Annotated in this window: 91 protein-coding genes, 1 tRNA gene and 1 pseudogene (2 of these 93 only partly in view); 53 read left to right on the top strand and 40 right to left on the bottom strand. The window is 68.1% G+C overall.

What is annotated here, in order from left to right; genetic code table 11:
• A protein-coding gene (locus tag ACEN9H_RS15955) for a putative bifunctional diguanylate cyclase/phosphodiesterase (RefSeq protein WP_413671195.1) crosses the window boundary here: on the bottom strand, window positions 1-911 show its 5' portion. 823 nt of this gene lie to the left of the window's left edge; the window shows 911 of its 1,734 coding nt (coding positions 1-911); it begins with the start codon at window positions 909-911; the stop codon falls past the left edge of the window.
• 332 nt (window positions 912-1,243) lie between these two features.
• Here ACEN9H_RS15955 and ACEN9H_RS15950 point away from each other — a divergent pair, with 332 nt between their 5' ends.
• From ACEN9H_RS15950 to ACEN9H_RS15935, 4 genes are all read left to right on the top strand, one after another.
• Window positions 1,244-2,935: an isovaleryl-CoA dehydrogenase gene (locus tag ACEN9H_RS15950; protein ID WP_413671194.1), complete on the top strand. Its 1,692-nt coding sequence runs from the start codon at window positions 1,244-1,246 to the stop codon at window positions 2,933-2,935.
• Window positions 2,936-3,033: 98 nt separating this feature from the next.
• The gene (gene upp / locus ACEN9H_RS15945) at window positions 3,034-3,684 is read left to right on the top strand and encodes a uracil phosphoribosyltransferase (RefSeq protein ID WP_056131924.1); all 651 of its coding nucleotides are present in this window, start codon (window positions 3,034-3,036) and stop codon (window positions 3,682-3,684) included.
• Window positions 3,685-3,694: 10 nt separating this feature from the next.
• Window positions 3,695-4,069: an Hpt domain-containing protein gene (locus ACEN9H_RS15940; protein WP_413671193.1), complete on the top strand. Its 375-nt coding sequence runs from the start codon at window positions 3,695-3,697 to the stop codon at window positions 4,067-4,069.
• Between the two features lie 296 nt (window positions 4,070-4,365).
• On the top strand, window positions 4,366-4,569 hold the full coding sequence (locus ACEN9H_RS15935; RefSeq protein ID WP_036166698.1) for a cold-shock protein: 204 nt from the start codon (window positions 4,366-4,368) through the stop codon (window positions 4,567-4,569).
• Window positions 4,570-4,640: 71 nt separating this feature from the next.
• Here ACEN9H_RS15935 and ACEN9H_RS15930 read toward each other — a convergent pair whose 3' ends face one another.
• Entirely contained in the window at window positions 4,641-5,549 is a 909-nt protein-coding gene (locus ACEN9H_RS15930) for a LysR family transcriptional regulator (protein ID WP_413671192.1), read from the bottom strand.
• Between the two features lie 173 nt (window positions 5,550-5,722).
• Between ACEN9H_RS15930 and aceB the strand changes: the two genes are divergently transcribed.
• Window positions 5,723-7,312, top strand: a complete 1,590-nt coding sequence (gene aceB / locus ACEN9H_RS15925; protein ID WP_413671191.1) for a malate synthase A — start codon at window positions 5,723-5,725, stop codon at window positions 7,310-7,312.
• Between the two features lie 72 nt (window positions 7,313-7,384).
• Here aceB and gloB read toward each other — a convergent pair whose 3' ends face one another.
• Complete coding sequence (gloB, locus tag ACEN9H_RS15920; RefSeq protein WP_413671190.1) at window positions 7,385-8,182, bottom strand: hydroxyacylglutathione hydrolase; 798 nt, start codon at window positions 8,180-8,182, stop codon at window positions 7,385-7,387.
• 23 nt (window positions 8,183-8,205) lie between these two features.
• Here gloB and ACEN9H_RS15915 point away from each other — a divergent pair, with 23 nt between their 5' ends.
• From ACEN9H_RS15915 to ACEN9H_RS15900, 4 genes are all read left to right on the top strand, one after another.
• Window positions 8,206-8,991 carry a class I SAM-dependent methyltransferase gene (locus ACEN9H_RS15915; protein WP_056131935.1) on the top strand — a complete coding sequence of 262 codons (786 nt, stop codon included), beginning with the start codon at window positions 8,206-8,208 and terminating at the stop codon, window positions 8,989-8,991.
• Window positions 8,992-9,012: 21 nt separating this feature from the next.
• A complete protein-coding gene (gene rnhA / locus ACEN9H_RS15910) occupies window positions 9,013-9,453 on the top strand; it encodes a ribonuclease HI (protein ID WP_413671189.1) in 441 nt (146 codons plus the stop codon).
• Between the two features lie 61 nt (window positions 9,454-9,514).
• Window positions 9,515-10,222, top strand: a complete 708-nt coding sequence (gene dnaQ / locus ACEN9H_RS15905) for a DNA polymerase III subunit epsilon (protein ID WP_413671188.1) — start codon at window positions 9,515-9,517, stop codon at window positions 10,220-10,222.
• A gap of 70 nt (window positions 10,223-10,292) precedes the next feature.
• Window positions 10,293-10,367: transfer RNA gene (locus ACEN9H_RS15900), tRNA-Val, on the top strand.
• A 144-nt stretch (window positions 10,368-10,511) separates the two neighbouring features.
• Here ACEN9H_RS15900 and ACEN9H_RS15895 read toward each other — a convergent pair.
• Window positions 10,512-11,840 (bottom strand): PQQ-dependent sugar dehydrogenase, encoded by a 1,329-nt coding sequence (locus ACEN9H_RS15895; protein WP_413671187.1) that lies wholly within the window; start codon window positions 11,838-11,840, stop codon window positions 10,512-10,514.
• 165 nt (window positions 11,841-12,005) lie between these two features.
• Here ACEN9H_RS15895 and ACEN9H_RS15890 point away from each other — a divergent pair, with 165 nt between their 5' ends.
• The 5 genes from ACEN9H_RS15890 to ACEN9H_RS15870 all read left to right on the top strand — a co-directional run bounded on the left by ACEN9H_RS15890 (window position 12,006) and on the right by ACEN9H_RS15870 (window position 18,111).
• Complete coding sequence (locus ACEN9H_RS15890; RefSeq protein ID WP_413671186.1) at window positions 12,006-12,212, top strand: hypothetical protein; 207 nt, start codon at window positions 12,006-12,008, stop codon at window positions 12,210-12,212.
• A gap of 1 nt (window position 12,213) precedes the next feature.
• Entirely contained in the window at window positions 12,214-12,453 is a 240-nt protein-coding gene (locus ACEN9H_RS15885) for a hypothetical protein (protein ID WP_413671185.1), read from the top strand.
• 3 nt (window positions 12,454-12,456) lie between these two features.
• Window positions 12,457-14,442 (top strand): PKD domain-containing protein, encoded by a 1,986-nt coding sequence (locus ACEN9H_RS15880; protein ID WP_413671184.1) that lies wholly within the window; start codon window positions 12,457-12,459, stop codon window positions 14,440-14,442.
• A gap of 108 nt (window positions 14,443-14,550) precedes the next feature.
• On the top strand, window positions 14,551-16,980 hold the full coding sequence (gene ppsA / locus ACEN9H_RS15875) for a phosphoenolpyruvate synthase (RefSeq protein ID WP_413671183.1): 2,430 nt from the start codon (window positions 14,551-14,553) through the stop codon (window positions 16,978-16,980).
• A 3-nt stretch (window positions 16,981-16,983) separates the two neighbouring features.
• On the top strand, window positions 16,984-18,111 hold the full coding sequence (locus ACEN9H_RS15870; protein WP_413671182.1) for a 6-phosphofructokinase: 1,128 nt from the start codon (window positions 16,984-16,986) through the stop codon (window positions 18,109-18,111).
• Between the two features lie 250 nt (window positions 18,112-18,361).
• Here ACEN9H_RS15870 and ACEN9H_RS15865 read toward each other — a convergent pair whose 3' ends face one another.
• The 4 genes from ACEN9H_RS15865 to ACEN9H_RS15850 form a co-directional block, all read right to left on the bottom strand.
• On the bottom strand, window positions 18,362-19,159 hold the full coding sequence (locus ACEN9H_RS15865; protein WP_413675538.1) for a hypothetical protein: 798 nt from the start codon (window positions 19,157-19,159) through the stop codon (window positions 18,362-18,364).
• Window positions 19,160-19,290: 131 nt separating this feature from the next.
• Entirely contained in the window at window positions 19,291-19,632 is a 342-nt protein-coding gene (locus ACEN9H_RS15860; protein ID WP_413675537.1) for a DUF1540 domain-containing protein, read from the bottom strand.
• A gap of 195 nt (window positions 19,633-19,827) precedes the next feature.
• Entirely contained in the window at window positions 19,828-20,229 is a 402-nt protein-coding gene (locus ACEN9H_RS15855; protein WP_413675536.1) for a flavodoxin family protein, read from the bottom strand.
• Between the two features lie 86 nt (window positions 20,230-20,315).
• Complete coding sequence (locus ACEN9H_RS15850) at window positions 20,316-21,320, bottom strand: lysylphosphatidylglycerol synthase transmembrane domain-containing protein (protein ID WP_413675535.1); 1,005 nt, start codon at window positions 21,318-21,320, stop codon at window positions 20,316-20,318.
• 231 nt (window positions 21,321-21,551) lie between these two features.
• Here ACEN9H_RS15850 and ACEN9H_RS15845 point away from each other — a divergent pair, with 231 nt between their 5' ends.
• Window positions 21,552-22,796: a family 1 glycosylhydrolase gene (locus ACEN9H_RS15845; RefSeq protein ID WP_413675534.1), complete on the top strand. Its 1,245-nt coding sequence runs from the start codon at window positions 21,552-21,554 to the stop codon at window positions 22,794-22,796.
• Between the two features lie 59 nt (window positions 22,797-22,855).
• Here the strand turns inward: ACEN9H_RS15845 and mgtA are convergent, their stop codons facing one another.
• Genes mgtA through ACEN9H_RS15825 form a run of 4 tightly spaced genes read right to left on the bottom strand, consistent with a single transcriptional unit; the run spans window position 22,856 to window position 27,878 of the window.
• On the bottom strand, window positions 22,856-25,447 hold the full coding sequence (mgtA, locus tag ACEN9H_RS15840) for a magnesium-translocating P-type ATPase (protein WP_413675533.1): 2,592 nt from the start codon (window positions 25,445-25,447) through the stop codon (window positions 22,856-22,858).
• Window positions 25,444-26,277: a universal stress protein gene (locus ACEN9H_RS15835; protein WP_413675532.1), complete on the bottom strand. Its 834-nt coding sequence runs from the start codon at window positions 26,275-26,277 to the stop codon at window positions 25,444-25,446. The genes mgtA and ACEN9H_RS15835 overlap by 4 nt, the downstream gene beginning before the upstream one ends.
• Window positions 26,278-26,290: 13 nt before the next feature.
• A complete protein-coding gene (locus ACEN9H_RS15830; protein WP_413675531.1) occupies window positions 26,291-27,154 on the bottom strand; it encodes a universal stress protein in 864 nt (287 codons plus the stop codon).
• Between the two features lies 1 nt (window position 27,155).
• Window positions 27,156-27,878 carry a lipid-binding SYLF domain-containing protein gene (locus ACEN9H_RS15825; RefSeq protein ID WP_413675530.1) on the bottom strand — a complete coding sequence of 241 codons (723 nt, stop codon included), beginning with the start codon at window positions 27,876-27,878 and terminating at the stop codon, window positions 27,156-27,158.
• A gap of 260 nt (window positions 27,879-28,138) precedes the next feature.
• Here ACEN9H_RS15825 and ACEN9H_RS15820 point away from each other — a divergent pair, with 260 nt between their 5' ends.
• From ACEN9H_RS15820 to ACEN9H_RS15810, 3 genes are read left to right on the top strand one after another with little or no spacing between them, the layout of a single operon-like run.
• Entirely contained in the window at window positions 28,139-29,197 is a 1,059-nt protein-coding gene (locus tag ACEN9H_RS15820) for an HlyD family secretion protein (protein ID WP_413675589.1), read from the top strand.
• Window positions 29,194-31,908 carry a ribosome-associated ATPase/putative transporter RbbA gene (gene rbbA, locus ACEN9H_RS15815; protein ID WP_413675529.1) on the top strand — a complete coding sequence of 905 codons (2,715 nt, stop codon included), beginning with the start codon at window positions 29,194-29,196 and terminating at the stop codon, window positions 31,906-31,908. The genes ACEN9H_RS15820 and rbbA overlap by 4 nt, the downstream gene beginning before the upstream one ends.
• A gap of 1 nt (window position 31,909) precedes the next feature.
• Entirely contained in the window at window positions 31,910-33,034 is a 1,125-nt protein-coding gene (locus ACEN9H_RS15810; RefSeq protein WP_413675528.1) for an ABC transporter permease, read from the top strand.
• A 16-nt stretch (window positions 33,035-33,050) separates the two neighbouring features.
• On the opposite strand, the gene ACEN9H_RS15805 is transcribed toward ACEN9H_RS15810, so the two are convergent.
• Window positions 33,051-34,139, bottom strand: coding sequence for a diguanylate cyclase (locus ACEN9H_RS15805; protein WP_413675527.1), 1,089 nt, complete (start codon window positions 34,137-34,139; stop codon window positions 33,051-33,053).
• A gap of 10 nt (window positions 34,140-34,149) precedes the next feature.
• On the bottom strand, window positions 34,150-34,992 hold the full coding sequence (locus ACEN9H_RS15800) for a universal stress protein (RefSeq protein ID WP_413675526.1): 843 nt from the start codon (window positions 34,990-34,992) through the stop codon (window positions 34,150-34,152).
• 208 nt (window positions 34,993-35,200) lie between these two features.
• On the opposite strand from ACEN9H_RS15800, the gene ACEN9H_RS15795 reads away from it, so the two are divergent.
• The 6 genes from ACEN9H_RS15795 (at window position 35,201) to ACEN9H_RS15770 (ending at window position 41,232) form a co-directional block, all read left to right on the top strand.
• Window positions 35,201-36,685 carry a sensor histidine kinase gene (locus ACEN9H_RS15795; RefSeq protein ID WP_413675525.1) on the top strand — a complete coding sequence of 495 codons (1,485 nt, stop codon included), beginning with the start codon at window positions 35,201-35,203 and terminating at the stop codon, window positions 36,683-36,685.
• Window positions 36,682-37,092, top strand: coding sequence for a response regulator (locus ACEN9H_RS15790; RefSeq protein WP_413675524.1), 411 nt, complete (start codon window positions 36,682-36,684; stop codon window positions 37,090-37,092). The genes ACEN9H_RS15795 and ACEN9H_RS15790 overlap by 4 nt, the downstream gene beginning before the upstream one ends.
• A gap of 1 nt (window position 37,093) precedes the next feature.
• On the top strand, window positions 37,094-38,578 hold the full coding sequence (locus ACEN9H_RS15785) for a response regulator (RefSeq protein WP_413675523.1): 1,485 nt from the start codon (window positions 37,094-37,096) through the stop codon (window positions 38,576-38,578).
• The gene (locus tag ACEN9H_RS15780; RefSeq protein WP_413675522.1) at window positions 38,568-39,209 is read left to right on the top strand and encodes a response regulator; all 642 of its coding nucleotides are present in this window, start codon (window positions 38,568-38,570) and stop codon (window positions 39,207-39,209) included. Before ACEN9H_RS15785 ends, ACEN9H_RS15780 begins: the two co-directional genes overlap by 11 nt.
• A gap of 133 nt (window positions 39,210-39,342) precedes the next feature.
• Complete coding sequence (locus tag ACEN9H_RS15775; RefSeq protein ID WP_413675521.1) at window positions 39,343-40,119, top strand: helix-turn-helix domain-containing protein; 777 nt, start codon at window positions 39,343-39,345, stop codon at window positions 40,117-40,119.
• Between the two features lie 75 nt (window positions 40,120-40,194).
• Window positions 40,195-41,232 carry a zinc-dependent alcohol dehydrogenase family protein gene (locus tag ACEN9H_RS15770; RefSeq protein WP_413675520.1) on the top strand — a complete coding sequence of 346 codons (1,038 nt, stop codon included), beginning with the start codon at window positions 40,195-40,197 and terminating at the stop codon, window positions 41,230-41,232.
• Between the two features lie 13 nt (window positions 41,233-41,245).
• Here the strand turns inward: ACEN9H_RS15770 and ACEN9H_RS15765 are convergent, their stop codons facing one another.
• Entirely contained in the window at window positions 41,246-42,079 is an 834-nt protein-coding gene (locus ACEN9H_RS15765; protein WP_413675519.1) for a universal stress protein, read from the bottom strand.
• Between the two features lie 105 nt (window positions 42,080-42,184).
• Between ACEN9H_RS15765 and ACEN9H_RS15760 the strand changes: the two genes are divergently transcribed.
• The gene (locus ACEN9H_RS15760; RefSeq protein ID WP_413675518.1) at window positions 42,185-44,860 is read left to right on the top strand and encodes a GNAT family N-acetyltransferase; all 2,676 of its coding nucleotides are present in this window, start codon (window positions 42,185-42,187) and stop codon (window positions 44,858-44,860) included.
• 156 nt (window positions 44,861-45,016) lie between these two features.
• Entirely contained in the window at window positions 45,017-45,613 is a 597-nt protein-coding gene (locus ACEN9H_RS15755) for a CHRD domain-containing protein (RefSeq protein WP_413675517.1), read from the top strand.
• Here the strand turns inward: ACEN9H_RS15755 and ACEN9H_RS15750 are convergent.
• Entirely contained in the window at window positions 45,610-48,141 is a 2,532-nt protein-coding gene (locus ACEN9H_RS15750) for a cation-translocating P-type ATPase (protein WP_413675516.1), read from the bottom strand. The genes ACEN9H_RS15755 and ACEN9H_RS15750 overlap by 4 nt on opposite strands.
• A gap of 116 nt (window positions 48,142-48,257) precedes the next feature.
• On the opposite strand from ACEN9H_RS15750, the gene ACEN9H_RS15745 reads away from it, so the two are divergent.
• A complete protein-coding gene (locus ACEN9H_RS15745; protein ID WP_413675515.1) occupies window positions 48,258-48,503 on the top strand; it encodes a universal stress protein in 246 nt (81 codons plus the stop codon).
• Window positions 48,504-48,548: 45 nt separating this feature from the next.
• Here ACEN9H_RS15745 and ACEN9H_RS15740 read toward each other — a convergent pair whose 3' ends face one another.
• Window positions 48,549-49,139: a cytochrome b gene (locus tag ACEN9H_RS15740; protein WP_413675514.1), complete on the bottom strand. Its 591-nt coding sequence runs from the start codon at window positions 49,137-49,139 to the stop codon at window positions 48,549-48,551.
• A 294-nt stretch (window positions 49,140-49,433) separates the two neighbouring features.
• Between ACEN9H_RS15740 and ACEN9H_RS15735 the strand changes: the two genes are divergently transcribed.
• On the top strand, window positions 49,434-52,391 hold the full coding sequence (locus ACEN9H_RS15735) for an EAL domain-containing protein (protein ID WP_413675513.1): 2,958 nt from the start codon (window positions 49,434-49,436) through the stop codon (window positions 52,389-52,391).
• Between the two features lie 125 nt (window positions 52,392-52,516).
• On the opposite strand, the gene ACEN9H_RS15730 is transcribed toward ACEN9H_RS15735, so the two are convergent.
• On the bottom strand, window positions 52,517-53,842 hold the full coding sequence (locus tag ACEN9H_RS15730) for a PQQ-dependent sugar dehydrogenase (protein ID WP_413675512.1): 1,326 nt from the start codon (window positions 53,840-53,842) through the stop codon (window positions 52,517-52,519).
• Complete coding sequence (locus ACEN9H_RS15725) at window positions 53,829-54,272, bottom strand: hypothetical protein (protein ID WP_413675511.1); 444 nt, start codon at window positions 54,270-54,272, stop codon at window positions 53,829-53,831. Before ACEN9H_RS15725 ends, ACEN9H_RS15730 begins: the two co-directional genes overlap by 14 nt.
• Window positions 54,273-54,563: 291 nt before the next feature.
• Here ACEN9H_RS15725 and ACEN9H_RS15720 point away from each other — a divergent pair, with 291 nt between their 5' ends.
• The 9 genes from ACEN9H_RS15720 to ACEN9H_RS15680 all read left to right on the top strand — a co-directional run bounded on the left by ACEN9H_RS15720 (window position 54,564) and on the right by ACEN9H_RS15680 (window position 67,566).
• The gene (locus ACEN9H_RS15720; protein ID WP_413675510.1) at window positions 54,564-56,180 is read left to right on the top strand and encodes an AMP-binding protein; all 1,617 of its coding nucleotides are present in this window, start codon (window positions 54,564-54,566) and stop codon (window positions 56,178-56,180) included.
• A complete protein-coding gene (locus ACEN9H_RS15715) occupies window positions 56,177-58,501 on the top strand; it encodes a bifunctional salicylyl-CoA 5-hydroxylase/oxidoreductase (protein WP_413675509.1) in 2,325 nt (774 codons plus the stop codon). The genes ACEN9H_RS15720 and ACEN9H_RS15715 overlap by 4 nt, the downstream gene beginning before the upstream one ends.
• Window positions 58,501-59,256, top strand: coding sequence for an SDR family NAD(P)-dependent oxidoreductase (locus ACEN9H_RS15710; protein WP_413675508.1), 756 nt, complete (start codon window positions 58,501-58,503; stop codon window positions 59,254-59,256). The genes ACEN9H_RS15715 and ACEN9H_RS15710 overlap by 1 nt, the downstream gene beginning before the upstream one ends.
• Window positions 59,253-59,705, top strand: a complete 453-nt coding sequence (locus ACEN9H_RS15705) for a MarR family winged helix-turn-helix transcriptional regulator (RefSeq protein ID WP_413675507.1) — start codon at window positions 59,253-59,255, stop codon at window positions 59,703-59,705. Before ACEN9H_RS15710 ends, ACEN9H_RS15705 begins: the two co-directional genes overlap by 4 nt.
• Before the next feature lie 9 nt (window positions 59,706-59,714).
• On the top strand, window positions 59,715-60,533 hold the full coding sequence (locus ACEN9H_RS15700) for an enoyl-CoA hydratase family protein (protein WP_413675506.1): 819 nt from the start codon (window positions 59,715-59,717) through the stop codon (window positions 60,531-60,533).
• Window position 60,534: 1 nt separating this feature from the next.
• A complete protein-coding gene (locus ACEN9H_RS15695) occupies window positions 60,535-61,692 on the top strand; it encodes an acyl-CoA dehydrogenase family protein (protein ID WP_413675505.1) in 1,158 nt (385 codons plus the stop codon).
• Window positions 61,692-62,084: a RidA family protein gene (locus ACEN9H_RS15690; RefSeq protein WP_413675588.1), complete on the top strand. Its 393-nt coding sequence runs from the start codon at window positions 61,692-61,694 to the stop codon at window positions 62,082-62,084. Before ACEN9H_RS15695 ends, ACEN9H_RS15690 begins: the two co-directional genes overlap by 1 nt.
• 140 nt (window positions 62,085-62,224) lie before the next feature.
• A complete protein-coding gene (locus ACEN9H_RS15685) occupies window positions 62,225-66,955 on the top strand; it encodes a discoidin domain-containing protein (protein WP_413675504.1) in 4,731 nt (1,576 codons plus the stop codon).
• Window positions 66,956-66,963: 8 nt separating this feature from the next.
• Window positions 66,964-67,566 carry an NF038129 family PEP-CTERM protein gene (locus ACEN9H_RS15680; RefSeq protein WP_413675503.1) on the top strand — a complete coding sequence of 201 codons (603 nt, stop codon included), beginning with the start codon at window positions 66,964-66,966 and terminating at the stop codon, window positions 67,564-67,566.
• A gap of 12 nt (window positions 67,567-67,578) precedes the next feature.
• Here ACEN9H_RS15680 and ACEN9H_RS15675 read toward each other — a convergent pair whose 3' ends face one another.
• Both ACEN9H_RS15675 and ACEN9H_RS15670 read right to left on the bottom strand, forming a co-directional pair.
• Window positions 67,579-69,705, bottom strand: a complete 2,127-nt coding sequence (locus ACEN9H_RS15675) for a LamG-like jellyroll fold domain-containing protein (protein ID WP_413675587.1) — start codon at window positions 69,703-69,705, stop codon at window positions 67,579-67,581.
• 226 nt (window positions 69,706-69,931) lie between these two features.
• The gene (locus tag ACEN9H_RS15670) at window positions 69,932-70,180 is read right to left on the bottom strand and encodes a hypothetical protein (protein ID WP_413675502.1); all 249 of its coding nucleotides are present in this window, start codon (window positions 70,178-70,180) and stop codon (window positions 69,932-69,934) included.
• On the opposite strand from ACEN9H_RS15670, the gene ACEN9H_RS15665 reads away from it, so the two are divergent.
• From ACEN9H_RS15665 to ACEN9H_RS15645, 5 genes and pseudogenes are all read left to right on the top strand, one after another.
• Window positions 70,173-71,648: a hypothetical protein gene (locus tag ACEN9H_RS15665; RefSeq protein WP_413675501.1), complete on the top strand. Its 1,476-nt coding sequence runs from the start codon at window positions 70,173-70,175 to the stop codon at window positions 71,646-71,648. The two genes, ACEN9H_RS15670 and ACEN9H_RS15665, sit on opposite strands and share 8 nt — an antisense overlap.
• A 41-nt stretch (window positions 71,649-71,689) precedes the next feature.
• On the top strand, window positions 71,690-74,815 hold the full coding sequence (locus ACEN9H_RS15660; RefSeq protein ID WP_413675500.1) for a glycoside hydrolase family 2 TIM barrel-domain containing protein: 3,126 nt from the start codon (window positions 71,690-71,692) through the stop codon (window positions 74,813-74,815).
• A 221-nt stretch (window positions 74,816-75,036) separates the two neighbouring features.
• Window positions 75,037-78,006, top strand: coding sequence for a TonB-dependent receptor (locus ACEN9H_RS15655; protein WP_413675499.1), 2,970 nt, complete (start codon window positions 75,037-75,039; stop codon window positions 78,004-78,006).
• Between the two features lie 421 nt (window positions 78,007-78,427).
• A pseudogene (locus tag ACEN9H_RS15650) lies at window positions 78,428-78,889 on the top strand (beta-L-arabinofuranosidase domain-containing protein); the annotation flags it as partial.
• 220 nt (window positions 78,890-79,109) lie between these two features.
• On the top strand, window positions 79,110-79,499 hold the full coding sequence (locus ACEN9H_RS15645) for a hypothetical protein (RefSeq protein WP_413675656.1): 390 nt from the start codon (window positions 79,110-79,112) through the stop codon (window positions 79,497-79,499).
• Here the strand turns inward: ACEN9H_RS15645 and ACEN9H_RS15640 are convergent.
• Window positions 79,460-81,133, bottom strand: coding sequence for a glycoside hydrolase 43 family protein (locus ACEN9H_RS15640; protein ID WP_413675498.1), 1,674 nt, complete (start codon window positions 81,131-81,133; stop codon window positions 79,460-79,462). The two genes, ACEN9H_RS15645 and ACEN9H_RS15640, sit on opposite strands and share 40 nt — an antisense overlap.
• Window positions 81,134-81,365: 232 nt before the next feature.
• Between ACEN9H_RS15640 and ACEN9H_RS15635 the strand changes: the two genes are divergently transcribed.
• Complete coding sequence (locus ACEN9H_RS15635; RefSeq protein ID WP_056131981.1) at window positions 81,366-82,415, top strand: LacI family DNA-binding transcriptional regulator; 1,050 nt, start codon at window positions 81,366-81,368, stop codon at window positions 82,413-82,415.
• Here the strand turns inward: ACEN9H_RS15635 and ACEN9H_RS15630 are convergent, their stop codons facing one another.
• The 8 genes from ACEN9H_RS15630 to kduI are packed head-to-tail and all read right to left on the bottom strand — an operon-like array spanning window position 82,416 to window position 90,693.
• Window positions 82,416-83,618, bottom strand: coding sequence for a glycoside hydrolase family 88 protein (locus ACEN9H_RS15630; protein WP_413675497.1), 1,203 nt, complete (start codon window positions 83,616-83,618; stop codon window positions 82,416-82,418).
• A 17-nt stretch (window positions 83,619-83,635) separates the two neighbouring features.
• A complete protein-coding gene (locus ACEN9H_RS15625) occupies window positions 83,636-84,877 on the bottom strand; it encodes an oligosaccharide MFS transporter (protein WP_413675496.1) in 1,242 nt (413 codons plus the stop codon).
• Between the two features lie 12 nt (window positions 84,878-84,889).
• A complete protein-coding gene (locus tag ACEN9H_RS15620; protein ID WP_413675495.1) occupies window positions 84,890-85,882 on the bottom strand; it encodes a carbohydrate kinase family protein in 993 nt (330 codons plus the stop codon).
• Window positions 85,879-87,093 (bottom strand): AGE family epimerase/isomerase, encoded by a 1,215-nt coding sequence (locus ACEN9H_RS15615; protein WP_413675494.1) that lies wholly within the window; start codon window positions 87,091-87,093, stop codon window positions 85,879-85,881. Before ACEN9H_RS15615 ends, ACEN9H_RS15620 begins: the two co-directional genes overlap by 4 nt.
• 11 nt (window positions 87,094-87,104) lie before the next feature.
• Window positions 87,105-88,130, bottom strand: coding sequence for a hypothetical protein (locus ACEN9H_RS15610; protein WP_413675493.1), 1,026 nt, complete (start codon window positions 88,128-88,130; stop codon window positions 87,105-87,107).
• On the bottom strand, window positions 88,127-89,083 hold the full coding sequence (locus ACEN9H_RS15605) for a sugar kinase (protein WP_413675492.1): 957 nt from the start codon (window positions 89,081-89,083) through the stop codon (window positions 88,127-88,129). The genes ACEN9H_RS15610 and ACEN9H_RS15605 overlap by 4 nt, the downstream gene beginning before the upstream one ends.
• Entirely contained in the window at window positions 89,080-89,835 is a 756-nt protein-coding gene (kduD, locus tag ACEN9H_RS15600) for a 2-dehydro-3-deoxy-D-gluconate 5-dehydrogenase KduD (RefSeq protein WP_413675491.1), read from the bottom strand. The genes ACEN9H_RS15605 and kduD overlap by 4 nt, the downstream gene beginning before the upstream one ends.
• Before the next feature lie 9 nt (window positions 89,836-89,844).
• Window positions 89,845-90,693, bottom strand: coding sequence for a 5-dehydro-4-deoxy-D-glucuronate isomerase (kduI, locus tag ACEN9H_RS15595; protein WP_413675490.1), 849 nt, complete (start codon window positions 90,691-90,693; stop codon window positions 89,845-89,847).
• Window positions 90,694-91,198: 505 nt separating this feature from the next.
• Between kduI and ACEN9H_RS15590 the strand changes: the two genes are divergently transcribed.
• Complete coding sequence (locus ACEN9H_RS15590) at window positions 91,199-94,213, top strand: putative Ig domain-containing protein (protein WP_413675489.1); 3,015 nt, start codon at window positions 91,199-91,201, stop codon at window positions 94,211-94,213.
• A gap of 7 nt (window positions 94,214-94,220) precedes the next feature.
• Window positions 94,221-94,814 (top strand): NF038129 family PEP-CTERM protein, encoded by a 594-nt coding sequence (locus ACEN9H_RS15585; protein ID WP_413675488.1) that lies wholly within the window; start codon window positions 94,221-94,223, stop codon window positions 94,812-94,814.
• Between the two features lie 70 nt (window positions 94,815-94,884).
• Here ACEN9H_RS15585 and ACEN9H_RS15580 read toward each other — a convergent pair whose 3' ends face one another.
• On the bottom strand, window positions 94,885-95,718 hold the full coding sequence (locus ACEN9H_RS15580) for a lipid-binding SYLF domain-containing protein (protein ID WP_413675487.1): 834 nt from the start codon (window positions 95,716-95,718) through the stop codon (window positions 94,885-94,887).
• Window positions 95,719-95,829: 111 nt separating this feature from the next.
• Here ACEN9H_RS15580 and ACEN9H_RS15575 point away from each other — a divergent pair, with 111 nt between their 5' ends.
• The 3 genes from ACEN9H_RS15575 (at window position 95,830) to ACEN9H_RS15565 (ending at window position 97,397) form a co-directional block, all read left to right on the top strand.
• Window positions 95,830-96,201, top strand: coding sequence for a DUF2784 domain-containing protein (locus ACEN9H_RS15575; RefSeq protein ID WP_413675486.1), 372 nt, complete (start codon window positions 95,830-95,832; stop codon window positions 96,199-96,201).
• Window positions 96,202-96,286: 85 nt separating this feature from the next.
• Window positions 96,287-96,658, top strand: a complete 372-nt coding sequence (locus ACEN9H_RS15570; RefSeq protein ID WP_413675485.1) for a DUF427 domain-containing protein — start codon at window positions 96,287-96,289, stop codon at window positions 96,656-96,658.
• A complete protein-coding gene (locus ACEN9H_RS15565) occupies window positions 96,639-97,397 on the top strand; it encodes a M15 family metallopeptidase (protein ID WP_413675484.1) in 759 nt (252 codons plus the stop codon). Before ACEN9H_RS15570 ends, ACEN9H_RS15565 begins: the two co-directional genes overlap by 20 nt.
• On the opposite strand, the gene ACEN9H_RS15560 is transcribed toward ACEN9H_RS15565, so the two are convergent.
• Window positions 97,394-98,416, bottom strand: a complete 1,023-nt coding sequence (locus tag ACEN9H_RS15560) for a hypothetical protein (protein ID WP_413675483.1) — start codon at window positions 98,414-98,416, stop codon at window positions 97,394-97,396. The two genes, ACEN9H_RS15565 and ACEN9H_RS15560, sit on opposite strands and share 4 nt — an antisense overlap.
• Window positions 98,417-98,584: 168 nt before the next feature.
• Here ACEN9H_RS15560 and ACEN9H_RS15555 point away from each other — a divergent pair, with 168 nt between their 5' ends.
• Window positions 98,585-100,123, top strand: a complete 1,539-nt coding sequence (locus ACEN9H_RS15555; RefSeq protein ID WP_413675482.1) for a sigma 54-interacting transcriptional regulator — start codon at window positions 98,585-98,587, stop codon at window positions 100,121-100,123.
• A 9-nt stretch (window positions 100,124-100,132) separates the two neighbouring features.
• Here ACEN9H_RS15555 and ACEN9H_RS15550 read toward each other — a convergent pair whose 3' ends face one another.
• From ACEN9H_RS15550 to ACEN9H_RS15520, 7 genes are all read right to left on the bottom strand, one after another.
• Window positions 100,133-100,525, bottom strand: a complete 393-nt coding sequence (locus ACEN9H_RS15550) for a hypothetical protein (protein ID WP_413675481.1) — start codon at window positions 100,523-100,525, stop codon at window positions 100,133-100,135.
• A 44-nt stretch (window positions 100,526-100,569) separates the two neighbouring features.
• Complete coding sequence (locus ACEN9H_RS15545) at window positions 100,570-102,843, bottom strand: protein kinase domain-containing protein (protein ID WP_413675480.1); 2,274 nt, start codon at window positions 102,841-102,843, stop codon at window positions 100,570-100,572.
• A gap of 209 nt (window positions 102,844-103,052) precedes the next feature.
• The gene (locus tag ACEN9H_RS15540; RefSeq protein WP_413675479.1) at window positions 103,053-104,921 is read right to left on the bottom strand and encodes an AI-2E family transporter; all 1,869 of its coding nucleotides are present in this window, start codon (window positions 104,919-104,921) and stop codon (window positions 103,053-103,055) included.
• Between the two features lie 119 nt (window positions 104,922-105,040).
• Window positions 105,041-105,727 carry a methionine ABC transporter permease gene (locus ACEN9H_RS15535; RefSeq protein ID WP_413675478.1) on the bottom strand — a complete coding sequence of 229 codons (687 nt, stop codon included), beginning with the start codon at window positions 105,725-105,727 and terminating at the stop codon, window positions 105,041-105,043.
• A complete protein-coding gene (locus tag ACEN9H_RS15530; protein WP_413675477.1) occupies window positions 105,720-106,493 on the bottom strand; it encodes a methionine ABC transporter ATP-binding protein in 774 nt (257 codons plus the stop codon). The genes ACEN9H_RS15535 and ACEN9H_RS15530 overlap by 8 nt, the downstream gene beginning before the upstream one ends.
• A gap of 11 nt (window positions 106,494-106,504) precedes the next feature.
• Complete coding sequence (locus ACEN9H_RS15525) at window positions 106,505-107,485, bottom strand: acyl-CoA dehydrogenase family protein (RefSeq protein ID WP_413675476.1); 981 nt, start codon at window positions 107,483-107,485, stop codon at window positions 106,505-106,507.
• Between the two features lie 127 nt (window positions 107,486-107,612).
• On the bottom strand, window positions 107,613-108,239 hold the full coding sequence (locus ACEN9H_RS15520) for a LysE family translocator (RefSeq protein WP_413675475.1): 627 nt from the start codon (window positions 108,237-108,239) through the stop codon (window positions 107,613-107,615).
• Window positions 108,240-108,332: 93 nt separating this feature from the next.
• Between ACEN9H_RS15520 and ACEN9H_RS15515 the strand changes: the two genes are divergently transcribed.
• The 4 genes from ACEN9H_RS15515 (at window position 108,333) to cphA (ending at window position 115,124) form a co-directional block, all read left to right on the top strand.
• Complete coding sequence (locus tag ACEN9H_RS15515; protein ID WP_413675474.1) at window positions 108,333-109,151, top strand: metallophosphoesterase; 819 nt, start codon at window positions 108,333-108,335, stop codon at window positions 109,149-109,151.
• Window positions 109,152-109,406: 255 nt separating this feature from the next.
• Entirely contained in the window at window positions 109,407-110,810 is a 1,404-nt protein-coding gene (locus ACEN9H_RS15510; protein ID WP_413675473.1) for an amino acid permease, read from the top strand.
• A gap of 164 nt (window positions 110,811-110,974) precedes the next feature.
• On the top strand, window positions 110,975-112,432 hold the full coding sequence (locus ACEN9H_RS15505; RefSeq protein ID WP_413675472.1) for an iron-containing redox enzyme family protein: 1,458 nt from the start codon (window positions 110,975-110,977) through the stop codon (window positions 112,430-112,432).
• A gap of 58 nt (window positions 112,433-112,490) precedes the next feature.
• Entirely contained in the window at window positions 112,491-115,124 is a 2,634-nt protein-coding gene (cphA, locus tag ACEN9H_RS15500; RefSeq protein WP_413675471.1) for a cyanophycin synthetase, read from the top strand.
• A gap of 4 nt (window positions 115,125-115,128) precedes the next feature.
• Here the strand turns inward: cphA and ACEN9H_RS15495 are convergent, their stop codons facing one another.
• A protein-coding gene (locus ACEN9H_RS15495; RefSeq protein ID WP_413675470.1) for a PAS domain-containing protein crosses the window boundary here: on the bottom strand, window positions 115,129-115,343 show its end. It continues 2,497 nt past the right edge of the window; only the last 215 of its 2,712 coding nucleotides appear in the window; the start codon falls outside the window, past its right edge; its stop codon occupies window positions 115,129-115,131.

Here is a 115,343-nt window from a genome sequence, read left to right as displayed (position 1 = left end):
CCGTTTTCGCGCACGCTGTAGACGACGGCGCGGCCCTTGCCCGTTTCCTTGGCGCGGCCCATGGCGGCGTCGGCGAGGGCGATCAGGCGGATCTCGTCCTCGGCGTGGTCGGGATAGATCGACACGCCGACGGACGCGCCCAGGTAGACGGTATGTCCGTCGACCTCGAACGGCGATTGCAGCGCGGCCAGCAGGCGGCCGCTCACGAGCTTGATCTGGTCCGGCGTGAACGTGCCCGGCAGGACGGCAACGAACTCGTCGCCGCCGACGCGGGCCAGCGTGTCGCTGTCGCGCAAGGTCTTGCGCAGGCGGCTCGCGGCCTGACGCAGCACGGCATCGCCGACCGGGTGGCCGAGGCCGTCGTTGACCTTCTTGAAACCGTCCAGGCCGATCGTGGCGACACAGAAGCCCTGGCCCGAGCGGCGCGCACTGGCGATCACCATGCGGATGCGGTCGGACAGCAGCAGGCGGTTCGGGAGTTCCGTCAGCGCGTCGTGCGTGGCCATGTGGCGCAGGCGTTGTTCGGTCGCGCGCTGGGCCGACATGTCGCGGCCGACGGCCAGCAATTCATGGCCGCCCGGGAGCTGGCCGATGCGCAGTTCGAACCAGACGTCCTTGCCGGCGCAGCGCAGCCGCACTTCGACGAGTACCGGATCGCTCGCCGTGCCGGCATCGACGAGGGCGTTGCGCAGGGCGGCCTGGTCGACGTCGACGGCCAGTGTCGTCAAGACGGTGCCGGCCAGCGTCTGCGCGCCGAACGTGCGCTGGGCGCGCTGGCTGGCGTGGTGGATCAGGCCGGAAGGGTCGAGGCAGAACGCGACGTCGCCCACCGCCTCCATGTAGCCGTCCGGGCTCGCCGCCGGGGCCGCATGACGCGGATCGTTCGGTACTGCGGGTGAACTGGCGCGCATTGTCGAAATATCTGCTTTCAAATCTAGGCAGGAACTGCCCTTAATGCTGGAGTGTACCAAAACAACAAGCAATGTATCACCGAAAGATTCCAGCCGGCACTAAAAAGCACAATGCCGTGTCACTTTCTGCCGCTGCTTGACACGTCGCAGTGCCGGCGTCCGAATCGGTCCCGCTTGCCCCGCACGTGGCTTTGGGCTAGCCTTGTTGCCTAACCGATAACCCGGCGGTGGGCTTGAAGGGTTATTGTCGCCGATACAGTGCAAAGTAGAAACTTTTGCGCCGTTCATATGATGCTCAGTTGCAACAACTCGGCCATTCCGGGAGGGACGCCATGAACCGATTCGACACCCACGAGGTTTTCAACCAGGCGCCGCCGTTCGGTGACGTGGATTTGTTCGCCTGTGACCCCGCGCTGCGCGAAGGCCTGGTGCGCGAAGGCGCCGGCTGGGCGGAGGGCGAACTCGGGCGGCTGGGGCAGGAACTCGGCGCCGCCGCCGTGCTGGACCTGGGCCGGCTGGCGAACGACAACCCGCCGCGCCTCGTCAATTTCGACCGCGGCGGGCAGCGCGTGGACGAGGTCGAATTCCACCCGGCGTGGCATGAGCTGATGCGCCTGCTGATCGGGAACGGCGCCCACTCGCTGCCGTGGGAAGCGCCGCGGCCCGGCGCCCAGGTCGCGCGCGCGGCCGCCTATCTGCTGTTCGGCCAGGTGGAGAACGGCTCGCAATGTCCCGTGACGATGACGTACGCGTCCGTTCCGGCATTGCGCCAGCACCCGGGCATCGCGGCGCACTGGCTGCCGAAGATCCTGTCGCGCACCTACGACCCGCGCTCGCTGCCCATCGAGCAGAAGCGGGGCGCCCTGATCGGCATGGGCATGACGGAAAAACAGGGCGGCACCGACGTGCGCGCCAACACGACGCGGGCCACGCGCATGAATCCGGCGGTGGCGGAGACCCGCTTCGGCGCCGACTGGCGCGACGCGTGGAGCCTCGTCGGCCACAAATGGTTTTTCTCCGCGCCGCAATCGGACGCCCACCTCGTGCTGGCACAGACCGACGAGGGCGGCAGTGCGGGTTTGTCGTGCTTTTTCGTACCGCGCTTCCTGCCGGACGGGACGCGCAACGCGATCCGCGTGCAGCGCCTGAAGAACAAGGTCGGCAACAAGTCGAACGCGTCGTCCGAAGTCGAGTTCTGCGACGCCGTCGGCTGGCTGATCGGCAAGGAAGGGCGAGGCATCCCGACGATCCTCGAAATGGGCAGCCACACGCGCCTCGATTGCGTGCTGGGCTCGGCCGGCATCATGCGTGCCGCCCTGTGCCACGCGCTGCACCATGCGCGCGCGCGCAGCGCGTTCGGGCGCAAGCTCGCCGACCAGCCGCTGATGCAGAACGTGCTGGCCGACCTGGCGCTGGAATCGGAAGCGGCGACCGCGTTCGCGCTGCGGCTGGCGCGCTGCTTCGACCCGGGCCCGGATGGCGCCGCCGACCCGCGCGAGGCGCTGCTGGGGCGCATCCTGACCCCGGCCGGCAAATACTGGCTGTGCAAGCGCGGCCCCGCGTTCGGCGCCGAGGCGATGGAAGTCATGGGCGGCAACGGCTATGTCGAGGACGGCCCGCTGGCGCGCCTGTACCGCGAATTCCCCGTCAATTCGATCTGGGAAGGCTCCGGCAACGTGATGTGCCTCGACGTGCTGCGGGCGTTTTCCAAAGGGCCGGAGACGCGCGACGCGCTGGCGGCGGAACTGGCGCTCGCCTCCGGCCGCGACAGCCGCTTCGACGCGTATTGTGCGCGCCTGCTGGACGGCCTCGCCACGCCCGCGGCCGACGAATTCGGCGCGCGCCGCCTCGCGGAAGACCTCGTCGTGGCCGTGCAGGCGGGGCTGCTGCTGCGCCATGCGCCGGCATGCGTCGCCGCCGCGTTCGTCGCGTCGCGCATCGCCGTGGACGTGGGCGGCGCGTTCGGCCGGCTGCCCGGCGGGGTCGACTGCGACGCGATCCTCGCCCGTGCGCTGGTGGAATAAGCCGCGATAAATCTTCGACAAAGGACGGGACAAACTGGGATAATGCACGCCATTTACCAAATCAACCACGCCGCTGCCACAAGCGCCGGCCATGCATAATGAAACAAGATCCGCGCTTCCCGAACCTGTTCATCCTGAACCATCCCCTGATCCAGCATAAGCTGTCGCACATGCGCGACCGCGGCACGTCCACGCGCACGTTCCGCGAATTGCTGCGGGAAATCACGTTGCTGATGGGTTACGAGATCACGCGCGACCTGCCGCTGACGACGCGCCAGATCGACACGCCGCTGATGACGATCGACGCTCCCGTCATCGCGGGCAAGAAGCTGGCCATCGTGCCGATCCTGCGTGCCGGCGTCGGCATGAGCGACGGCCTGCTGGAACTGGTGCCGTCGGCCCGCGTCGGCCACATCGGCGTGTTCCGCGACCCGGACACGCACCTGCCCGTCGAATACCTCGTGCGCCTGCCGGACACGACCGAGCGCACGTTCATCCTGTGCGATCCGATGGTCGCGACGGGCAACTCGGCCGTCTACGCCGTCGACGTGCTCAAGAAGCGCGGCGTGACGGACGACCAGATCATCTTCCTGGCCCTCGTCGCGGCGCCGGAAGGCGTGGAAGTGTTCCATAAGGCCCATCCGGACGTGAAGCTGTACGTGGCTTCGCTCGACAGCAAGCTGAACGACCACGCCTACATCGTGCCGGGCCTCGGCGATGCGGGCGATCGTATATTTGGTACGAAATGAGCGGCAGGAAATGAGTTCGAGTGCGGATGCCGAATTCTTCGCGCGCCTCGCGGAGCTGAACGATAAATTCGCGGCGAGCCTGCCGCAGACACTCGGCCGCCTGTCGGCCGCGCGCAACGCCTTCGACCCGAAGCGGCCGCCGGCCGCGCTGATCGAGCAGATGCATGCGGTGCTGCATACGCTGGCCGGCTCGTCCGCCACATTCGGCTTCCGCATCCTCGGGCAGCAGGCGCGCATGCTGGAACAGCGCCTGCGCGTGCTGACGACATTCGACGCCGTCGCCCCGGAAGAGTGGGAAGCGTGGCTGTCCGAACTGGATGTGTTCATCGCGTGGGGCAGCGTCGATCCGAAGGCCGCATACCCGAACGACGAGTCTTCTGTATAGCGCCACAACAAAGCACCTGTCCCGAAATCGTTTGATTTAGGACAAACTTTATCCGCATCCATGCCCTATATTTTGCGTACTGCCGACGCAAATGGGATCCGTAAAAAGGTTGGCTTCAGGAATTGTCACGGATCCCGGTTTTATTTTGCGAAAACCGTGTACGTGTGGGTTTATTCGGTATAATTAGGGATCGTTGGATTCGCGGTAGCAGTGCAGTTAGTCTGTCATTTGTTTCTTGCTTCTTCAAACGATCGTAAACGGACTTCGGTCCACTTCAACTGAAATAGGAAATTGTAATGGCAACTGGCATCGTTAAATGGTTCAATGACTCCAAAGGCTTCGGGTTCATCACCCCGGACGAAGGCGGCGAAGATCTGTTCGCGCACTTCTCGGCGATTCAGAGCCAGGGCTTCAAGTCCCTGCAGGAGAACCAACGCGTCTCGTTCGACGTGACCTCCGGTCCGAAAGGCAAACAAGCATCGAACATTCAGCCGCTGTAATCTGCTGAATTGATGACAAAAAATCCTCGGAGCTTCCGAGGATTTTTTTTTGCTCTAACGTTTCATGCCGGTCAGCCAGGCTTGCGCCAGTAATCCGGCTGAGAATACGCATGGCGCAGAAAGTCCACGAATACCCGGATGCGCAGCGGCAAGTGACGGCGTTGCGCAAACACGGCATAGATATCGTTGCCGGGCGCCGCGAACTGTTCCAGCACGGGCACCAGCTGGCCCGCTTCGATTTCCGAACTCACTTCCCACATCGACCGCCAGGCCAGCCCGCGCCCGGCCATCGCCCAGTCGTGCAGCACGGCGCCGTCGTTGCACACCATATTGCCGCCCACCTTCATCGTGACGATCTTGCCGTGGTCGCGGAACGTCCAGCCCCGCTGGCTGCCTTGGCTGCTTATCGCCAGGCAATTGTGTTTCGACAGGTCGTTCAGCGTCTGCGGCGTCCCGTGACGCTTCAAATAACCGGGCGTCGCGACGACGACACGGTGATTGTCCGCGAGCTTCACACCGACGAGATTCGAGTCCGTCAGGCTCGCGATGCGGATCGCGATGTCGACGCCTTCGCCGATGACGTCGACGACGCGGTCGGACAGGTTCAGGTTCATGCTCACCTCGCGGTGCTCGGCCAGGAAAGAGGGGACGAGCGGCGCCACGTGCTGGCGCCCGAACCCGGCCGGCGCGGATACGACGAGGTGTCCCGTGGCGCGCGCGCTCCGTTCCGACACGGCCGCTTCCGCTTCTTCGAGCTCGGCAAGGATGCGCTGGCAATCCTCAAGGAACACCGCCCCTTCGTCCGTCAGCGCCAGCTTGCGCGTGGTACGCTGTAGGAGCTTCACGCCCAGGCGCGCTTCGAGCGCGTCCAGACGCCGTCCGATCATGGCCGGCGCGATGCCCTCCGCGCGCGCGGCCGCGGACAGGCTGCCGCGGGCGATGACTTCGACAAAAGTAGATATCTGACGGAAATGGTCCAAAGGAATGCCTCGATTCTGTTCGTCACTTGTGACAAAAAAGCATAAATGAATATATTTTTTGTCTCGTTTAGGCGATTAATAGTGAATATACTGGAAGCAATATCAAACGCCAAGCTGGCTTGTGCCAGGAACCGCGGCACTGTCCACATTTCATACTAGAACAGGAGAACGCAATGACCATCGCCACCCCAGCCGGAATGGAAATCCGGGCCGAGATCAAGCCCGGCTATGAACAGATCCTGACGCCGGAAGCGCTCGCGCTGGTAGCGAAGCTGAGCCGCGAATTCGAACCGCGCCGCCAGCAACTGCTGGCCGCGCGCGTCGAGCGCGCGAAACGCCTGGACGCCGGCGAGCGTCCGGACTTCCTGCCCGAGACGGCGCACATCCGCAACGGCGACTGGAAGATCGCGCCGATCCCGAAGGCGCTGGAATGCCGCCGCGTGGAAATCACGGGCCCGGTCGAACGCAAGATGGTCATCAACGCCCTGAACTCGGGCGCGGACAGCTACATGACCGACTTCGAAGACTCCAACACCCCGAACTGGGACAACCAGATCACTGGCCAGATCAATATGCGCGACGCCGTCCGCAAGACGATCTCGCTGGAGCAGAACGGCAAGCAATACAAGCTGAACGACAAGGTTGCGACGCTGGTGGTCCGTCCGCGCGGCTGGCACCTGGACGAAAAGCACGTCCTCGTCGACGGCAAGCGCATCTCCGGCGGCATTTTCGACTTCGCCCTGTTCATGGTCCACAACGCCAAGGAACAACTGGCCCGCGGCGCCGGTCCGTACTTCTATCTGCCGAAGATGGAATCGCACCTGGAAGCGCGCCTGTGGAACGACATCTTCGTCATGACCCAGAACGAACTGGGCCTGCCGCAGGGCACCATCAAGGCGACCGTGCTGATCGAGACGATCGTCGCCGCCTTCGAGATGGACGAGATCCTGTACGAACTGCGCGAGCACAGCGCCGGCCTGAACGCGGGCCGCTGGGACTACATCTTCTCGTGCATCAAGAAGTTCAAGCTGGACAAGGACTTCTGCCTGGCCGACCGTCCGAAGGTCACGATGACGGCGCCGTTCATGCGCGCGTACGCGCTGCTGCTGCTGAAGACCTGCCACAAGCGTAACGCCCCGGCGATCGGCGGCATGGCGGCACTGATCCCGATCAAGAACGATCCGGAAAAGAACGAAGTCGCGATGGGCGGCGTGCGCAACGACAAGGCGCGCGATGCGACCGACGGCTACGACGGCGGCTGGGTCGCGCACCCGGGTCTCGTCGAGCTGGCGATGACCGAGTTCAAGAAGGTGCTGGGCGACCGCCCGAACCAGATCGACAAGCAGCGTCCGGACGTGGAAGTGACCGCGAAGGACCTGCTGGACTTCCGCCCGGAGGCGCCGATCACGGAAGCGGGCCTGCGCTACAACATCAATGTCGGCATCCACTACCTGGGCGCCTGGCTGGCCGGCAACGGCTGCGTGCCGATCCACAACCTGATGGAAGACGCGGCCACTGCCGAGATCAGCCGTTCGCAGGTGTGGCAGTGGATCCGCTCGCCGAAGGGCGTGCTGGAAGACGGCCGCAAGGTCACGGCCGAGATGGTCCGCGCCATGATCCCGGAGGAGCTGGCCAACGCGAAGGCGGCCGCCCCGAACGGCGACAGCCCGACCTATGAGCGCGCCGCGCAGATCTTCGAACAGATGTCGACGTCGGAAGACTTCGCCGAGTTCCTGACCCTGCCGCTGTACGAAGAAATCTGATCCTCCCCGAATGACGCGGTCGCCAGCGATCGGCGGTCGCGTCGTCTCATCCCCAGCCGGTCTCTCCCGGTTTCAGAACACGTTCTTCCACTCCCGCAGCGCCGCGAATACCGTGACCGGGTCCGCACCCGGCGCGAGGCGTCCGGCCGCCGTCAGGCTGCCGATGATGGCGGGCTCACGCGTGCGCAGGAAGGGGTTCGTCGCCTTTTCGATCGCGATCGTCGACGGGATCGTGGGCAGGTGCGTGCCGCGCAGCTCGCTGTCGTGCGCGATACGCAGCTGCAGCGCGCGGTTGCCCGGTTCCAGCGCTTCGGCGAAGCGCAGGTTCGACAGCGTGTATTCATGCGCGCAGTACACCAGCGTATCGTCGGGGAGGGCGGCCAGCTTGGCGAGCGAGCCCATCATCTGCGCCGGCGTGCCTTCGAACAGGCGGCCGCAGCCGCCGCCGAACAGCGTGTCGCCGCAGAACAGCCAGCGCGCGCCTGCGTCCTCGCGCACGTACGCGATGTGACCCTTCGTATGCCCGGGGACGTCGAGCACGGCGAGTTCGAGCGCGAGGCCCGGCACCTCGACCGTGTCGCCTTCGCCGACCGGGTGGTTCACGACGGCGATGCCGTCGTTGCGCGGACCGAAGACGGGCACGTTGCTGTGTTCGAGCAAGCGCGTCACGCCGCCGATGTGGTCAGCATGGTGATGGGTGAGTAGAATGGCGGTCAGGGTCAGACCACTCGCCTGCAGGGCCGCGAGGATCGGTTCCGCGTCGCCCGGATCGACCACTGCCGCATGTGTGCCGTCATGGATAATCCAGAGATAGTTATCCTTGAAGGCCGGCACGGTCAGGACTGCGAGTTCAGTGGGCACAGGAATCATATGGGTATCGATAAAGGTTGGGCATGGACAGCGCGGCATCCGAAAAATCCATTATAGCGCTCGACCGCTGGCTGCAATCGCCGGCGGGCGCGTACGTGCGCGCCTGGGAACAGGCGTGCCTGGACGAGTTGACGGTCGATATTTTCGGCTTCAACGCGGTCCAGATCGGCGTGCCGCAGATCGACGCGCTGGCCGCCAACCGCATGCCCAACAAATGGCAGGCGGCTACGCGCACGTCGACGGCCGATGAACTGGTCTATGCCGCCACCGGCAAGCAGATCGCCGTCGCGCTCGACTTCGCCGACCTGCCGTTCGCGTCGCAAAGCCTGGACCTCGTCGTGCTGCCGCACGTGCTGGAATTCGCGGCCGAGCCACACCAGGTGCTGCGCGAAGTCGAGCGCGTGCTGATCCCGGAAGGGCAGGTGATCATCTGCGGCTTCAACCCGGCCAGCCTGTGGGGCGTGCGCCAGGGGATGGGGCGCATCACGAGCAGCGACTACCTGCCGGCGGCGGGGGAGTTCATCTCTATGCCCCGTCTCAAAGACTGGTTAAAATTGTTGAATCTTGGCGTCACGCGCAGCCATTTCGGCTGCTACGCGCCGCCGTTCCGGACCGCGCAGTGGCTCAACCGCTTCGCTTTCGTCGAAGGGGCGGGGCGGCGCTGGTGGCCGTATCTCGGGGCCGTGTACATGGTCCACGCGATCAAGCGCGTGAAGGGCATGCGCATCATCGGTCCGGCCTGGAATAAAAAGACGAGCAAGGCGCCGCAGGCGGTGCCGGCGGCGAACCGCAACGAACATTACAAGTAAGACATAAGGAAGAAGCGCAGCATGACCAAAGTTGAGATTTTTACCGACGGCGCCTGCAAGGGAAATCCGGGCACCGGCGGCTGGGGCGCGCTGCTCGTGGCCGATGGCGGCCACGAAAAGGAAATCTTCGGCGGCGAGCCGAACACGACGAACAACCGCATGGAACTGCGCGCCGTGATCGAGGCGCTCACCGTCCTCAACCGCCCGTGCGAGGTCGTCCTGCACACGGACAGCCAGTACGTGCAAAAAGGGATCTCGGAATGGATCCACGGCTGGAAGGCGCGCGGCTGGAAGACGTCGGCGAAGGAGCCTGTCAAGAACGACGACCTGTGGAAGGCGCTGGACGCCGCCCAGCAGCAGCACGCCGTCGAATGGCGCTGGGTGCGCGGCCACAACGGCCACCCCGGCAACGAGCGTGCGGACGCCCTCGCGAACATGGGTGCGGCGTCGGTAAAGCGTTGATATTGCGCTGATTTTGTTATACTTGCCGGTTCTTTCCACGCTTTTTTGAGTTTGCACGCGCATGCGCCAAATCGTCCTCGATACCGAAACCACAGGCCTGAATCCGCGCACCGGCGACCGCATCATCGAAGTCGGCTGCGTCGAGATCTTCAACCGCAAGCTGACCGGCAATAACTTCCACCGCTACATCAATCCCGAGCGCGACTCGGACGAAGCGGCACTGGCGGTTCACGGCCTGACGACCGAGTTCCTCAGCGATAAGCCGAAGTTCCACGAGATCGCGCACGAATTGCGCGACTTCGTGCAGGGTGCGGAGATCATCATCCACAACGCGCCGTTCGACCTCGCGTTCCTGAACCATGAGTTCGAGCGCATGGGCCTGCCGCCGTTCGTCGAACACTGCGCGAACGTGATCGATACGCTCGTCCATGCCAAGGAACTGCACCCCGGCAAGCGCAACTCGCTGGACGCGCTGTGCGATCGCTACGGCATCTCGAACGCGCACCGCAAGCTGCACGGCGCACTGCTGGACTCGGAGCTGCTGGCCGACGTCTACCTGGCGATGACGCGGGGGCAGAACACGCTGTCGATGGACGTCGAGGTCGAGGCGAGCGGCGGGGGCATCGTGCTGGAAGCCGGCCCGCTGGGCGAGATCTTCGTGCTGCCGGCTGCTGCCGACGAGCTCGTCGAGCACGAGAACGTCCTTGCCGCACTCGACAAAGGTGTGAAGGGAGAATGTGTTTGGAGAAAATATTCTCCGCAGGGGTGACAAAACGCAAAAGTCCCCCTATAATGCTCGTCATTGCAGCGACGCAATCGCAGCAAAGCAGTAAAAAGTAGGGCGGTTAGCTCAGGGGTAGAGCACAGCATTCACACTGCTGGGGTCGCAAGTTCGAAACTTGCACCGCCCACCAGGATTCAAGCTCCGGTGCACGGGACAGGTTGAGAAAAACCACCTGGAAGTCAGAGCGACAGGAAGGCCAGCGATAAGCTGGCCTTTTGCGTTTCTGGCGTCCTCTCCGCTTCCGGCAGACTCGCGCAGGGCAGGTCGACAGTCTTCAGCGCCTGGCACCCGTCACCCGCCAGACCACGTCGCCGACGTCGTCGGCGATCAGCAGGGCGCCGTCCGCGTCCTGGGCGAGGCCGACCGGCGCGCCGAACAGATGTTTCTCGTCGGCGGAATGGAAGCCGGTCACGACATCCTGGGCCTTCCCGCTCGGCATGCCGTTGGCGAAAGGCACCCAGACGACCTTGTATCCGCTCAGCGGTGCGCGGTCCCAGCTGCCGTGCTCGCTGATGAAGGCGCCGCTCTTGTACTGCGGCAGGGCGTCTCCGGTGTAGAACAGCAGGCCCAGCGCCGCCACGTGCGACCCGAGGGCGTAATCCGGCACGATGGCTTTCTTGACGAGATCGGGGCGCTGGGGCCGGACCCGGTCGTCCACATGCTGGCCGTAGTAGCTGTAGGGCCATCCATAAAAACCATGCTCCCGCACGGAGGTGAGGTAGTCCGGCACCAGGTCCGCGCCGATCTCGTCGCGTTCGTTGGCGATCGCCCATAGCTTTCCGCTCTGCGGTTCGAACTGCAGGCCGGTCGGATTACGGATGCCCGAGGCGAACACGCGGCTGGCGCCGGTCGCGGCGTCGACTTCCAGCACGGCGGCGCGCCGGTATTCCACCTCCAGTCCGTTTTCCCCTGCGTTGCTGTTCGAACCGCTGCCAACATACAGGTATTTGCCGTCGGGGCTCGCCACCATCGCTTTCGTCCAGTGGTGGTTGACGGTGCTGGGCAAGTCGCCGAGTTCGGTTCCCGGATCGGACATCTTCGTCTCGCCCGGCGTGTAGCGGTATTTCATGATGTTGCCGGTGTTTGCTACATACAAGGCGTCGCCCACCAGCGCGATACCAAAGGGCGAGTGCAGCTTGTCGATATACACGAACTTGTCCCACTCGCCGCCGCCGCCGGGTTTGCGGCGCAGCAGGGTGACCCGGTTGCCGCCCTTGCCGCCCTTGCCGGACTGGTTCTTGATCTTGCCGGCGATGAGCTGTTTCGGCGTCGTGATCGCCTCCTCACCCGGGCCGTTGCCTTCCACCACCAGCACGTCCTGGTTCGGCAGTACCAGCACCTGGCGCGGGTGCATGAGCCCCGAGGCGATCTTCTCGATCTGCAAGCCGGTCGCTACCTGGGGCCTGGCATCACCCTGCCAGCCGGCGAAGTCCGGCACCTTCATCGGCGGGAGCAGGTAAGCCTTTGGGCGCGGCAGGGGCGGATTCTCGCCCATCTGCTGGGAGGGGGCGAGGCTGGCTTTCTCGCCGCAGCCGGCGAGGGCCAGCAACGAGGCCGCGGCCAGGGCCAGGCCGTGCCGGCGCGTGAGCTCATGCTTGTTCATGGCGGTATCCCCGGTAGTCGACTCTGTCCCCGGCCAGGACGATCCGGCCGATAACGAGTGCGAGCACTGTCACGACGGAGAGCCAGAGCCCGGCGGGCATGCTGCCGTATGCATCCCGGCTGTGCACGAAGGCATTGAAGATGGCCGCCACGAAACAGGAGGCCGATGCTGACCAGCCAGGCCGCCGCTTTCACCCAAAGGATGGTGAACGTCTCGACATACAGGATGTCGAAGACGAGCGCGGCCACGAAGAAACCAAATGGTATCGGGTCGAGCACATCGAATATCGCCGACGTGATGCTGGATCGGGGTGCCGGGATTGCCGAGTTCATGCCGCTGCTCCTTCGGCGGCCTGATTCTCTTGAAGGCTAGCATGAATATTGAACTCCGCGTCGTAAGGCTGGGCCACAGCAGGAACGGCAGGTTCGCGCGGAAAAGTATCGCGTTCGCCGATCCGGCCCGGACCGTGCTTCACGTTGATCTGGACTATACGATTCACTCGCTTTGCATGATTTGCGCCATTGTTGCGGTCAAACGCTGGACGATCATCGGCTTGGGCTCGTGCCCGCGGATCCGCTTGCAAAAGCGATCTCCAACTTTTCCGATGGAGTGAAATATGACACAGCGCAAACAAGGCAACGTGGGAGCACCGTATTTCCTGCGCAAGGGGGCCACTGCCCTGATGGGCGGTCTGCTACTCGCTGCGGCCGGGGCGATGGCGCAGGACGACACCGGCCTCGCCTCGGCCCCGACGACCAGCAGTGCCGCCAGCGCACGGACACTGTACCGCGTGACGAACCTGGGCCAGGGCGACATCGGGGTCACGATGAACGCGAAAGGCCAGGTCGCATTCGCGTACTCGGATCCGTTCGGACAGACGCCGCTCCAGGCGTGGTTCTACGACGGCTCGAATCTGCACGAGATCGACGGTCTTGGCGGCGGCATCGTCCGCCCCACCGGGCTGAACGACGGTGGCCAGGTGACGGGTATCGCGACCACTGCCGCCGGCCTTGTCCATTCGTTCGTCTGGAGCCGGCGGCACGGCGCGACGGACGTCGGTACGCTGCCCGGCATGGATACCACCTGGGAACCGGCGATCAACAACCGCGGCGAGGTCACCGGCTATTCGACGGGCGACCCGAGTCCACCCTGGCCGCGCGCGTTCCGTTGGAGCGCGCAGAGCGGGATGCAGGATCTTGGTGTGCTCCTGAGCGGGGATGACTCGACTTCCTACGGCAGGGCGATCAACGATGCCGGCTTGATCGCCGGGGACGCGTGGGCCGGAGGCCATGCCTATCATGCCTTTGTCTGGACCCGCGCCAACGGCATGATCGACATCGACACACTCGGCAACGACTATTCGACGCCCGTCGCCGTGGGCGCCAGGGGCCAGGTAGCGGGCAACGTCCTGAATCCGCCCAACAATTACGGCAGCGTATTCTGGTGGTCGCGGACGACGGGCATGCGCGACCTCGGCGCGGGGAATGGCCAGGGTACGTGGATGACCGGAATGAGCCCGGGCGGACGCATCGTCGGCACGATCACGTATCCCGACTTCTCGCAACACGCGATGACGTGGACGCCGGCACCGGGGATGCTCGACCTTGGCACCCTGGGAGGTCGTTCATCGGGTTCGACCGCGGCCAATGACAGGGACCAGGTGGTCGGCGGTGCCGCGACGGCGGCCGACAGCTACCATGCTTTCATCTGGACGCCGAAGGAAGGCATGGTCGACCTCAACCAGCGCTTGTACCGTGCGCCTGCCGGGCTCGAACTGTTCGGCGCCCTGGCGATCTCGGACAACGGTTCGATCGTCGCCAGCTCGAACGCCGGATTGCTGCTCCTCAGGCCAGTGCAGGCATGCAGATGCACGCACGCGGCCGGGCCGATCGTGTCCAACGACCTGGTCGAACTTGGCGCGCCCGTGGACACGACGATTGGCTTCGCGGCCGACGACACGGCGGCCAACTACGAGGTCGCATGGTCATGGGGCGACGGCACGGTCGACCGCGCGCGCCGCGCCGGCGCGCGCAATGGCAGCGGCAGCGCCCAGGCAAGCCATACCTATTCCGCACCCGGGATCTACACGGTCACGGCCGACGTGACCGACCAGGCCGGCAACAGGGTCAAGGTGGCGCGCAGGATCGTCGTGTACGCGCCCGCGGGCGGCGTCCTGGCAGGCACCGGCACGGTCGTGCTGCCGGCTGCGGCGAGCCGCCGTTCGCCTTCGTCCACCGGAAAGGCGGCGTTCAGTTTCATGGCGCCGACGGCCGCGGGAGCGCAGCTGAAGGCGGCAAGCGCAAAGGGACGGTTCATGTTCAGCTTGCCCGGCCTCTCTTTCGCCAGCGACGATGTCCAGGTAGCCGCGGCGCAGGGGAGCCGTGTCCGGCTGGCTGGCACCGGAACGGTCAACGGCGCGCGCGGTTACCAGTTCGCGGCGACGGCGGGCGCATCCGGTCCCGGCACCGCCGGCCAGTTCGGCGTGACGATTTGGCACACCGATCCGAAGACCCGGGCCCGGGTGATCGACTACGATAGTCTGGCCGGTACGAATGGGTCGGCAGGGAGCCCGATTGTCGAAGGTAAGATCGTCGCACGGTGACACGCCGCGCCGCACGTCAACGTGCCCGGTTCCGGTCGATTGAGGTATCGGTGCAGGCGCGCGTTTGCTAACATGAACGTGCTATCAGTCTTTGCGGATGCCGACATCATGGACACGCGACACGACTATATCCGATGGTTTTCCGAGCTGGGCATTGCCGACGTGCCTTCGGTCGGCGGCAAGAACGCGTCTCTCGGCGAGATGTATCGGCAGTTGCAGGGCCATGGCCTGCGCGTGCCGAACGGGTTTGCCATCACTGCGGATGCCTACCGCGCCGCGCTCGACCGGGCCGGTGCGTGGGACCGTCTCCACGCGGCACTCGACGGTATCGATCCGGCCGACGTGGCGGACCTGGCGCGCCGGGCCGCGCAGGCGCGCGAGATCGTGTACGGCGCGCCCTTGCCGCCGGACCTCGAGGATGGGATCCTGCGGGCGTGGCGCCGGCTGCGCGGCGAATATGGCGACGGCCTGACGGTCGCCGTGCGCAGTTCCGCCACTGCCGAGGACTTGCCGGGCGCCAGCTTTGCCGGACAACACGAAACCTTCCTGCACGTCGGCGAGGAGGGCCTCGTCGACAGCGTCCGCCGCTGCTTCGCCAGCCTGTTTACCGACCGCGCCATCGTGTACCGCATCGACAACGGCTTCGACCACTTCAAGGTTTACCTGTCGGTCGGCGTGATGAAGATGGTGCGCGCGGATCTCGCCGCGGCCGGCGTCATCTTCACGCTCGACACCGAGACCGGCTTCCGCGACGTCGTCTTCGTCACTGGCGCCTACGGGCTGGGCGAGAATGTGGTGCAGGGCGCGGTCGATCCGGACGAGTTCTACGTGTTCAAGCCGGCGCTGCGTGCCGGCCGGCGGGTCGTCTTGCGGCGCAGCCTCGGCGGCAAGGCATTGCGGATGGTGTACGCGCCGGCGGGCGGCGCCGGGACCACGCGCAATGTGGCAACCGAAAGCGACGAACGCGCCAGGTTCTGCCTCGGCGACGCGGCCGTGCTGGAACTGGCGGAGGCCGCGCTGCACATCGAGGAACATTATTCCGCCCAGGCCGGCCATCCGGTACCGATGGATATCGAATGGGCGCAGGACGGCATCGACAGCAAGCTCTACATGGTGCAGGCGCGGCCGGAGACGGTCGCATCGCGCCAGGCCGTCAACCGGATCGACGAGTACCGGCTCGACGGCAAGGCGCAGGTGCTGGCCACGGGCCGCGCCGTCGGCGGCAAGGTGGCCGCCGGCAGGGCCCGGGTGATCGCGCATGCGGATGAACTCGGGCAATTCCAGCCGGGCGACATCCTGGTGGCGGAAGCGACCATGCCGGACTGGGGCACCGTCATGAAGACGGCCGCCGCCGTCGTCACCGACCGCGGCGGACGTACCTGTCACGCGGCGATCGTGGCGCGCGAGATCGGCGTCCCGGCGGTGGTCGGTTGCGGCGGCGCGACGGCCGCGATCCGCACCGGGGACGAGATCACCGTGTCGTGCGCCGAGGGCGATGCCGGCCATGTCTATGCCGGGCGCGTGCCGTTCCGCAAAATCAGTACCGACCTGGCCGCGTTCCCGCTGCCGCGCACCCGCCTCATGGTCAACATCGGCAATCCGGACACCGCCTTCCGCACGCGCTTCCTGCCGAACGACGGTGTCGGGCTGGCGCGCATGGAGTTCATCGTCGCGGACCATATCCGCATCCATCCGATGGCGCTCGTCCATCCGGAACAGGTACGCGATCCGGCCGTGCGCGCCGAGATCGGGCGGCTCGCGCGCAACGCGCCGTCGCCGGCGGACTACTTCGTGCGCGAGCTGTCCGAAGGCATCGGCACGATCGCGGCCGCGTTCTGGCCGAAACCGGTCATCGTGCGCATGTCGGACTTCAAGACCAACGAGTATGCGAGCCTGCTGGGTGGGTCGTTCTTCGAGCCGCAGGAGGCCAACCCGATGCTCGGCTTCCGCGGGGCGGCGCGGTATACGCATCCCGCCTACCAGGAAGGATTCGCGCTCGAATGCCGGGCGCTGAAGCGGGTACGGGATGACATGGGCCTGGCCAACGTGCGCGTGATGATTCCTTTCTGCCGCCGGGTGAGGGAAGCGGAAGTCGTGCTGCACGCGCTGGAAGAGCAGGGGCTGGCCCGAGGCCGGGACGGGCTCGAGATCTACGTCATGTGCGAAATCCCCAACAACGTGATCCAGATCGATGCGTTCGCGAGCCTGTTCGATGGCTTCTCGATCGGCTCGAACGACCTGACGCAGCTCGTGCTCGGGGTCGACCGCGATTCCGAGATCGTCGCCTTCGACTTCGACGAGCGCGATCCGGGTGTGCTGGAGATGCTGCGCCAGGCCATCGTCGGCGCCCACCGCAACGGCCGGCATGTCGGCATCTGCGGCCAGGCGCCGTCGGATTATCCGGAGGTGGCGCTGTACCTCGTCGAACAGGGGATCGATTCGATCAGCCTGAATCCGGATTCGGTGGTGGCGACCGCGCGCCGCCTGGTCGAGGTCGAACGGAAACTCGGCATCCCCCCGCGCGATGGATTGGATTGACACATGGACTCACCGATCCGGCGCATCGCCATCGCGACCGGCGGCGGCGACGCCCCCGGCCTGAACGCGGTGATCCGCGCGGTCGTCCTGGCCGCCGTACGGTTGGGCTGGGAATGCCACGGCATCCGCGACGGTTTCAACGGTCTCCTTGCGCCTGCTGGATGCATGGAAGCGCCTGTCGTGCCTCTGACAGCAGGGGCAGTGCATGGCATCGGCCATCTCGGCGGCACGATCCTCGGCAGCACCAATCGCGGCGATCCGCTGCGTTTTCCGATGCCTTGCGCCGCTGGCGCCCTGGCGGAGCAGGACCGCAGCGACGAACTGGTGGCCCTGTGCCGTGGCGCCGGCTTCGACGCGCTGGTCGTCGTGGGCGGCGACGGTTCGATGGCGATTGCCGAATGCCTGCACCGCAAGGGGGTGCGCGTGATCGGCGTGCCGAAGACCATCGACAACGACCTCGACCGGACACTCCAGACGTTCGGTTTCGACTCCGCGGTCGGCTTCGCGACCGAATGCATCGACCGGCTGCATACCACCGCGGACAGCCAGCACCGCGTGCTGGTGGTCGAGACGATGGGCCGCTACGCCGGCTGGATCGCGCTGCACGCTGGCCTTGCCGGCGGCGCCCACGCCATCCTGCTGCCCGAGATCCCGTTCGAGACGGACGTCGTCGCCGACGCCGTGCATGCGCGCGATGCGCTCGGCTGGCGGCACTCGATCGTCGTCGTGGCCGAAGGCGCGTTGCCCGTTGGCGGCCACCGCGAAGTGCTGGAAGCTGCCGGCGCGGGGCGTGCCGAGCGCCTCGGCGGCATCGGCGCCTGGGTCGAGGCCAGGCTCGCGGCATCGACCGGCAAGGAATGCAGAAGCGTCGTGCTGGGCCACCTCCTGCGCGGGGGCAGCCCGTCCGCGTTCGACCGCGTGGTCGCCCTGCGCTTCGGCGCCGCCGCGGTGCGCGCGCTGGCGTGCGGACTGTCGGGCGTCATGGTGACCCTCGACGGGCCGGGTATCGGCACCGTGCCGCTCGCCGAGGTCGCGGGCCGGACGCGGCGCGTACCGCTCGACAGCGATACCGTGAGAACCGCCCGCGATCTCGGCATCTGTCTCGGCGATCGTCCGTCCGTGGCCGGATGAGCCTGCGTTTCAGGGCAGTCCCCGGCGCCATCGGCTAGACGCTGGTGAGCGACACGGTCCTGCCGTTTCGCCTGGGCGTCGCCATGGCGCAGGCCCGGGTCCGCGTTGGCGGCTCCGCCGGCATGTTGGCGGAAGCCATCGCGCGGTGGCACGGGGGTGCGGTGGGAGAAACGCAGGCGGCCTGATCCGAGTCCGGGTACGGCGGGCGTCACCCCGGCCCGCGCGCGGCGGCGGCGAGGGCCTGGTGGCGTTACGCCAGCCCCGGATAGGTCTCGGCACGGCGGCGCCATTGCGGCGCGTGGAGAAAGCCGGTGAGTTCGCCATAGCTGCGCAGGAGCTGCTGTCCCGCCGCCGGCCCGCCCAGCCGCTCGCATTCCAGGGCCAGGAATCCCAGCTCGTCTACCGGGTCGACGATGCGCAGGGCGCCGGCGAATTCGATGCAGTCGATGACGCACACTTGTGGCTGCAGGCAAACGTGCTCCGGCCGCAAATCCCCGTGCCCATCCACGATCCGCCGGGCCGCGACGCGTTCGTCGAACCTGTCCGGCCTCGCGGCGAGAAGCGCCTGTTGCGCCGCGCACAAGTCGCGCACGGGGCGGGGCGCCAGCCCATAGGCGCGTCGCGCCAACGTGCGGCGGTTGCGGTCCACATCCCGCGCGAACCCGGCCCGGTAGGCGCGGGGCTCGATGGCCACCGGCGCCGCGGCCTGGTAGAACGCGGCCAGGCGGGCGGCGACCCGGTGCACGTCGTCCTGCCGCAATGTCCCGGCGCGGATTGCATGGTCGAGCATGTCACGGGCCGGCTGGCGGCGCATCCTGACCAGCCAGTCGACGGCCACGCCTTCCCCGCCGAGCCGCAGCCGCCTACCGGCATCCACGCACAGCGCCACGACGCCAAGGTAGACGTCGGGTGCAAGCCGGCGGTTCAGGCGCACTTCCTGGTAGCAATAGCGGCGTCGGGAAGCGAGCGTGCGCGCATCGAAGGGAGCGAGGCGAACCGGTTTCTTGAGCTTGTAGGCGTGGTAGTCGGTCAGGAACACCCAGGACATGTGGGTTTCGACCGTGTCGACGCGCCGGACCGGTTCGGGAAAGCTCGTCGGGCACGACAGGCAGGCAAGCTTGGCGCCAGTGTCGATCTCCCCGGATGCGGACTGCCTATCCGGCAGCACACCATGCGCGCTCAGGATTGGCGGTGTTCCGGATGCGACGGTGAACTCGGCAGCAGGCGTTGCTGGTAGGTCAGGCAACTGGCGCCCGGGCCGGCGTGGCCGACCGCGATCTGGTCGGCGGTGCATGCGTAATCGTCGTTGTGCCGGCAACCCGCCACCTTGCACGCCCCGACGCCGGCATGCCGGCCCGTATCGCGGGTGTGTGGCGACGCCGCCAGGAACGTGTCGCAGCCGGGATGAATGCCGTCGCCGACTGTGATGGCGCGCGCGTGGCAGCCGTTGTTCGCATTGTAGGTGCATTCGGCGACGGAACACTCGCCGACGACCGGCATGTCGATCGCTTTGCTGTTCATGATGACTACTCCAGGATGAAAGAATGCTTAGATGGTTCCGTTGGCGGAAGTGCGATGGACTTGCCCCTTCCTTGACCTGGCTCACAAAGGTCCGTCATCCGAACTATGCGACGGGCCGGCTGGCCGCAGCGAGCGCTGCGCGGATGAACCGGCCGATCCTGTCCGCGTCCTGTCCTGTCTTGATCTCACGGTCCGTCAGCGCCAGGCGTGCGCACAGGGGCCGGCCGCACAGTGCGGCGATGTCGTCGAGCGCCCTGTCGCCGCCCGATCCGCCCATCGTGCAGAAGGCGGCCACGCGCGGCAACCGTCCCGCGTTCGCATGCAGGTAATGCGCATCGGCGCGCTGAGCCGCCCGACCCAGACGGGGGCGCCGAGGATGACGAGCTCGTAGTCACCCGGATGGCGGCTCATCGGCGCGATGGCCGGTGTCTTGTGCGAGAACGCTTCGTGGCAGCAACGCACGTAGCCCGCCACGCCGCGGCGCGAGCGCATATCGCGGATCGGTTCGATATCGCAGGCGCATTCGGCCGCGATCCTCTGCGCGACCTCCTGCGTGATCCCCGTGCGGGAGTAATAGACGACGAGACAGGTTTTCATATCGCCTCCTGCGCCTCGCGTTGGCGGATGCGGAAACGTCATCCTGCGCCTGCGAGCCCGGTGGAATCTTTGAGATAGATCAAATGTCAGGGATTGTCACCCGCCTCGCGCATCTCGCGCCGGACGAGCCACACGCCGGGAAGCATCGGCAGCCAGGTCGTCATGCCGCGCAGGAGCAGCGTCGCCGCCAGGCCGGCCTCGACGCCGATGCCGGCGCCGTGCAGCATGGCCACGCAGGTTGCTTCGAACGGCCCGAGGCCCAGCGGGACCGGGCTGAGCGACATGGCCATCGAGGCCGTCACGAAACCGGAGAACACGCGTGCGAACGGCGCTTCCAGGCCGACGCCGCGCAGGATCGTCCACAGCGTGGCGGCGTCCAGGAGAACGATGGCGGCGCGGAGGACGACCAGGCCCGCGAACAGGCGCGCGCGCGGTGGCCGGGCGGCGGCGGCCTCGCGCGCCAGGCGTATCCAGTCCTGCAGGCGCGGCAGGCGGCGGGCCAATGCCTCCGCCGGCAACCGGCCGTGGCGCCGGAGATACCAGAGCGCGAGCGGGACGCTGGCTTGCGATGCGATGAAGAACCCCGTCGTCGCCAGCAGCCAGTGGCGCGCACCGCCCTGGCCGGCGAGCACGAGCAGGCTGCACCCGGCAAGCACCGCGCCGGCGGCAAAGTGGGCCGCGGCCTCGTAGAGGGCGCACGCTAGCGCCGTCGCGCGCGGGACGCCGCGCCGGTGCAGCGCGGCGAGGAAGAATGCGCTACCGCTGATCCCGGCACTGGGCAGGGCCTGGTCGGCAAACAGCTTGGCAATGCTGAGCGGCAGGAGCCCTCCCAGGTGCAGCCGATGGCCGCACCTGTCGAGGAAGGCCTTCCATGCCATGCCCTCGCACACGTAGGTGCCGGCCTGGAGTACCGCACACGCGAACAGCCAGCGCAGGTCCACCCGCTGGACCAGGTCCACGAATCGTTCGAGGTCGCCCAGCCTTGCCACGATGCCGATCAGCGCCGAGAACAGGAGCAGGCCGAACAGGCACGACGCCACGACGGTGCGCCGCGCAAGGTTGCGTACCGGGGCGGAGGTTGGGCGCGGCATCGGGTTCAATGCGGTCCGGAGTCAAGCGATCGGCGGCCTCGGAGTCGACGAATTTCTCTGCATGCAAGCGGCATGAGCTGATCGTCCCCATATCATGACCGAGAGTCATCCTTTCAATGTACTTAATGATTTGACTTAGCTCAAACAAATTGACGCTCGTGGCGCCTAGCCTGTACCTCCGGCCGTGTCATGCGACATGGCCCAACGACTGCGCAAGCCCAGGAGATGCGCGTGAGTTCATCCAAGCCGTGCCGTCCGATTTCGCCGGCGATGCTGCTGCGCTCGTTTTCGTTCTGCACCGGGATCGAAAACAGCGCGCCCGTCATCCAGGACGAAAGAGGTGCGTCCTGCCGGGTCGACCAGATGGTCGCCTCCGGCCACGACAGGCGCTGGCGCGAGGATTTCCAGCTCGTGCACCAGCTCGGATTGCGCTGCCTGCGCTATGGCCCCCCGTATTACCGCACCGATACCGGTCCGGGCCGCTACGACTGGTCGTTCGCGGACGACACGTTCGCCGAACTGTCCAGGCTCGACATCACGCCGATTGCAGACCTGTGTCATTTCGGCGTGCCCGACTGGATCGGCAACTTCCAGAATCCCGATTTTCCGTATTACTTCGCCGAGTACGCCGAGGCATTCGCGCGCCGCTACCCATGGGTATGGCTGTACACGCCGGTCAACGAGATGCTCGTGACCGCGGAGTATTCGGCGTTGCGCGGCATCTGGAACGAGCGCCTCAGGAACGGTCATGCGTTCGTGAGCGCCCTGTCGAACATCGTGGAAGCGAACATCCGCGCCAGCGAGGCGATCTGCCGCTGCACGCATCCCTGGTTCGTGCAGAGCGAAGCGACACGCTACTTCCATCCCTACAATCCGGACGCTGCGGAACGGGCCGAGTACCTCAACGCGCACCGCTTCCTGTCGCTCGACCTGAACTATGCCCGAATGCCGACGGCGGCCCTGGTCGACTACCTGTTCGCGCACGGGATGTCGGCGGCGAAGCTCGACTACTTCATGCATCGCAGGATGTGGCCATCCTGCGTCATGGGGACGGATTACTACGACACGAGCGAGTCCATCGTCTTTCCGGACGGCCGCACCAGCCACTCGAACGTGTTGGGCTACTACGGCCTGACGCGCCAGTACCACGACCGCTACCGGCTGCCCGTCATGCTTACCGAAACGAACCAGATACAGGCCATGAACGCGGTGTTCTGGCTCGAGCGCCAGTGGGCGAACGTGCTGCGCCTGCGCCAGGAGGGCTATCCGATCATCGGATTCACGTGGTACAGCCTGACCGACCAGGTCGACTGGGATATCGACCTGCGCGAACCGCGCGGACGCGTCACGGAAAACGGCCTGTTCGACATGGATCGCCGCATCCGCCAGGTCGGCCTCGAATACCGGCGCATCGTCCGCGACTGGAGCGACGCGCTCGATTACGAGGAACGGCGCAAGACCTGGCAAGGAGGTTGATCCGTGCGCTGGCAGCCGCTGTCGCAGCCGGCCGTGGTCGACCACCAGTTCGGTTGACGTCAATCGATGCCGAAACGCCGGGTCAGCCATGCCTTGATACCCTGAGTGACCGCGGCATACGCAGCGAGGATCCCGCCCAGGCCCCACCAGTACGCGTGCGGCGGTGGCGTCAACCCGAGCGCGGACGCCACCGGCGAAAAAGGCAGCCAGAGCCCCGCCGCGCACACCAGCGCGCTGGCCGCGAGCAGGGGCATGGAGGGGCGGTTCACCAGCGTCGGCATGGCACTGGTGCGGATCACGTGGACGATCAGCGTCTGCGACAGCAGGGATTCCACGAACCAGCCCGTCTGGAATAACGCGGGGTCGTGCGCGGCGCCCAGGACGAACCAGAGCAGGCCGAAGGTCGCGTAGTCGAACAGCGAGCTGATCGGCCCGAAGCACAGCACGTAGCGGCGCAGGCTGGCGACTTCCCACCGGCGCGGGCGGGCGAGGTAGCCCGGGTCGACGCGATCGGTCGTCAACGCCGTCTGCGAACAGTCGTACAGCAGGTTGTTCAGCAACACTTGTACCGGCGCCATCGGCAGGAAGGGCAGCAGCACGCTGGTGCCGAGCACGCTGAGCATATTGCCGAAGTTCGAGCTCGCGCTCATGCGGACATACTTGACGATGTTGCCGAACACGGTGCGTCCGACGACGACGCCGTCGGCGACCGCCGTCAGGCTCTTTTCCATCAGGATCAGGTCGGCGGATTCCTTGGCGATGTCCGCGCCGGTGTCGACCGAGATCCCGACATCGGCCGCCTTCAGCGCGGGACCGTCGTTGACGCCGTCACCGAGAAAGCCGACAACCCGCCCCTGGCGTTGCAGGCAGCGGATCACGCGCGTCTTCTGCGCCGGATCGAGCTTGGCGAACACGTTGGCACGCAGCGCCTGCCGGCCCAGTTCGTCGTCGTCCAGCCGGTCGACCTGGGCGCCATCCATGGACGTGACCGCCGTGACGCCGACCATGCCGCACACGTGGCGGCACACGGCCAGGTTGTCACCGCTGAGCACCTTGACGGCGACGGCGGCACGGGTCAGCGCGTCGATGGCCGTGGCCGCGGAATCCTTCGGCGGATCGAAGAAGGCGATATAGCCGAGCAGGATGAGGCGTTGCTCCAGCGCGGGGTCGGTGAGGCGGGCTTCGCCGTCGTCGAGGTCGCGGTAGGCGATCGCGATGACGCGCAGGCCGTCGGCATTCAGGCCGCGCACGACGGACCCCAGCTCGTTCGCGTGCCCGGTTGCGAAGGGGACGGCCTTGCCGTCGCGTTCCGCGCTCGCGCAGATGCGCATGATTTCCTCCACCGCCCCCTTGCAGATCAGCAGGCGCCGGCCGTCCGGCCGGGCAAGGATGACGGACATGCGTCGGCGCTGGAAGTCGAAGGGAATCTCGCCCGCCTTGCGCCACCCGCGATCCGCGTCAAGGCGGGCGTGCACGTGCGCGTACTGGAGGACCGCGTTGTCGAGCAGGTTCCTCAGGCCGGTCTGGTAATAACTGTTCAAATAAGCGTAGTCGACGACCGTCTCCGAGTCCCGGCCATCGATGTCCAGGTGTTTTTCGAGCACCACGCGGTCCTGTGTCAGCGTTCCGGTCTTGTCGGTGCACAGGACGTCGATCGCGCCCAGTGTCTGGACGGCGCCCAGGCGCTTGACGATCACGTCGCGCTTGGCCAGGGACAGCGCGCCGCGCGCGAGGTTGACGGTGACGATCATCGGCAGCATCTCGGGCGCCAGGCCGACCGCCACCGCCGTGGCGAACAGCATGGCTTCGTGCCAGTCGCCCTTGCTGGCCCAGTTCAGCAGCAGGACGAGGGGCGCCATCACGAGCATGAACCGCAGCAGCAACGCGACCACCCGGTCGATGCCGCGGTCGAAACTGCTCGTCTCGCGTTGATTGGCCAACGCGGCCGCGACCGCGCCGAAGCTGGTTGCGGCACCGGTCGCGACGACGAGGGCATGTGCGCTGCCGCTCGTCACGTGGGTGCCCATGAAGCCGATATTGCCGTAGCCCGTTGCCGGGCCCGTCGCCGGCACGGGGCTGTCGACCTTCTCCACCGGCAGCGATTCGCCGGTCAGAGACGATTGGTCGACGAACAGGTCGACGGCGTCGAGGAACCGGATCTCGGCCGGAACGGGATCCCCCGCGGCGAGCAGCACGATGTCGCCCGGTACCAGGTCCTCGAGCGGCTGTTCGATCGCCTCGGAGCCCGGGCGGAGGACGCGGACCGTCGTCCGGACCATGGCGCGCAGGCGCTCGACGGCGCGGTCGGACCGGTATTCCTGCACGAAGCCGAGTACCGAGGACAGGAACACGATCGCGCCGATGACGATCGCGCTGATGCGCTGGCCGGTCACGAGGTCGAACGCGGCAAGCGCGAGGAGGAGCAGGGGCAACGGGCGGGCGAACTGGCGGAAAAAGGCAAGGACCGGGTGGCGGCGCCGTTCGCCGGCGATCCTGTTGGGGCCATGGGCGGACAGCCTGGCCAGGGCCTCTGCGGCCGGCAGCCCCGCCTGGCCGGATCCCAGCGCGTGCAAGGCCGCGTCTGCGTCGAGCGTGGCGAGTGCCGGGAGCTCGATCTGGATGCGGGGCGTCGCGGCGGGCGGCTGCTTCAATGCGCGAACAATACGGGAACGCGGGCGTCCGCCAGTACGGTCCGGCTCGCGCCGCCGAGGCACAGCTCGCGGAACCGTCCATGGCCGAAGCAGCCCATCACCAGCAGGCTGCAGCCATTGCCGTCGGCGAGCGCCAGCAGGTCATGGCCGGTATCCTGGTGCTGGGCGCGTACGAGCATGCGCGGCGTGATGTGGTGCCGGCGGAGGAAATGCTGCAGGTCCGCCTGTTCGGTACGGAAGGCGTCTTCGTCGGGCGCACCGGCGACGAGCGTCACCACGACGACCTCCGACGAGCGCCGCAGCAGGGGCAGGGAAGCGCTCAGCGCGAACGACGCTTCCTTGCTGCCGTCCCACGCGACCAGCGCCTTCCCGCCGCGCCAGGGGGCGGGATCGGTGCGCGGCACCACGATCACGGGCCGTGCGGAGTTCAGGATCAGGGATTCGGGCAGGTGGGCGGTCATGTCCGGCAGCGACTCCGCCGGGTCGTCCTGGCTGACGACGACCAGGTCGGCGAAGCGTGCCAGGCGGCCGAGGCCATCGTCCGCCTGGTCGCAGATGAAGCGCTGCTCGTGCCGGACCTGCATCTCGCTGGCGATGGCCTCGAAGCGCGCCAGCGCGTGCCGCGCATGATCGGCAAGCGGTTGGAAGTAACCGGCACCCAGCGTGCCCGGCGGATCGCTGTAGCCGTTCGGAAAGACGGTGCGCGATACGCCGAACATCGCCGCGCCGACGAGATCGGCGCCCGCCGCGCGCGCGAGCGCGGCGGCATAGCGCATGCGCGCGGGCGCGTGCACGGACTGGTCGACGTGCACGAGTATGGTTTTGAGCATGGTGTCGCCTCGTTCAATGCGCCAGAAGAACCGGCATCGACAGGCGCCGCAGCACGGTGCGGCTGACGCCGCCGAGCAGGATTTCGCGATAGCGCGAGTGCCCGTAGCATCCCATCACGAGCAGGTCGGCCTTGCGTTCCTCGGCCCGGACCAGCAACGCGTTCCCCACTTCGCCGCGTGGATGATGGCGGCAAACTTCCACGGGGACGCCGTGCCGGGCCATGAACTGCGCCATCGCCTCGGCGTCTTCCAGGGAGCGGACGCTCGAGCTTTCCTCGTCGAAGATCGCGAGCTCGACGTGCGTGGCCCGCACGAGCAGCGGCAGCGCGTAACGCACCGCGCGCGCCGCTTCCGGACTGGCGTTCCAGGCCACCATGACGCGCCCGAAGGCGGCGGGCGACGCCTGGGGGTGGGGCAGCACGAGCACGGGGCTGGGCGAGTTCAGCACGACATACTCGGGAATGCCCGCGATGCCGGCAATCCCGGGCGCATCGTGCGCGGTGCGGCTGACGACCACGAGATCGGCATACATGGCCTGCAAGGCAAGCGCCATCCCCGGCTCGTCGTCGTCGATCCGGTGCGCGAAGGACGCGACGCCGGCCTGTTGCACCAGCGTGTCGAAGTGCGCCGCGCGCAGCTCGGCGGCCTCGCGCAGGCTGCCGAACAGCGGTGTGAGGTCGCCGAGTTCCACGCCGGGCAAGGTCGTCTCGCGGATGAAGCGGGAAATGCCCGTCTGCGCCATCCCGATCAGGTGCGCGCCCTGCGCACTGGCGAGCCGGGCGGCGAACGCCACGCGGTCCGGTGTCTCCGGCGTATCGTCGATGTGGACGAGAATCGTCTTGTAGTCCATGCTGCTCTCCTCGATAGGCTGTCGCACGTCACGGTCGCGTCGCGCTCGCCAGCGATTGCGTCAGCAGGTCGGCCTGCGGATTGCTCGTCTTGCCGGCGAGGATGTCGCTTGCGGACAGGGTGCGATGGTAATACGCATTGTTCAGGTTCTGGCTGTAGCGCACGCCGCTCACCTCGATCGTGGCGGCATCGCCGAACACGCCCCGGCTGTCGGACCACGCGACGACGTCGCCCGCGCCGGCCGATCCCTGGGCCATCTTGTTCCAGTTCACGACCGTCAACCCGGCTTTCGCATTCAGCGAGACGCTGGTCTTCTTCAGGAATGCGTCGACGGCTTTCTGGTTGTTGAGGATGAACGCGAGCATGCCGCCCTGCGCCCCTAGTTGCAGGCCCAGGCTCACGCCGCCGGTGTTGTAGAAGACCGGATCGGACCAGCGGCCGTCGCCCTTGTTCAGCAGCAGGAGCCCGGCGCCGCCCGCGCCGCCGATCCCGATGGCCGCGCGCGCATACTTCGGCACGATGAACACGCCCTGGGCTTGCGCGAGCATGGGACGGATGCCCGCATCCATCTCCATCCGGTGCACCACCTCGACAGCCTGCATGACGTGGCGCTCGGCCGCGGCGGCCTGGCGCCCGGCCGACGACGTCGTATCGGCCGGACGGGCGGACTGGTCCTGCGCGACAACCAGTGCCGGACCGGCCAGGCTGGCCGTGACGAGCCAACGCAGGGCCTTTGCATGTCGCTTGTTCATTGTTCGCTCCCTCGATTCATGGGCTTGTGTCAGGTCGATCCTAGTCCCGTGGCACAGCGCTTCGGTATGACCTAAATCAAAAACTAGATTGAAAGCGTTGCGGGCAGGTTCATGCGGCGCAATTTGATTTGGGTCATATCCGATGCGGTCGTCACGCGCCTATAGTGAGATTTTTTGCGTCTCGTCCAAAGGCTGAGATGGATATTCTCGATACACGACGCCAGTCGATCGTCGCCACGGCGATGAAAGGCAACAAGGCGATGAAGGCCGTGGCGGCGGTCGTGGCGCTGATCGCGGTCGTCGCCGGCGGCGCCCGTGCGTGGAAGCTGTCCCAGGACCAGGGCGCCGGCACCGGCTTCGTCAGCGGCAACGGCAGGATCGAGGCCGTCGAGATCGATATCGCCAGCAAGCTGCCGGGACGGCTGGCCGAGGTGCTGGTCGCGGAGGGCGATCAGGTAGAGGCCGGGCAAGTGCTGGCGCGCATGGATGCCAGCGCGTTGCGCGCGCAGCGGACCGAGGCGCTGGCGCGCGAGCAGCAGGCCCGCGATGCCGTCGCGGGCGCCGAAGCCCAGGTCGCGATGCGGCGCAGCGACCTGGCCGCGGCCGCGGCATTGCGGGTGCAGCGGGAAAGCGAGCTGGACGCAGCGCGCCGGCGGCTGGCACGCTCGACCGTGCTGGCGCAGGCCGGCGCGGCCACGCTGCAGGAACTCGACGACGACCGTGCCCGCGTGGACGGCGCGCGCGCGACGCTGGCGGCTGCGGCGGCACAGATCGAGGCGGCGCGCGCGGCGGTCGCGGCGGCGCAGGCCCAGGTCGTGCAGGGCCGGTCCGCGGTCGAGGCCGCCGTCGCCACCACCGCGAGGATCGACGCCGACCTGCGCGACGAGGTGCTCGTGGCGCCCCGCGCCGGGCGCGTGCAGTACCGCGTCGCGGAGGCGGGCGAAGTACTCGGGGCGGGCGGCAAGGTATTGAACATGATCGACCTGAAGGACGTGTACATGACCTTCTTCGTTCCCGAAACCGCCGCGGGCCGCATTGCGCTCGGCACCGAAGTGCGGCTCGTGCTCGACACGGCGCCCGGCTTCGTCGTGCCGGCCGCGGTCAGCTATGTCGCCAGCAGTGCCCAGTTCACCCCGAAATCGGTGGAGACCGCCAGCGAGCGGCAGAAACTGATGTTCCGGGTGAAGGCACAGGTGGACAGGCGCCTGCTCGAGCGCTACCCCGACCAGGTCAAGGCGGGGGTGCCGGGCGTGGCCCGGATCCGCATCGATCCGGCGCGCCCCTGGCCGGCGGCGCTGGCGCTGCGGGGCATGCCGTGAGGGAGGCGGGCGCGGCACCGGTCGCGCGCCTGGACGGTGTGTCCGTGCGGTATGGCGCCGTGCATGCGCTGGAACGCGTCGCGCTCAGTCTTCCCGCCGGGCGGATGACGGCGCTGATCGGCCCCGACGGCGTCGGCAAGTCGACCCTGCTGGCGGTCGTCGCCGGCGCCCGCCGGGTCGCCGAGGGGCGGGTCGAGGTGCTCGACGGCGACATGTGCGATGCACGCTACCGCGCTGCGGTCTGTCCGCGCATCGCCTACATGCCCCAGGGACTGGGACGCAACCTGTATCCGAGCCTGAGCGTCGGGGAAAACCTGCAGTTCTTCGCGCGCCTGTTCGGACTGGGTCCCGGCGAGCGCCGTGCGCGCATCGACATGCTGGCCGCCAGCACGGGTTTGCTGCCGTTCATCGACCGCGCCGCCGGCCAGCTGTCGGGCGGCATGCGGCAGAAGCTCGGGCTGTGCTGTGCGCTGGTGCACGATCCCGACCTCTTGATCCTGGACGAGCCCACCACCGGCGTCGATCCGCTGGCGCGCAGCCAGTTCTGGGCATTGATCGCCGCCGTCCGGCGCACGCGGTCGGGCATGAGCGTCGTCGTCGCGACGGCCTACATGGACGAGGCCAGCCGCTTCGACTGGCTCGTGGCGCTGGATGCCGGACGGGTGCTGGCCTGCGGTACGCCGGCCGCACTGCTGGCGCAAAGCGGCAGCGCCAGCTACGAGCAGGCCTTCGTCGCGCTGCTGCCGCCGGCACGCAGGGCAGGATATCGCCCGCTGCGCCCGCAGCCGCGCGACCCCGTTTCCGGCGACGAAGTGGTGATCGAGGCGGAACGGCTGTCGCGCCGTTTCGACGGGTTCGACGCGGTGAAGGACGTGAGCTTTCGCATCGCGCGTGGCGAGATCTTCGGCTTCATCGGTTCCAACGGCTGCGGCAAGACGACCACGATGAAGATGCTGACCGGGCTGCTGCCGCCCAGCGGCGGCACCGCCACGCTGTTCGGCCGCGCGGCGGGCGAGGGGGGCGCGCAGGCCCGGCGCCGGGTCGGCTACATGTCGCAGGGTTTCTCGCTCTACCAGGAATTGTCCGTCCGGCAGAACCTGATGCTGCACGGGCGCCTGTTCGACCTGGACGAGTCCGGGATCGAGGCACGCTGCATCGAGCTGGCCGAACGTTTCGGCCTGGGCCCGGTGCTTCACGCGTTGCCCGGCCAGCTCCCGCCCGGGACGCGCCAGCGCCTGTCGCTGGCCGTCGCCATGGTCCATCGGCCGGAGCTCCTCATCCTGGACGAACCCACCTCGGGCGTCGATCCGATCGCGCGCGACCGGTTCTGGGAAGCGCTGCTGGCGCTGGCGCGCGAGGACGGCGTGACGATCTTCATCTCGACGCATTTCATGAACGAGGCCGAGCGCTGCGATCGCGTGGCGCTGATGCACGCCGGCCGCGTGCTCGCCACCGGGACGCCCGCGGGCCTGCGGGCCGAGCGGGGTGCCGCCACGCTGGAGGAAGCGTTCATCGGCTGGCTGCGCGAAGCCGTGCCGGAAGACGATCGTCCGTTGCCGCCCCTGCCAGCCGCGGGCGCGGCGGCGCACGGCGGCTGGCTGCGGCGCGCGGCGGCCTATGCCTGGCGCGAAACGCTGGAACTGCGGCGCGATCCCGTGCGCTCCATCCTCGCCATGTGCGGTTCCCTGCTGCTGATGGTGGTGATCGGCTACGGCATCAACATGGATGTGGAAGACCTGCGTTTCGCGGTGCTGGACCGGGACCAGACCGCGCTCAGCCGCGACTATGTCCTGAATCTCGCCGGCTCGCGCTATTTCATCCAGCGCCCGGCGCTGGCGGACGACGCGGACATGGATGCCCGGATGCGCTCCGGCGAACTGGCGCTGGCCATCGAGATCCCGCCGGGGTTCGCGCGCGCCGTCGCGCACGGTAGGCCGGCGCAGATCGGCGCCTGGATCGACGGCGCGATGCCCGTGCGGGCGGAAACCGTGCAGGCTTACCTGCAGGGCATGCACCGCGAGTGGCTGCGTGGCCGCGCCGCCGCGACGGGCACCGCCGCGGTGCCGGCCGCGACCGTCGAGACGCGGTTCCGCTACAACCCCGACGTCCGCAGCCTGCCCGCCATGGTGCCGGGCATCATGGCACTCCTGATGCTGATGCTGCCGGCCATGCAGGCAGCTCTCGCGGTGGTGCGGGAGAAGGAAATGGGGTCGATCGTGAACCTGTACGTGACGCCCGTCAGGCGCAGCGAATTCCTGCTCGGCAAACAGTTGCCGTACGTCGTCCTCGCCATGGTGAACTTCGTGTTGATGAGCCTGATGGCGGTGACCGTGTTCCGCGTCCCGCTGAAGGGCAGCGCGCCGGCGCTGGCGGCGGCCGCGCTGCTGTACTGCATCTGCTCGACCGGCATCGGCCTGCTGGCGTCGAGTTTCACCCGCAGCCAGATCGCGGCACTGCTGTTCACGATGATCGGCACCATCGTGCCGGCCATCCAGTTCGCCGGTCTCATCGATCCGGTGGTGGCGCTGGAAGGCGTGGGGCGGGTGGTCGGGGAAGCGTATCCGGCTTCGCACATGCTGACCATCAGCCGCGGCGTGTTCGGCAAGGCGCTCGGCGTGCGCGAGCTCGCCCCCGACTTCCTGGCGCTGGCCGTGGCGGTACCGGTCATCCTCGGCCTGGCGATCGTCGCGCTGCCGAAGCAGGAGCGCTAGCATGCCGTTTGTCTCGCCGCGCAAGGTCTGGCACCTGGGCATCAAGGAATTGTGGAGCCTCCTGCGGGATCCCGTGATGCTGCTGCTGATCCTCTACATGTTCACCGCCGCCGTGTACGTCGCCGCGACGGCCCAGCCGGAGACGCTGACGCGTGCCGCGCTCGCGGTCGTCGACGAGGACGAATCGCAGCTGTCGTTGCGGCTGCGGACGGCGTTCGCGCCGCCGCAATTCATGCCGCCCGAACTGGTCACGCCGGCGCAGGCCGACGCGCGCCTCGACCGCGGCCGCGCGACATTCGTCCTCGTGATCCCCGCGGGCTTCCAGCGCCGCGTGCTGGCGGGACGGTCGGCCGAGCTGCAATTGAACGTGGACGCGACCCGCATGAGCCAGGCCTTCTCGGGCAGCACGTACATCCAGCAGATCGCGCTCGGCGAGATCGACACGTTCCTGCACCGCGGCGGGGGCGCTGCGGCACCGCCGGTCGACCTGACGGTGCGTGCCCGGTTCAATCCGGCGCTGGCGCCGTCGTGGTTCGGCGGCGTCGCCGAACTCGTCAACAACATCACGATGCTGTCCGTGATCCTGACCGGCGCGGCATTGATCCGGGAGCGCGAACACGGCACGGTCGAACATTTGCTCGTCATGCCGGTCAGTCCGCTGGAGATCATGCTCGCCAAGCTGTGGTCGATGGGCAGCGTCGTGCTGGCGGCAACGCTCGTGGCGCTGCTGGGCATCGTGCGCGGACTGCTCGGCGTGCAGATCGGCGGATCGGTCGCGCTGTTCCTCGCGGGCACGATGGTGCATCTGTTCGCCGTGACGTCGCTCGGGATCCTGCTGGCGACGCTCGCGCGCGGCATGCCCCAGTTCGGGATACTGGTCGTGCTGGTGCTGCTGCCGCTGCAGATGCTGTCCGGCGCGAACACGCCGCGCGAGAGCATCCCCTGGCTGCTGCGCGAGGCGATGCTCGCGGCGCCGACGACGCATTTCGTGGAGCTGAGCCAGGCCATCCTGTTCCGGGGCGCGGGCCTCGACGTCGCATGGCCGCAGATGCTGGCGCTACTGCTGATCGGCGCCGTCCTGTTCGGCGTGTCGCTGGCGCGGTTCGGGGCGGCGATGCGGCGCTGAGGGGCCAGGGTGACCTTCAGCCCGGCTCGGCCAGCTTCACGCGGTTGCGGCCGCCCTCCTTGGCGCCGTACAGGGCACCGTCCGCTTCGCGCAGCAGGGTCTCCCAGTCGTGCTGGTCGCGCCGGACGGCGATGCCGATGCTGACCGTGCAGCGCAGGTCGTGCGGTGCGCCGGGAATGCGCAGGTTGGCGAACGCGTCGCGGACTCGCTCGGCGCAGGCGAGGGCCTCTTCCGCACCGGCCTCGGGCAGCACGCAGGCGAATTCCTCGCCACCGAGCCTGCCCACGTAATCGGTGGTGCGGAGCGTCTTGACGCAGGTTGCCGTCAGCGCGCGGATGACGGCGTCGCCGATCGCATGGCCATAGGTATCGTTGACGCCCTTGAAGTGGTCGATGTCGAGCATCGCGACGCTGAGGTCGCGGCCGTGACGCTGCGCCAGCGACAGGTCGTGCCTCGCGAGTTCCGTCAGGTACTGGCGCGACAGCGCGCCGCTCAGGCTGTCGTAGCGGCAGGCGTGCAGGAGCTGCCGCTCGCGCAGCCAGATGTCATGCCGCAGGTGCAGCAGGCGGCCGCCCAGGGACATTGCGAGCGCGGGCGCGGCAAGGCAGGCCGCCCAGATGACCGGCGCCGCCGTCGACGGCAGCATGAAGGCGCCGAGCGTGGCGTAGAGCAGCGCCGTCGGCGCCAGGATCTGGAGACACCTGCGGGGACGGGTCTCGACGAGGCCGAGGGCGACCATCCACACGAACAGCAGCGGCATGGCATGCAGCACGCCGTCCGCCAGCGGGCGTGCCGTGACGGCCAGGGCGGTGCCGTGGACGAGGTACACGGCACCAGCGCGCACCGCCGGCGGCGGTCCCGAACGCGGCATCCGGTACGCGAACGACGCGATGGCGACGAGCCCGAGGCGCAGGACGAGGCTGGCCGGCGACTGCGCCGACTCGACCAGGTCGCTCCACAGCCCGTCGCACAGTACGCCGATCCCGAACACGGCGCCGAAGCCGGGCAGCAGGCGCCGCAGGTAGCGTTCGCAGCGCCGTTCGAAGATCCGGCGCGTCTCGGCGGACGGCGCCTGCGCCTTGCCGCTCATCGATTGCGTCGGCAATGGTCTACGCTCAATGCGCGAGCAGCAGCGGCACCGGCGCGCGCGCCAGCAGTTCGCGGGTGACGCCGCCCAGCACCCACTCGCGGTAGCGGCTGTGTCCGTAGGCGCCGGCGACCAGCAATCCCGCGCCACACGTCCGCGCCATGGACATCAGGGCGTCGCCCGTGGTCGACCTCGAGCGCTCGACGACGACATCCACCTGTACCCCCTGGCGTGCCAGGTACAGGGCCATGTCCGCCCCGGGCTCCTCGCCATGCAGCTCGGAGAGCTCGTCGGGATTGATCAGGGCCAGCTTGACGCTCTCGGCGCGCTGCAGGAGCGGCAGCGCACCTTCGATGGCGCGAATGGCCTGCATGCTGCCATCCCAGCCGACCACGGCCGTGCCAGGCATCGGCTGGCCGCGATAGCTGTCCGGCACGACCAGGACCGGCCGCGCACCATGCAGCGTGACGTGTTCGGGCAGGCCGCGGATGCGCACGGGCAGTGCCGGATCGGGGTCGCTGTCCTGGCTCAGTACGGTCAGGTCGGCATAGCGCGACTGCATCAGCAGGGCGAAGCGGGGATCGTCCTCGACCAGGCGCGATTCGATCGAGCCGACACCGAGCCGGCCGGCCTCTTCCACGAACTTTTCCAATCGCACGCTCACGGCGTCGCGCAAGCCCTGGAAATCGGTGCCGGGCATCGTCGGCGCGCCCATCGATCCGGTCAGCAGCGCGAAATCGACCCACGACATACCGGTCGTGCCGCTGCCGATCAGGTGGGCGTCGTGCTCCCTGGCCAGCAGCGCGGCCGCGTGCAACCGGCTGTCCTGCTGGCGGCTGCCGTCGATGTGAACTACGATGGTCTTGTACATGGCGCTTTCCTTTCCGGGACATGGGGGAGTGGGTTTGATGGTTGCCGTTTTCACTGTATCGCCCGAAAGCGTCGCCGTCAGTCATGCATTTGATGGAGATCAAAAAGTTAAGAATTTTTCCGGGACATACCGGAAAGACGGCTGGAAGCTTTGATGCCGGCTAAAAAACTCTCTATGATGGTCGAGTTCATGTACTTACAACCCAATCATGAATTCAGGGTGCATCCATACGCAACTCGACTGGCTGCTGTCCGCTGCGCGCGATCCGATGTTGGTATGCGACGGCGCCGGCGTCATCGTCCGCGCCAACGGTCCGCTGGCAGCGCTGTTCGGCTGGCCGCTCGACGACCTGATCGGCGAACCGGTCGAGATTCTCGTTCCGGCGGGAGCGCGCAGCCGGCATGCGCAACTGCGCCGCCATGGCGACAATGCACGCGCCATGGGCGCGGGACGCTTCATGGCGGTCGACCACGGCGGCACCGAAATTCCGGTCGAGGTGAGCCTGGCGCCGTTCGGGGAGGGCGAGACCGTGCTGACGCTGGCCACCGTCCACGACATGCGCGCCCGAATCGGTGCCGAGCAGGCGCTGCGCGACAGCGAAGCGCGCATGCGCGCGGTGTTCGAGACCGCGGCGGACGGCATCATCACGATCGACGGGCGGGGACTGATCGAGCGCGTCAATCCGGCGGCCGAACGCATGTTCGGCTATGCGGAAGCGGAACTGGCGGGGCGCAACGTGTCGGTGCTGATGCCTTCGCCGGACCGCGAGCGCCACGACGGCTACCTGCGCAACTACCTCCGCACCGGTGAACGGCGCATCATCGGCCACGGCCGCGAGGTCCATGGCCTGCGCAAGGACGGCACCCTGTTCCCGATGGAGCTGGCGGTAACCGAGATGCGCATCGGCGACGCGCGCATGTTCACCGGACTGGTGCGCGACATCACGACACGCAAGGAAAGCGAACGGCAGGCCGCGGTACTGCTGCAGGGCTTGCGCGCCGCGAACGAGGAGCTGGGTAATTTCGCCTACGTGGTATCGCACGACCTGAAGGCGCCGTTGCGTGCGATCGGCGCGCTGGCCGACTGGGTCGCGACGGATTATGCGGACCGCTTCGACGACGAGGGCCGCGAGCACATGCGCCTCCTGATCAGCCGCGTGCACCGGATGGGCAGCCTGATCGACGGCATCCTCCAGTATTCCCGCCTGGGCCGCGAAGGGGGTACCCTGCGCATGGTCGACCTGAACGCCGTGGTGGCGGAGGTCGTCGATCTGCTGGCGCCGCCCGCCGGCATCGCCGTGACGGTCGAGCCCGGGATGCCGGTACTCTGGACCGAGCCGACGCGGATCCGCCAGGTCTTCCACAATCTCGTGTCGAACGCCATCAAGTACATGGACAAGCCACAGGGGCTGATCAGCGTGGGTTGGACGGACGAGGGCGACAGGTGGCGCTTCGCCGTCGCCGACAACGGTCCCGGCATCGAGGCGCGCCATTTCGAGCGGATCTTCCAGCTGTTCCAGACGCTGGCGCCGCGCGACCGCGTGGAAAGCACGGGTGTCGGGCTGGCGCTGGTGCGCAAGATCGTGGACCTGCTGGGCGGGCAGGTGTGGCTGGAGTCGGTGCCTGGCGAGGGCAGCAAGTTCTACTTCAGCTTGCCGAAGGCGCACCGCGACGCGCGCATGGACTGGCCGTGAAGACGTCCGCCCGCCCGATCCTGTTACTCGAGGACGATCAGGTCGACGTCCTGACCACCCGGCGCGCATTGAAGGAGATCCATGTTTCCAACCCCCTCGTCGTGTGCGAGAACGGCGAGGAGGGCCTTGCCTGGCTGCGCGCGGCCGCGGAGCCCCCATGTCTCGTCCTGCTGGACCTCAACATGCCGGTCATGAACGGCATCGAATTCCTGGAGAACGTGAAGCGCGACGAGCGCCTGCGCCGGATCCCGACGGTCGTCCTGACCACATCGGAGGAGACGGCGGACAAGACGCGCAGTTTCGACCTCGGCATCGCCGGCTACATGGCCAAGTCGGTGGATTACCGGCGTTTCGTCGAGGTGATGCGCTCGATCGACGCGTACTGGACGATGAGCGAGCAGCCCTGACATGAACACCATCCTTGTCCTCGTCGTCGAGGACGACATCGTCGATCGCATGGCATGCCGGCGCCGCCTGCGCGACAATCCGGGCGGCCGGTTCCGCCTGGTCGAGGCGGCCGAGGGCGAACGTGGACTGGAACTCGCGCGCGAGTTCCGGCCGGACTGCATCCTGCTCGATTACCGGCTGCCCGACTTGACGGGCCTCGAGTTCCTCGCGCGTCTTGCCGCCGAGCCGGATGACGCCGTGCGCGGGATTCCGGTGCTGATGCTGACCGGAGCCGACAGCGCGGCCGTCGCGACCGAAGCCATGCGGCGGGGCGCCCGCGACTACCTGGTCAAGGACGCCCAGGGACGGTACCTCGAGCTGGTGCCGGCGGCGATCGAGCGCCTGCAGCGCGAACGGCGGCTGCTGAAAGAGAATCGCCAGGCCGAAGCCAGGTTCCGCACCCTGGTCGAGCAGATTCAGGCGATCAGCTACATCGTGGCCACCGACCGGACCGACCGGCTCCATTACATCAGTCCGCAGATCCGGATGCTGGGCTATTCGCCCGAGGAATGGTTGGCCAATCCCGGGCTGTATGCGGAGCGGATGGTTCCCGGCGAGAGGGATACGGCGCTTGCGGAGGTGCTGCGCTGCCGCGCGGGTGGACTGCCGCTGCGGCTGGAATACAGGTTGCGCTCGCGGGCCGGCGACGTCCTCTGGTTCCGCGACCACGCGGACGTCGTGCCCGACGACGCGGGGCGACCGCTGTTCATGCAGGGGACCCTCGTCGACATCACCGCGAACAAGCGCGCCGAAGAGAAGCTGACCCAGGCCCGCGACGAACTGCGGCGGCTGGCCGCGTACCAGGAAAAGATCAGGGAAGACGAGCGCCAGCGCATCGCGCGCGAGGTGCATGACGAACTGGGCGGGCTGCTCACCGGTATCAAGGCCTATGTATCGGTCATCGGGGAACGTGCCGTCCAGGCAGGCACGACGCCGGATCCGCTGCTGGCGGAGACGGCCGGCCTCGCACAGGAAGCGATCGATACGATCCGGCGGGTGATCGCCGACCTGCGGCCGAGCGTGCTCGACCAGTTCGGCATCTGGACCGCGCTCGACTGGTACGCGGCACAGGTGGCCAGGCGTTCGGGCCTCGACTGCCACTGCGAGATCGCGCCCGACGTCGCCGGCCTGGCCATCGACCCGGACCGGAGCATCATGCTGTTTCGCATCGTCCAGGAAGCGATGACGAATATCCAGCGGCACGCGGGCGCCGGCACGGTGTGGCTGCGCGTGCGCCAGGCCGACGGGTGGCTGTCGGTCGAGGTCGAGGACGATGGACGCGGCTTCGTGGAGCCGGCCGGGGCGGACGCGGGCGCATGCTGGGGCATCCTGGGCATGCGGGAACGCTCACGCAGCCTCGGCGGCGAACTCACGGTGTCGCGCCGTGCGCGCGGCGGCACTTCCGTTCTTCTGCGGGTGCCGATCGAGGTCCGCCATGGCGGCTGAGCCCCTGCGCGTGCTCCTCGTCGACGACCATGCGATCGCGCGCAATGGCGTACGCCTGATGCTGGGCACGACCGGGGATATCGCGGTGGCGGGCGAGGCCGCCGACGCCCAGCAGGCTCTCGACCTGATCCGGCACGAGTCGTTCGACGTGGCGTTACTCGATATTTCCATGCCGGGCACGGGCGGGCTGGACCTGCTGCGCCAGCTCCGCGGCATGCGCCCGGACATGGCGGTGCTGATCCTGAGCACTTACGCGGAAGACATCTATGCGATACGCGCGCTGAAGCAGGGGGCCGCGGGCTACCTCACGAAGGACGTGCCGACCCACGTGCTGGTCGAGGCGGTCCGGCGCGTTGCGGGAGGGCGCAAGTATGTGAGCCCGTCCCTGGTGGAAAAGCTGGCGGCGCTCGTCAGCGGCGACAGCACGGCGTCCGGGCACGATGTGTTGTCCAACCGCGAACTGGAAGTGTTCAAACTGATCGCGCGAGGGGAGCCTCTCGTGCAGATCGGCGAGCGCCTGCACCTGAGCCCGAACACCGTCACCAGCTACCGTGCCCGCATCCTCGACAAGATGGGCCTGACGAGCAACGCCGAGCTGACCCGCTATGCGATCGAGCATGGCCTGATCTGATGCGGCGTAGGGGAACCCCTACATCGTGCGTCAAGGCGGATTGACGGGCACTTGACGGGATACGCCCTGCCGGACGGCCCGTGTTCGTCCGATACTGTTTGCATGGTTGGCAACGACATGCAAGGAGCAGACGATGAACACACAGACGTACCGGATCGCCCCGGCAACCGAACGCAGCGGAAACGGCGCGGCCGACGGCGACGGCAAGTGCGGCCGGTGCGCCTACCGCACGCTGTGCCTGCCGCCAGGGCTCGGCGAACGCGACCTGGCTCGGCTGGAAGGCATGCTCGGATGCCGGCGCCGGGTGGCGCGGGGGGACGTCCTGTTCCGCACGGGCCAGACTTTCAGCAATCTCTATGCGCTGCGGTTCGGCCACTTCATGACCTGCCGCAGCGACCACCGGGGCGAACGCTACATCACGGGGTTCCAGATGGCGGGCGACCTGATGGGCATGGACGCCATCGGCAACGCCGAGCACGCGAGCACCGCCATCGCGCTGGAGGACAGCGAAGTCTGCGAAATGCCCTACGCGCGCCTGCAGGCCTTGATGGCCGAGCTCCCGCAGGTGATGGCGCATTTCCACCGTGTGATGAGCCAGGAAATCCTGCGCGACCAGTCCGCGATCCGCTTTCTCGGCATCCTGCGCGCGGACGAACGGCTGGCCAGCCTGCTGCTGAACCTGTCGGCCCGCTATGCCATGCGCGGCTTCTCGCCGCGCCGTTTCCAGCTTCGCATGTCACGGGACGACATGGGCCGCTACCTCGGCCTCAAGCTGGAAACCGTGAGCCGCCTGCTGGCGCGCTTTCGCGACCAGGGCCTGATCCGCCTCGAGCGGCGCGAACTCGAGATCCTCGACATGCGGCGGCTGGAAGCCCTGGCCGAGGGCGCGCATGAAGGCGCCGCGGCCTAGCATACGCGGCAGGCGCGTCCGCCGGCGCCGCGCCCGCCGTCCCTTCGTCATCCCGGCACTGGAGGACCCGTTATCATGCGAGCACTCGTCTACAAGGGACCGGGCGCGCGTCAGCTGGAAGAGCGCCCGGACCCGACCATCCAGCAGGCCGACGACGCGATCGTGCGCGTTCGGCGCACCACGATCTGCGGTACCGACCTGCACATCCTGAAGGGCGATGTGCCGACTTGCCACCCAGGCACCGTGCTCGGGCACGAAGGCGTTGGCGTGATCGAGGAGGTCGGTAGCGCCGTACGCGGCTTCCGCCCCGGCGACACGGTGCTGATCTCCTGCATCACGTCCTGCGGCCGATGCGACTACTGCCGCAAGGGCATGTATTCGCACTGCCTCGACGGCGGCTGGATCCTCGGCAACCGGATCGATGGCACCCAGGCCGGGTACGTGCGGATCCCGCACGCGGATTTCAGCCTGCACCACGTACCGGACGGCGCGGACGAAGATGCGCTCACCATGCTCAGCGACATCCTGCCGACCGGCTTCGAATGTGGCGTCCTCAACGGCAAGGTGCAGCCGGGCTGCAGCGTCGCCATCGTCGGGTCCGGCCCGATCGGGCTGGCCGCGCTGATGACGGCGCAGTTCTATACGCCCGCGATCCTCGTCGTCATCGATCCCGACCGGCATCGGCTCGAGATCGCCCAGTGTTTCGGCGCGACCCATGTGCTGACGCCGGATGCCGACACGGCCGCGCTCGTGAAGAAGCTGACCGATGGACGCGGCGCGGATGTCGTCATCGAGGCCGTCGGCGTGCCGGCCAGCTTCGAACTGTGCGAGGACCTGGTCGCAGCGGGCGGAACCATCGCGAACATCGGGGTGCATGGCACCAAGGTCGGCCTTCATCTCGAGCGGCTCTGGTCGCACAACATCACGATCACGACGCGCCTTGTCGACACCGTGACGACGCCTCAGCTGCTCCGGGCCGTCGCCGCCCACAAGCTCGAAGCGGCCGCGCTCGTCACGCACCGGTTCCGTCTCGAGGAGATGGACCTGGCCTACGACACGTTCGGCCGCGCCGCCGCTACCCACGCGATGAAGGTGATCATCGAGGTGTCGTGAAATTGGCGCGGCGTCAGTGAGCGAGCAGCACCGGCAGCGTCATCGCGCGAAGGATCGTCGCCGTGACGCCGCCCAGCACCAGTTCGCGGTAGCGGGCGTGGCCGTATCCGCCCATGACAAGCAGGCCCGCATCCATGTCCGCCGCGGCCGACAGCAGCGCCTCCCCGACGTCGCCCGTCGCGGCGCGCTGGCTTGCGCGGGCGGCGATGCCGTGCCGCGCAAGCCAGGCGGCCAGGCGGGCGCACGGGTTGCCGTCGGGCGCCTCGCCGGCGCCGTCGCCGAAGCCGATGACGCTCGTGCCGCGCGCGGCGCGCAGCAGCGGCAGGGCGGCGGTCACGGCGCGGGTCGCCTCGGGGCTGCCGTCCCAGGCGACGAGCGCCTCGCCGTCCAGCCGCCATGCGCCGGATGCGTACGGGACGACGAGTACGGGGCGTCCGCTCGCGAGCAGCAGGTATTCGGGCAGGTCCGACCGCCGGTCCGGCCCGGGCGCCGCAGGATCCGCCTGGCCCACCACCGCCAGGTCGCAGTAGCGGGCCTGCAGGGCCATGCCGCCGTCGACATCGTCGTCGACGAGGCGGCTCTCGAACGACGCCAGGCCTTCGGTCCGCACGATGGCTTCGAAGCGCTGCAGCGCGGCCGCCGCGTCGCATCGCAGCGCCGCGCAGCGTTCGGCCAGCCGGCTGTCGCCCGCCGCGAGCATGCCGGCCGTGACGAAGTGCGAGACACCCGTCACGGCACTGCCCACCACGTGCGCGTTGGCGGCGCGCGCGAGGTCGATCGCCAGGCGCAGGCGGGCTTCGGCGGCCGGGTCCGTGCCGACGTGTACGAGCAGGGTCTTGTAGTCCATGATGTCCTCGCAATATTCGCCGAAAGGCGCGCGACCGCGCCATCATTCCGGCGATCGGTTGTTGTCGGCTTTGCGCCAGTGTACGCCGGGGCGCGGGAGAGGCAAATGAGCATTCGATACCTGAACCATTTTTTCGCGCCGGATTCGGTTGCCGTGATCGGGGCGTCGGCGCGGCCCGGCAGCGTCGGCGCCACGGTGCTGGCCAATATCGTCGGCGCGGGTTTCGCCGGGCCGGTCTGGCCCGTCAACCCGAAATACCGCGAGCTTGCCGGCCTGCCTGTCTTGCACGATGTGGCCGACCTGCCGGGCACGCCGGGGCTGGCCGTCGTTTGCACGCCGGCCGCGACCGTGCCGGGCATCATCGCGGCGCTTGGCGAACGCGGCTGCAAGGCGGCCGTCGTGCTGAGCGCCGGACTCGACGCACACGCGGCCGGCGGACGCACGCTGCGCGAGGCCATGCTGGAAGCGGCAAGGAAGCACCTGCTGCGCATCCTCGGTCCGAATTGCGTCGGCCTCCTCGTACCGGGAAGGCATCTGAACGCCAGCTTCGCGCCGGCGGCCGCACTGCCCGGCCGCCTTGCGTTCGTCGCGCAGTCCGGCGCGCTCGTCACGGCCGTGCTGGATTGGGCGAGCACGCGCCGGATCGGCTTTTCCTGCTTCGTGTCGCTGGGCGACGGCAGCGACGTCGATTTCGGCGACCTGCTGGACTATCTGGCCGGCGACCCGGACACGGACGCCATCCTGCTGTATGCCGAGAGCGTGCGCCAGGCGCGCAAGTTCATGTCGGCGGCGCGCGGCGCGGCGCGCGCCAAGCCGACGGTGATCGTCAAGGCAGGCAGGGTCGCCGAGGCGGCGCATGCGGCGTTCAGCCATACGGGCGCGCTGGCCGGTTCGGACCTCGTCTACGATGCCGCGCTGCGCCGCGCCGGCATGCTGCGCGTCTTCTCGACGGTCGAGCTGTTCGACGCCGTCGCCATCCTGTCCCAGGCGCGCCGGCCGGCCGGACCGCGCCTGGCGATCCTGACCAACGGCGGGGGCCCGGGCGTGATGGCGACGGATGCCCTCGTCGGGGGCGGCGGCACGCTCGCGCAACTGGCGCCGGCCACTCTGGCGCACCTGTCCGGCAACCTGCCTGCCACCTGGTCGCACGGCAATCCCGTGGACATCATCGGCGACGCACCCGTCGAGCGCTACGCCCTGGCGTTGCAGGCGCTGCTGGACGACCCGGGTGCCGACGCCGTCCTGCTGATCCATGCACCGACCGCGATCGTACCCAGCGCCGACATCGCGCGCGCCATGCTGCCGCTGCTGCGTGCGGCGGCGCGCCCCGTGCTGTGCTGCTGGTTGGGGGGCGCGAGTGTCGCGCAGGCGCGCAGCCTGTGCCTGGATGCCGGCGTGCCCGTGTTCGACACGCCCGAGGACGCGGTGCGCGGCTTCGTGCAACTGGCCGACTACGCCCGCAACCAGCGCATGTTGATGCAGGTGCCGGCCGCCGGCGCGCTCGCGGCGCCCGACCGGCCGGCGGCGCGGGCGCGCGTCGGGGATCTGCTGGCGGCGGGTACGACGGAGGTAGGGGAAGCCGATGCGAAGGCGATCCTGGCCGCCTACGGCATTCCCGTCGTAAGGACAGAAATCGCGCACGACCTCGACGGCGCGCTCGACGCCGCGCGCCGGATCGGCTACCCGGTCGCCCTGAAGATCCTGTCGCCCGACATCGTGCACAAGACGGATGTCGGCGGCGTCGTGCTCGACCTCGCGGACGACACTGCGCTGGCACGGGCACTGGACGCGTTGCGCATGCGCGTTAGCGCGGCGCTGCCGCGGGCGCGCCTGCACGGGTACACGGTGCAGGCGATGGCGCGACGTCCGCGCGCGCACGAGCTTATCGTCGGGATCAGTACCGATCCCGTGTTCGGGCCGGTGGTGCTGTTCGGCCAGGGCGGCGTGGCGGTCGAGGTCACGGCCGACCAGGCCGTCGGCCTGCCGCCCCTGAACCGCGTGCTTGCCGCCGACCTTGTGGGACGTACACGGGCAGCGAGGCTGCTGGCAGGCTTCCGCGATCAGCCGCGTGCGGACATGGACGCGCTGTACGACGTGCTCGTGCGCGTGGGCCAGCTGGCCTCCGACCTGCCCGAGCTGGCGGAGCTGGACATCAACCCGCTGCTGGCGGATGCCGCCGGGGTCGTCGCGCTGGATGCCCGGATGCGCATTGCGCCGGTACCGGCTGGACGCGATCCGCTCGCGCGGCTGGCCATCCTGCCGTATCCCGACGACCTCGAGCGCCGCGTCGACAGCGCGTGCGGTCCGCTGCTGGTGCGCCCGATCCGCCCGGAGGACGCGCCCGCCCACGAAGCCTTCTTCCACGCCCTGGCTCCGCAGGATGTCCACTTCCGCATGTTCGGTGCGATGCGGGTGCTGTCGCCGGCACAGCTGGCCCGCTTCACGCAGATCGACTACGCGCGCGAGATGGCGTTCATCGCCACCCGGCCAGGGCCCGGCGGCGCGGCCGAGACGCTGGGCGTCGTGCGCGTGGTGATCGATCCGGACGGGATCGCGGGCGAGTTCGCGATCATCGTGCGCTCCGACCTGCATGGACGCGGCCTCGGCCGGCTGCTGATGGCGCAGTTGCTCGACTACTGCCGTGCACGCGGGCTGGAGCGGGTGAACGGCGTTGCACTGGCAGACAATGTCGGCATGCACCGGTTGGCGCGCGCCTGTGGATTCCAGCTCCTCCCGGCCGCGGATGGCAATGTCGAGATGGTGCTGACGCTCCGTGGCTAGCGATGCTGGCCGCGGTGCCGATCGTTCCAAATTTCAGTCACCTGGGGGCACTATCTCAGCCGTATGGTGTGCATCCTTAAACACGTCAGTGCCAGGTTATTGGAGCGCACCCAGGACGGGTGCGCTGCAGAGACGTTGTTCGACAGGAGGCATTCCATGAAACAAGTTCTGTCCGTTCTCGCATTCGCGGCGGCGTCGAGCCTGGCCTTCCCCGCGCTCGCCCAGAGGCGCGGCATCGACACGACCAGGTTCCGGGCGCGCGCCACAGGCACGGCCGAGTGGTGGCCCAACGACTCGCCCGGCATCGCCGTGGCGACGGTCGACCTCGAAGGCTACGACCTGCTCGCCGACATGCCGTTCAGCGGCCTGGTCGGCACGACGATCGATGCCCACATTCACTGCTGTACGTCCGCGCCCGGGTCCGGCGCAGCGCCGGTGGCGTTGCCGCTCGTGGGCTTTCTGATTGGGGCAAGGGACGGGAACTACAGTTTCACCCTCCAACTGGCCGAGAATTGGACCTACGGTCCGGCCTTTCTGGATTCGACCGGCGGCACCGCGAAGGGCGGGTTCTTGACCATGGTACGCGCCCTGGACGCAGGCACGGCCTACGTCGACATCCACACCAGCGCCTTTCCGAACGGGGAGATCCGCGGGTTCCTGGTGGCACCGCCGGTACCGGCGCCGGCCGAATGGGCCTTGCTTGCGGGCGGCCTGGCGAGTCTGTGGGGGATCGGCCGCAATCGTCGCCGCTAGCGCCCTGGGGCGCGGTCGCGCGTTATCTGCAAGCCCAGCAGCATGACGACGGCTGTCAGCGCGGAGACCCCCAGCCAGCCGGCCGGCGGCGGCGCGAAGCGGAACAGGTCGGCCAGAGGCGGCAGCCACAGCGCGGCCGAGAGCAGTCCCAGCGCACCGGCCACGATCGCGCCGAACACCGGATTGACGGTGCGCAGCGCGGCAAGCAGCCCGCGCTGGCGATGGCTCAGCAGCAGGCCCAGGTTGCACAGGATGACGGCGGCGAACGCGGTTGCCGCCGCCTCCCGTTCGGGCAGCCGGGCGAGCGCCCAGCCGTAGCAGGCAGCCACCAGCGAGGCAGCCCAGAGGCCGCGCAGCAGCGCCGCCAGCAGGGCGCGCCGGTCCAGCACGGATTCGTCGTGCGGGCGCGGCGGGCGCCGCATCAGGTCCGGTTCCTCAGGCTCGTTCTCGAACGCCAGCGAACAGGCCGGATCGATCACCAGTTCCAGGAACACGATGTGCGCGGGATACAGCAGGACCGGCCAGCCGAGCAGTGGCGGCAACAGGGCCAGGACGGTGATCGGCACGTGCGCGGCCGCGACGTAGCGCATCGATTTGCGCATGTTGCTGAAGATGCGCCGTCCCGCGCGCAGCGCCTGCACCAGCGCCGGGAAGCGATCGTCCAGCAGCGTCAGTTCGGCTGCCTCGCGTGCGACGTCGGTGCCGCGCAATCCCATTGCCACGCCGACGTTTGCCGCGCGCAGGGCCGGCGCGTCGTTGACGCCGTCGCCGGTCATTGCGACGATGGCACCGTGCCGTTGCAACGCGCGCACGATCGCCAGCTTCTGGCCGGGCACGATGCGCGCGCAGACGCTGACGCCTTCGAGCCGCGCCGCCAGTTCCGCCGCGTCCAGCCGCGCGAGCTCGGGGCCGGTGACGGCATCGCCGTCGGCCAGCCCTGCCTGGCGCGCGATGGCGCAAGCGGTCTCGGGATGGTCGCCCGTGATCATCAGCACGCGCACGCCCGCGCGGCGGCATTCCGCCACCGCGTCCGGGATGTCTGCGCGCAGCGGGTCGGCCAGCGCCACGAGGCCGAGCAGGCGGTAGCGCCACGCCGCCGGGTCGTCCGGCCAGGGCGGCGCGATGCCGCGGGCCTCGGCCACGGCGAGGACGCGAAGACCGGCGCGGGCCATGTCCGCCGCGGCCGCGAGCGCCGGCGCGCGCTCCTCTTCTGCGCACAGGGCGGCAATGGTCTCCGGCGCGCCCTTGGCCGCGGCGAAGGATGCGGTGCCATCGCTCCAGATACGAATCAGCGCGGGCCGGGTCGCCGTCAGGCCATATTCGCGGACCAGGTTCGCGTGCGGTTCCCGTGCGGCGCGCGCCGGCTGCGCCGCTTCGGCCTGCCGCAGCGCTTCTTCGAGCGGGTCGGGCGACTGCGGCCGGCTGGCGCGCACGGCGGCGTCGAGCAGGTCGCGCAGCGCCGGTGCCAGCGGCACGCCGGGCGCCACGTCATGGCCCGCGCCGGCCTGCCACAGCCGGCGCAGCGCCATGCGGTTTTCCGTCAGGGTACCGGTCTTGTCGACGCACAGCACCGACGTCGATCCGAGGATTTCGATGGCCGCCAGGCGTCGCGTCAGCACGCGGTGGCGCGCGAGCCGCCACGCCCCGATCGCCGGGAACACGGTGAGGATGACGGGGAATTCGGCGGGCAGCACGGACATCGACAAGGCCACGCCGGCGAGCAGCGCCTGCAGCCAGTTGCCAGCGCGCCAGCCCAGCAGCAGCACGAGCAGCACGCTGACGGTCAGGCCCAGCATGGCCAGGCGGCGGGCAAGCGTTTGCGTCTCCTGCTGAAGGCGGCCGGATGGCGGACGGATCGCGCCGAGCGCCGCGCCGATGCGGCCCAGCTCGCTGTTTGCACCGGTGGCCGTCACCTGGGCCAGGGCGTCGCCCTGCACGACGAGGGAGCCCGCGAACACCCACGGGAGGTCGGCGCCGCCGGGCGGTGCGGGCGGCGCGGACGCCACGCCGGCCCGTTTGCCGACCGGGACGGATTCTCCCGTCAGCAGCGATTCGTCCGCGAGGAGGCCGTTCGTCTCGACGACCACGGCGTCGGCCGGCACGCGGTCGCCCTCCGTCAGCACGACGACGTCGCCCGGCACGAGATCCGCGGCGGGCACCCGCTGGCGGTGGCCGTCGCGCACCACCGTGGACGCCGGCGCGCTCAGGTCGCGTAGCGCCTGTAGCGCGCGTTCCGTGCGGCCTTCCTGGTACAACGTCATGCCCAGCATGAGCACGACCATCAGCAGCAGGAACATGCTCTCGCGCGGCTCGCCCAGCGGCAGGTAGAGGAGGGCGGCACCGACCAGAAGCAGGAACATGGGTTCGCGCGCCGCTTCGCCGAGGATCGTGCGCCAGCCGCGCCGTGTCCGGTCGGGAAGGGTATTGGGGCCCTCCGCGGCGAGCCGGCGCGCGGCCTCGGCGGCGCTCAAGCCGTCGAGACGATGGCGGGCCGCGCTGTCGCGGCGGTCGAGTGCGGCGTCGTTCATGGTGATGCCCGTGGCCCGATGGGGATGGACAGGTCAATACGCGCCAGGATGTCTGGCAAGCGTATCATGCCCGGCCGTGCGGCCGGCATCATCAACCAGACATACAGGCGGCTCTCATGTTCATCGAGAAGAATTGCGTGCCCGGTCCGGAGATCGTGCGCGCGGCGCAGGAACACGGCTGCGACCCGATCGCCATGGGCGCACATGGGGCCCAGGAAGCCGATACGCGCTATCTTGGGAGCGTTGCCCGCTACGTACTGGCCTCTTCGCCCGTTCCCTTGATGGTATTGCGCGATCCCAGGGAAGCAACGCCGCCGGACTTTCGCGATATGCCGCCAGGCGGGACGGATTCCGTTGAATGATACGAACACGACATTCCCTGTCACATTGCCTCGAGCCCGTGGCGCTCAGTGCCTGCGCACGGGTGGGAGCATCCGCGACAGTACCGGATCGCGCAGCACATAGTGGTGGTACAGCGCGGCGGCGGCATGACCCGCGGCGAGGATGATGATGGCCCAGCCGTTCAGCTCATGAAGTTCCTCGATCAGATGCTGCGCCGTCTTCGAGAACGGCGCGAACGGCGGCGCGATCAGCAGACCGAAAAAGCTCATCGATTCGTCGCCTGCCCAGCGCAGTACGAACCCGAGCACCGCCTCCGCGACGAGCATCGCGTAGAGCAGATAATGGACCGCCCTCGATGCGATGTCGGCCCAGCCCGTGACGACGGGGGCCACCTGGTGACCGGGCAGCATGCGCCAGACGATGCGGAACACGATCACTGCCGACAAGATGATTCCGAACGACATGTGCAGGACCACCATCGTGCCGTGCGTCGGGCGCGCGAACCACTCCCAGGTTTCGGCGAGTACGAACTGGGTCAGCACGAGCGCCGCCGTCAGCCAGTGCAGGACGATCGAGACAGTATCGTAGACCGTACGATCGTCGCCGGCGGCGATCCTGGCCAGCTCTCGTGCGGGCGAGATCGAGTCATTGTTCATCGGTTCCTCCGTTCATGGTAGTACCAACTTGGTTCTGATGATGCACAGAGGCTCGCGCGAATATGTTTTTTCTTGAATGACCTGGATCAAAAAAAGCCGTGGTCTTGAACCGATCGGCGGCGCTGCGATCTACTGTACTCTCCATGCATGACAGGGCAACAACTCAGCCGGGCGGGCAAGTAGTGCGGAGTGCAGGATTTCATGGTCACCGGCTCATATTGATACGGAATAAGGATATACTGCGTTAGCTTGTAAATACTCTGATACTTTTGCCAACTGAGCTGGAATTCGTCTTTGAGGCACTTCGTCTACCCACCTGGCATCGTCCGTGTCAGTGTCACGCTTGTATGTTTCGTCCTCCTGCTCCTGCTGTCTGCCAGTCACTGCGTACGTGCGGCAACGCCCACGGAGCTGCGCGTCGGCGTCTACGACAACTCGCCCAAGCTGTTCGTCGACACCAATGGTCGTGCTGCCGGCATCCTGATCGACATGCTGGACGAGATGGCGGCCGCGGAGGGATGGACGGTACGCTATGTGCCGTGCACGTGGACAGCCTGCGTCGCGAAACTGGCGCGCGGAGAGCTCGACGTCCTGCCCGACGTCGCCTACACCGAGGAACGTGCGCGGACGTTCAAGTTCCACGCCGTGCCCGCGCTGCTCAGCTGGTCGCAACTGTACCGCGCCGGCAGCGTGAAGGTGACGTCCATCGTCGACCTGCAGGACAAGCGGATCGCCGTGCTGGAGGGGTCGGTGCAGGCGTCGTTCCTGGCGTCGCTGCTGGGCGCGTACGGGCTGAAGCCGCACTTCCTCGCCGCGCCATCGTTCGATCATGCGTTCCAGCTCGTCAAGGACGGCAAGGCCGACCTGGCGGCCGTCAACAATTTTTACGGCGATATGCAATCCCAGCACTACGGTTTGCGCGGAACGCCCATCGTGTTCCAGCCGGCACAACTGTTCTATGCAGCCCGCCCCGGCATTCGTCCGGATGTCCTCGACGCCCTGGATCGGCATCTGCGCGCGTGGCAGGGCGATCCTGAATCCGTCTACTTCGCGATCCTCAAGCGGTGGCAGTTGCAGTCGCCGGCTCAACAGATCAACCAGCGTACGGCCTGGCTGCTCGCGTTGTCGGCCATGCTCCTGCTGGGCGCGTGCGCGGCGGCGTGGTGGTTCCGGCGACAGGCGGCACAGCGCGCGCGCGCGTTGCAGGCGACCGAGAACAAGCTGTCGCTGATCCTGGACAGCGTGGACTCGCTCGTTTATATCAAGGACGGGGATTTCCGCTACCGCTACGTCAACGAGGCCATGTGCCGGATGCTGGACATGCGCGCCGACGATATCCTCGGCAAGGACGATTTCTCACTCTTCGAACCGGAGCTGGCTGCCAAGTTGCGCGCGCACGACCTGCAAGCGATGGCGGAGACCCGGCCGCAAGTGTTCGAAGAGTCCATCGAGATGGCAGGTGCGGAGCGCACCTATCTGTCGACGAAAATGGCGCTGGCCCTCGGCGACGGCGCCGCGCACTCCCTCTGCGGCATTTCGAGCGACATCACTTCCAGGAAGCGCATGGAGGAGTCGATACGCATCGCGGCGACCGTGTTCGAGTCGCACGAGGGGATGCTGGTGCTGGACGGGACCCGGGCGGTCATCGATGCCAACGCCGCGTTCTGTGCGATGAGCGGCTATCGCCTCGATGAACTGGTGGGGGCGCTCGAGCTGCCGTTCCAGCTTGCCGAGGGAGGAGGTGAACTGGACGCCGCGTTCTGGAATACGCTCGCAGTCGAGCAGAAATGGCATGGCGACGCATTCGGCCGGCGCAAGGACGGGACCGTATGTCCGGTGCTGTTGTCGATCAGCGCCGTGCTGGACGAGGCCGGACACGTCGCCAACTACGTCTGCACCGCGTCGGACATTACCGAACTCAAGCAGATCCAGGCGCGGAATCAGCACCTGGCCTACTACGACGATCTGACCGGCCTGCCAAACCGGCGCCTGCTGTTCGAACGCATCCAGTCCTGCCTCGCGGCTTCCCGCAACGAGACCCAGATGGGCGCCCTGCTGTTCCTGGATCTCGACGATTTCAAGGACCTGAACGACACGCGGGGCCACAGCGCGGGCGACGAACTGCTGCGGCAGGTCGCGCACCGTGTCACGTCGTGCGTGAGGAACGGCGATACCGTGGCGCGGGTCGGAGGCGACGAGTTCGTCGTCATGCTGGATGCCATCGGCACCGACGAAGACGAGGCCAGGGTCCATGCGGAAGTGCTGGCGGAAAAGGTCCTGGCGGCCGTGGCGGCGCCGTACGTGATCGACAGCCTGCCCCATCACGCCAGCTGCAGCATCGGCGTCACACTGTGCGCGCACCGCGACGAGGGACTGGACACGCTCATGAAGCGGGGCGACCTCGCCATGTACCAGGCGAAAACCGACGGCCGTAACCTGGTGCGATTGTTCGAACCCTGGATGGAGCAGGCAGTTGCCCGGCGGATCCAGCTCGTAGCGGAATTGCGCCACGCGCTGGATGCCGACCAGTTCGAAATGTATTACCAGCCCCAGGTCGCGGACGGGCATATCGTCGGGGCCGAAGCCCTGCTGCGCTGGTGCCATCCCGAGCGTGGGCTGGTCGGCCCGGCCGAATTCATCGGCGTCGCGGAGAGTACCGACCTGATCCTCCCGATCGGCGCATGGGTGCTGCGCGCCGCCTGTCGACAGCTGGCGCGTTGGGCAACGGTGCCGCATGGCGCCCACCTCGCGGTGGCCGTGAACATCAGCATTCGCCAGCTCATGGAAGACAATTTTGTTCGCGATACGCTCGCCGTCATTGCGGACACCGGCGCCGATCCCCGCTGCCTCAAGCTCGAGATCACGGAATCCATGGTCATCGAACGCGTCGAGGAGACGATCGCGAAGATGGAAGCGCTGCGGCGCCACGGTATCCGGTTCCTGCTGGACGATTTCGGCACGGGCTATTCGTCGCTGGCCTATCTGAAACGGCTTCCGCTCGAACAGCTCAAGATCGACCGTTCATTCGTGCGCGACATCCTGGTCGACCCCAACGACGCGTCCATCGCGCGCAGCGTGGTCGCGCTGGCGCAGGCGCTGGGCCTGTCGATCATCGCCGAAGGGGTCGAGACGATGGCACAGCGCGACAAGCTCGTGGAACTGGGCTGTCACCGCTTCCAGGGCTATTTGTATGGTCGTCCGATGCCGGCGCAAGAATTCGAGAACATGGTCGCGGCCGGCGCGGCGCGGTGAGTGTGCCGTCCGATCATGCCCTGCTCAAGCTTGATCGTGGTGAAGGGCCATTGACCCAGCGTGCGATACTCGAATAGCCCGTTCCGTAGTCATCCATGGCGCGTGGCCGCCCCGGCGCAAAGCGTTCAGCGCCTGGCGCCCGTCACGCGCCATACCACGTTGCCGACGTCGTCGGCGATCAGCAGGCCGCCGTCCGCGTCCTGGGCGAGGCCGACCGGCGCGCCGAACAGATGTTTCTCGTCGGCGGAATGGAAGCCGGTCACGACATCCTGGGCCTTCCCGCTCGGCATGCCGTTGGCGAAAGGTACCCAGACGACCTTGTATCCGCTCAGCGGTGCGCGGTCCCAACTGCCGTGCTCGCTGATGAAGGCGCCGCTCTTGTACTGCGGCAGGGCGTCTCCGGTGTAGAACAGCAGGCCCAGCGCCGCCACGTGCGACCCGAGGGCGTAATCCGGCACAATGGCTTTCTTGACGAGATCGGGGCGCTGGGGCCGGACCCGGTCGTCCACGTGCTGGCCGTAGTAGCTGTAGGGCCATCCGTAAAAACCATGCTCCCGCACGGAGGTGAGGTAGTCCGGCACCAGGTCCGCGCCGATCTCGTCGCGTTCGTTGGCGATCGCCCATAGCTTTCCGCTCTGCGGTTCGAACTGCAGGCCGGTCGGATTACGGATGCCCGAGGCGAACACGCGGCTGGCGCCGGTCGCGGCGTCGACTTCCAGCACGGCGGCGCGCCGGTATTCCACCTCCAGTCCGTTTTCCCCTGCGTTGCTGTTCGAACCGCTGCCAACATACAGGTATTTGCCGTCGGGGCTCGCCACCATCGCTTTCGTCCAGTGGTGGTTGACGGTGCTGGGCAAGTCGCCGAGCTCGGTGCCCGGATCGGACATCTTCGTCTCGCCCGGCGTGTAGCGGTATTTCATGATGTTGCCGGTGTTTGCCACATACAGGGCGTCGCCCACCAGCGCGATACCAAAGGGCGAGTGCAGCTTTTCGATATACACGAACTTGTCCCACTCGCCGCCGCCGGGTTTGCGGCGCAGCAGGGTGACCCGGTTGCCGCCCTTGCCCCCCTTGCCGGACTGGTTCTTGATCTTGCCGGCGATGAGCTGTTTCGGCGTCGTGATCGCCTCCTCACCCGGGCCGTTGCCTTCCACCACCAGCACGTCCTGGTTCGGCAGCACCAGCACCTGGCGCGGGTGCATGAGCCCCGAGGCGATCTTCTCGATCTGCAAGCCGGTCGCCACCTGGGGCCTGGCATCGCCCTGCCAGCCGGCGAAGTCCGGCACCTTCATCGGCGGGAGCAGGTAAGCCTTCGGGCGCGGCAGGGGCGGATTTTCGCCCATCTGCTGGGCGGGGGCGAGGTTGGCTTTCTCGCCGCAGCCGGCGAGGGCCAGCAACGAGGCCGCGGCCAGGACCAGGCCGTGCCGGCGCGTGTGCTCATGCTTGTTCATGGCGGTATTCCCGGTAGTTGACTCTGTCCCTGGCCAGGACGATCCTGCCGATAACGAGTGCGAGCACTGTCACGACGGATAGCCAGAGCCCGGCGGGCATGCTGCCGTACGCATCCCGGCTGTGCACGAAGGCATTGAAGATGGCCGCCACGATCGCGGCGACCTGAAGCCAGAAATTGATCGCGAGCGCCTTGGTCCGGCCTCTGGTGAACCAGGTGCGGCCGAGATTGATAAGCTGCGGGACGATCGCGAACAGGAGGCCGATGCTGACCAGCCACGCCGCCGCTTTCACCCAAAGGATCGTGAAGGTCTCGACATACAGGATGTCGAAGACGAGCGCGGCCACGAAGAAACCAAATGGTATCGGGTCGAGCACATCGAATATCGCCGATGTGATACTGGATCGGGATGCTTGGGTTGTCGAGTTCATGACGCGGCTCCTTCGGGATATGAGCGGGCTTCCGGCTGGAAAACCGCAATCCTGCGCCCGCTTGGGGGCGGTCTGGTTCAGTGGAAGGCTAGCATGGATATTGAACTCCGCGTCGCGAGGCTGGACATCAGCACGTACGGCAAGGTCGCGCAGGAAGGCATCGCCTTCGCCTGTCCGGCCCTGCTCTTGAACCTGTCAGGGGGTGCGCCATGCAACCCGGCTTGCGTCCCGAAATACTTTAGGCTTAAAGTATCTCCCGGTACCGACCGATCTTTTCTCCGGGGGCGCTTCATGACGAGCTTGTCCGCTGCAGAGTCAAGTCCTTCGGCCCATGTCGACACGTTCGCGCGGGATCATCTTCCGCCCGTCGACCTGTGGCCGGACCTCGTGTTCGACCTGCCCGCGCTCCAGTATCCCGCGCGGCTGAATTGCGTGGCGGAACTACTGGACCGCCATGTCGCCGCCGGACGGGGCGGGCGCACCGCCATCGTGGGCGATACGGTGACCTGGACCTACGCCGATCTCATGCAGCGCGTCGACCGCATCGCCCACGTCCTGCGCACGGACCTGAACCTCGTGCCGGGCAACCGCGTGCTGCTGCGCGGCGCCAACTGCCCGATGATGGCGGCCGCGATCCTCGCCGTGTTCAAGGCCGGCCTCGTGGCCGTGCCGACGATGCCGCTGCTGCGCGCGCGCGAGCTGGGCATCATCCTCGACAGGGCGCGGGTGAACGCCGTGCTGTGCGCGCGGCCGCTCGCGGACGAACTCGAACAGGTGGCGGGTCACGCGCCCGTCGTGTATTTCCAGGACACGGACGGCCTGGAAGCGCGCATGGCCCGCCACGCCGCGCCGTTCGCACCGGTGGACACGGCCGCCGACGATGTGTGCCTGATCGCCTTCACGTCCGGCACGACGGGCGTCCCGAAGGGCACGATGCACTTCCACCGCGACATCCTGGCGATCTGCGACAGCTTCCCGCGGCATACGCTGGGCGCGCAGGCGGACGACGTCTTCATCGGCACGCCGCCGCTGGCCTTCACGTTCGGCCTGGGCGGGCTGTTGCTGTTTCCCCTGCGCGTGGGCGCGGCCGGCGTGCTGCTCGAAAAGCCGGCGCCGGAAGGCCTGCTCGCCGCAATCGAGCGGTACCAGGCCACGGTCTGCTTCACGGCGCCCACGTTCTACCGCCAGATGACGCCCCTCGTCCCGCGCTACGACCTGCGCTCCCTGCAGAAATGCGTGTCGGCCGGCGAGGCGCTGCCGCTGGCGACGCGGGACGCCTGGAAGACGGCGACCGGCATCGCCATGATCGACGGCATCGGCGCGACCGAGCTGCTGCACATCTTCATCTCGGCCAGCGGCGCGGACATCCGGCCCGGCGCGACCGGCAAGCCCGTCCCCGGCTACCGCGCATGCATCCTCGACGACGACGGCGCACCGGTCGGTCCCGGCGTGATCGGACGGCTGGCCGTCAAGGGCCCGACGGGCTGCCGCTACCTGGCCGACGAGCGCCAGCGCGACTACGTGCTGGACGGCTGGAACCTGACGGGCGACAGCTACGAGACGGACGCGGACGGTTATTTCTACTATCGCTCGCGCACGGACGACATGATCATCTCGGCCGGCTACAACATCGCCGGCGCCGAAGTGGAAGAGGTGCTGCTGCGCCATCCGGCGGTGGCCGAGTGCGGCGTCGTGGGCCGGGCCGACGAGGAGCGCGGCCAGATCGTGGAGGCCCACGTCGTGCTCAAGCCCGGGTTCGACCCGACCCCGGAAACGGCATGCGTTTTGCAGGACTTCGTCAAGGCGCAGATCGCCCCGTACAAATATCCGCGCGCCGTGCGCTTCACCGACAGGCTGCCGCGCACGGAGACGGGCAAGCTGCAGCGCTACAAACTGCGGCTGTCATGAACATCGTCTGCATCGGCGGCGGGCCCGCCGGCCTGTATGTCGCCCTGCTGATGAAGCGGCAGGACCCGGCGCACCGCATCGTCGTCGTCGAACGCAACCGCTCGTACGACACGTTCGGATGGGGCGTCGTGTTCTCCGACCAGACGCTCGCCAACCTCGTCGCGGCCGACGAGCCGACGGCGCGCAGCATCCTGCAGGCGTTCAATCACTGGGACGACATCGACGTCTTCTTCAAGAGCGAGCGCATCACGTCCGGCGGCCACGGCTTCTGCGGCATCGGCCGCAAGCGGCTGCTGAACATCCTGCAGCAGCGTTGCGAGGAACTGGGCGTGGAACTCGTGTTCGAGACCGACGTGCAGGACGACGAGGCCGCCGCCGCGCGCTACCGGGCCGACCTCGTCGTCGCGGCCGACGGCATCCACAGCCGCACGCGGACGCGCCATGCGGCCACCTTCCAGCCGTCCGTCGAGACGCGCCGCTGCCGCTTCGTATGGCTCGGCACGAAAAAGAAGTTCGATGCGTTCACGTTCGTGTTCAAGGAGACGGCGTTCGGCTGGTTCCAGGCCCATATCTACCAGTTCGACGACGACACCTCCACCTTCATCGTCGAGACACCGGAAGACGTGTGGCGCCGCGCGGGCCTGGCGGACATGGCGCAGGGAGAGGGCATTGCCTTTTGCGAGCGCCTGTTCGCCGAGCACCTGGACGGGCATCCGCTGCTGTCGAACGCGGGCCACCAGCGTGGCGCCGCGGCCTGGATCGCGTTTCCCCGCATCGTGTGCGAGCGGTGGGTGCACTGGAATGGCGACGTGCCCATCGTGCTGATGGGCGACGCGGCCCACACGGCGCACTTCTCCATCGGTTCCGGCACCAAGCTGGCGCTGGAAGACGCGATCGAACTGGCGCGCTGCCTGCGGGAACACGGCAGCGACGTGCGCGCGGCGCTGGCCGCGTACCAGGCGAGCCGCGCGGCCGAGGTGTTGAAGATCCAGTCGGCCGCGCGCAATTCGATGGAGTGGTTCGAGAACGTGGAGCGCTACGGCGCGCTGGACGCGGAGCAGTTCGCGTACGCGATGCTCACGCGCAGCCAGCGCGTCTCGCACGAGAATCTGCGCCTGCGCGACCCCGGCTACGTCGCGCATTTCGAGGACTGGTTCGCGCGCCGCGCGTGCGCGCAGGCGGGCGTGGCGCTGCCCGAGAACACCCACGTGCCGCCCATGTTCACGCCGCTGCGCGTCCGCGACGTGTTCCTGAAGAACCGCATCGTCGTTTCGCCGATGGCGCAGTATTCGGCCGTCGACGGCGTGCCCGGCGACTACCACCTCGTGCACCTGGGCGCGCGGGCAATGGGCGGGGCGGCGCTCGTGATGGCCGAGATGACGTGCGTGTCGGCCGACGCCCGCATCACGCCGGCCTGCCCCGGCATGTATGCGCCCGAACACACGGCGGCGTGGCGGCGCATCGTGGACTTCGTGCACGGCCGGACCGATGCGCGCATCGGCATCCAGCTGGGCCACGCCGGCCCGAAAGGATCGACGCGCCCGATGTGGGAGGGCATCGACCAGCCGCTCCCGGACCACAACTGGCCGCTGATCGCGGCATCGGAACAGCAGTACCTGCCGGGCATCTCGCAGGTCGCGCGCGCCGCGACGGAAGCGGATCTCGCGCGCGTGGAGGCGGACTTCGTGCGCGCGACGCTCGCGGCCGACGCTGCCGGCTTCGACTGGCTCGAACTGCACTGCGCGCACGGCTACCTGCTGTCGTCGTTCATTTCGCCGCTGACGAATCGGCGCGAGGACGAGTACGGCGGCAGTCTCGACAACCGCTGCCGCTATCCGCTGCGCGTGTTCCGCGCGATGCGCGCCGTGTGGCCGGCCGGGAAGCCGATGAGCGTGCGCATCTCGGCGCACGACTGGGTCGACGGCGGCATCACGCCCGCGGACGCCGTGCACATCGCGCGCCTGTTCAAGGCGGCGGGCGCGGACATGATCGATTGCTCGTCGGGCCAGGTCAGCAAGGAAGAACAGCCCGTGTTCGGCCGGATGTACCAGACGCCGTTCGCGGACCGCATCCGCAACGAGGCCGGGATCCCGACGATCGCGGTCGGCTCGATCTACGAAGCGGACCACGCGAACAGCATCATCGCGGCCGGGCGCGCGGACTTGTGCGCGGTGGGCCGGCCGCACCTGGCGAATCCCGCGTGGACGCTGGCGGAAGCGGCGCGGATCGGCGTCACGGCGGTCGCGTGGCCGAAACAGTATCTGGCCGGGAAGGCGCAGCTGGAACGGAATATGAAACGCGAACGCCAGGGGGAGGGCTGATGGAGACGCTGGATGGAAGACACGCGGTCGTGACAGGTGCCAGCCGCGGCATCGGCCTCGCCATCGCGCGCGCGCTGCGGGCGCACGGCGCGCGCGTCACGCTGATGGCGCGCGAGGCCCGTGTGCTGGAGGCCGCGGCGGCGGAACTGGGCGGAGACACCGCCTGGCAGACGGTGGACGTGACGGATGCGGAAGGCGTCGCGGCCGCGTTCGCGCGCGCTGGCGCCGTGGACATCCTCGTCAACAATGCGGGCCAGGCCGCGTCGGCGCCGTTCGGGCGCACGGACGCCGCGCTGTGGCAGCGCATGCTGGACGTGAACCTGACCGGGGCCTATCACTGCATGCAGGCCGCGCTGCCCGGCATGCTGGACGCGGGCTGGGGAAGAGTCGTCAACGTCGCGTCGACGGCCGGCCTCACGGGCTACCGGTACGTGGCCGCGTATTGCGCGGCGAAGCACGGCCTCGTCGGCCTCACGCGCGCGCTCGCGCTGGAGGTGGCGGCGCGCGGCGTCACCGTCAACGCCGTCTGCCCGGGCTTCACGGACACGGACATCGTGGCGGATGCCGTCGCCAATATCGTCCGCAAGACGGGGCGCACCGCCGACCAGGCGCGCGCGGAACTGGCGGCCGGCAATCCGCAGGGGCGGCTCGTGCGGCCGGACGAAGTGGCGCACGCCGTCGCGTGGCTGTGCATGCCCGGCGCGGCGGCGCTGAACGGCCAGGCCATCGCGGTGGCCGGCGGGGAGGTGATGTGACGCCGGCCGACGATGCCCCGCTCGACCTGAAACTGTGGCTGCGGTTGTTGTCCTGCACGGTGCGCGTGGAGAACACGATCCGCAGCCGGCTGCGGACCACGTTCGGCATCACCTTGCCGCGCTTCGACCTGATGGCGCAACTGGAGCGCCATCCGGACGGCTTGCGGATGGGAGAATTGTCGAAGCGGATGATGGTCACGGGCGGCAACGTGACGGGCATCGCCGACCAGCTGGAACGCGAAGAGCTCGTCCTGCGCGTGCCCGACCCGCAGGACGGGCGGGCGTTCGTGCTGAAGCTGACGCCGCGCGGGCGCACCGCGTTCGCGCAAATGGCGGCCGTGCACCAGGGCTGGGTGGCCGACCTGTTCGGCGACGTCTCCCCGGACGACAAGGCCAGGATGATCGCACTGCTGGACACCATGAAGCGGCAACTGAACGACAGGAATTAGGAGACCACGATGCACCGTACGCAGCTGGCCGGCTACCGCGCCGAACATTTCCTCTACGAGGCCGACGGCGGCGTCGCCACCATCACGCTGAACCGCCCCGAGCGCAAGAACCCGCTGACGTTCGACTCGTACGCGGAGCTGCGCGACCTGTTCCGCGCGCTGGCGTACGCGGACGACGTGAAGGCCGTCGTGCTGACAGGCGCGGGCGGGAATTTCTGCTCGGGCGGCGACGTCCACGAAATCATCGGGCCGCTCACGCGACTGGACATGCCGGGCCTGCTCGCGTTCACGCGCATGACGGGCGACCTCGTGAAGGCGATGCTCGGCTGCCCGCAGCCCATCGTGGCGGCCGTCGACGGCGTGTGCGCGGGCGCGGGCGCGATCCTCGCGATGGCATCCGACCTGCGGCTCGCCAGCACCCGCGCGCGCACCGCGTTCCTGTTCACGAAGGTCGGCCTGGCCGGCTGCGATATGGGGGCGTGTGCCATCCTGCCGCGCCTCATCGGCCAGGGACGGGCGGCGGAACTGCTGTACACGGGCCGGGCGATGTCGGCCGAGGAGGGCGAGCGCTGGGGTTTTTATAACGGCCTGTGCGCGCCGGACGAGGTGAGGGGCGAGGCGCAGCGGCTCGCGCGCGGCCTCGCCGAGGGGCCGACGTTCGCGCACGGGATGACGAAGAAGATGCTGCAGCAGGAATGGACGATGGGGCTCGCGGAAGCCCTCGAGGCCGAGGCGCAGGCGCAGGCGATCTGCATGGCGACCGGCGACTTCAGGCGCGCCTACGACGCGTTCGTCGCGAAGACCGCGCCCCGCTTCGAAGGAGACTGACATGGCGGACAAGTCCTATCTCGACTGGCCGTTCTTCGACGGGCGGCACGTCGACCTGGAAGAGGCGCTGGACGTATGGGCCGCCGCGCACGTGCGCGACCTGCACGGCACGGACGTCGATGCCGATTGTCGCCGCCTCGTGCGGATGCTGGGCGAAGGCGGCTGGCTGCGCCACGCGATCGGCGGCGCCGATGCTCCCATCGACACGCGCGCGCTCTGCCTGATCCGCGAGACGCTGGCGCGCCACAACGGCCTGGCCGACTTCGCGTTCGCCATGCAGGGCCTGGGATCGGGCGCGCTCAGCCTGTTCGGGACGGAGGCCCAGCGCGAACGCTACCTGCCGCGCGTGGCCCGCGGGGAGGCCATCGCGGCCTTTGCGCTGTCCGAGCCGGACGCCGGTTCCGACGTGGCCGCGCTGCGCTGCACGGCGCGGCTTGAGGGCGATGCGTACGTCCTCGACGGCGACAAGACGTGGATTTCCAATGGCGGTATCGCGGACTTCTACGTCGTGTTCGCGCGCACGGGCGAAGCGCCGGGCGCGCGCGGCATCGGCGCGTTCGTCGTCGATGCGGGCACGCCGGGCTTCACGATCGCGGAACGGCTGGCCGTCATCGCGCCGCACCCGCTGGCCCGGCTGCGGTTCGAGGGTTGCCGGGTGCCCGCGGCGCAGCGCATCGGCGCGGCCGGGCAGGGCTTCAAGGTGGCGATGGCGACGCTGGACGTGTTCCGCACGTCCGTCGCGGCGGCCGCCCTCGGGTTTGCGCGCCGCGCGTTCGACGACGCGCTCGCCCATGCGACGCAGCGGCGGATGTTCGGCCAGACGCTCGCGGATTTCCAGCTGACGCAGGCGAAGCTCGCGCAGATGGCGACGCACATCGACGCGAGCGCGCTGCTGACGTACCGGGCGGCGTGGCAGCGCGACCGCGGCGGCAAGGTGACGAAGGAAGCGGCGATGGCGAAGATGACGGCGACCGAGTCGGCGCAGCAGGTCATCGACGCGGCGGTGCAGATGTTCGGCGGCCTCGGCGTCACGAGCGGCCATCCGGCCGAGCGGCTGTATCGCGAGATCCGCGCGCTGCGCATCTACGAGGGCGCCACCGAAGTCCAGCAACTGATCATCGCGCGCGAACTGCTGCGCGCGGCAAAGGAAGAACGATGATGGAGATACTGCAACCACCCGGCTGGCCGCGCCCGCGCGGGTACGCGAACGGCATCGCGGCGCGCGGCCGCCTTGTGTTCGTGAGCGGAATGATCGGCTGGAACGCGGACGGCCGGTTCGCCAGCGACGATTTCAGCGCGCAGGCCGGCCAGGCGCTGCGCAACATCGTCGAGGTGTTGCGCGCGGCGGGGGCGCGGCCGGAACACATCGTGCGCATGACGTGGTATGTGGTCGACCGGCGCGAATACCTGGCCGCCGGCAGCGCCCTGGGCGCCGTCTATCGAGACATCATCGGCGCCCATTATCCGGCCATGACGGCCGTCGAAGTGCGCGCGCTGGTCGAGGACCGCGCCCGCGTGGAAATCGAGGCGACAGCGGTCGTGCCGGACTGATACCGATTCTGGTATCGATCACAAATATTTCGGAATGACAGGTTTTACACTGGTTTACGCGTGCTAGACTCCTCGCGGGGTATCGATAACATCTATGTTGTCGGGGATCCCGAAAAAACAATACCGAACAGGAGACTACAATGCGTAAATCCCGTACCCGCACGCCCATGTTGCGGGCAGCGGCGCTGGCGGTGTCGCTCGCCGTCGCGAGCCTGCTGCCCGCCGCGCACGACGCCGTCGCGGCCGACACGATCCAGACCATCCTCACGAGCTACCAGCCCGCCATCGACGAGTTCACCGACGCGAACGGCTTCAGGCATCCCGGCGTCGGCCTCACGAAGGAGGTGCTGGAGAACATGCGCGCGCAAGTGCAGGCGCAGAAGGAGCCGTGGAACACCTATTTCGACATGATGTTGTTGTCCGGCGCGGCGTCGAAGACGGTGGCATCGAAGAACCAGAGTGGCGCCGATCCGACGAAGCCGGCGGTGGTGGCGTTCAACAGCCAGGGCGTGGAATCGAAATTCATCGCGGACGCGCTGGCCGCCTACACCCAGGCCATCCTGTACTACGTGACGGGCGACGAGACCTACCGCGCCAACGCGATGCGCCTGATCCGCATCTGGGCGCAGATGGATCCCGCCCAGTACGCGTATTACACGGACGCGCACATCCACACGGGCATTCCCATGAGCCGGATGATGGCTGCGGCCGACATCATGCGCACCACGACGTGCCAGACTGCGGCGCTGGCCTGGACCGACCAGGACACGGTGAACCTGACGAACAACCTGATCGTGCCCGTCACGGAAACGTTCAACCACAGTCCCGACCACTTCATGAACCAGCACCTGTACGCGCTGCTGGGGTCCATGTCCGGCTATATCTTCACGGGCAACCGGGCCCGCTGGAACGAGGGCGTCGAGTGGTTCACGGTCAACCGGACGGCGGTCGACCAGGGCCAGAACGGGGCCATCAAGCAGCTGTTCCGTCTCGTGACGAAGAACGACCTGACCGGCGAAGCCGTGACGCCGATGGTGGAGCACGTGGAAATGGGACGCGACCAGGCGCACGGCGCCGGCGACGTCACGAACATGAGCATCCTCGCGCGCCTGCTGATGTCGCAGAACCAGAAGATCGACCCCGTCAACGGCACGCCATCGGCGGCGCCGGACGCCGTAGGGCCGTACGAATTCCTGAACGACCGCATCCTCGACGCCACGGAGTACTTCGCCGGCTTCATGCTGGGCTACGACACGCCCTGGGTGCCGACCGCAGCCCACACGGACGCCAACGGCGTGCCGACCGTCGTCTACAAGACGCTGCAGGGCGGCTACCGGGGCCGCCTCACGCAGAATACGTGGGAGCCGTACTACTATTACAAGTACACGCGCGGACTGGACATGAACCAGCGCGCGCCCAACTACACCCGCATGTTCGCCGACCGCACGGTCTACAACTGGGACGGCGTGGATGGCGGCGGCGACTTCTGGCTCTTCATGCCGCCCGCGGCGGAAAGCGAGGGCACGCAATTCCTGGTCAAGCCCATCGTCGATCCGCTGCGCGAAGTGGAAGACCGTTTCACGTCGCTCGACGGGTTCGGGACCGCGATGCAGGACGACACCGCGTCGTTCATCCGCGTCGCGGCCACGGGAGCGGGCAGCAGGCTGGCCGTCGTCGGCTACGGCAACGGGACGCGCAGCGTGGCATTCCGCGTGCGCACCAACGGCGAAGCATCGATGGACGCTTTCGGCGACACCATCCTGCTGCCGGACACGCAGGGCCAGTGGCGCTACCTGAGCTATGCATTCGGCCAGTACCAGGGCCTGGGCGACTACCTGCCCCTCACCGTCAAGGGCGCCGGCACGACGGTCGACATCGACCACATCAACGTCAACCCGGGCGCCTCGATCACGCCGCCCGTGTTCACGAGCGGCGACGCGGACCTGAGCCTGTACACGAACGCCGGCTCCACCGCGACCGTGTCGTACAGCTTCGCGGCGACGGACGCCACGGCCACCGACGTCCTGACGTACACGATCGACCACCTGCCGCCCGGCGCCCAGTTCGACACGAAGACGGGCGCCTTCGCGTGGGTGCCGACGCAGGCCGGCACCTACAGCTTCATCGTCACGACGACCGACGGCACGGTCGTCACGTCGAAGGCCGTGCAGGTCGTCGTCGGCGCGGACCGCCAGTCCGCCGTCGCCGCGGTGACGGCCGGGTACAAGCCCGACACGCTGTACACGACCCCGAGCCTCGCCGCCTACAACGCGGCCTACGCCGACGCCGCCAGCGCGGTGACGACGGCCACCGACGACCAGTTCTACCAGAAGCTCGGCGCGCTGCAGGCGGCGTTGAAGGGACTCTCCGAGCTGACGCCGCTGCTCGCCGACGGCAGCATGAACTACGCGAACATGTTCGTCTCGTCCACGTTCGACACGCAGGTGCCGAATGCCCTGGACGGCACGCCCGATTCGTTCGTCGGCTATTACCTGGCCCAGAACCTCACCTATTACTTCGACTTCGGCCCGGGCTACAAGGTCAATGCCACCGCCTTCGGCATCCAGGCGCGTACGTCCTTCCCCGAGCGGGGCGGCGGCGTCGTCGCCTTCGGTTCGAACGACAACGAGAACTGGGTCCGCCTGACGCCGGGAATGACCGTCGTGACGGAGGACATGCAGACCCTGGCCGTCGGCGACGACCTCAAGGACCAGCAGTACCGCTTCTTCAAGGTGCAGATGATCCAGCCGTCGAGCTCCATGTTCGAGATGGGCGAATTCCGGATCTTCGGCACGCGCCACGAGACGGTCAACCTGCTGTCGTCCGTGTCGATCGGGTCCGAGCAGGCGCTCAGGAAGCGCATCGTGCCGGGCAATACGGTCAAGCTGAACTTCCAGGCGACGGCCCCGATCAACGCCGTGGCCGCGACGATCCAGGGCGTCCCGGCCCAGGTGACGACGGCCGACAACGTGAACTACACGGCCACCGCCGTCATGCCGGGCGACGCGCAGCCGGGCTCCGTCAAGTTCACCCTGAATTACAAGACCGGGGCCGGCGCCGATGCGGAACCCGTGCTGTTCACGACCGACAGCTCGTCGCTGTTCATCGCGGACCAGACTAACTACCTGGGCAACCTGCTGGCCATCACGAGCCTGCAGGATTCCAGCGGCCGCAACGCGACCGACCTGCTGGCGACGGTGAACACCCTGTTCGACGGCAATCTCGGCACCGGGACGGACTTCCGCGTCAACGGCAGCGGCTACGGCGGCTGGGTGATGTTCGACTTCAAGGAAGGCGGCAAGGCCACGATCCAGCGCGCGGAAGTGATCGGCCGCCAGGACCAGTACGCGTCGCGCATCAACGGCACCGTCGTGCAGGGCTCGAACGACAACGCGGCGTGGACGACCCTGTCCAACGCGGCCGGGAACACGGCCGACTGGCAGACCCTGACCGTGGCGAACCCGCAGCCTTACCGCTACATCCGCGTCATCAACGGCAATAACTGGTACGGGAACATGGAAGAACTGCGCCTGTACGGCGTCGCCGAATCGTCGAACAAGATCGCGACCGTGTCGATGAGTTCCGCGCAGGCGCTGCGCACGCGCATCGTGCCCGGGAATGCCGTCAAGCTGGCGTTCACGGCGAAAGAGGCGATCAGCGGCGTGGGTGTCGCGATCCAGGGCGTGCCGGCCACCGTGACGACGACCGACAACATCAACTTCACGGCCACGGCGACCTTGCCCCAGGGCGTGGCGGCGGGTGCGGTCAAATTCGCCATCGGCTACACGCAGGCCAACGGCCAGCCCGGCTTCACGAGCACGGCGACCACCGACAATACCGCACTGACGCTGGTGGACGAGGCGGACACGATCCGCAACGTGCCGACCGTCGCCACCCTGATCGATTCGACGGTGAACCGGCCCGCGGCCACCACGCAGGCCGTCGTCACGAGCCTGTTCGACGCCAACCTCGGTTCGATCTCGGACTTCCGCACCGGCAGCAACAACTCGGGCGTGGGCGCGTACGTGACCTTCGACTTCAAGGCCGGCAACCAGGTCAACCTGACGGGCGTGGAACTGGCGCCGCGCCAGGACAGCAATTACGCGCGCATCAAGGGCACCGTGATCCAGGGCTCGAACGACAATACGACGTGGACGACGCTGACCACGCCGGCCGTCTCGACGCTCGAGTGGCAATCGTTCCCAGTCGCCGACCCGACGCCGTACCGCTACCTCCGCATCTATAACGGCGGCACGTGGTACGGCAACCTGTCCGAAGTGCGCCTGCATGGTTCGCTGCATGGCGCCGACACGACACCGCCCGTGACGACCGCGAGCACGAGCGCGACACCTGCGGCGAACGTGACGGTCACGCTGTCCGCCACGGATACGGGCGGCAGCGTGAAGGCGACGTACTACACGGTGGACGGCGGCGCGCAGCAGACCGGAACGACGGTGGCATTGAACACGACCGGCAGCCACACGGTGGCCTACTGGAGCGTCGACGCGGCCGGCAACACCGAGGCGCAGCACACGCTGGCCGTGAACGTCGCGCCGGCGGACGTCGGCGCGAGCGTCAGGATGACCCAGCAGGGCGCGACCCTGAACCGCATGACCGGCAAGTACGTGGGCGGCGTGACCGTCACGAACACCGGCACGACCGCGCTGGCGGGGCCGTTGTGGCTCGCGCTGAATGGCCTGGCGAGCGGCGTCACGCTCGACAACGCGGGCGGCACGACGGGCGGTGTGCCGTACGTCGCCGTCGCGGGGCCGCTGAATCCGGGCGCGACGCTCACCGTGCCGCTGACGTTCACCAATCCGAACCGTGTCGCGATCGGCTACGTGCCGGCGCTGTACCAACCCCATTTCTGAGGACAGCCATGACCATCCGATTCAAATCCCTTGTTTCCGCCCTCGCGCTGATGCTGGCGGCGGGCGCCGGCGCCGCGTCGGCCGAGACCATCCACGTCGCCATCGACACGTCGACCTTCGGCGCCGCCACGGGCTACGTCGACATGCAGCTGTCCGCCAGCAGCGGCGTGCCGCTGGCCACCGCGCTGGTCAGCAACATGGTGGGCTTCGACAGCACGGCGTTCATCGATTCGTGGGGCGTGACGCCTGTCGCGGGCGGCTACCTGTTCCGCAACGATGCGTCGAACGACCTGTTCCACGCCGTGGACTTCGGCGGCACCCTGTCGTTCGACCTGACCTTCGCGGGCGCGCCCGATCCGCTGACGAGCTATGTGTCGCATTTCGTCGTGGCGGCGTTCGACGACGCGTTCGCGCCACTCGGCCACTATGATCCGTTCACGGGCGCGCTGGCCGATTTCACGTGGACGCCGGCGCTGGACGCGCAAGGGCAGGGGACGATCGCCGGCACGCTGACGGATCCCGCCGTGACGGCGGTGCCGGAACCGGCGGGGTACCTGCTGGCGGCGATGGGGTTGTCGGCGCTGGCGCTCGCGCGCCGGCGCCGGGTGTGACGGACCGGCAGGTCAGCTGGCGGCGATCAGCGCGGCGATGTCCGCCGCCGCCAGCGCGCCGCGGTAGATGCGGAACTCGTCGATGCGGCCATTGAAATATGGGTCGCCCGCATACTGCGAGCGGCCGATCCAGTTCTGGCTCGTGCCGCCCAGCTGCCACGGCGGCAGGAATTGCGCGCCGTTGCTGCCGACCGCGGTGCCGTTCACGTACAGGGTGGCCAGCTGTCCCGACAGGGTGACGGCCACGTGCACCCACTGCGCGGTCGGCAGCGCGGCCGTCCCCGTCACGGCCTGCTCGCCCTTGCCGCCGTCGACGGTGATGGCGAAGCGCACGACGCCGCTGCCCGAACGCGGCGTCAGGAACATGTAGCGGCCGGTGCCCGACCCGAAGTCGAAGATGCGTTCCCAATTCCGTGATGCGTTCCAATATACCCAGCAGGCCACCGTGAAATCGGTGAGATCCGTGACGAGGTTCGCCGGCAGGCTTACGTAATCCGTGCTGCCGTTCAGCGCCAGCGCGCTGCCCGATTTGCCGGCGCCCCACGTGCCGCTGCCCGTCAGTGTACCCGCGTGGCCCTGGCCGCTGGCGTCGGACACGGTCGTCCCGGCGCCGTCGTTACATGCCAGGTAGGTGTGCAGCGTCTTGCCGACCTTGGCGGTGGCGCGGTTCGAATCGGCCGTCTCGCCCGCCGGCGTGATGGCGGAAACGACGTAGTACCAGGTGCCCGCGCCCGGATTGTCGGTGTACGTCAGCAGGTCCGCGATGCCGCTCGCGATGGTGGCCCAGGGGCCGCTCGTCGACGTGGCGCGCTTGACCTTGTAGCTCGTCGCGTAGGCGCTGCCCCACCACGATAATTCCACGCCGCCTGCCGGGGTGCGCGCTTTCAGGCCGCTGGGCGGCACGCCGGCGGCGACCGGGTCGCGCGTGCAGGTGAGGGTGCCGTAGCCCAGCTGGTCGTAGCCGCCGCTCGTCGAGCCGTAGTTGCCGCCGCCGCCTTCCGGCTGGATCTGCAGGGCGAACATCTTCGAATACGGCGCCGCGAGACCCTTGCGGTTCACGTAATGGTTGTAGACCAGCGCCCAGCAGGGCCGCACGTTGCCCCGGCTGTTCGTCGAGAAGACGGCCTGGTTGACGTTGTCGACGTTGTTGTAGGGGACGTACGGCACCGTGTAATACGTCGTGCCGGACTGGATCAGGTTCGCCTTGGCCACGTATTCCGCGCCCATCAGGAAGCGGTTGTTGTCGTAGCCGTACAAGTCCACGCCCTGGCTCCAGGCCATCTCGCACAGCGCGCCCATCAGCGCGATGCCGAGCGTATTGTGGCCCTGGTCGCGTCCCGATTCCTGCCATTGGCCGAGGAAGCCCGGGTGGACGTAGTACACGGCCTGCGCGACGGCGCCGTTGCCCGCGCCCGACTTGAAGTAGGTGACGGCTTCGTCGAACAGGCCCTGGTCGTCGCACAGTACGCCGATGGCGAGGATCGACGCCATCTGGCACAGGTCCCAGTTGGCCCAGTAATGCGTGACGTCGGTGTTGTTGTGGCGGATGAGGAAGTCGTGGTTGACCGGATAGAACACGGTCTTCATCATGTCCTGGAACGCGGCGAAATCCGCCGCGGCCCAGCCGGTGTAGTTGCGCACGATCTCGCCCGCGTTGGCGAATTCGTAGCCGTAGATGCCGGCGGCGAGGGCGGCGTCCGTCGTGCCCTGGATCGAGGTGAGGGTGGACGACCACGCATTCATGATCTGCACGGCCTTGTCCGCATAGGCCGTGTCGCCCGAGATCTTCCAGCGCACGGCGCACGCGTACGCGGCGGCCACGTCGTTGAACAGCGTCGAATAGTTTTCAGGATGGACCCCGTCGTAGCCGCGGTACACGATGGTCTGCGGGTGCGGCGTGTAGGACAGGCTGGCGTGCGAATTATTGACCAGCAGGTTCCAGCTGCCCGACCACGGCGACGTCGTATACTTCGCCTTCATGCGGTCGAAGTCGGCCTGCGTGTGCAGCAGGCCCGGATGGACGAAGGCGGTGGCGGCACCCGCGCCGCTCATCGTGCCGGTGGCGAGCGTGCGCGCGGCCGGTGCCTCGGCGCCGCCGCCCGCGCCGCAGCCGGCGAGCGCGAGGGCACCGAGGCCCATCAGGAAGTCGCGGCGTCCCAACAGGGTGCGCGAGACCGCGTCGGGGGCGTCGGCCGGGCTCAGTGCGGATGTCAGTGCGGATGTCAGGGCGGGGGCTTTGCAGTCGTTCGGTTCCATTTTTTTCATTGGTAGTCTCCATGCCATGCAGGCGAATGTTGAACTGCGATCGAAGGTGCTGCCGTACTGCCGCGCCGATGCTAGCACGTATGCATCTATTTTGTTATCGTTAACCGCCATCTTGATCAACCGCGCTGCCATGTCCAAAACATATCCATTTCGATAAAAAAGGCATGCCTGCGGCGCCACCGCCACCGTTAAGATGTGCGGCAGCGTAGGCCGGGATCCGGGAATCCGGAGAGTTCTTGACATCGTTTCCAGATGTGATATAACTGGCCGAGTTATCGATACCAAAATCAAACGACAAGCCCGGCGGCGTGAACCGCACCACGGGCAAAGGAGACGATCCGTTGTTCACGTTACGTGCGTTCGCGCGCCGCTGCGCCGCGCCGCTTGCCGTCCTGCTGGGATGCCTCGCGGCCGATGCCGCCCAGGCCATCGAGAACCGGCTGCAGGTGCACCCGTTCCCGAATCCCATCCGCTACACCCATCACAACGACGACTACACGGTGCGCGTGCGCGTGCCCGGCGGGCAGTGGCAGGACCTGTACGAGTACAACGTGAAGGTCGATCTGGACAAGCCGCAGGACGCCTCGATGGTCTACTTCAACTTCGACGGCACGGTGGAAGTGGCGGTCCAGAAGAACAACGGCGCGTTTTCGAAAGTGGCGGTGCGGCCGGACGCGAAGGGCGTCAAGCCGCTCGTGCGCGACGGCGTCGTGTATTTCACGCTGCGCCGGCCGGAGAACCTGAGCGTGGAGTTCGACGACGACCGCCTGCACAACCTGCACGTGTTCACGCACGCGATCCGCGCCGACATGCCGGCCGTGCCCGCGAACCTGGCCTCGAACGACATCGGCACGGGCACCGCGCCCGATTTCACGCAGCCGGTCGTGTTCTTCGGACCGGGCATCCACAAGGGCGACTTCCGCCTGCGCTCGCACACGAAGGTGTACATCCACGGCGCCGCGGTCCTGAAGAGCCCGCTCGTGATCGACGGCGTCGAGGACGTGCAGGTGTTCAGCGACGGCCTGTTCGACGGCACCGACGTGACGACCATCCGGAATTCGCGCAACATCGGGATCGACGGCCCGATCGCCATCAACCAGCCGCATGGCACGATGCGCTGCATCATGTCGCAGGACCTCGTCGAGACGAGCATCCGCACCATCGGCGCCGGCCAGTGGTCGGACGGCATCGGCCACTTCGCGTGCGAGCGCGTGACGATCGCGGACAGCTTCGTGCGCACGTCGGACGACTGCCTGACGTTCTACAACCACCGCTGGGACATCTGGGGCAATACGCGCGACGTGCAGGTCCGGGACACGACCCTGTGGGCCGACATCGCCCACGCGATCATGATCGGCATCCACGGCAATACGCCGACCCCGGCGCATCCGCAGAGCGAGGTGCTGGAGCGCCTGCGCTTCTCGAACATCGACATCCTCGATCACGACGAGGACGACCCGGAATACGAGGGCGCCCTCGGGATCATGGCGGGCGACGACAACCTGGTGCGCGACGTCGTGTTCGAGGACATCCGCGTCGACCGCATCGAGGAAGGGAAGCTCTTCAACCTGAAGATCGCGTACACGGCCAAGTACAACACGAGCCCCGGACTCGGCATCGAGAACGTCACCTTGCGCAACATCCACTACACGGGCAAGGGCGCGCCGAGTGCGTCCGCCATCACGGGCCGCGACACGACACGCACGGTGAAGAATGTGACGATCGAGAACGTGACCGTGGGCGGCAAGCGGCTCACGGCGCCCGAGGCAGGACTGCTGGAAGTGAACGGCTTCGTCGACGGCCTGCGCTTCCGTTGACACAGCAACCATAACGATAACGATAACGACAGAGGAGAGACATGGAATCCACGAACATCATCGCGGCCGTGCTGCTGGCGACGGCGGCCTTGCCGGCGCTGGCCGCGCAGCCGAAACCGGCCGAGTGGGAGCAGCCGGAAGTGGTCGCGGTCAACCGCGAGCCGATGAAGGCGACGTTCTTCAATTTCGAATCGCGCGAGAAAGCGCTGGCCGGCGACAAGGCCGCGTCGCAGTACTACGTCTCTCTCGACGGCACGTGGTCCTTCGCGTACTCGACGACCCCGGAAACGCGCCCGAAGGATTTCTACAAGCTGTCGTACGACGTCAGCAAGTGGGGGCGGATCCAGGTCCCCGGCATGCTGCAGACGCAAGGCTACGGCAAGCCGATCTTCACGAACATCCGCTATCCGTTCCCCGCCAACGAGCCGTTCATCCCGCATGACCTGAACGAAGTCGGCTCGTACCGCCGCGAGTTCGACGTGCCGGCCGCGTGGAACGGCCGCGACGTGTTCCTGCAGATCGGCGCCGCGGGCGCCGCCTATTATGTGTGGGTGAACGGCCAGAAGGTCGGCTATTCCGAGGATTCCAAGCTGCCTTCCGAATTCGACCTGACCCGCTACGTGCACCCGGGCCGCAACACGATCGCCATCGAGCTGTATCGCTGGGCGGACGGCTCGTACCTGGAAGACCAGGACTTCTGGCGCGTCAACGGCATCGAACGCAGCGTGTACGTGTATGCCGAACCGAAGACGCGGCTGCGCGACTACCGCGTGACCGCGGGGCTGGACAAGGCGAATTACCGCGACGGCCGCTTCGAACTCGTCGCCGAGATGGCGGGCGCGCCGGCCAGGGTGGACGTGGAGGCGCGGGTGCTGGACGGCACGCGCGAAGTACTGCGCGTGAAAGGCACGCCGGGTGCGGACCGCAAGGCGGTGCTGGCCGGCGCGATCCCGGCCGTGAAACCCTGGTCGGCCGAGACGCCGAACCTGTACACGCTGCTCGTGGAGGTGACGGATGCGCAGGGCCGGCTGGTCTCGGCGACGTCGCGCCGCATCGGCTTCCGCACGGTGGAGATCGCGGACGGCGAAGTGCGCGTGAACGGCAAGCGGGTGATGATCAAGGGCGTCAACCGGCACGAGCACGACCCTCATACGTACCGCGTGATGTCGATGGAATCGATGCGCAAGGACATCGAGCTGATGAAGCGGGCCAATGTGAACGCCGTGCGCGCGTCGCACTATCCGAACGATCCGCGCTGGTACGACCTGGCCGACGAATACGGCCTGTACATCATGGACGAGGCGGACCTCGAGTCGCACGGCTACATGGAGAAGGGCGACCAGGCGGGCGACCCGCAGAAGCGCGCCGCGATCCAGCTGGGCTACAAGCCGCACTGGCGCATCGCCCACCTGGACCGCATTTCGCGCATGGTGGAACGCGACAAGAATTCGCCGTCGGTCATCTTCTGGTCGCTGGGGAACGAGGCCGGCACGGGGCCGAACTTCGAGAACGCGGCCGCGTGGATCCGCAAGAACGATCCGACGCGCCTGATCAGCTACCTGGGCCACGGCACCATCGGCGAGGAGCACCTGCCGAACGCCTACGTCGACATCTATGCGCCCATGTACGACGACATCGAGAAGATGGCGGACTACGCGCTCGACCCGAACTTCCGCCAGCCGATGATCCAGTGCGAGTACGCCCACGCGATGGGCAATTCGCTGGGCAACCTGGAGGACTACTGGCAGGTCATCCGCGCGCACCGCAAGCTGCAGGGCGGCTTCGTGTGGGACTGGGTCGACCAGAGCGTCATCGCGAAGGACGCCAAGGGCCGTACCTACTGGGCGTCCGGCTTCGACCTGAACCCGGAGCGGGGCGACAACAGCGTGGTCGGCGACGGCGTCGTGCGCTCGGACCGCACGCCGGATCCGGAATACTACGAACTGCAGAAGGTCTATTCGCCCGTCGTTTTCGAAGGCGACCCGGCGGCAGGCAGCATCGAGGTCGTGAACCGCTACGATTTCCGCGACCTGTCGCATCTCGCGTTCGACTGGGAACTGGCGCGTGACGGCGTCGTCGTCGCCCGCGGCACGCTGGCCGATGCGGCCACGCCGGCCGGCGCCCGCCAGAAACTGGCGCTGGCATTGCCCGATGTCGCACCCGGAGGCGAGCGTGTACTGACCGTGCGGGCGAAGAGCCGTGCGGCGCTGCCGGGCGTGGAGCAGGGCGCCGTCGTCGGCTGGTCGCAGTTCGTGCTGGCGTCGCCACGCGCCGCGCAGAAACAGCTGGCCGCCGTGGCGCCGGTCCGCACGGACGGCGCGGTGGAACTGCGCGCCGCCGACGCCGTACTGCGCGTCGCACCGGACACGGGCCTCGTGACCTACACGGTGGCCGGCCGCACGGTGCTGAAGGGCGGTTCGCCGAATTTCTGGCGCGGCCTGACGGACAATGACGAAGGTTCCGGCGTGGACAAGAGCCACTGGGTGTGGCGGACGTTCACCGACCAGCGCAAGGTGCGCGACGTGACCGTGACGGGCGACGGGGTGCGCGTGCTGTTCAGCTTCGGCGCCGGCGCGGCGCACTGGGAAAACGTCTACCGGATGCGCGCCGACGGCAGCGTCGACGTGCAGGCCAGCTTCACGCCGCTGCGTGACGACCTGCCGGATCCGCTGCGCCTGGGCCTGCGCTTCGACAGCCTCCCGGCGCTCGATGCGCTGTCATGGTACGGCCGTGGTCCGTACGAATCGTATGCGGACCGCAAGACGGGATCCGCACTGGGCCAGTACGCGGGCAAGGTGGCGGACCAGTACCACGGATATATCCGCCCGCAGGAAAGCGGCAACAAGACGGATGTGCGCTGGTTCCAGCTGCAGGACGGCGCCGGCACCGGCGTCCGCGTGGACTTCGATGCGCCGGGCGCGTTCAATGCGCTTGCCTTCCCGTACGAAGACCTGTACCTGCGGCCGCGCGGCACGTGGAAGAGTTCCGAGATCGCGCCGCATGGCGACGGCTCGGTGCTCGTCGACATGGCCCAGGCGGGCGTGGGCGGCGACACCGGCTGGAGCCTGGACGGGCGGCCTCACGTGAAGTACCGCATCCCGCTCGCACCCGCCAGCTATCGCTTCGTGCTCGCCCCCGTGCGTGCCCAGCGGGTGGCGGACAGGTGATCGATAACCGGGACATTCGCGTCCCGGATCACGATGCCGGCGGCCCGTCAAGGTGCCGGCGTCGTGCAAATACCACATCATCAATGATATTTCGCAAAGGCATTACTACGAGGAAGGACGCGGCCTATAATTCAACCTAGATTTGTTATCGATACCTAAAACGTCGGCCACACAGAGCCGGGAAAAAACCCATGCCAAATCGGATTACAGAGGAGAACCAAATGAAGCAGAATCACCGCAATCTCGGACCGACGATGTCGGTCGTCGCCGTGGCGCTCGCCCAGGCCTTCGCGGGCCATGCCTGGGCGCAGCAGGCGGACGCCAACACGGTCGTCGTGACGGGCATCCGCGCCAGTGCGCAATCGTCGCTGGCGATCAAGCGCGACTCGATGGAGGTGGTCGACTCGATCAGCGCCGACGACATCGGCAAGCTGCCGGACCCGAACGTCACGGAGACCATGACGCGCATTCCCGGCGTGCAGGGCTACCGCTACGGCGGCGAGGGCGCATCGCCCGTGGGCCAGGGTTCGGGCGTGACGATCCGCGGCCTGTCGGGCCAGACGGCGTCGGAAGTGAACGGCCGCGCCTACTTCACGGCCGGCAGCCGCGAATTCAACCTGGAAGGCGCGATTCCGGGCATGGTCGCCGGCATCGACGTGTACAAAAACCCGTCGGCGGAACACATCGAGGGCGCCATCGGCGGCCTGGTCAACATCCGCACCCGCAATCCGAGCGACTTCAAGGGCCTGACGGGCGCACTGAACATCGGCGGCCGCTACAACGACCTCGCGAAGAAGGGCAACCCGGAATTGTTCGGCATGATCGCCAACCGCTGGAACCTGCAGGGCGGCGGGCGCATCGGCGTGATGGCGGCAGCCGTGTTCCAGCAGAGCACGGGCCGTTCGGACAACAACCCGGCCAACGGCGGCGCCAATTACAAACGCGCGGTCCGCGCCGACAGCGCCGAATATGCGACCCTGGCGGCCGCCAACGCGGCGAACGACCCGTCCAGGCCGATGTCGCAGTACGTCGGCCGCACCGACGTCTCTTACCTGGCGAGCGTGCCCACGCTGCCGACATCGACGACTGCCGGCGCCTACATGCCGAACCTGGCGGGCCTGACCCAGGAGCAGATCGGCAACGTCATGGCGGCGCCCGCGATCACCAATAACGTGTTCCAGGAAACGATCATGCGCACCCGCCGCGGCCTGAATCTGGCTGCCGACTGGCGCGTCGACAACACCCTGCGTTTCTACGTCGACGGCAACTATACCTACTACCTGTACCACCAGAATTACCGCGGCCTGAACTCGTCGGACATCAATACGCAGGCGAACAACGTGCAGAACCTGCAGACGGCGCCGTTCAGCCTGACTGAACAGTTCGCCAACGGCAATCTCAATGGCGGCAGCAACGATGTCCTCGCCACCAAGCGCTTCCTGAGCGGGAACTTCCTGAACACGAGGATGACGACGACCGGCGGCGACGAGCACCGCCCGTACACGACGTGGATCGCCGCGACCGGTGCCGAATGGCACCCGACGCCGGCCCTGTTCCTGAAGGCGGACATCAACTTCATCAAGGCCGACCAGACCCAGGACAACCGCGCCGTGACCCTGCTGTCCAATCCGGGCCTGTACTGGACCGTCAACCGCGTGGCCGACGGCGCCCCGCACCAGACGACGTTCACCGGCCCGGACCTGTCCAATCCGGCCAACTTCATGTACCAGGCCTACAGCAACGGCACGCACCAGAGCTTCCACGACACCGGCGGCGCCGTGGCCCTGGACGGTACGTATTCGCTGGACGACGGCTGGTTCTTCAGCCGCATCAAGTTCGGTACCCGTGCCGCGCGCCAGTCGAGCAGCTTCAACAACTTCGCCTTCAATGGCCGTCCGCTCACGACCGACGGACTTCCCCTTGCCGCGGACGGCAGCAACGGCATCTCGGCCGCGACCGGCGGTTACGTGCAGTCGTCGCCCACCAACTTCATGGACGGCCTGGCCGGCTATTCGGGCGGCTACGCCGTGTACAACCCCGACCAGCTGCTGGGCAACCAGGTCAGCGGCGCCTTCCCGAAGGCGGGCATCCTCCCGGAGAACGGCCTGGCGGAACAGGTCCTCGCGCGCCGCTACACGAACGAGAAGACCAAGGCGATCTACCTGGTGGGCGAATTCTCGCTGCTGGACGACCGGCTCAAGGGTAACGCCGGCGTGCGCGTGGTGCGCACCAACGGCGAATTCGTGGCGCAGGTGCCGAATGCGAGCGGCGTGATCGGCCCCTACAGCCGCACGACGTCGTACACGAACGCGCTGCCGTCGTTCAACCTGACCTACGACCTGGCGAAGGACTTCCTGGCGCGCTTCGGCTACGGCCGCGGCATGACGCGTCCGGGCCTCGACCAGCTCAATCCGTACGTCACCGTCAACTCGACGCAGGGCACGGCGTCGATCGGCAACCCGGAACTGCACCCGCTGACCGCGAACAGCTTCGACTTCTCGCTGGAACGCTACTTCAGCAAGACGAACTACCTGGCAGCGGGCGTGTTCGACAAGGAGATCAACGGCTTCTTCAACGACGTCCAGAACTGCGAGACCCTCGCGCTGGCGCCGGTCTACAACGGCGCGGTCGCGAACGGCTGCTCGGGCGGCCAGTACCTGGTGTCGAAGACCCTGAACTCCGAGAAGGGCTATGCGCGCGGCCTCGAGCTGTCGGGCCAGTACTTCTTCGACAGCGCCCCGGGCATCCTGAAGAACTTCGGCGTGGCCGGTTCGTACACGTACGTGAAGACCGACAACCCGTTCAACGTGGGCACGAAGGCCGCGCCGAACATCATCTCGACGCCGCAACCGTTCGCCTCGAAGAACAGCTACAGCGTGAGCGCCCTGTACGAGGACAACAAGGCGTCCGCGCGCCTGGTCTACACGTGGCGTTCGCCGTCGGTGCTGTTCGGCTTCTCGCCGAACCCGATCGACGGCCGCTACATCGATGCCTACGGTATCCTGGACGGCTCGTTCAACTACCAGCTGACCGACAATCTGGCGCTGTCGCTGATCGCGTCGAACATCACCAACAAGACGCTCAATCGTAACGTCGGCGGCCTCGGGAACGAGAGCGGCATCGAACGCCAGCACTACGAGAACGGCCGCTTCTTCGGTTTCAGCTTGCGCTACAAGTTCGGCAACCTGTAATCTTCTCTCTCGTCGCGGGCCGCGTGCCCGCTTTCGACCGCCGCCGGTGTTTGCCGGCGGCGTTTTTTTTACGAAAGGGTTGTCGATGTCCTTCACCCGCCGTTCGACGCTCAAAGCCACCCTCGCGGCGTTCCCGGCGCATGGCGTCGCCCGCGACCTCGGCCAGCTTGCGCCGCCCGTGCCGGTCGACGCGGCGCGTGCTGCCGGGAAGCCCGTTCCACGTACGGCAGGAGCTGCATCGCACGGGGGTGCTCGCGTCCTACGATCCCGACAAACTGCTTTACCACTACCGCGCGTTGGCGAAACTTCCCCAGAAAGCAGGCATCGAGTTGGGCTACGACGGCTGGGACAGTGAATTCCTGCGTGGGCAGATGACGGGGCACTATCTGTCCGCCGCGTCGCGCATGGCGACACCGCCCGCATGTTCCATCGCGCCTGGTTCGTCGGCCCGCTTGCCGAGGGCGAGGACCGGCTGGGGGGCCTGCACGCCAATACGCACATCGCGCAGGTCGTGGGCCTGGCCAACGCCGCGAACGTCGATGGCGACCCGCTGGAACTGAAGGCGTCCGCGAACTTCTGGCGGCTGGTCATGCACAGGCATGCGTTTGCCAACGGCGGCACGTCGGTGAACGAATGGTTCGATCAACCCGGCGTGGAGGCTGGCCCGTCGATCGACAGCGGAAAGGTATTCCCGCCGACGACCGCCGAAACCTGCAATACCCACAACATGCTCAAGCCGACCGCGAGGCTGTTCGGGCGCGATCGCCGTGCGGAGCTTGCCGACTACTACGAGCGTGCGCTGTACAACCACGTGCTGGCGTCGGTGGCGCCCGATTCCGGCGCGATGACGTATTTCACGCCGTTCCATGGGGACTTTCGCACCTATCTCAACGGCAGCCATTGCTGTACCGGTTCCGGTATCGAAAACACCGCACGCTACAACGAAGGCATCTACTTCCACAAGGACGATGCGCTCTGGGTGAACCTGTACATCCCGTCCGAGCTCAGTTGGCGGCAAGCCGGGATCGTATTGCGGCAGCAAGGGGACATCACGCGGCGACCCGGTGCGCCTGGCGGTGGTGAGGCAATGGCGGGCCGGCGACATGATCGACCTGACGCTGCCGGTCGGGTTGCGGCTGGAGCAGGCCATGGACGACGCCTCGACGGTCTCCCTGTTCCATGGCCCGGTCTTGCTGGCCGGAGAACTTGGCAGGCAGGACATGCCGGCCAGCGACGTGGGCGACAAGGATGCCTGGCTGAGGATCGCGGCCGTGCCGGTTCCCGATATCGTCGGCAAGTCCGGCAATCCCGCCGACTGGCTCGCGCCGGTCCCCGGTGATCCGTCCGCGTTCAGGTTCAAGGATGCAGGTCCGGCCAACGGCATCGTCGTCCGGCCGCTGTTCGACCTGCACCATCAACGTTATGCCGTGTACTGGCGCCTGAACGCGGCCGGTCAGTACGGCCCGACCCCCGGCGCCGTCACGTTGAAATAATCGGCTTCGAGGTACGACGGCTGCGTGCGCGCCCGCGCACCGACGCTGAACAGGCCCACCTGCGCGCCCACCCACGTGCCGCGCGTGACCGGGAACGGGTCGCCGGCCGGCTTGAACGCGCGGCCGTCCACGCTGTACGAAAAGCCGACGAACGCCGTTTCGTACATCGACATGCGCAGGACCACCTCGTCCGGCGCGTCCGGCAGCACGACGGTGGACGCCTCGTGGCAGCGCGGCCCGAACGGCCCGCACACGGTGCGCACGAGTTCCGTCTTCCCGCCGCTGCGGCGCAGGCCCACCCAGCCATACTGCATGGCGTTGACGATCAGGCCTGCCCGGTCGCCGTCGACGGCACCCTTGAGGCGCACGCGGGTCTCCACGACGAAGCGTGACGCGGGCACCTTCTGCGTGAGGATGGCGCCCGCGGCGCGCACGAAGCCGTCGGCTTCCGGCACCACCTGCGTGGCGAGCCGCAGGTGGCCGGGGTTGTCCGTCAGCGAGTACCAGCCGGGCGCCGGATTCGCGCCCCATTGCCATTGCAGGCCGAGGGCAGGGCCGTCGAACGCATCGCTCGTCGCCGGCGCCGCCGGGCCGAAGCCTTGCACCGGTTTCGCGTACGTGTTCACGGGTTCGCCGACGCCCGGCGTGCGGCCCGGTGCGCCGATGACCGGCCAGCCGTCCTGCCAGCGCATCGGCTGCAGATGCACGACGCGGCCATACGCCCCCTTGTCCTGGAAGTGCACGAACCAGTCCTTGCCGTCCGGGGCATCCACCCACGCGCCCTGGTGCGGCCCGTTGATCGGGGTGTCGCCCTGGTCCATCACGCGGCGCGCTTCGTACGGTCCGTCGATCGAACGGGAGCGGAACACGGCCTGCCAGCCCATCTCGACGCCGCCGGCGGGGGCGAACACGTAGTAATAGCCGTTCGCCTTGTACAGCTTCGGCCCCTCGACCGTGTGGTAGCCGGGATAGCGGCCGCCGTCGATGATGATCTTGCCGCCGTCGTCCAGCAGGCGCGTCGCCTGCGGGTCCATGCGGCGCAAGGTCAGCACGTTGTTGATGCCGGAGCGGCTCTTCGCCCACGCGTGCACCAGGTACGCCTTGCCGTCGTCGTCCCACAGCGGCGCGGGATCGATGATGCCGCGCCCGGCCAGCAGCAGCCGCGGCGGCGTCCACGGGCCCGCGAAATGCTCGGCCGTCGTCACGTAGACGCCGTAGTCCGGGTCGGGGTAGAAGATCCAGAAGCGGCCGTCGTGCCAGCGCAGCGACGGCGCCCACACGCCCTTGCCGTATTGCGGACGGTCGAACACGTTGGCCGGTTCCAGCCGGGGCAGGGCGTGGCCGACGAGCGTCCAGTTCACCAGGTCCGGCGACTCCAGCAGCGGCAGGCCGGGCGCATTGTTGAAGCTGGACGCCGTCATGTAGAACTTGTCGCCGACGCGGATCGCGTCCGGATCGGAATAATCCGCATGCAGGATGGGGTTGCGGTAGCGGCCGTCGCCGAGATCCGCGATCCAGGGCGCGGCGGCGAGGCCCGCGGCCGCCTGCGGCCGGGCAGGCGCGGCCACGGTACGGCAGCCCGCGACGGCCGCGGCGGCGAGCAGCACGGCGATGGTGAGGCGAGAGGCAGGCAAGACGGTCTCCTTCTTCATTCGGTGAAGCTTGGGGTTGTTATCGATCTCATGGTAGCATTGTTGAATTGGTGCAATCAAGGCATCCATGCTGCATGGCGAGCCGTCGAGCGGGCTGCCATGCGGCGTTGTCAGAAGTGGCATTTCCCCTGGCACGGCGGTATCATGTGACATCGTGTGCCGGGAATGAAATCGATAACAATGCCAGGCCATCAGACTACAGGACAATAATTCAATGGGTAGTGAAACCAAGCAGGGCGACCGCCCGGCCGGCGGTGCGACCGTCTGGGACGTGGCGCAGAAGGCCGGCGTCTCCGCGATGACCGTGTCGCGCGTCATCAATGGCAACGCCAGCGTCAGCGACAAGACGCGCGAAAAGGTCAACCGCGCCATCCAGGAACTGAACTACCAGGTCAACGTCGCGGCGCGCGCGGCGCGCATCGGTACGCTGCGCGTCGGGCTGTTGTACAGCAATCCCAGCGCGGCGTTCCTCAGCGCCTTCCTCGTCGGGGCCCTCGGCGAGTGCAGCCAGACGGGCGCGCACCTGATCCTCGAGAACTGCGACAACCTGCGCAGCCAGCGCAAGGCGATCGACCGCCTGATCGCGGACGGCGCCGACGGCATCCTCGTGCCGCCGCCGCTGTGCGACTCCAAGGCCGCGCTCAAGCAACTGGCCGAGATGGGCATTCCGTCCGTCGCGGTCGCGACCGCGAAGCCGTCGCCGCAGATGTCGGCCGTGCGCATCGACGACTACGAAGGCGCGCTGACGATGACCAAGCACCTGCTGGCCCTGGGCCACACGGACATCGGCTTCATCAAGGGCGACCCTGAACATACACCGGCCCAGCTGCGCTACCAGGCGTTCATCGACGCGATGCGCGAGGCGGGCCACCACGTCCCCGCCGAGCGGGTGGCGCAGGGCATGTTCACCTACCGTTCCGGCCTGCTCGCGGCGCGCGAACTGCTGGCCCAGCCGACGCGGCCGACCGCGATCTTCGCCAGTAACGACGACATGGCGGCCGCCGTCATCGCGGTCGCGCACGGGCTGCACCTGCAGGTGCCGGACGACATCGCCGTCTGCGGCTTCGACGACACGCCCGTCGCGACGACCGTGTGGCCCGAGCTGACGACGGTCCACCAGCCGATCACGGAAATGGCGCGCAGCGCCGTCGCCCTGCTGGTGGAACACATCCGCGCGCGCCGCGCCGGCCAGTCGTACATGCCGCAGCACCGGCTGATGCCGTTTACGCTGGTCGAGCGCGAATCGACGGAAGCCCACGACTGATTACCAGTAGGGGCGCCACGTGCGGGTCAGCCGCACGAGCGCCTCGAGGTAGAAATAATCGCCCCAGATGCAGGCCTCGTCCACGCCGACGCCGTTCGGCTTGTGGTACACGCCGTGCTTCAGCAGGCCCGCGCCCGGCGTGCCGCTCGTGTCGGCGTAATCGCCCGCGAGCGTCAGTACCGTGCCGGCCGCCGCGCGTTCGTAGGCCGGACGCAGCGGATCGGCCAGCGGCAGGTTGCGCGCCAGTTCCAGCAGGCCGCAGGCGGCGATGGCGGCGCCGGAGCTGTCGCGCGGCTCCGGTCCGGACGTGAACACGAGATCCCAGTAGCAGATGCCGTCCGCCGGCAGGCGGTTCAGGTAGTAGTTGGCCAGCACCTTCGCCAGGTCGACGAGGCGCCCGTCGCCGTTGTGGCGGTAGACGAGCGGGAAGCCGGAGATGCCCCAGGCCTGGCCGCGCGCCCAGCACGAATCGTCCGCGTAGCCCTGGTGCGTCTTGCCGTGCAGCGGCGCGCCGCTGGCCGGGTCGAAGAAGAACGTGTGGAACGTGGAGCCGTCCGGACGCACGATGTGGCGCGCGGCCGCCTCGATGTGGCTGTCGGCCGCCGTCCGGAACGCGGGGTCGCCCGTGAAGTCGCTGGCCCAGTACAGCAGCGGCAGGTTCAGGTTGCAGTCGATGATCATGCGCCCGCGCTGGGCCGGGTCGGACAATTCTCCCCACGCCTGGATGATGCCGGCGCCCGGCAGGTAGCGCTCCAGCAGCAGGCGCGCGGCGCCCAGCGCCGCTTCGGCCGCGAGCGGCTCGCCCGTCAACTGGTAGCCGGACACGCACGAGAGGCTGTACAGGAAGCCGAGGTCATGGTGGTTGACGTTGATGCGGTCGCGCTGGCGCGCGTGGAAGCTCGCCACGTGGCGCAGGCCCGCGTCGCGGTAGCGGTCGGCGCCCGTCAGCTCGTACGCCAGCCACAACATGCCGGTCCAGAAGCCGTTCGTCCATTCCGTGTTGTCCATCGCCGGGTAGACGCCGCCCTGCGACGACGGCATCGGGAAGGCGTCGCCGAAGTGCGCCAGGTTGCGGTCGACCGCGTCCAGCGCGCGCGCGATCGCACGGTCGATGGCGGCCTTGTCGATGCCGCGGTTCCAGTGGGCCGGCAGCGCGCCGGTGTTCAGCGGCTCCAGTGCGGCCGCGTTCAGGGGTGAGGTCATGCTTGCTCCTTGTTGGATCATTTGGCAGGTTCGGCGAGCGGCGTGGCCTGCTCGCCAGGCGTTTCCGCCGGCGTCGGCAGCAGGAACACGGCGGACAGGACGAGGAAGACGAGGCCGAGGCCCGCCAGGATCAGGTAGGTCGCGGAAAAACCGATCCGGTCGTACCCGATGCCGGCCAGCGACGACAGCGCGAAGATGCCGATCGAGTGGCCGAAGCTCACGCCGACCATGTAGACGGTCGAGGCGAGGCGGTTGTCGAAATGGTGCGCGATGTAGCGGAACAGCGAGACGGCGAGGATCGGCAGCTCCACCGAGTGCAGCAGTTTCATCGCCGAGATCGAGACGGGACCGACGGCGAGCCCGGAACCGCCGATCCGCACGAGCATGATGGAACCGGCCAGCAGCAGGCCGTTCTTCGCGCCGATGCGGCGCACGAGCAGCGGCGCGAGGAACAGGCCGCCCGCTTCCAGGAAGATCTGCGCGGAATTCAGGTAGCCGAACATCGCCACGCCCGTCTTCGGGTCCGGGAACAGCGAGGCGAAATAGCGCGAGAACTGCTGGTCGAACACGAGGTACAGGTTCGTCACGCCCAGCACGAACACCATGAAGCGCCAGAAGCCCGGCATGCGCAGCAGCGCGAATGCGTCGGCGAGCTTGACGCCTTCCTTGCCGCGCACGCCCGGTTCGGCCGGGCCGCCGCGCGTGACGGCCAGCAGCGCGAGCATCACGCCGCCCGCCAGCGACGCGAGCGCGAAGTTGATGCCGGGGTCGACGTTGTAGATGCGGCCACTGAACGCGGCGGCGCTGGCGAAGCCCAGCGAGCCCCACAGCCTCACGCGGCTGTATTCGAAGCCGTCGCGCCGGCCGATGCGGTCGACGTACGATTCGATCGCGTAGCTGCCCGCATTGAACGTGATGCCGAGGTACAGCCCGCCCACGACGGCACCCAGCAGGATGTTCGTCTTCAGCAGCGGGGCGTACAGGAACGGGAAGAACAGGCCGGACAGGGCGACGAGCGCGGCGACCGTCCACAGGATGTTGCGGCGGGTGCCCACGCGGTCGGACACGAAGCCATAGATCGGCTGCGAGCACATCGCGGCAAAAGCGTTGGCCGCGAAGACGATGCCCGCCTCGGTCCCCGACAGCTTGAGCGTCTGCCCCAGCCAGACGGCGAGCAGCGAGATGCTCATCGCCTGGGCGAAGAAATAGATATAGACGTAGCCGCACAGGAAGCGGAATTGCGATGTGCGCGTTGGCATGGTGTCTCCTGGTTATCGTTGTAATTGCTTGCCGAAATACTGTTGGCCCGGCGCCGCGAAGTCAAGGGCGCGATGCGTTCCCTCCTGGCGGCGGACCACGATGGCGTCCGCCAGCGCGAGCACGGCATCCAGCGCCGGCGGCTGCGCGCCCGCGACCCGGCAGGCGGCCGTACCGGCGGCGACGGCGACCCGCAAATGGCTGCCGCCGGCCCGCTCCGGCCACGTCATGAGGCTGTAGAGCAGGCCGCCGATGCTGGCGTCGCCCGCGCCCACCGTGTCGACGACGTCCACGGCGGGTGCGGCCGCGTGCCAGGCGCCGTCGGGCCGCACGAGGCAGGCGCCGTCGCCGCCGCGCGTGAACAGGTACGTGGCGGCCGGATTCATTGCGCGCAGCGCCGCGAACGCGGCCTCGGTGTCGTCGTGGCGGAACAGGCCGCGCAGGTCCTCGTCGGACACCTTCACCACGTCCGCCAGGCCGGCCATCGTGCGCAACGTGCTGTCGTAGCGTTCGTCCATCAGCGCGCGGAAGTTGGGGTCGTAGCTGATCTTCGTGCCGCGCAGTTTCAGGCCGCAGGCCAGCGCGACCAGCGTGGACGCGAGCGGCTCGCGCGCGAGGCTGATGCCGCCGAAGTGCACCCATGCGGCGCTGTCCTGCCAGCCGGCCGGCAGATGGTCCGGATCGAAGTGCAGGTCGGCGCTGTCGGTGCCGATGAAGAAGTAGCGGGGCGGGTGGCGTTCGTGCACGACGGCCAGCAATGGCGGGCGGTCGACCTGCTGCAGGAAGCGCTGGTCGAGACCCGCCGCCGTGTTCGCGGCGGCGAGTTCGATGCCGAACACGTCGCGGCTGACGGCGCCGGCGAACGCGCTCGGGATGCCGAGGCGGGCGATGGCGCGCGCCACGTTCCACGTCGAGCCGCCGGTCTGGCTCGTCCACGTGCCGGGGCCCGTTGCGAGCAGGTCGGTCAGCGCTTCGCCGGCCGCGACGAAGCGGGGCAGCGCGGTCATGGGTTCGCCTCCAGCGCGTGCAGCACGTCGTAGCAGGCACCCATCGTGTGATAGTCCGTCTTGCCGGCCGGGCTCTTCTCATTGGTCAGCTTGCGGTTGTCCTGGCCGAGGATGCGGTACCAGGCGCCGTGGTCGTGGTCGACGAAGTGCGCCCAGCTGTACGCCCAGATGCGGTCGTACCAGGTCCAGTAGGCCGGGTTCCCGGTGCGCACCGCCAGCAGCGCGGCGGCCGCGAAGCTTTCGGCCTGCACCCAGAAATACTTGTCGCCGTCGCAGATGCTGCCGTCCGGCGCGTAGCCGTAGCAGATGCCGCCGTGCTCCGCGTCCCAGGCGCGCAGCAGCGCGGCGTCGAACAGCTGGATGGCGCGCGGCGCGAGCCATTCGGCGTCGCCCGCCAGGTGGGCGCGGTGGCGTTCGAGCAGCAGCAGCAGCTTCGCCCATTCCGTCAGGTGGCCGGGCTGGTAGCCCCAGGGCCGGAAGATGTTCGTCTTGTCGTCGCGGTTGTAGTCCCAGTCCACCGACCAGTCGGTGCGGTAGTGTTCCCACACATAACCCTCCGCGAGGGCGGCCTGGCGCAGTGTGATGTTGCGGGCCAGCGTCTCGGCGCGGTGCAGGTAGCGCACCTCGCCCGTTGCCTCGTACGCCGCGAGCATCGCCTCGCAAGAATGCATGTTGGCATTCTGGCCGCGGTACGCATCCAGCACGGACCAGTCGGCGCTGGCCTGGTCCGCGTACAGCCCGTGCCCGGGTTCCCAGAAACGCGTCTCCATCAGGTCGAACGTCTCGGCGAGGTAGCCGCGCGCCTCCGCGACGCCGGCCCGCAGCGCATGCGCATACGCCAGCATGACGAAGGCCAGGCCGTAGCAGTGGTTGTCGCCGTCGAGGACTTCCTTGCGGCCCGCGTCCCACGCGAGCTGCCAGGCGTAGCCGCCGGTGCGCGGGTCGCGGTGGACGTCGCGCAGGAAGGCGACGCCGTGGCGCACGGCCGCGAGGTGATCTGCGCGCTTGACGCGCCGGTACGCCATCGCGTAGTTGAAGACGAAGCGCGTGCTGCTGACGAGGTGGCGCGTCGTGCGGTCGTACACCGTGCCGTCGTCGCGGAAGAAGTGATAAAAACCGCCGCTCGGGTCGATGCAGCGCGGGTGATAAAACCGCATCGTATGGGCGATGTGGTCGAGCAGGAAGCCGGGAGAACGGAAGTCGGGTGCCATGGCGCGGTTCTCTATCGTTGGGTTGGGAGGGACGGTTGGGGCCAGGCGGCGATGCGGTACCGGGTTTCCCACGGCGCGTCGGGGCCGATGGCGATGCCGAGGCGGTCCGCCAGCGGATGGTTCGCGGGCGCCGTCGCGACGCGGCCCAGGTCGAACAGGCTGTTCACGGGTTCGGCGCCCAGCGCCAGGTGGCTGCTCATCCAGGGGAAGTGGATGCGGCCGCCGTTGCTCACCCAGAGCAGCAGGTCGGGCAGCTGCGCCGTGTCCCACCACAGGCCGACGCAGGCGTCGTAATCGAGGTAGTGCAGCACGATCGGCGCGGCGCCGTCCTGGCCACCGATCGCGCGCACCTGCAGCAGTTCCTCGGCCGGTGCGGCGAACGGCAGGTGCGCGAGGTCGATGGGGCCGTCGACGCCGGCCAGGCTGTCCAGCGATGCGGAGCGCGTGTCGGACAGCAGCCGCGACACCGCGCCCGCCGGCTGGGCGGGATAACTGTGGATGCCGTCGTGCGGCCCGAGCACGATGCGTACGCGCTCCGGTGCCGGCGGCAGGCGGAACGTCGGATGCAGGCCCGCGGGCACGCGCGCCGGGCGGCGGGCCCACACGCGCAACGTGATGTCGACGGCCGGTGCGTGCGGGTCGGCCGCGATCTCGCGTTCGATGTGTTCGATCGGCGAGCCGGCGGGATAGTCGACGGCCAGGTGGATGCGGGTGTCGGTCGCGGACACGCAGCGCCAATGGTGGTTGGCCGCATAGCCGTGGTCCCACGCATCCTCGGGCGCGCGCGTGCCCCAGCCGGCGGGCAGGTCGCGCGGCGCTTCCGTACAGCCGAACGGCAGGCAGGGCCACTCGCCGCGCAGGCGCCGCATGATGCCGGGCAGGGTGTCGGCGCGCGTCATGCCGGCCCAGGGCGCCACGTGCATGATCTCGAGCTCCCGCTCGTCGCCGATGCGCAGGCTCAAGGGACCGAGCATCGCGCCCAGCGACTGCACGTCCGCGCTGCCGTGGTCCCAGGTGAGGCGCCAGCTGCCGCTCATGCGGACGTTCCCGCGTGCGCGACGTTGAGGTCGCCGGTGATCGCGTGTTTCATGGCGGCGGCGGCCAGCGCGAACCCGGCCACGTCCGCCGTCGCCATGCCCGACTGGAGTCCGTGCAGGACGCCCGCCGCGAAGGCGTCGCCCGTGCCGATCCGGTCGACGGTGCCGGACAGCCGGTAGCTGCCGCCGGTCACGGACGCCGTGCGCGTGTGCAGCACGGCCGACAGCTCGTGCTCGTCCGCCCGATGCGGCACGCGGCGGGTCCAGGCCAGCATCGCCAGGTCAGGAAATGCGGCGAACGCGCCGTGCACCGCGTCCTGTTCGCGCACGGGATCCGCCAGTTCGGGGCGGTCGAGCGCGAGCGCGATGTCGCGCGGACCGGCGAACAGCACGTCGGCCATGCGCATCGCCTCCGGCAGCGGCGGCTGCGCCGTGCCGTCGAACGCGGCGCGCCCGCCCGCGGTGCGCGCCGCCCGCATCGCCGCGAGCACGGCCTGGGCGGGACCGTCGCCGGCGGCCGGCGGGATGCCCGACACGTGCAGCCACCCGGCCCCGTCCAGCAGCGCCGGCCAGTCGTACAGGCCGGGGTCTGCCAGCGCGTATGCGGAGCCGGCGCGGTCGTAGATGATCTCGGACGGGCGCGCGGCGGCGTCCGGCGTGATGAAGTACAGGCCCATGCGGCCCGGGCGCAGGCGGATGCCGGCCGTGTCGACGCCGTGCGCGCGCAGGCTGTCGAGCGCCGCGCGGCCGAGGGAGTTGTCGGGCAGGACGCTGACCATCGCGGTGCGGTGGCCGAGCAGCGCGAGCGCGACGGCGACGTTCGCCTCGGCGCCGCCCGCGCACGCATCCAGCGCCGGCGTCTGCAGCAGCATGCGGCCCGGCGGGGCGGCGAGGCGCAGCAGGATCTCGCCGAAGCAGACGATGCGGCCCGCCATGTCGGGACGCGCGCTCATCGGGCGAGCCAGCCGCCGTCCACCGGCAGGACGACGCCGTGGACGTAGTCGCTGGCCCGGCTGGCCAGGAACACGGCGGCGCCGGCCAGGTCGGCCGGCTGGCCCCAGCGGCCGGCGGGAATGCGCGCGAGGATGGCCGGTTCGCGCACCGGATCCGCGCGCAGGGCCGCCGTGTTGTTCGTGTCGAAGTAGCCGGGCGCGATCGCGTTGACGTTGATGCCTTGCGCGGCCCATTCGTTGGCGAGCGCGCGCGTGAGGCCCGCAATCGCGCTCTTGCTCGCCGCGTAGGCCGGCACGCGGACGCCGCCCTGGAACGACAGCAGCGAGGCGATGTTGACGATCTTGCCGCCGCCATGTCGGGCCATGTGGCGCGCTGCCGCCTGGGACAGGAAGAACACGGATTTCAGGTTGGTGTCGATGACGGCGTCCCAGTCGGCCTCGTCGACGTCGAGGCTGTCGGCGCGGCGGATGATGCCGGCATTGTTGACGACGATGTCGAGCCGGCCGTTCAGGCCGACGGCGGCGGCGACGACGTCGCGCACGGGCGCCGTCGACGACAGGTCGGCGCGCACGTCGAGGAAGCGCCGGCCCAGCGCGCAGACTTGGGTGGCCGTGTCGTCGGCGGGGCTGCGCCCGGCTGCGACGATGTCGGCGCCGGCCGCGGCCAGCGCGAGGGCGATGCCCTGGCCGAGGCCCGTGTTGGCGCCCGTGACGAGCGCCGTGCGGCCGGCGAGGTTGAACAGGTCGAGCATGGGGTCCCCTTATTTCAGCTGGCAGATGTCGAGGACCTGCATGTCGGTGTAGTCCAGGTTCTCGCCGCCCATCGCCCAGATGAAGGCATAGTTGGCCGTGCCTGAGCCCATGTGGATCGACCACGGCGGCGACACGACGGCCTGCTCGTTGGCCACGACGAGGTGGCGCGCCGAATCGGGCTCGCCCATGAAGTGGAACACGCGCTGGTCGTCCTGCAGGTCGAAATAGAAATACACCTCGGAGCGGCGCTCGTGCACGTGCGGCGGCATGGTGTTCCACACGCTGCCCGTCTTGAGGATCGTGAGGCCCAGCAGCAGCTGGGCGGACTTGCAGACGCCCGGGATGACGTACTGGTAGATCGTGCGTTCGTTCGACGTCGCGGCGCTGCCGCGCTCCAGCGGGATCGCCTGGGCGTGCGTGATCTTGACGAGTTCGCAGCGAACGTGCGCGGGCGTCGACGCGAGGTAGAAGCGGGCGGGGTTGGCCGCGTCCAGCGATTCGAAGACGACTTCAGCGCTGCCCATCGGGACATACAGGCCGTCGCGCGGGGCCAGCTCGAATGCCTGGCCGTCGACGGTGACGCGGCCCGCGCCGCCCGCCACGTTGATGATGCCCAGCTCGCGCCGCGCCAGGAACGGCTGGCCGGCCGCGGAAGGCGGCTCCGTGTGGGCGGGCAGGGCCAGCGGGCCGGCGACGGGCGCGGCGCCGCCGATGACGAAGCGCTCGTCGTGGCAATAGTTCAGCGTGACGGCGTCCGGCGCGAACATCCGGTCGATGAGGTAGCGCTGGCGCAGCTGCTCGTTGCTGGCGCCCGCCATCATGTCGGGGTGGGTGGCGTAATACGTCTTGTCGAACACGGAGGTCTCCTCGCGATGGATATCGGTTATCGATAACAATCATATCAGGGTATTTCAAAAAGTAAAACCCCGCGGGAGGCGCGCCGGCACAAAAAAAATGACCCACCCCGACGAAGTCGAGGCGGGCCGAATACGGGACTGGAACGTACCCGCAAGGAGATCGCCATACCGGCACGAACCGGCCATGCCCGAGCGTACAGCGCAAGTTAACGATAACAAAACTTTTCGTCGTCATCAACAGATTTCGTCGAACCCCGGTTTTGCTCCCGCGCCGCGGTGCATTTGTCATCGGCGCAACACATGGAGGTAACGATAACAAATTTTCATCCATTTCGTTGTGCTCGTGTTACGATCGCCAGCGCTATCGATAACACAACAGTCAAAGGAGGAGGCAGTGCCGTCGGTGGCATCCAATGAACTGGTTAGCAAACATATAAGGACAATCATGTATAACCATTCGCATCTGAGGTGGAATGCGTTGCGCGGCAACGCAAAAGGAAAGATGGTGGCATTGGCACTGGCGTCCGCGCTGGGGCTCGTGGGGAGCGGCGCCAGGGCCGTGACCTTCGTCGCCACGCCGATGGTCCAGCCGGTCGTGAGCGGTACCGGCTTTCGCCATCCGGGACTCGGCTTCACGCCGGAACAGCTGGAGTACGTACGCCAGCAGATCCGCGCCGACGTCGAGCCCTATAAATCGTATTACAACATCCTCGCGACCGTGTGCTGCAACTACGCGAACATCAACCTGCAGCCCACGAACCGCGACGCCACGAAGGTCGATACGCCGAACACGCCGAACTACAACGGTTCGACGGCGCAGACGCGCATGATCAACGATTCGCAGGGCGCGTTGACGCAGGCGATCCTGTACTACGTCACGGGCCGTAACGAATACCGGCGCAACGCGATGCGCATCCTGCGCACGTGGAGCAACATGAACCCGAACGGGTACGCCTATTTCCCCGACGCGCACATCCACAACGGGGTGCCGCTGTCACGCATGCTGATGGCCGCGGAGATCATGCGCTATACGCCGGCCGATCCGACCTATACGGATTATCCGCTCGCGTGGACCGACACCGACACGCAGAAGCTCAAGGACAACCTGGTCGATCCGATGGAGCGCACCTTCTTCTCCAGTAACGAGCGGTTCCGGAACCAGCAACAGTATTCGCTCGTCGGCCGCATCGCCGGCGCGATCTTCACCGACAACCGTGCACGCTACGACGAGTCGGTCGAATGGCTCACCGTGAACGCCACCTCGACGCGCCAGGACATCAACGGCGCGATCATGTCGGCGATCGCGCGCATCGACGCGGACGACCCGCTCAACAAGACGGGCAAGACGTTCTACGAAGTGGAGGAGATGTCGCGCGACGGCGCGCACGCGGGCGACAACGTCGACATCCTCGGCGGCCTGCTGCGCCTCGTGACCGCGCAGGGCACGAAGGTCGATCCGTTCACGGGCAAGCCGTCGTCCGGCGGCGACGCCGTGAGCGTCTACCGGTTCGGCGACGACCGCCTGCTGCGCGGCGCGAACGCCTACGCCGAGTACATGCTCGGCTACGACACGCCGTGGGCCGACACGACGGGCGGCACGTCCGGCATCTCGCCCGCCTACCGCGGCCGCCTGTACGAGGTCGACGCGATCGCGGAGATCTACAACACCTATAAATACGTGGAAGGCGTGAACGTGGACGCCGAAGCGCCTTACCTGGCGACGGCGGCGGCCCATGCGAACGGCCCCGCCATCCCGTGGGGCGCGGCGACGCCCAACAACAAGGACATGGGCCCGACCGCCATCTTCACGCTGCCGCAAGCCCTCACCGGGGTGCCGCTGCCGGCCGGCACGGCGGGCATCCTGGAGGCCGAACGTAAATCGGTCTTCCTCGACGGCGGCTGGACGATGCAGACCGAGGGCGAGCGCACCTACGGTCATGGAAGCGTGACGCCGGCCGGCGCCACCATCGTGTTCCACGACGTGCAATACGCGGACCGCTCGAAGTACGCGCCGGTCGGCATCATGGTCCGTACCAATGCGCCGGTCACGCTGTCCGCGAGCGCCAGCCGCGACGCTAGTCCGTGGTCGCTGATGACGGTCCCCGACACGCACGGCGAATGGCGCTACATCGTGCCGGACACGTCGGCCGCCGCCATCGGCGGCCGCGCGCTCGGCGACAACATCATGTTCTTCAAGTTCTCCGGCCCCGAGGGCGCGACGGTGGACGTCGACTACGTAAACATGGCCGCGCCCACGCAACTGACGCCGCCGCGCTTTGCGATGCCCGTGTTCCCCGTCACGGAGATCGTCGTGCAGGGCATGCCGTATCGCGCGAGCTATGCCGCGGTTGACGCCAACACGGCGGACAGCGTCGCGTACGAGGCCGTCCGGCTGCCGGCCGGGGCGACGGTGAACGCGTCCAGCGGCGCATTCGACTGGACGCCGACGCCGGACCAGGTGGGCATGCACGATATCGTCGTCGCCGCGACCGACGGCGTCGCCGTCAGCACGATGACGGCACGCCTGAACGTGCAGCCGGACCGCGCGTCCGCATTCCAGGCCGCGCTCGACGGCTACGATCCGTCCGCCGCCTACACGACGCCGTCGCTGGCCACGTTCAAGACGGAGCTGGCGCCGCTGCAGCAGCAGATGGCGACCGTGTCCGATGCCGATTTCCCGGCCCTGTTGAAGGCCGTGCAGGCAGCCGTGCGCAAGCTGGAGCTGGTCAATCCGAAGGTCGCCTCCGACGGCAGCCTCGACTGGAGCAAGAACATGGTGACGACGATCGGCTTCGGCGCGGACCGTCCGGCGCTGCTCGTCGACAATAACTACAACAGCTATTCGGGCGACCTGCGCGCGCCGATCACCATCGACTTCGGCGAGAACTACCGCGTCGCCGTCGGCGCCTTCGGCATCCAGGCCCGCTACATGTTCGGCAACCGTTCGCAGGGCGCCAACGTGTACGGGTCGAACGACAACGTGAACTGGACCCTGCTCACGAGCCGCGAGACGACGGACACCAGCGGCCGCAATTTCGAGATGGAAGTCATCCCCGTGCTGCCCGGCCTGGAGGCACAGCCCTACCGTTACTTCATGGCGCGCGTCGACCATCCGGGCCCGCCGACGGATCCGGCGTATCCCGGCATTTCGTCGTATGGCGAGTTCCACTTCTACGGCACCCGCTACGACCTGCTGGCGCCCGTCGACCTGACGGCCAATGTCCGGATCGTACGTTCGGGCCTGACGATGAACCGCTTCACCCAGAAGTACACGGGCACGGTGACGTTCACGAACACGACCGGGACGGCGCTCGAGGGACCGCTGCAGTTCCGCCTCGCCGGTCTGCCGAACGGCGTCACGCTCGACAACGCGACGGGCGTGAAGGACGGCGTCCCCTACGTCACGCTGAACGAAGCGGAACTTGCGCCGGGCCAGACGGCGACCGTGACCACGACGTTCTCGAATCCAGCGAAGGCCACCATCGCCTACACCCCACAACTGTTCAAGGTTAAATACTAGGAGACACATGATGCAGTCCATCACACACCGCGCGGCCCGGCTGCTGGCCGCAACCTGGATGTGCCTGTGCGCCGGCGCGGCGGTGGCCGTGCCCGTCCACCACGTCGACATCGATACGTCGGCGCTCGGCACGGGTACCGCCTACCTGGGCATGTCCTTTCTCAGCGTCGGCGGCGCGACGCCGGCCAGCGCGTCGGTCACCAATCTCGCGGCCGACCTGCTGGGCGTGCCCGTCGGCACCGGTTCCGTGGCGGGCGGCCCGCCGGGCGCGCTGACGTTCACGAGCGAGGCGGGCGGCGGCGACTGGTTCCAGGCGATCCAGCTCGGCGGCCACGTCGGCTTCGACGTCAGCTTCCTGTTCGGCGACGGCACCGACGGCAGCACGTTCAGCTGGTCGCTGTTCGACGACACGCACTACCTCGGCGTAGACGGCGACCTCGGCAGCATCGCCCTCCATCCGGACGCGGCGCCTGACGGACGCCTGACCATCACGCCGGACAACGCGTTCACAGCCGTGCGCGCCGTGCCGGAGCCGTCCACGCTGCTGCTGGTGGCGCTGACCGGCTGCGTGCTGGCGGCAGTGCGGCGCCGGCCGGCCTGACGGTCCGCGGTGGCGCGCCGCGGGGCGCGGCCACCGCTTTCGGGCCCGGATCCGCGGGCCCGATGCGCCGCTACCGTCCGCCGGACTTGCCGCTGCTGCCGGCCGGCGTCGGCGGACTGCCGAGTACCTTGCGCAGGGCGTCGGCCTGGGCGTTGCTCTCCTTGCTGTCGATCGCCTGCAGCGCCGTCATCGGCTTGCCGTAGTAGGCCTCGGTCAGGCGCTGGTTGTAGCGGACGTCGTTGATGCCCACCGTGGCCGCGTTGCCGAACAGGCCCTTGCTCCCCGACCACGCGACGACGTCGCCCGCCGTGGAGCCCTGGGCCATGCGCGCGAAGTTGACGACCGTGAGGCCGGCGTCGGCGCTGAGCGAGAAGTTGTTACGGTTGCGGAAACTGTCGACGGCTTTCTGGTTCAGCAGCACGAGGGCGATCGGCCCGCCTTCCACGCCCGCCTGGAGTCCGATGCTGAGGCCGCCGGTGTCGAAGAACACCGGGTTGCCCCAGGCCCCATCCGCTTGCCGGACCATCAGTACGCCCGCGCCGCCGGCACCCCCGACGCCGAGCGCGGCGCGGCCATAGGTGGGCACGATGAAGACGCCGCGGGCGCGGCCGAGCAGGGCCGGCATGCCCGTCTCGTTGCTCATCGTATGGACGACGCCCACGGCGTCGCTGACGTGCTTGACCGCGGCCTGCTGGCGCCGCGTGGCGGCGTCGTTGTCGGTGCCGTGCGCCGCCTGGCCCGCCGCCGCCGCGGACCGGGACGCGTGGGCATCCTGTGCGGTGGCGGCGGGCAATGCGAAAGCGAGCATGAGCAGGGCGGCGGCACCCAGCAGGGCATGCCGCAGGACGGACCGGCGCCGGCCCGCGCGGGGCGGCGGCGGCGTGCGTGGCATCACGTGCATCATGATGTTCTCCTCGGTTCGGCCGAACGGATCGGCGATGAAGGTGGAGGATAGGAGCGCCGCCGGATGCGGGTTTGACATGTATCAGTCGTGCGCCGGTGCGTATCATGGGCCATGGTCTATCAATTACTCGCCGCCATGGTGCTGCTCTTGCACCTGGGCTTCATGCTGTTCGTCGTCGCGGGTGCGGTACTCGTCGCGCGCCGGCGCCGGCTGCTGCCGCTGCACCTGGCCGCCGTCGCCTGGGGCATCGCGATCGAGGCCACCGGGGCGGCGTGCCCCCTGACCGGGCTCGAGAATCACCTGCGCATGCTGGCCGGGGCCGGGGGCTATGCGGGCGGTTTCGTCGATCATTATCTTGTCGGGCTTATCTATCCGTCCGGTCTCACCCGCCCGATGCAATGGGGACTGGCCGCGGCCGTGCTGGCGCTGAACGCCGTGCTGTACGCGCGCATCGTGCGCGGCGGGCGGGACGACCGCGATTGATCCGGATCCGCGGATGGCGTGGACGGGACGCACTTGCGCGGGACCGGGCGGCATGAGATCGTAGGAGGCCACGACAGGAGAAGACATGCCGACAGCCATGAAGACACCGGGTCCCGACCATCCGATCACGGTCACGCCGGCGGCCGGCCGCGTGACGGTGCGCGCCGGCGGCGCCGTGCTCGCCAGGAGCGACCGCGCGCTCGCGCTGCGCGAAGCCGATTATCCGCCCGTGCTGTACATCCCGCGCGAGGACGTGGCGATGGACCGCCTGCAGCGCACCGAACGGCACACCCATTGCCCGTACAAGGGCGATTGCGCCTATTTCTCGATCGTGGACGCGGGGCCGCGGGGCGAGAACGCGGTGTGGAGCTACGAAGCGCCGTATCCGGCTGTGGCCGCGATCCGGGGACACGTGGCGTTCTATCCGGACCGCGTCGATGCGATCGAGACCCGTTGAGCCCGGCGGTGCGGGGGCGGGCAGCGCGCCGTTCGACGAGTTCACGCTGACGGGGCGTGCGCGCACGCATGTCCAGCAGTACGGGCATACGCCGGGACAGCCCCGTTTCGCGGCGCGGGCCGAGGTCGCGGCGGCCTTTCTCGCGATGCGCGCGGCGGCCGCGCAGGACGGTATCGACATGCTGCCGATCGCATCGTGGCGGCCGTTCGAGGCCCAGGCCCGCAACTGGAACCGCAAGTTTTCCGGGCAGGCGACACTGTACGATTGCGCGGGCAGGGCGCGCGACCACGGGGCGCTGGCGCCGGCGGACATCGTCCGTGCGATCCTCAACTGGACAGGGTTGCCGGGCGCGACGCGGCGCCATTGGGGCACGGACATCGATGTGTTCGACCGCGCCGCGCACCCGCCCGGCTACCGGACGAAGCTGTTGCCGGACGAGGCCGGGCCGGACGGCGTGTATGCACGCCTGCATGCCTGGCTCGACGCGCACGCGGCGCGTTTCGGTTTCTTTCGCCCGTACCGTACCCGCCGCCGCGGGATGTGCCCGGAACCGTGGCACCTGAGCCATGCGCCGTCGGCACAGGCGGCGCTGGCGGCCATCGATATCGACATGGTCGCGCGCGCGGTCCGCGGTGCGGATCTGCTGGGCCGCGAACTCGTGCTGGACATGTTGCCGGACATCTTCCGCGACCACGTGCTGGACGTGGACGGCCCGGAACCGGGGCGCGGCGGCAGTTAGCCGGCGTCCTGGCCGGCCGTGCGGGCGAGGCGGTGCACGCCGCCCGCGTCGGCGCGGTCCGCGCGCACGGGAGGCGGCGTCAGGTGCAGGGTGGTGCGGGCCAGCGCGTCCATGCGCACGCCGAGCGGACGCCGCATCGGGCCCGGTTCCAGGCGGGTGGCGAACATCCACAGCACGGGGTAATCGAGGGTTGTCGGGACGACCACGTTCAGGACCATCGCGAGTTGCCAGTCGGCGCACTGCAGGTCGTCGATCGCGATGAGCAACGGCTGGTTCGCCGCGCGGTGCTGCACCAGCGCGCACAGGGCGGCGGTCTGCAGCAGCTGGGTGGCCGGCACGGGCCACTCCGGTGCGGCGTCGACGAGGCCGACGCAGGCATCGACGTGGACCGGCGACACGCCCAGCGCGGCGCAGCGGCTGCGCACGAGGTCGGCCAGCGGGACGGCGTCGCTACCGGGCGCCGTGCCGGCGTCGGCCGGCAGGCCGAGCAGGGCGAGCATCAGGTCGACGGCCGTGTGGACCGCGGGGATGCGGGCGCTGCCGCCGTCGAGCACGACGCAGGTGTAGCCGCGCGCCCGGGCGTCGCGGGCGCCGAAGGACAACAGGGGCGACTTGCCGGCGCCGGCGACACCCTGCACGTCGATGATCCGCCCGCGGCCGCCGACGTGGACCGCGTCGATGACGGCGCGGCATTGCAGGCGCTCCACGTCCCATATGTCCGCCAGGTCCGGCACGGGGCGCGCGGGCGGCGCCTCGCGGGTCGGCGCCGCGTCGATCAGGGTCTCGACGCCGATGCCGTAGAACGCGGCCAGGTGGCGCACCGTGCGGTAGGGCACGGGGCGGCCGGATTCGGCGCGCTTGATGGCGGCGTGGGTGAGGCACAGTCTTCGTTCCTGGAATTGCGCGGACAAGGCCTCGCGTCCGCCGCGGCGCTGGCGCAGGGCTTTCAGACTGTGCACGTCGAGCATGACGCGGGCGTCAAAGGGCTGGATGGGCGAGGAAGCGAGGTTGAATGTCATGGCACGTCCGGGAAAAGGCACCGCCCCGATGGCGGCGTTACTCATATTGCAAACGCCGTGCCATGGCGAAATCCGGGGAGACAGCCCCGATTTCGGCCCATCGGACGTTTCTGCGTGTAAAATTGCCATGTTTTTTACATGTAAAGCGATAACGTTGACGTTCCGCGCATGCTTGACTCCACCGAATATACCCAGACGTTGCAGCTGTCCGCGCAGGGCATGCCCGGACGGCCGCTGCTGGCGCTGACGATCCTCTGGCATCCCGACCCGGCGCGCATCGGCGAACAGTTCGTCGGCGATCCCGGCACGCTGGAAGTGAACCGCTACGCGCCGCTGTTCTACCGCCCGGGCCAGGCCGGCCTGCCGCTGGGCCACGGCACGATCTCGCGCGACCCCGTGCGGATCGTGCGCGGCGGCGATGGCGATGGCGAGGGCGTCGTCGTGCATTTCCCCGCGACCCGCATGCCGGTCGAGCTGAACGGCCGGGCCGCGACCGGGCCGGTCCGGTTCGACGCGGCCGACGTCGCGCGCGGCCAGGTGTTGACGCTCGGCCGCGCCGTCGTCCTGTGCCTGCACTGGATGGACTGCCTGCCCAAGCATAACCCGGTGCCGGGACTCGTGGGCGTGGGCGCCGCGGCGATCGCGCTGCGCGACCAGATCCGCATGGTGGCGCCGACCGACATCCCCGTGCTGCTGCTGGGCGAGACGGGCACCGGCAAGGAAATCGCCGCGCGCGCGATCCACGCGCTGGGCCAGCGCGCGCAGGCGCGGCTCGTCGCCGTCAACATGGCGGCGCTGAACGAATCGCTCGCGGCCGCCGAGTTGTTCGGCGCGGCGCGCGGCGCGTACACGGGCGCGCAGGAGCGCCGTGGCCTGTTCGCGGAAGCGGACGGCGGCACCCTGTTCCTCGACGAGATCGGCAATGCGCCGGCCAGCGTCCAGCCGATGCTGCTGCGCGTGCTGGAAGGAGGCGATTACCGTCCGCTGGGCGCGACCCAGGACCGCAAGACGACGGCGCGCCTGATCGCGGCGACGGACCAGGACCTCGATACGGCCGCGTTCAACCAGGCCCTGTTGCGCCGACTGGAGGGATTCGCGCTGCAACTGCCGCCGCTGCGCGCGCGGCGCGAGGACATCGGCGTGCTGATCGTGCACCTGCTGCAGGCGCATGGCGCGCTGCCGGTGCTGCCGCTGGAACTGGTGGTGGAGATCGCGTGCTACGACTGGCCCGGCAACATCCGCCAGTTAAGCCACACGTTGCGCCGCGCCGCGCTGCTGGTGCAGCACGGCGGCACGCCGCAGCTCGAACAACTGGTGCGCCTGACGCCGGCCCCGGCCGGCAGCGCGGCGCGGCTGGTGCCGGCTGCGGAAGCCATGCCGGCGCGCGCGCCTGCCGGACCGGAGACGCCGCGCCGCAAGCCGTCCGACATCAGCGACGCCGAGGTCCTGCGCGCGATGGCCGGCAACGAGTGGAACATCCAGGCCGCGGCGCGCGACCTGGGCATCTCGCGGCCGACGATGTACAAGCTGCTCGATGCCCACCGCGAGATCCGCTGGGCGGAGCGGATTCCCGCCGAGGAGATCGAACGCGCACTGGCCGCGTGCGCCGGCGACGTCGGGCGCTGCGCGGAGTTGCTCAGGACGCCGACGGAGTCGTTGCGGCGGGAAGTGCGGCGCCTGGCGCTGGATCGCGTGGCGCCGACTTAGAAAAACAGATCAGTCGTCCATCGGAAGGATCGAGCCGACGTTCATTTCCGGATCCGGGAGGTAATAGAACGAGGTGGAGCCATCGCCATTGCGGGCGGAAAACGAAATGGTGAAACCCCACAGGCCCATTAGTTGGCCGACGTTCAGAGTCGAGTGTGCCTTGAGGTTGACGCGGTTGCCTTCGGTGAACGGGGAACTGCCGTGGCAGCGGCTGTTCATCTGACCACTGATCAAAACACATTCAGCGATGTCGCCAGGGCCTTCGAACTGGAAAGCGACCTTGTCTCCCGGCTGGGCGTCGAACAAGTCCCCATCATTTTGGGGAACACCGTTCAGGCTCCAGCTGGCGAGGGTTTGACCCTCGACGTAGGTCACGAGGAGTTGGTGGGTTTGTTGCGGCATGATCGTCCTTTCAGTTGAACAGCGATCGGTAGGGTAAGTCGGCATCAATCGGGGTGATAGTCGGGGTCGCGGCGCAGCGCCACCAGGTCTGGTTCCGCTTCCACGTACTTGACTGGGTAGCCCAGGCGCAGGGCCGCCACGATCGCATCAAGGGCGCGTTTGCGGTCACCGAGCAGCTCATAGGCGAGTCCCGCGCGGAACTGGACGTCGGCGGACGTGGGCGCCAGTGCCAGGGCGCGCGTCAACAGTGCCGGCGCCTCGTCCTTGAGCCCGGACCGTACCGCATACAATCCCATGCGCGAGACGAGCCCGACATCGTTGGGCGAACGTTCGAGCCGCTCGGCGAGCAGGCGGCGAGCCTTGTCGTACGCCTGCCGGGCCTCTTCGGCACGACCGGGGATCCACAGCAACGTATCGCCCAGATTCGCCCAGTTCTGGTACCCGCCTGGCGCGCCGTGGATGGGCGAAACGGCGTTTTTGAACGCATCGGCTGCGCCCACGTAATCACCCCGGAGAAACAGGATGTTGCCGAGGTTGGTGTACAGGCTCCCGCTCGGACGCACCTGCAAGCCTTGCTGTAGTACGCGTAACGCCTCGTCGGCGCGGTCCTGGCGCATCAAGGCGGCGCTCAGGTTGGCATAGGATCGTACCGCGTCCGGTTCCAGTGCGATGCTGTGGCGAAACGCCTGTTCGGCCGCTTTCAGGTCGGATCGCTCGTAATACACCGTGCCGAGCTCATCTGACAACGTGCGCTCGCGGGGGAAGCGGCGCACCGCGTCGGCGATGCAGGCCTGTGCTTCGGCATAACGTCTTGCGTGGCGCAGTGTTTGGACCTTGCCCCACAAGGCGAAAAAGTTGGATGGATCGAGGCGCTGGGCGCGCGCAAACGCTGCGAGCGCGTCGTCGGGCCGGCCCTGCAAATCGCGTACCCAGCCTTGGGCGATATGGCTCAGCGCCAGCTGATCGTTCAGTTTCAGTGCCTGCTGCGCGCCCGCGTCGCCCTTGCGCAGCCAGGTGTCGTCCGTGCGATCGCCGGCGTATCGGATAGTGCTGACGATCGACTTGCCGGCCACTGCGGCTGCGTTGTCGGGGTTGTGTTTCAGGATGCGTTCGAAGTGCGCCTCGGCGCTGTCGAGACCATCGGGCCGGTCGGGCTGTTTCAGCGCAGCCAGGCCCCGCTCCATCTCGACCGCTTCGGAATAGGGCGCCAGCGCCTGGGGCAGCGCGCCGATCCGCGGCGCCACCTGCCACCACAGACTGCCGGCGAGCGCGATGCCGATTGCGGCCGCGGCACCGATGCGCACGGTCCGGCGTGGGCGGGCACGTGCGGAGGCGGTGACGGGCGCGCGCGGCGCGCTTGCGTCGGGCTTGCCGGTCAGTTCCGCGATCCGCCTGGCCGCCTCGTCCATGCTGCCGAGGCGCTGTTCGGGCTGGCGCGCCGTCAGCGCCCGGATCAGCGCGATGAGCGGCGTGCCCAGGTGCTCCGGATAATCCCACCCGTCCGACGACGTCTGGACGAGTGCCGCCGCCAGGGCCAGGCCGTGCAGGGTCGCAAAAGGCCGCTTGCCGCACACGAGTTCGTAGAGGATGACGCCGAGCGCATACACGTCCGCGCGTGGATCGGGCGTCGCGCCCTGCAGCCGTTCGGGGGCCATGTAGGCAATCGTGCCCTGCGGGTCGGTCTGGCCTGTCGCTGCGACCTCGGCCAGCGAGACAGTCTCGGTGGCGAGGGCGTCCTGGCGCAGCGCGAGGCCGAAGTCGAGGATGCGTACCCTTCCGTCCTGATCGACCATCAGATTCGACGGCTTGATGTCGCCGTGCACGAGGCCTGACGCGTGGGCATCGCGCATCGCTTCCGCCGCTTGGCCCACCCAGTCCAGCGCGGTCGGAAGTGGTACCGCTTCATCCTGCAGGATCTGTTTCAGCGTGCGGCCACGTACGAGTTCCATGACGATGAACTGACGGACGCCGTTGTCTTCGACCGCGTGCACCTTGACGAACGCCGCGTGTCGCAACGACGCCGCAAGCCGCGCTTCGCGCACGAGGTCCGTACTTGCCGCTACGCCGTGGCGGATGGTCTTGATCGCGACACTGCGATGGAGGCGCGTGTCCCAGGCTTCATAGACTTCACCGAAGCCGCCCTCGCCGAGACGAGCGCGCAGTTCATAATGTTCAGGATGGCCGAGACCGGTATCGACGTTCGGTACGCCGGTCGCATCAGGAAGAGTGGAAGCCGCCATGACCGCAAAAATGTGATGTGTGGCAACATTATAGCGGAAGGCAACTACGTGGAAGCGATTTCGCGATTTCTTCGACAACTATATTACGGGCCGTAGGTCCGTAGCGCTGGCGCACATCCCCAGCGAACCAGCGATCAACGCCACGCCGGCACCAATTTCTTGTTTTGGACCATTTGCATTCCTTTATCGGATTTGAACATGTCGTCATGGCATCCGATACAACAGTTGCCATTAAGAAATTTCATAACAGATAATGAACGAAATGGTGTAGCGATTCTTCGACGCGCTCACGCTCGCGGCGCCCGCTCCGGCGCCACGAATGCCAGCGCTTCCTCGAACGAGCGCAGCACGATATCGACATGTTCCTCGACCGCCGGCTGCGGCACGGTCGACTGGTCGAACGGCAGCTTGACGGTGGCGAGCAGCGCATCCGGCAGATGGGTGCGCAATTCCGTGACGGCGCTCAGCCAGTCCCCGAGCCGGTCTTCCACGGGGTACGGCAGAATCACGGTGGAGATCAGCTCCGCCTTTTCCGGACCGGGCCGGTCGGCGCTGCCCAGCAGGGTGCTGCGCGCGTCGATGTTCGCGTCGCGCAGCGCCGACACGAGCAGCTCGGCGAGCAGCTCGTCCCGTTCCACCGCGAGGGCGGCGCACAGCACGACGGAGTGCGCGGGCACGTCCAGCGAGCCCTGCCAGCGGCCCTGGCGGGTCTCGCGCATCTGGCGCAGGTAGGCGCCCAGGTTGGCGTCGAGCAGCGAGACGTCGCGGCGCCGCCGCGTGCGCGCGGGTGTGCGGCCTTCCGGGTTCAGGGTCGCCGCCACGCGGCCCATGGCGGCGCGCATGGTCTCCATCTGGCCCGCGTCGATGCGGCCCGCGCGCATGTCGGCGCCGGCCAGGGCGAGGCCCGGCAGCAGCACCTTGTCGCAATAGCGCGCGAAGCTGGCGCGGCGCAGGTAGGCGTGGGCGTCGCGCACGATCGTGTCGCTGTCGGCCGACAACAGGCGCTGGTACAGGCGCTGGGCGCCCGAGACGTTGGGCGCGTCGCCGAGCAGGATCGTCACCGGTTCCAGCCCGCGCACGTGGCGGCCGGCCACGACGAAGCACAGGGTCAGCGGCGTCGACAGCAGCAGGCCCACCGGCCCCCACATCGCGCCCCAGAACACGGCCGAGACGATCACGGCAAGCGGCGACAGGCCCGAGCTGTGGCCGTAGACCTTCGGTTCGACGACGTTCGCGACGAACAGTTCCAGCGCGACGAACAGGGCGATGCAGGATAGGGCCAGCTGCCAGCCCGGGTCGATGGCGGCGACGAACACGGCGATGACGGCGCCAGCCGCCATCACGCCGATGTAGGGCACAAAGCGCAGCATGCCGGACAGGGCGCCCCACAGGCCCGCGTGCGGTACGCCGGCGAGCCACAGCAGGAGGCCGATCAGGGTGCCGAACGTCAGGTTGACGATGAACTGAGACAGGAAGAAGCGCGACACGCCCTGGGCCGCGTCGCCCAGGGTGCGGATCGTGCGGTTGATTTCCGTCTGGCCGGCGAGCCGGATCAGGCGGTCGCGCAGCGATTCGTGTTCGAGCGAGATGAAGACGAGCAGTACGAGCACGAGCCCCGCCTCGCCCAACGGACCGAAGGCCATTGCGAACAGGCGTGTGAGCGAGTCGCGCGTCGTCAGGCGCGGCTGGCGGATCTCGACCGGCAGCGGCTGCGTGGGGCTGACGGTCACGGTGCTCATGCCGCGCCGGCTGCTGACGGTGCCGCTCTGCTGCGCCTGCGGCTGCACGGCGCTGATCTCGGCTTCGATGCGGGCGAACGGCCGCTCGGTCATCTCGCGCACGGCCGCGACCTTGGTGCGGATCGCGGCGCGGTATTTCGGCAGGTCGCCCGTCACGGCGACGAGCTGGAACGCGAGGACGATGCCCAGGCCGACCACGCATGTGCCCACCATCAGCACGGACAGCATCGTCGCCGGCACCTGGCCCAGGCCGATGCGCCGCAGCGTGCGGATCAGCGGAGCGATCACGAGGCTGAGGATGACCGCCAGCGCGAGCGGTTCGAGGACGTCGCGCCCGAAATACAGCAGACCGAGCACGCAGCAGGCGGTGACGATCGCGCTGGAAGTCAGGTGCTTGAACAGAGTGGATTCGCGCATTCGCGGCCGCAAGCGGGGATGGCGGCCATCCCGTAGAGATAAAACCGCCAATGTAGCAAAAAATGTGGCCGGCAATCAAATTTCTATGTAGAAATTTCCATTTATCGTGAAATGTGGGGTCAATCTGTCCTCGCGTAGCCCGGCTGGCGCTTGTCCAGCCGCCGCGCGAAGCGGTCGCCCGCGAGTTGGATGACCTGCACGAGCGCGACCAGCACGACGACGGTGAACACCATGATGTCCGTCTCGAAGCGGTAGTAGCCGTAGCGGATGGCGAGGTCGCCGATACCGCCGCCGCCCACGACGCCGGCCGCCGCGGCGTACGCGAGAATACTGATCGCGAGGACAGTCAGCGCCAGCACGAGGCCGGAGCGGGCTTCGACGAGCAGCACGCGGGTGACGATCTGCAGCTCGGACGCGCCCATAGCCCGCGCCGCCTCGATCACGCCGCGCGGCACGTCGCGCAGGGTTTGTTCGACGAGACGCGCGAAATACGGGACGGCGGCGATCGACAGCGGCACGGAGGCCGCGAGCGGCCCGATCGAGCTGCCGGCGATCAGCCGGGTGAGCGGCACGACCGCGACGAGCAGGATGATGAACGGGAACGAGCGGATCGTGTTCACGGTCCAGCCGAGCAGCAGCGCGAGGGGACGGTGGTGCACCGACTGGCCGTCGCCGACGACGAACAGGACGATGCCGAGCGGGCCGCCGAACAGCACGGCGGCGCACGCGCCGATGCCGAGCATGGCCAGGGTCTGGCCCAGCGCGACGGCCAGGTCGGGCAACAGGTCGATGAGGCTCTCAGGCATGCAGGACTCCCGGATGGAACAGGGCACCGGCTTCGGTGGCGTGGAACGCGAGTTCGCGGCCGAGGGCCGTGATGCGCGGAGCCGTCGTGTCGGTGGGGACGAACGTCTCCGCGACGGCGCCGTGTTCGATCACCGCCACGCGGTTGCACAGCGCCGCCAGGGCGGGCAGTTCGTGGCTGACGATGACGATCGTGACGCCGGGCTCCGCACTCACGGTGCGCAGGGTGGCGAGGAGGGCGCGCGTCGCTTCCGCATCGAGGGCGGACGTCGGCTCGTCGCACAGCAGGACCTCGGGCTGGCTTGCGATCGCCCGGGCGATGGCCACGCGCTGCCTTTCGCTGTCGGACAGGCGCGCCGGATACGCGTGCGCCCGCGCCCCCAGGCCGACCTGCTCCAGGCACGCCTGCACGCGCCGGCGCAGGCGCGGAGGGTTCAGCATGCCGTGCAGGCGCAGCGGGAACGCGACGTTGTCGAACACGGTCAGGTTCTGCAACAGGTTGTCGCGCTGGAAGATCATGCCGATGTTCTGGCGCGCGGTGCGCAGGTCGCGTTTCGACAGCCGCGCCAGGTCGCGGCCCGCGACGACGACGGCGCCGCAGTCTGGCCTCTCCAGCAGGTTGATCGTGCGGAGAAGGGTCGACTTGCCGGCGCCACTGTGGCCGACGATGCCGAAGATGTCGCCGCGTTCCACGTCCAGCGTCACGTCGCGCAGCACGGGGCCGCCACCGAAGGATTTGCGCACGCGGTCGAGACGGATGATGCTCATGGCGGCCCCCGTCACGCGTATGCGGCCGGTGCGCGCAGCGTGCCGCCGAGTGCGTGGCGGCCGATCTCGACCGCGGCCTTGCGCGCGACGATCTTCGCGTCCGCGGCCGCCAGCGCGACCTCGCGCCGTTCGCGTCCCGTCAGATGGTGGCCGCGCGCGAACGCGTCGTCCAGCGCCGCGGCGGCATCTCCGGCCAGCACCTGCGCGGGCCGCACGAGCACCTGGAACCACGGCTGCGCCTCGCCGCGCGCCGTCGCCAGCGCGCCCTCGGCGAGGCCGACGTACACGTTCGCGACGATCATCTGCGCCACCTGCGCGCGCAAGGCCGCCCGCGGCGTGGCTGCGCGGGCGGCCGGCTGCAGCACGTCGTCTTCCGCCAGCTGCACGCCGGTCAACGTCACGGTGCCGCTGGCGGCCTGGCGCAGGCCGAACGCATTCCAGTCGGCGTGGACGGCGACGCCATCCCGCTGCGTGGGCAGCACGGCGACCAGCGTGCCGTGCGCGAGCGGGTCCCAGGCGCACACGGTGAGCCGGTCCGATCCGACTGAACTCGATGCACAACCCTTGGCGCCGTCCAGCACGTAGCCGCCCGCCGTCGGCCGGGCGACGAGGCGTTTGTCCAGCGGGTCCAGGGCCTCGCCCCAGAACACGTCGTGCTCGATGGTCTCGAACAGCAGGCGGCGCTGCTGGCGCGCATTGCCCGTCAGGCGGATGCCGGCGATCTGGAGGTGGTGGAGGCCGAGCCGGTGGGCGAGGGCGCCGTCGGCACGTGCGACGATGCGCAAGACGTCGCCGATCGTCTTCCAGCTCGCGCCGAGGCCGCCGTATTCGCGCGGCACCGGGAGGGCGAGCAGGCCGGAAGCGCGGATCCACAGCCGCCCGCGCGCCGCCAGGTGGTGGGCTGCGGCAATGGGGTCATACGGGTCGGGGGCCGGAGTCGGGCGGGCGTCGCCGTCCGACGATGCGGGAACTGGGTGCAGTGCCAGATGCATGGTCGATATCCTTCAGCAGAGTCGGCCCAGTATGGCAAACGGGGGACTCCACGTGAACGAAGATATTCGCCGTTCGATATGTGACGAACGTTAAAACGAAAAGCGACTATGTAACTGAGGGATGCCGTCAGCGCGACACGATCAGCCGCAGGCCGAGGGCGATGAAGATCGTGCCGGCGATGCGGTCGAGCCATTGGCCGGCCTTGGGTCGGCGCGCCAGCCACTGGCCGATGGCGCCGGAAAAGAAGCCGAGCAGGCCGAACAGGACGACGGCCTGCAGGGTGAACGTGAGGCCCAGCAGCGCCGTCTGCAGGTTGGCGTCGCCGCGCTGCGCGACGACGAACTGGGGCAGGAACGACAGGAAGAACAGCGCGACCTTCGGATTGATGGCGTTCGCGACGAGGCCCTTGAAGAACAGCGTGCGGGCCGGGTCGGCGGCGGCGTGCGCCGTGTCGACCTTGGCGCCGCCGCGGCTGCGGATGGCGTGCCACCCCATCCAGGCGAGGTACAGGCCGCCGCACACCTTGAGCGTCGTGAACGCGAGCGGCGACGCGGCGATGAGGGCGGACACGCCCACGACGGCCAGCAGCGTGTGCGACAGGCAGCCGAATGCGCATCCAAGCCCGAACGCGATGCCGCGCAACCGGCCCTTCGCCACGCCCACGCTCAATACCATCATGTTGTCCGGCCCCGGCGACAGGGTCAGCAGGATGGCGGCGGCGAGGAAGGCGAAGAACTGGTCGGGAGTCAGCATGGTAGCCCTGGGCAAAAAGGCAATGTTACCTCACCGGGGGCGCAGTTGGTGTAAAGTGCGGGTCCTATGTCCAGTCACAAGCATGAGCAACCCTTGCGCAATGCGTTCGAACGCGTCCTGAATGCCGCCCTGCTGAAGGGCTTCGTGGCCGGGTTGAGCTACCGGCTCGGCGGCCTGGGCAAAGTGCGGGTGACCCGCCAGGAGGTGGAGCTGGGCCCCGAACGCCGGCTGGCGCAGCCGCTGCGCATCGGTTTCGCGTCCGATTTCCATGCCGGCCCCACCACGCATCCCGCCATCTTCGACGACCTGCTGGCCGCGATCCGCGCGGAAGCGCCGGACGTGATGCTGCTGGGCGGCGACTACGTGTGTTTCGATGCGGAGAACGTGGCCGTCCTGGCGGACTTCATCGCGGGCGCGCGGGCCCCGCTGGGCACCTATGCCGTCATCGGCAACCACGACACCTGGAACGGCCGCGGCATCATCGAGGACGCGCTGCGCGCCGGCGGCGCCGAGGTGCTCGTGAACCGCAACGTCGCGCTGCCGGCGCCGTTCGGCGACGTCAGCGTGTGCGGCATCGACGATCCGTGGACCGGGGCGCCATCGGCCGCCGCCACGTTCGCCGGCGCGGGCGCCGTCCGGATCTACCTGACCCATTCCCCCGACGGGCTGTACCGCCTGGAGCGCCAGCGCTTCGACGTCGCCTTCGCCGGCCATACCCATGGCGGCCAGATCGCGCTCCCGGATGGTGCGCCGCTGTTCCATCCCAGCGGCCCGTGCTCGCGCGATTTCTGCTACGGCCGCTACGACGTGTCCGGCAACGGCCCCCTCATCGTCAGCCGCGGCGTCGGCTGTTCCGGCATCCCGCTGCGGCTGAACGCCGATCCTGAACTCCTCATTTGCACGCTGCGCTAGGCGTTTGTGGCCGGATTTTGCGGTTTCCCAGCTTCTATACCTTGAAATATTGAGTATTTCCTTTGATTCTGGATAACAGAATGGAGATAATGTGACGCCGCCAGGCTGGCGACCGGCATTGTTCTTGCATGCCAGTCCAGGCGGTCCGTGCCCAGGAGGAGACCCCCTTCGGCGGATGTATGTGCAGGTTATCGCCTGCCCGCCGCACATAACAATCAGGGACCGGGATCTATCTACTATCGATTGGAGAAAGCAGTGAGTCTTTTCAGAACCAAGAATCTCGACAACATGGTCGCAGCCTCCCGTACCCCGGGCGGGCTGAAGAAAGTGCTGGGGCCAACCGACCTCATCCTCATGGGCATCGGGGCGATCGTCGGCACCGGTATCTTCGTGCTGACCGGTACGGGCGCATTGACGGCCGGTCCGGCGTTGACGGTATCGTTCATCGTCGCCGCCATCGCGTGCGGCTTCGCGGCCATGTGCTACGCGGAGTTCGCGTCGACCGTGCCGATCGCCGGTTCGATCTATACCTACAGCTATGTCGTCCTCGGCGAACTCGTCGCCTGGATGATCGGCTGGGACCTCCTGCTCGAATACGGGCTGGCGACGTCGGCGGTGGCCGTCGGCTGGTCCGGCTATTTCCAGTCGCTGATGGGCGGCTTCGGCATCACCATTCCTGAAATCCTGTCCGCCGCCCCGGGCGCGGTGCCGGGCGTGCACAGCGTGATGAACCTGCCGGCGCTGGTCATCATGCTCGTGCTGACCGCGATGCTGTCGTACGGCGTGCGCGAATCGGCGCGCGTGAACAACGTCATGGTCGTCATCAAGATGATCGTCGTGCTGCTGTTCATCGCCGTCGGCGTCAAGCACGTCACGCCGGCCAACTGGCATCCGTTCGCGCCGTTCGGCGGCACGGGCATCATGAGCGCTGCCGCCGTCGTGTTCTTCGCGTTCATCGGCTTCGACGCCGTCACGTCGGCCGCCGAGGAAGTCAAGCGTCCTGAACGCGACCTCCCGATCGGCATCATCGGCTCGCTGACCATCTGCACGATCCTGTACGTGATCGTCGCCGCCATCATGACCGGCATCGTCCCGTTCCAGATGTTCAAGGGCATCGACCACCCGGTGTCGCTGGCCCTGCAGCACGCGGGCGAAAACTGGTTCGCCGGCTGGATCGACCTGGGCGCGATCCTCGGCATGACCACCGTGATCCTGGTGATGGCGTATGGCCAGACCCGCATCATCTACGCGATGTCGCGCGACGGCCTGCTGCCGGCGAAGCTGTCCACCGTGCACCCGAAATTCGGCACCCCGTTCTTCGCGACGTGGGTGGTCGGCATCCTGTTCGGCCTGATCGCGGCGTTCGTGCCGCTGAACGTGCTGGCCGAACTCGTCAACATCGGCACGCTGGCCGCGTTCTGCCTCGTCTCCGTCGCCGTGATCGTCCTGCGCAAGAAGCGGCCGGACCTGAAGCGCGCGTTCCGCTGCCCGGGCGTGCCCATCGTGCCGGGGATCGCCGTCGTGTTCTGCCTGGCACTGATGTCGTTCCTGTCCGCGATCACGTGGGTGGCGTTCCTCATCTGGCTGGTGCTGGGCCTGCTTGTGTATTTCGGTTATGCCCGTTCGCGGTCGCTGCTGAACGGCGCGACGCAGTCGTAATCCGCTGTCCGCGTTCTGAAAGCGGCGCTGCGGCGCCGCTTTTCTTTCTGGCAACGATACAATTTTTGTAATCCCTGTCCGACATTCTGGAGGGAAGCGTACCGATTACGCCATCTCCGCCGGGTCCGCATAATCTTGGTAGAACATTTACCAAAAGATTTGTTATGACCTCCACTTTTGCCGTCGACAGCCCAACACGCGCAGCAGGCCGGGACACCCGCCCGGTCCAGGTATCGTCCGCCAGGGACTTGTATTTCGCGCTGATGGACAACCCGGCCGCGGCCCTCGAGGCGTCCGGCGCGTTCCTGGGGGCGCAGATCGAGGTGGCGCGCGCCGAACCGTGCGAGCTGCCGGACGCCGTGTGGCAGCTGCAGGGCTGGATCCAGGGCCGCGCCGAATCGGTGGGCATCGCCTACCGCGAATACCTGGCCGCGCGCAAGAACGGCGCGCCGCGCCGCTACTTCACGAACAAGTCGCATGCGCTGTACTTCCTGAAGGGCGTCGCGCCCACGAAGCTCGTCGACGGCGCCTGGGTGTACGGCACCCTGTCGCGCTGGGAGAATCCGGAATTCCACCCGCTGATCAAGACCTATCTCGAAGAGCTGGGCGACGGCGTCCCGGACAAGAACCACGTCACGCTGTACCGCCGCCTGCTCGCGGCGCACGGTTGCGAACACTGGGAGACGCTGCCGGAGGACCACTTCGTCCAGGGCGCCATCCAGCTCGCGCTCGCCTACAATGCCGACGCCTTCCTGCCGGAAGTGGTGGGGTACAACCTCGGCTACGAACAACTGCCGCTGCATTTGCTGATCACGTCGTACGAGTTGAACGAACTCGGGATCGACCCGTATTACTTCACCCTGCACGTCACCGTCGACAACGCCGGCAGCGGCCACGCGCACAAGGCCGTACAGGCGCTGCGCCACCTGATGGCGCAGTCCGGCGACCCGGCCGCGTTCTTCCAGCGCGTGCTGGACGGCTACCGCCTGAACGACCTGGGCGCGTGCACGACGTCCGTCATCGGCGCCTTCGACCTGGAAGCGGAACTGGTCGAGATCTTCAGCGCCAAGGCCGCCATCGGCAAGAACATGCATTCGGATTACTGCCGCGTGGCGGGCCGCTCCGTCAACGACTGGCTCGCCGATCCGCGGCAGATCCCCGAGTTCCTGACGAAGCTGGAGGAATCGGGATGGATCCAACGCGGCGAGGACGTGGAGCAGAGCCGCTTCTGGCGCCTGATCCAGGGCGAGCGCGCGGAGATGTTCGGCGTCTTCTCGAACCATGAGCAGCAGGTGCTGCGCGACTGGATCACGACGCCGCGCGACGCCACCGCCGCCGCGCGCACGACCCGCGTGCTTAGCCACCGCGCGCGCCAGCGCACGCTCGACAACCTTGCGCAGCACGCGCAGCGCAGCGGTTATCCGGAGCGGGGCCTGATCCGTCGCCGCCCCGCGGGCACTGGCGGGGACTCCGAACTGCACCAGCTGGAACAGCGCGTGGCGGCGGCCGCCGGCAAGCCGGAGGCGATGGCCATGCTGGCGCAGCTGATGGCGCCGTCCGTGCACCACACGGCGATCGGCCTGATGGCCACGCGGATGTATTCGCAGCTGCTCGACGCTTGAGAATGAATGCAGCGACGCGCGCACGCGCGCCGCGACGACCGACAAACAAGGGATTCCCGTGCACATACTCGAACAACGCTTCCTGCGTGGACCGAACATCCACGCCGCCACCCCCTGCCTGCTGTCCGTGCTCGACCTGGACGATCTGTATGGCGTCTCGACCCGCGACCTCCCGCAATTCAACGAGGCGCTGCTGGCGCTGCTGCCGTCGCTCGCGGACTACCTCGTGCCGACGGGCCAGCCGGGCGGCTTCGCCCAGCGCCTGCGCGAAGGCACGTATCTCGCGCGCGTGATCGAGCATGTGACGCTGGGCCTGCAATGTCTCGCGGGCGCGCCGGTCGCGTTCGGCCGGACGCGCCCCGTGACGGGCCAGCCGGGCCAGTACCGCATCGTCTGCGCCTACCAGCTGGAAAAGGTCGCGCAGCCCGCGTTCGCGCTGGCGGTGGACATCGTCGACGCGCTCGCGCACGGCCGCGCGTTCGACCTCGCGCCGCGCCTGGAGGAGCTGCGCGAGATCGCCGAGCGCTACGCCATCGGCACGAGCACCGCCGCCGTGCTGGCCGCCGCGCAGGAACGGGGCATCCCCGTCACGCGCATCACGGAGGACGCGAACCTGTTCCAGCTGGGCTGGGGCGTAAAGCAGAAGCGCATCCAGGCGACGATCACGGGCGACACGGGCACCATCGCCGTGCGCATCGCCAGCGACAAGCAGCTCACCAAGCAGCTGTTGCACGAGGCGGGCATCCCCGTGCCGCAGGGCGAGACGGTGACGACGATCGAAGACGCGCTGCGCGTTGCCGGCAAGTTGAAGGCGCCGGTGACCGTGAAACCGCTGGACGCCAACCAGGGCAAGGGCGTGACGGTCGCGTGCCGCACGGATGAAGAGATCGAGCAGGCCTACGCGTACGCGCGCAAGTTCGGCCGCCACATCATCGTCGAACGCTTCATCGAAGGGGCGGATTACCGCGTGCTCGTCGCGGGCGGCAAGGTCGCGGCGGCGTCGCTGCGGCGGCCCGCGCACGTCGTGGGCGACGGCACGCACACGGTGCGCGAACTCGTCGACCTCGAGAACCGCAATCCCGCCCGCGGCGCGGGCCACACGAACATCCTCACGCAGATCGCGCTGGATGCCCATGCGGAAGACCTGCTGCGGCGCCAGAACCTCGTCCCGGACGCCGTGCCCGCGGCCGGCATGACGGTGTATCTGCGCGGGAACGCCAACCTGTCCACGGGCGGCACGGCGGAAGACGTGACGGACCTGCTGCCGGAATCCACGCGCCGCCTGTGCGTGCGCGCGGCCGCGAAGATCGGCCTGGACGTGGCCGGGATCGACATCGTCTGCCGCGACATCGCCCAGCCGCTGGCGGAGCAGGGCGGCGCCGTCATCGAGGTCAATGCGGCGCCCGGCATCCGCATGCACCAGCACCCCGGCAGCGGCACGCCGCGCGACGCCGGCGACGCCATCGTGCAGGGGCTGATGGGCGAGTCGGACGGGCGCATCCCGATCATCGCGTGCACGGGCACGAACGGCAAGACGACGACCACCTTGCTGATGGCGCACACGGTGCGCCTGGCCGGCAAGGTCACGGGCGTGACGACGACGCACGGCGTCACCATCGCCGGCAAGGAAGTCACGAAGGGCGATTGCACGGGCTACTGGTCGGCGCGCACGGTGCTCGCGTCGCCGGACGTGGAGTTCGCGGTGCTGGAGACGGCGCGCGGCGGCATCCTGAAGCGCGGCCTCGCCTTCGACCGCTGCGACATCGGCATGGTGCTGAACGTATCGCCGGACCACCTGGGCCTGGACGGCGTGGACACGATCGAAGACCTCGCGCAGGTGAAGGCCGTGGTGCCGCTGGCGGCCAGCCGCGCCGTCGTGCTGAACGCCGAGGACCCGTTGTGCGTGGCGATGGCGCGGCGCGTGCATCCGGACGTGGAGATCGTGTACTTTGCCATGGAGGCGGACAGCCCCGTGCTGCTGCGCCACCTGGAGGAGGGCGGCCGCGCCGTCTACTTCCAGGACAATTCGATCGTCGTCGCGGATGCGACTTACCACCAGGAGCTGCTGCGCGTGGAAGCGATGCCGATCGCGCTGGGCGGCCGCGCGCGCTACAACATCGCCAACGGGCTCGCGGCGGCGGCGGGCCTGATGGCGGCGGGATTCAACAACCTGCAGATCGCGACGGGCCTCTCGACGTTCGTCAGCGACGGCAAGACCAACCCGCTGCGCACGAACGTGTTCGACGTGCGCGGCGTGACCGTGATCGTCGACTACGCGCACAATCCGGCCGCGTATGCCGCGCTGGCGGAGATGGCGCGCTCGCTGCTGCCTGGCCAGCTGGTGGGCATCGTGACGGCGCCGGGCGACCGCCGCGACGCCGACCTGCTGGACGTGGGCCGCGTGTGCGCCGGCCGTTTCGACGAACTGGTCGTCTACGAATCGTCGAGCCGCGGGCGCGCATACGGCGGCGCCGTCGACCTGATCCTGCAGGGCGCGGAGGAGGTCGTCGGCAAGACGGATACCCTGCACCGCGAACTGGACGTGGGCGAGGCGATCCGCCTGGGCCTGTCGCTGTGCCGCCGCGGGGACGTCCTCGTGTTCGCGTGCGGGTCGTCGCTGGACGTGTTCGTCGAGGCGATCCGGCAGACGGACCCGGAAAGCGCGGCCAGGATCGCGGCGCAGGTGGGGTAAGCCTTCAGCCGTGTGCCTGCGCGGCCGGTGCCGCTGCCGCCAGCGCCCGCTGCAGCGCCGTCATGTCGATCGGCTTCACGAAGTAATGGTCGAATCCCGCCGCCTTGGCGAGCACCCGGTCGTGCGCCTGTCCATAGCCCGTCAGCGCGATGTACGCCGCATGGCCGGTCTCCGGCAGCCCGTGCAGGCGCCGCGACAGTTCGTAGCCGTCCATGTCGG

The organism is Massilia cellulosiltytica (assembly GCF_047325105.1).
GTDB lineage: Bacteria > Pseudomonadota > Gammaproteobacteria > Burkholderiales > Burkholderiaceae_D > Telluria > Telluria orientalis.
Note: the sequence above shows the minus strand (reverse complement) of the source record. Positions and strands in the feature narration are given on the sequence as shown.

Excerpts from the sequence above, each read along its gene's own strand:
- ACEN9H_RS15765 (WP_413675519.1), bottom strand. The coding sequence starts at position 42,079 with ATGGACTACAAGACCCTGCTCGTACACGTCGGCACGGACCCGGCCGCC.
- ACEN9H_RS15950 (WP_413671194.1), top strand. The coding sequence starts at position 1,244 with ATGAACCGATTCGACACCCACGAGGTTTTCAACCAGGCGCCGCCGTTC.
- kduD (WP_413675491.1), bottom strand. The coding sequence starts at position 89,835 with ATGCTCGACCTGTTCAACCTCGCCGGCCGCACGGCGCTCGTCACGGGC.
- ACEN9H_RS15560 (WP_413675483.1), bottom strand. The coding sequence starts at position 98,416 with ATGACATTCAACCTCGCTTCCTCGCCCATCCAGCCCTTTGACGCCCGC.
- ACEN9H_RS15690 (WP_413675588.1), top strand. The coding sequence starts at position 61,692 with ATGGAGATACTGCAACCACCCGGCTGGCCGCGCCCGCGCGGGTACGCG.
- ACEN9H_RS15855 (WP_413675536.1), bottom strand. The coding sequence starts at position 20,229 with ATGAAAACCTGTCTCGTCGTCTATTACTCCCGCACGGGGATCACGCAG.
- ACEN9H_RS15915 (WP_056131935.1), top strand. The coding sequence starts at position 8,206 with ATGGACAGCGCGGCATCCGAAAAATCCATTATAGCGCTCGACCGCTGG.
- ACEN9H_RS15865 (WP_413675538.1), bottom strand. The coding sequence starts at position 19,159 with ATGTCCTGGGTGTTCCTGACCGACTACCACGCCTACAAGCTCAAGAAA.
- ACEN9H_RS15520 (WP_413675475.1), bottom strand. The coding sequence starts at position 108,239 with ATGCTGACTCCCGACCAGTTCTTCGCCTTCCTCGCCGCCGCCATCCTG.
- ACEN9H_RS15620 (WP_413675495.1), bottom strand. The coding sequence starts at position 85,882 with ATGACCGCGCTGCCCCGCTTCGTCGCGGCCGGCGAAGCGCTGACCGAC.
- ACEN9H_RS15850 (WP_413675535.1), bottom strand. The coding sequence starts at position 21,320 with ATGCCGCGCCCAACCTCCGCCCCGGTACGCAACCTTGCGCGGCGCACC.
- ACEN9H_RS15675 (WP_413675587.1), bottom strand. The coding sequence starts at position 69,705 with ATGGGCCTCGGTGCCCTCGCGCTCGCCGGCTGCGGCGCGGGCGGCGGC.
- ACEN9H_RS15810 (WP_413675528.1), top strand. The coding sequence starts at position 31,910 with ATGCCGTTTGTCTCGCCGCGCAAGGTCTGGCACCTGGGCATCAAGGAA.
- ACEN9H_RS15565 (WP_413675484.1), top strand. The coding sequence starts at position 96,639 with ATGCGATCGAGACCCGTTGAGCCCGGCGGTGCGGGGGCGGGCAGCGCG.
- ACEN9H_RS15550 (WP_413675481.1), bottom strand. The coding sequence starts at position 100,525 with ATGCCGCAACAAACCCACCAACTCCTCGTGACCTACGTCGAGGGTCAA.
- ACEN9H_RS15570 (WP_413675485.1), top strand. The coding sequence starts at position 96,287 with ATGCCGACAGCCATGAAGACACCGGGTCCCGACCATCCGATCACGGTC.
- ACEN9H_RS15760 (WP_413675518.1), top strand. The coding sequence starts at position 42,185 with ATGAGCATTCGATACCTGAACCATTTTTTCGCGCCGGATTCGGTTGCC.
- ACEN9H_RS15525 (WP_413675476.1), bottom strand. The coding sequence starts at position 107,485 with ATGCATCTGGCACTGCACCCAGTTCCCGCATCGTCGGACGGCGACGCC.
- ACEN9H_RS15715 (WP_413675509.1), top strand. The coding sequence starts at position 56,177 with ATGAACATCGTCTGCATCGGCGGCGGGCCCGCCGGCCTGTATGTCGCC.
- rnhA (WP_413671189.1), top strand. The coding sequence starts at position 9,013 with ATGACCAAAGTTGAGATTTTTACCGACGGCGCCTGCAAGGGAAATCCG.
- gloB (WP_413671190.1), bottom strand. The coding sequence starts at position 8,182 with ATGATTCCTGTGCCCACTGAACTCGCAGTCCTGACCGTGCCGGCCTTC.
- ACEN9H_RS15605 (WP_413675492.1), bottom strand. The coding sequence starts at position 89,083 with ATGAGCGCGCGTCCCGACATGGCGGGCCGCATCGTCTGCTTCGGCGAG.
- ACEN9H_RS15685 (WP_413675504.1), top strand. The coding sequence starts at position 62,225 with ATGCGTAAATCCCGTACCCGCACGCCCATGTTGCGGGCAGCGGCGCTG.
- ACEN9H_RS15695 (WP_413675505.1), top strand. The coding sequence starts at position 60,535 with ATGGCGGACAAGTCCTATCTCGACTGGCCGTTCTTCGACGGGCGGCAC.
- ACEN9H_RS15785 (WP_413675523.1), top strand. The coding sequence starts at position 37,094 with ATGAACACCATCCTTGTCCTCGTCGTCGAGGACGACATCGTCGATCGC.
- ACEN9H_RS15645 (WP_413675656.1), top strand. The coding sequence starts at position 79,110 with ATGATCGACCTGACGCTGCCGGTCGGGTTGCGGCTGGAGCAGGCCATG.
- ACEN9H_RS15720 (WP_413675510.1), top strand. The coding sequence starts at position 54,564 with ATGACGAGCTTGTCCGCTGCAGAGTCAAGTCCTTCGGCCCATGTCGAC.
- ACEN9H_RS15870 (WP_413671182.1), top strand. The coding sequence starts at position 16,984 with ATGGACTCACCGATCCGGCGCATCGCCATCGCGACCGGCGGCGGCGAC.
- ACEN9H_RS15745 (WP_413675515.1), top strand. The coding sequence starts at position 48,258 with ATGTTCATCGAGAAGAATTGCGTGCCCGGTCCGGAGATCGTGCGCGCG.
- ACEN9H_RS15635 (WP_056131981.1), top strand. The coding sequence starts at position 81,366 with ATGGGTAGTGAAACCAAGCAGGGCGACCGCCCGGCCGGCGGTGCGACC.
- ACEN9H_RS15885 (WP_413671185.1), top strand. The coding sequence starts at position 12,214 with ATGAATATTGAACTCCGCGTCGTAAGGCTGGGCCACAGCAGGAACGGC.
- ACEN9H_RS15725 (WP_413675511.1), bottom strand. The coding sequence starts at position 54,272 with ATGAACTCGACAACCCAAGCATCCCGATCCAGTATCACATCGGCGATA.
- ACEN9H_RS15770 (WP_413675520.1), top strand. The coding sequence starts at position 40,195 with ATGCGAGCACTCGTCTACAAGGGACCGGGCGCGCGTCAGCTGGAAGAG.
- ACEN9H_RS15935 (WP_036166698.1), top strand. The coding sequence starts at position 4,366 with ATGGCAACTGGCATCGTTAAATGGTTCAATGACTCCAAAGGCTTCGGG.
- ACEN9H_RS15660 (WP_413675500.1), top strand. The coding sequence starts at position 71,690 with ATGGAATCCACGAACATCATCGCGGCCGTGCTGCTGGCGACGGCGGCC.
- ACEN9H_RS15535 (WP_413675478.1), bottom strand. The coding sequence starts at position 105,727 with ATGCCTGAGAGCCTCATCGACCTGTTGCCCGACCTGGCCGTCGCGCTG.
- ACEN9H_RS15860 (WP_413675537.1), bottom strand. The coding sequence starts at position 19,632 with ATGAACAGCAAAGCGATCGACATGCCGGTCGTCGGCGAGTGTTCCGTC.
- aceB (WP_413671191.1), top strand. The coding sequence starts at position 5,723 with ATGACCATCGCCACCCCAGCCGGAATGGAAATCCGGGCCGAGATCAAG.
- ACEN9H_RS15895 (WP_413671187.1), bottom strand. The coding sequence starts at position 11,840 with ATGAACAAGCATGAGCTCACGCGCCGGCACGGCCTGGCCCTGGCCGCG.
- ACEN9H_RS15890 (WP_413671186.1), top strand. The coding sequence starts at position 12,006 with ATGCTGACCAGCCAGGCCGCCGCTTTCACCCAAAGGATGGTGAACGTC.
- ACEN9H_RS15835 (WP_413675532.1), bottom strand. The coding sequence starts at position 26,277 with ATGCTCAAAACCATACTCGTGCACGTCGACCAGTCCGTGCACGCGCCC.
- ACEN9H_RS15755 (WP_413675517.1), top strand. The coding sequence starts at position 45,017 with ATGAAACAAGTTCTGTCCGTTCTCGCATTCGCGGCGGCGTCGAGCCTG.
- ppsA (WP_413671183.1), top strand. The coding sequence starts at position 14,551 with ATGGACACGCGACACGACTATATCCGATGGTTTTCCGAGCTGGGCATT.
- ACEN9H_RS15610 (WP_413675493.1), bottom strand. The coding sequence starts at position 88,130 with ATGAGCGGCAGCTGGCGCCTCACCTGGGACCACGGCAGCGCGGACGTG.
- ACEN9H_RS15680 (WP_413675503.1), top strand. The coding sequence starts at position 66,964 with ATGACCATCCGATTCAAATCCCTTGTTTCCGCCCTCGCGCTGATGCTG.
- ACEN9H_RS15555 (WP_413675482.1), top strand. The coding sequence starts at position 98,585 with ATGCTTGACTCCACCGAATATACCCAGACGTTGCAGCTGTCCGCGCAG.
- ACEN9H_RS15700 (WP_413675506.1), top strand. The coding sequence starts at position 59,715 with ATGCACCGTACGCAGCTGGCCGGCTACCGCGCCGAACATTTCCTCTAC.
- ACEN9H_RS15615 (WP_413675494.1), bottom strand. The coding sequence starts at position 87,093 with ATGGCACCCGACTTCCGTTCTCCCGGCTTCCTGCTCGACCACATCGCC.
- ACEN9H_RS15820 (WP_413675589.1), top strand. The coding sequence starts at position 28,139 with ATGAAGGCCGTGGCGGCGGTCGTGGCGCTGATCGCGGTCGTCGCCGGC.
- ACEN9H_RS15630 (WP_413675497.1), bottom strand. The coding sequence starts at position 83,618 with ATGACCTCACCCCTGAACGCGGCCGCACTGGAGCCGCTGAACACCGGC.
- ACEN9H_RS15780 (WP_413675522.1), top strand. The coding sequence starts at position 38,568 with ATGGCGGCTGAGCCCCTGCGCGTGCTCCTCGTCGACGACCATGCGATC.
- ACEN9H_RS15505 (WP_413675472.1), top strand. The coding sequence starts at position 110,975 with ATGACCTCCACTTTTGCCGTCGACAGCCCAACACGCGCAGCAGGCCGG.
- ACEN9H_RS15940 (WP_413671193.1), top strand. The coding sequence starts at position 3,695 with ATGAGTTCGAGTGCGGATGCCGAATTCTTCGCGCGCCTCGCGGAGCTG.
- ACEN9H_RS15625 (WP_413675496.1), bottom strand. The coding sequence starts at position 84,877 with ATGCCAACGCGCACATCGCAATTCCGCTTCCTGTGCGGCTACGTCTAT.
- ACEN9H_RS15880 (WP_413671184.1), top strand. The coding sequence starts at position 12,457 with ATGACACAGCGCAAACAAGGCAACGTGGGAGCACCGTATTTCCTGCGC.
- ACEN9H_RS15740 (WP_413675514.1), bottom strand. The coding sequence starts at position 49,139 with ATGAACAATGACTCGATCTCGCCCGCACGAGAGCTGGCCAGGATCGCC.
- ACEN9H_RS15580 (WP_413675487.1), bottom strand. The coding sequence starts at position 95,718 with ATGATGCACGTGATGCCACGCACGCCGCCGCCGCCCCGCGCGGGCCGG.
- ACEN9H_RS15655 (WP_413675499.1), top strand. The coding sequence starts at position 75,037 with ATGAAGCAGAATCACCGCAATCTCGGACCGACGATGTCGGTCGTCGCC.
- ACEN9H_RS15540 (WP_413675479.1), bottom strand. The coding sequence starts at position 104,921 with ATGCGCGAATCCACTCTGTTCAAGCACCTGACTTCCAGCGCGATCGTC.
- ACEN9H_RS15795 (WP_413675525.1), top strand. The coding sequence starts at position 35,201 with ATGAATTCAGGGTGCATCCATACGCAACTCGACTGGCTGCTGTCCGCT.
- ACEN9H_RS15825 (WP_413675530.1), bottom strand. The coding sequence starts at position 27,878 with ATGAACAAGCGACATGCAAAGGCCCTGCGTTGGCTCGTCACGGCCAGC.
- ACEN9H_RS15730 (WP_413675512.1), bottom strand. The coding sequence starts at position 53,842 with ATGAACAAGCATGAGCACACGCGCCGGCACGGCCTGGTCCTGGCCGCG.
- ACEN9H_RS15800 (WP_413675526.1), bottom strand. The coding sequence starts at position 34,992 with ATGTACAAGACCATCGTAGTTCACATCGACGGCAGCCGCCAGCAGGAC.
- ACEN9H_RS15585 (WP_413675488.1), top strand. The coding sequence starts at position 94,221 with ATGATGCAGTCCATCACACACCGCGCGGCCCGGCTGCTGGCCGCAACC.
- ACEN9H_RS15530 (WP_413675477.1), bottom strand. The coding sequence starts at position 106,493 with ATGAGCATCATCCGTCTCGACCGCGTGCGCAAATCCTTCGGTGGCGGC.
- ACEN9H_RS15750 (WP_413675516.1), bottom strand. The coding sequence starts at position 48,141 with ATGAACGACGCCGCACTCGACCGCCGCGACAGCGCGGCCCGCCATCGT.
- ACEN9H_RS15710 (WP_413675508.1), top strand. The coding sequence starts at position 58,501 with ATGGAGACGCTGGATGGAAGACACGCGGTCGTGACAGGTGCCAGCCGC.
- upp (WP_056131924.1), top strand. The coding sequence starts at position 3,034 with ATGAAACAAGATCCGCGCTTCCCGAACCTGTTCATCCTGAACCATCCC.
- dnaQ (WP_413671188.1), top strand. The coding sequence starts at position 9,515 with ATGCGCCAAATCGTCCTCGATACCGAAACCACAGGCCTGAATCCGCGC.
- ACEN9H_RS15575 (WP_413675486.1), top strand. The coding sequence starts at position 95,830 with ATGGTCTATCAATTACTCGCCGCCATGGTGCTGCTCTTGCACCTGGGC.
- ACEN9H_RS15775 (WP_413675521.1), top strand. The coding sequence starts at position 39,343 with ATGAACACACAGACGTACCGGATCGCCCCGGCAACCGAACGCAGCGGA.